This is a genomic window from Liquorilactobacillus hordei DSM 19519 (assembly GCF_019443985.1).
GTDB classification, from domain to species: domain Bacteria; phylum Bacillota; class Bacilli; order Lactobacillales; family Lactobacillaceae; genus Liquorilactobacillus; species Liquorilactobacillus hordei.
In genome coordinates, this window is the sequence record NZ_CP049303.1 from 1,960,830 (window position 1) to 2,076,172 (window position 115,343).

103 protein-coding genes and 1 tRNA gene (2 of these 104 cut by a window edge) are annotated in these 115,343 nt (G+C 34.8%); 24 read left to right on the plus strand and 80 right to left on the minus strand.

What is annotated here, in order from left to right:
• The 3 genes from ptsP to G6O70_RS10895 form a co-directional block, all read right to left on the minus strand.
• A protein-coding gene (ptsP, locus tag G6O70_RS10885) for a phosphoenolpyruvate--protein phosphotransferase (RefSeq protein ID WP_057870169.1) crosses the window boundary here: on the minus strand, positions 1-382 show its 5' portion. It extends 1,340 nt beyond the left edge of the window; only the first 382 of its 1,722 coding nucleotides appear in the window; its start codon is at positions 380-382; its stop codon lies off the left edge, out of view.
• A complete protein-coding gene (locus G6O70_RS10890; RefSeq protein ID WP_056992065.1) occupies positions 382-648 on the minus strand; it encodes a phosphocarrier protein HPr in 267 nt (88 codons plus the stop codon). The genes ptsP and G6O70_RS10890 overlap by 1 nt, the downstream gene beginning before the upstream one ends.
• 198 nt (positions 649-846) lie before the next feature.
• Positions 847-1,026, minus strand: a complete 180-nt coding sequence (locus G6O70_RS10895; RefSeq protein WP_057870168.1) for a hypothetical protein — start codon at positions 1,024-1,026, stop codon at positions 847-849.
• A gap of 159 nt (positions 1,027-1,185) precedes the next feature.
• Between G6O70_RS10895 and G6O70_RS10900 the strand changes: the two genes are divergently transcribed.
• The 3 genes from G6O70_RS10900 to G6O70_RS10910 all read left to right on the plus strand — a co-directional run bounded on the left by G6O70_RS10900 (position 1,186) and on the right by G6O70_RS10910 (position 4,900).
• Positions 1,186-3,393 carry an ATP-dependent Clp protease ATP-binding subunit gene (locus tag G6O70_RS10900; RefSeq protein ID WP_057870167.1) on the plus strand — a complete coding sequence of 736 codons (2,208 nt, stop codon included), beginning with the start codon at positions 1,186-1,188 and terminating at the stop codon, positions 3,391-3,393.
• A 129-nt stretch (positions 3,394-3,522) separates the two neighbouring features.
• A complete protein-coding gene (locus tag G6O70_RS10905; RefSeq protein ID WP_057870166.1) occupies positions 3,523-3,798 on the plus strand; it encodes a DUF1827 family protein in 276 nt (91 codons plus the stop codon).
• 46 nt (positions 3,799-3,844) lie between these two features.
• A complete protein-coding gene (locus tag G6O70_RS10910; protein ID WP_057870165.1) occupies positions 3,845-4,900 on the plus strand; it encodes a MucBP domain-containing protein in 1,056 nt (351 codons plus the stop codon).
• A 227-nt stretch (positions 4,901-5,127) separates the two neighbouring features.
• On the opposite strand, the gene G6O70_RS10915 is transcribed toward G6O70_RS10910, so the two are convergent.
• Together G6O70_RS10915 and G6O70_RS10920 are read right to left on the minus strand one after the other, a co-directional pair.
• Entirely contained in the window at positions 5,128-5,904 is a 777-nt protein-coding gene (locus G6O70_RS10915; protein WP_057870164.1) for an ABC transporter permease, read from the minus strand.
• An 11-nt stretch (positions 5,905-5,915) separates the two neighbouring features.
• Positions 5,916-6,857 (minus strand): ATP-binding cassette domain-containing protein, encoded by a 942-nt coding sequence (locus tag G6O70_RS10920; protein ID WP_057870163.1) that lies wholly within the window; start codon positions 6,855-6,857, stop codon positions 5,916-5,918.
• A 140-nt stretch (positions 6,858-6,997) separates the two neighbouring features.
• Between G6O70_RS10920 and G6O70_RS10925 the strand changes: the two genes are divergently transcribed.
• The 3 genes from G6O70_RS10925 (at position 6,998) to G6O70_RS10935 (ending at position 9,116) form a co-directional block, all read left to right on the plus strand.
• Entirely contained in the window at positions 6,998-7,504 is a 507-nt protein-coding gene (locus tag G6O70_RS10925) for a MarR family winged helix-turn-helix transcriptional regulator (RefSeq protein WP_057870162.1), read from the plus strand.
• Positions 7,505-7,728: 224 nt separating this feature from the next.
• The gene (locus G6O70_RS10930; RefSeq protein ID WP_258236136.1) at positions 7,729-8,244 is read left to right on the plus strand and encodes a helix-turn-helix domain-containing protein; all 516 of its coding nucleotides are present in this window, start codon (positions 7,729-7,731) and stop codon (positions 8,242-8,244) included.
• 23 nt (positions 8,245-8,267) lie between these two features.
• Positions 8,268-9,116, plus strand: coding sequence for an IS3 family transposase (locus G6O70_RS10935; protein ID WP_219934273.1), 849 nt, complete (start codon positions 8,268-8,270; stop codon positions 9,114-9,116).
• A 94-nt stretch (positions 9,117-9,210) separates the two neighbouring features.
• Here the strand turns inward: G6O70_RS10935 and G6O70_RS10940 are convergent, their stop codons facing one another.
• From G6O70_RS10940 to rlmD, 6 genes are all read right to left on the minus strand, one after another.
• Positions 9,211-10,788: a peptide chain release factor 3 gene (locus tag G6O70_RS10940; protein WP_057869168.1), complete on the minus strand. Its 1,578-nt coding sequence runs from the start codon at positions 10,786-10,788 to the stop codon at positions 9,211-9,213.
• Between the two features lie 29 nt (positions 10,789-10,817).
• The gene (locus tag G6O70_RS10945; RefSeq protein WP_057869169.1) at positions 10,818-12,101 is read right to left on the minus strand and encodes a hemolysin family protein; all 1,284 of its coding nucleotides are present in this window, start codon (positions 12,099-12,101) and stop codon (positions 10,818-10,820) included.
• Between the two features lie 80 nt (positions 12,102-12,181).
• Complete coding sequence (locus tag G6O70_RS10950) at positions 12,182-13,651, minus strand: ATP-binding cassette domain-containing protein (RefSeq protein WP_057869243.1); 1,470 nt, start codon at positions 13,649-13,651, stop codon at positions 12,182-12,184.
• 86 nt (positions 13,652-13,737) lie between these two features.
• Complete coding sequence (locus G6O70_RS10955; protein WP_057869170.1) at positions 13,738-14,868, minus strand: AI-2E family transporter; 1,131 nt, start codon at positions 14,866-14,868, stop codon at positions 13,738-13,740.
• A 208-nt stretch (positions 14,869-15,076) separates the two neighbouring features.
• On the minus strand, positions 15,077-15,622 hold the full coding sequence (gene ntdP, locus G6O70_RS10960; RefSeq protein WP_057869171.1) for a nucleoside tri-diphosphate phosphatase: 546 nt from the start codon (positions 15,620-15,622) through the stop codon (positions 15,077-15,079).
• A 163-nt stretch (positions 15,623-15,785) separates the two neighbouring features.
• A complete protein-coding gene (gene rlmD / locus G6O70_RS10965) occupies positions 15,786-17,192 on the minus strand; it encodes a 23S rRNA (uracil(1939)-C(5))-methyltransferase RlmD (protein WP_057869172.1) in 1,407 nt (468 codons plus the stop codon).
• A 98-nt stretch (positions 17,193-17,290) separates the two neighbouring features.
• Between rlmD and G6O70_RS10970 the strand changes: the two genes are divergently transcribed.
• Complete coding sequence (locus G6O70_RS10970; RefSeq protein WP_258236137.1) at positions 17,291-18,100, plus strand: RecX family transcriptional regulator; 810 nt, start codon at positions 17,291-17,293, stop codon at positions 18,098-18,100.
• Between the two features lie 160 nt (positions 18,101-18,260).
• Here the strand turns inward: G6O70_RS10970 and G6O70_RS10975 are convergent, their stop codons facing one another.
• The 4 genes from G6O70_RS10975 to map form a co-directional block, all read right to left on the minus strand.
• Positions 18,261-19,127, minus strand: a complete 867-nt coding sequence (locus G6O70_RS10975) for a YihY/virulence factor BrkB family protein (RefSeq protein ID WP_187327471.1) — start codon at positions 19,125-19,127, stop codon at positions 18,261-18,263.
• A gap of 140 nt (positions 19,128-19,267) precedes the next feature.
• Positions 19,268-19,813 carry a LysM peptidoglycan-binding domain-containing protein gene (locus G6O70_RS10980; protein ID WP_057869174.1) on the minus strand — a complete coding sequence of 182 codons (546 nt, stop codon included), beginning with the start codon at positions 19,811-19,813 and terminating at the stop codon, positions 19,268-19,270.
• A gap of 131 nt (positions 19,814-19,944) precedes the next feature.
• Positions 19,945-20,817 (minus strand): UTP--glucose-1-phosphate uridylyltransferase GalU, encoded by an 873-nt coding sequence (gene galU, locus G6O70_RS10985; RefSeq protein WP_057869175.1) that lies wholly within the window; start codon positions 20,815-20,817, stop codon positions 19,945-19,947.
• A 123-nt stretch (positions 20,818-20,940) separates the two neighbouring features.
• The gene (gene map, locus G6O70_RS10990; protein WP_057869176.1) at positions 20,941-21,729 is read right to left on the minus strand and encodes a type I methionyl aminopeptidase; all 789 of its coding nucleotides are present in this window, start codon (positions 21,727-21,729) and stop codon (positions 20,941-20,943) included.
• A gap of 133 nt (positions 21,730-21,862) precedes the next feature.
• On the opposite strand from map, the gene G6O70_RS10995 reads away from it, so the two are divergent.
• From G6O70_RS10995 to G6O70_RS11005, 3 genes are read left to right on the plus strand one after another with little or no spacing between them, the layout of a single operon-like run.
• The gene (locus G6O70_RS10995) at positions 21,863-22,315 is read left to right on the plus strand and encodes a flavodoxin (RefSeq protein ID WP_057869177.1); all 453 of its coding nucleotides are present in this window, start codon (positions 21,863-21,865) and stop codon (positions 22,313-22,315) included.
• A gap of 37 nt (positions 22,316-22,352) precedes the next feature.
• Positions 22,353-25,211 carry a YfhO family protein gene (locus tag G6O70_RS11000; RefSeq protein WP_057869178.1) on the plus strand — a complete coding sequence of 953 codons (2,859 nt, stop codon included), beginning with the start codon at positions 22,353-22,355 and terminating at the stop codon, positions 25,209-25,211.
• A gap of 19 nt (positions 25,212-25,230) precedes the next feature.
• Positions 25,231-26,163, plus strand: a complete 933-nt coding sequence (locus G6O70_RS11005) for an NAD(P)-dependent oxidoreductase (RefSeq protein ID WP_057869179.1) — start codon at positions 25,231-25,233, stop codon at positions 26,161-26,163.
• 91 nt (positions 26,164-26,254) lie between these two features.
• Here G6O70_RS11005 and G6O70_RS11010 read toward each other — a convergent pair whose 3' ends face one another.
• The 6 genes from G6O70_RS11010 to G6O70_RS12265 are packed head-to-tail and all read right to left on the minus strand — an operon-like array spanning position 26,255 to position 31,582.
• A complete protein-coding gene (locus G6O70_RS11010) occupies positions 26,255-26,869 on the minus strand; it encodes a DUF1054 family protein (RefSeq protein WP_057869180.1) in 615 nt (204 codons plus the stop codon).
• Between the two features lie 27 nt (positions 26,870-26,896).
• The gene (locus G6O70_RS11015; RefSeq protein WP_057869181.1) at positions 26,897-28,678 is read right to left on the minus strand and encodes an ABC transporter ATP-binding protein; all 1,782 of its coding nucleotides are present in this window, start codon (positions 28,676-28,678) and stop codon (positions 26,897-26,899) included.
• A complete protein-coding gene (locus G6O70_RS11020) occupies positions 28,678-30,402 on the minus strand; it encodes an ABC transporter ATP-binding protein (RefSeq protein ID WP_057869182.1) in 1,725 nt (574 codons plus the stop codon). Before G6O70_RS11020 ends, G6O70_RS11015 begins: the two co-directional genes overlap by 1 nt.
• Before the next feature lie 26 nt (positions 30,403-30,428).
• Positions 30,429-31,130: a LiaF transmembrane domain-containing protein gene (locus tag G6O70_RS11025; protein ID WP_057869183.1), complete on the minus strand. Its 702-nt coding sequence runs from the start codon at positions 31,128-31,130 to the stop codon at positions 30,429-30,431.
• A 3-nt stretch (positions 31,131-31,133) separates the two neighbouring features.
• Positions 31,134-31,430: a LytTR family DNA-binding domain-containing protein gene (locus G6O70_RS12260; protein WP_309137224.1), complete on the minus strand. Its 297-nt coding sequence runs from the start codon at positions 31,428-31,430 to the stop codon at positions 31,134-31,136.
• Entirely contained in the window at positions 31,337-31,582 is a 246-nt protein-coding gene (locus G6O70_RS12265) for a hypothetical protein (RefSeq protein ID WP_057869185.1), read from the minus strand. The genes G6O70_RS12260 and G6O70_RS12265 overlap by 94 nt, the downstream gene beginning before the upstream one ends.
• 333 nt (positions 31,583-31,915) lie before the next feature.
• On the opposite strand from G6O70_RS12265, the gene G6O70_RS11035 reads away from it, so the two are divergent.
• The 3 genes from G6O70_RS11035 (at position 31,916) to G6O70_RS11045 (ending at position 35,319) form a co-directional block, all read left to right on the plus strand.
• Complete coding sequence (locus G6O70_RS11035; RefSeq protein WP_057869186.1) at positions 31,916-33,223, plus strand: GntP family permease; 1,308 nt, start codon at positions 31,916-31,918, stop codon at positions 33,221-33,223.
• 15 nt (positions 33,224-33,238) lie between these two features.
• Complete coding sequence (locus G6O70_RS11040) at positions 33,239-34,384, plus strand: glycerate kinase family protein (RefSeq protein ID WP_057869187.1); 1,146 nt, start codon at positions 33,239-33,241, stop codon at positions 34,382-34,384.
• 95 nt (positions 34,385-34,479) lie between these two features.
• The gene (locus tag G6O70_RS11045) at positions 34,480-35,319 is read left to right on the plus strand and encodes a YitT family protein (protein ID WP_057869188.1); all 840 of its coding nucleotides are present in this window, start codon (positions 34,480-34,482) and stop codon (positions 35,317-35,319) included.
• Between the two features lie 278 nt (positions 35,320-35,597).
• On the opposite strand, the gene hisC is transcribed toward G6O70_RS11045, so the two are convergent.
• The 22 genes from hisC to G6O70_RS11155 all read right to left on the minus strand — a co-directional run bounded on the left by hisC (position 35,598) and on the right by G6O70_RS11155 (position 61,448).
• Positions 35,598-36,713, minus strand: coding sequence for a histidinol-phosphate transaminase (gene hisC / locus G6O70_RS11050; RefSeq protein ID WP_057869189.1), 1,116 nt, complete (start codon positions 36,711-36,713; stop codon positions 35,598-35,600).
• 124 nt (positions 36,714-36,837) lie between these two features.
• Positions 36,838-38,205 carry an NAD-dependent succinate-semialdehyde dehydrogenase gene (locus G6O70_RS11055; protein ID WP_057869190.1) on the minus strand — a complete coding sequence of 456 codons (1,368 nt, stop codon included), beginning with the start codon at positions 38,203-38,205 and terminating at the stop codon, positions 36,838-36,840.
• 16 nt (positions 38,206-38,221) lie between these two features.
• A complete protein-coding gene (locus G6O70_RS11060) occupies positions 38,222-39,502 on the minus strand; it encodes an aspartate aminotransferase family protein (RefSeq protein ID WP_057869191.1) in 1,281 nt (426 codons plus the stop codon).
• A 21-nt stretch (positions 39,503-39,523) separates the two neighbouring features.
• Positions 39,524-40,264 carry an amino acid ABC transporter ATP-binding protein gene (locus tag G6O70_RS11065; RefSeq protein ID WP_083481893.1) on the minus strand — a complete coding sequence of 247 codons (741 nt, stop codon included), beginning with the start codon at positions 40,262-40,264 and terminating at the stop codon, positions 39,524-39,526.
• A gap of 11 nt (positions 40,265-40,275) precedes the next feature.
• Positions 40,276-40,962, minus strand: coding sequence for an amino acid ABC transporter permease (locus tag G6O70_RS11070; protein ID WP_057869192.1), 687 nt, complete (start codon positions 40,960-40,962; stop codon positions 40,276-40,278).
• Between the two features lie 23 nt (positions 40,963-40,985).
• Positions 40,986-41,816, minus strand: coding sequence for a transporter substrate-binding domain-containing protein (locus G6O70_RS11075; RefSeq protein WP_057869193.1), 831 nt, complete (start codon positions 41,814-41,816; stop codon positions 40,986-40,988).
• An 18-nt stretch (positions 41,817-41,834) separates the two neighbouring features.
• The gene (locus G6O70_RS11080; protein ID WP_057869194.1) at positions 41,835-42,674 is read right to left on the minus strand and encodes a dimethylarginine dimethylaminohydrolase family protein; all 840 of its coding nucleotides are present in this window, start codon (positions 42,672-42,674) and stop codon (positions 41,835-41,837) included.
• Between the two features lie 14 nt (positions 42,675-42,688).
• A complete protein-coding gene (locus G6O70_RS11085; RefSeq protein ID WP_057869195.1) occupies positions 42,689-44,332 on the minus strand; it encodes a M20/M25/M40 family metallo-hydrolase in 1,644 nt (547 codons plus the stop codon).
• A gap of 470 nt (positions 44,333-44,802) precedes the next feature.
• The gene (locus G6O70_RS11090) at positions 44,803-45,219 is read right to left on the minus strand and encodes a GtrA family protein (RefSeq protein ID WP_057869196.1); all 417 of its coding nucleotides are present in this window, start codon (positions 45,217-45,219) and stop codon (positions 44,803-44,805) included.
• 81 nt (positions 45,220-45,300) lie between these two features.
• The gene (locus G6O70_RS11095) at positions 45,301-47,139 is read right to left on the minus strand and encodes a DUF2207 domain-containing protein (RefSeq protein ID WP_157047948.1); all 1,839 of its coding nucleotides are present in this window, start codon (positions 47,137-47,139) and stop codon (positions 45,301-45,303) included.
• A 15-nt stretch (positions 47,140-47,154) separates the two neighbouring features.
• Positions 47,155-48,054 (minus strand): Gfo/Idh/MocA family protein, encoded by a 900-nt coding sequence (locus G6O70_RS11100; protein ID WP_057869197.1) that lies wholly within the window; start codon positions 48,052-48,054, stop codon positions 47,155-47,157.
• A 265-nt stretch (positions 48,055-48,319) separates the two neighbouring features.
• Entirely contained in the window at positions 48,320-49,093 is a 774-nt protein-coding gene (locus tag G6O70_RS11105) for a gamma-glutamyl-gamma-aminobutyrate hydrolase family protein (protein ID WP_057869198.1), read from the minus strand.
• Positions 49,094-49,373: 280 nt separating this feature from the next.
• Positions 49,374-49,583, minus strand: coding sequence for a hypothetical protein (locus G6O70_RS11110; protein WP_057869199.1), 210 nt, complete (start codon positions 49,581-49,583; stop codon positions 49,374-49,376).
• Positions 49,584-49,611: 28 nt separating this feature from the next.
• Positions 49,612-51,360, minus strand: a complete 1,749-nt coding sequence (locus G6O70_RS11115) for a thiamine pyrophosphate-dependent enzyme (RefSeq protein WP_057869200.1) — start codon at positions 51,358-51,360, stop codon at positions 49,612-49,614.
• Between the two features lie 431 nt (positions 51,361-51,791).
• Positions 51,792-53,582, minus strand: a complete 1,791-nt coding sequence (locus G6O70_RS11120) for an ABC transporter ATP-binding protein (RefSeq protein WP_057869201.1) — start codon at positions 53,580-53,582, stop codon at positions 51,792-51,794.
• A 6-nt stretch (positions 53,583-53,588) separates the two neighbouring features.
• Positions 53,589-55,337 (minus strand): ABC transporter ATP-binding protein, encoded by a 1,749-nt coding sequence (locus G6O70_RS11125; protein WP_057869202.1) that lies wholly within the window; start codon positions 55,335-55,337, stop codon positions 53,589-53,591.
• A gap of 264 nt (positions 55,338-55,601) precedes the next feature.
• Entirely contained in the window at positions 55,602-56,324 is a 723-nt protein-coding gene (locus G6O70_RS11130) for a GntR family transcriptional regulator (RefSeq protein ID WP_057869247.1), read from the minus strand.
• 125 nt (positions 56,325-56,449) lie between these two features.
• Positions 56,450-57,880 carry a 6-phospho-beta-glucosidase gene (locus G6O70_RS11135; RefSeq protein ID WP_057869203.1) on the minus strand — a complete coding sequence of 477 codons (1,431 nt, stop codon included), beginning with the start codon at positions 57,878-57,880 and terminating at the stop codon, positions 56,450-56,452.
• 84 nt (positions 57,881-57,964) lie between these two features.
• The gene (locus tag G6O70_RS11140) at positions 57,965-58,285 is read right to left on the minus strand and encodes a PTS lactose/cellobiose transporter subunit IIA (RefSeq protein WP_057869204.1); all 321 of its coding nucleotides are present in this window, start codon (positions 58,283-58,285) and stop codon (positions 57,965-57,967) included.
• Position 58,286: 1 nt separating this feature from the next.
• Positions 58,287-58,610 carry a PTS sugar transporter subunit IIB gene (locus G6O70_RS11145; RefSeq protein ID WP_057869248.1) on the minus strand — a complete coding sequence of 108 codons (324 nt, stop codon included), beginning with the start codon at positions 58,608-58,610 and terminating at the stop codon, positions 58,287-58,289.
• 22 nt (positions 58,611-58,632) lie between these two features.
• A complete protein-coding gene (locus tag G6O70_RS11150; protein ID WP_057869205.1) occupies positions 58,633-60,066 on the minus strand; it encodes a PTS sugar transporter subunit IIC in 1,434 nt (477 codons plus the stop codon).
• Positions 60,066-61,448, minus strand: coding sequence for a glycoside hydrolase family 1 protein (locus G6O70_RS11155; RefSeq protein ID WP_057869206.1), 1,383 nt, complete (start codon positions 61,446-61,448; stop codon positions 60,066-60,068). Before G6O70_RS11155 ends, G6O70_RS11150 begins: the two co-directional genes overlap by 1 nt.
• A gap of 298 nt (positions 61,449-61,746) precedes the next feature.
• Here G6O70_RS11155 and G6O70_RS11160 point away from each other — a divergent pair, with 298 nt between their 5' ends.
• Positions 61,747-62,799: a tRNA dihydrouridine synthase gene (locus G6O70_RS11160; protein ID WP_057869207.1), complete on the plus strand. Its 1,053-nt coding sequence runs from the start codon at positions 61,747-61,749 to the stop codon at positions 62,797-62,799.
• Positions 62,800-62,905: 106 nt separating this feature from the next.
• Here the strand turns inward: G6O70_RS11160 and G6O70_RS11165 are convergent, their stop codons facing one another.
• The 3 genes from G6O70_RS11165 to queF are packed head-to-tail and all read right to left on the minus strand — an operon-like array spanning position 62,906 to position 64,683.
• On the minus strand, positions 62,906-63,403 hold the full coding sequence (locus G6O70_RS11165; RefSeq protein WP_057869208.1) for a QueT transporter family protein: 498 nt from the start codon (positions 63,401-63,403) through the stop codon (positions 62,906-62,908).
• Positions 63,404-63,436: 33 nt separating this feature from the next.
• Positions 63,437-64,144 carry a 7-cyano-7-deazaguanine synthase QueC gene (gene queC / locus G6O70_RS11170; protein WP_057869209.1) on the minus strand — a complete coding sequence of 236 codons (708 nt, stop codon included), beginning with the start codon at positions 64,142-64,144 and terminating at the stop codon, positions 63,437-63,439.
• Positions 64,145-64,155: 11 nt separating this feature from the next.
• Positions 64,156-64,683 (minus strand): preQ(1) synthase, encoded by a 528-nt coding sequence (queF, locus tag G6O70_RS11175; RefSeq protein ID WP_057869210.1) that lies wholly within the window; start codon positions 64,681-64,683, stop codon positions 64,156-64,158.
• Between the two features lie 345 nt (positions 64,684-65,028).
• Here queF and G6O70_RS11180 point away from each other — a divergent pair, with 345 nt between their 5' ends.
• Positions 65,029-65,940 (plus strand): NAD(P)-dependent oxidoreductase, encoded by a 912-nt coding sequence (locus G6O70_RS11180; RefSeq protein WP_083481894.1) that lies wholly within the window; start codon positions 65,029-65,031, stop codon positions 65,938-65,940.
• Positions 65,941-66,038: 98 nt separating this feature from the next.
• Here the strand turns inward: G6O70_RS11180 and G6O70_RS11185 are convergent, their stop codons facing one another.
• From G6O70_RS11185 to G6O70_RS11195, 3 genes are all read right to left on the minus strand, one after another.
• Positions 66,039-67,364, minus strand: coding sequence for a uracil-xanthine permease family protein (locus tag G6O70_RS11185; RefSeq protein WP_057869213.1), 1,326 nt, complete (start codon positions 67,362-67,364; stop codon positions 66,039-66,041).
• Positions 67,365-67,385: 21 nt separating this feature from the next.
• The gene (gene guaD, locus G6O70_RS11190; protein WP_057869214.1) at positions 67,386-68,738 is read right to left on the minus strand and encodes a guanine deaminase; all 1,353 of its coding nucleotides are present in this window, start codon (positions 68,736-68,738) and stop codon (positions 67,386-67,388) included.
• A gap of 130 nt (positions 68,739-68,868) precedes the next feature.
• Positions 68,869-70,944 (minus strand): cation:proton antiporter, encoded by a 2,076-nt coding sequence (locus G6O70_RS11195; RefSeq protein WP_057869215.1) that lies wholly within the window; start codon positions 70,942-70,944, stop codon positions 68,869-68,871.
• 107 nt (positions 70,945-71,051) lie between these two features.
• Between G6O70_RS11195 and G6O70_RS11200 the strand changes: the two genes are divergently transcribed.
• Together G6O70_RS11200 and msrB are read left to right on the plus strand one after the other, a co-directional pair.
• Positions 71,052-71,124 (plus strand) — tRNA-Ala (locus tag G6O70_RS11200).
• 85 nt (positions 71,125-71,209) lie between these two features.
• On the plus strand, positions 71,210-71,644 hold the full coding sequence (msrB, locus tag G6O70_RS11205) for a peptide-methionine (R)-S-oxide reductase MsrB (protein WP_057869216.1): 435 nt from the start codon (positions 71,210-71,212) through the stop codon (positions 71,642-71,644).
• Positions 71,645-71,727: 83 nt separating this feature from the next.
• Here the strand turns inward: msrB and G6O70_RS11210 are convergent, their stop codons facing one another.
• From G6O70_RS11210 to G6O70_RS11270, 13 genes are all read right to left on the minus strand, one after another.
• Positions 71,728-73,122, minus strand: a complete 1,395-nt coding sequence (locus G6O70_RS11210) for an aspartate ammonia-lyase (protein ID WP_057869217.1) — start codon at positions 73,120-73,122, stop codon at positions 71,728-71,730.
• A 156-nt stretch (positions 73,123-73,278) separates the two neighbouring features.
• Entirely contained in the window at positions 73,279-74,244 is a 966-nt protein-coding gene (locus G6O70_RS11215) for a linear amide C-N hydrolase (protein ID WP_258236138.1), read from the minus strand.
• Positions 74,245-74,277: 33 nt separating this feature from the next.
• Positions 74,278-75,258, minus strand: coding sequence for a glycosyltransferase family 2 protein (locus G6O70_RS11220; RefSeq protein ID WP_057869219.1), 981 nt, complete (start codon positions 75,256-75,258; stop codon positions 74,278-74,280).
• A 21-nt stretch (positions 75,259-75,279) separates the two neighbouring features.
• Positions 75,280-76,053, minus strand: a complete 774-nt coding sequence (locus G6O70_RS11225; protein ID WP_057869220.1) for a glycosyltransferase family 32 protein — start codon at positions 76,051-76,053, stop codon at positions 75,280-75,282.
• Positions 76,054-76,064: 11 nt separating this feature from the next.
• Positions 76,065-77,078, minus strand: a complete 1,014-nt coding sequence (locus G6O70_RS11230) for a sugar transferase (RefSeq protein ID WP_057869221.1) — start codon at positions 77,076-77,078, stop codon at positions 76,065-76,067.
• A gap of 165 nt (positions 77,079-77,243) precedes the next feature.
• Positions 77,244-77,609 carry a TIGR02328 family protein gene (locus tag G6O70_RS11235; protein ID WP_057869222.1) on the minus strand — a complete coding sequence of 122 codons (366 nt, stop codon included), beginning with the start codon at positions 77,607-77,609 and terminating at the stop codon, positions 77,244-77,246.
• Positions 77,606-77,989 carry a YbgA family protein gene (locus G6O70_RS11240; RefSeq protein ID WP_057869223.1) on the minus strand — a complete coding sequence of 128 codons (384 nt, stop codon included), beginning with the start codon at positions 77,987-77,989 and terminating at the stop codon, positions 77,606-77,608. The genes G6O70_RS11235 and G6O70_RS11240 overlap by 4 nt, the downstream gene beginning before the upstream one ends.
• Positions 77,990-78,286: 297 nt before the next feature.
• On the minus strand, positions 78,287-79,174 hold the full coding sequence (rarD, locus tag G6O70_RS11245; RefSeq protein ID WP_057869224.1) for an EamA family transporter RarD: 888 nt from the start codon (positions 79,172-79,174) through the stop codon (positions 78,287-78,289).
• Positions 79,175-79,218: 44 nt separating this feature from the next.
• A complete protein-coding gene (locus tag G6O70_RS11250; RefSeq protein WP_057869225.1) occupies positions 79,219-80,289 on the minus strand; it encodes an ABC transporter substrate-binding protein in 1,071 nt (356 codons plus the stop codon).
• Positions 80,290-80,303: 14 nt separating this feature from the next.
• Positions 80,304-81,131, minus strand: a complete 828-nt coding sequence (locus tag G6O70_RS11255) for an ABC transporter permease (protein WP_057869226.1) — start codon at positions 81,129-81,131, stop codon at positions 80,304-80,306.
• Positions 81,128-81,928, minus strand: a complete 801-nt coding sequence (locus tag G6O70_RS11260; protein ID WP_057869227.1) for an ABC transporter permease — start codon at positions 81,926-81,928, stop codon at positions 81,128-81,130. Before G6O70_RS11260 ends, G6O70_RS11255 begins: the two co-directional genes overlap by 4 nt.
• A gap of 41 nt (positions 81,929-81,969) precedes the next feature.
• Entirely contained in the window at positions 81,970-83,058 is a 1,089-nt protein-coding gene (locus G6O70_RS11265; RefSeq protein WP_057869228.1) for an ABC transporter ATP-binding protein, read from the minus strand.
• Between the two features lie 404 nt (positions 83,059-83,462).
• Positions 83,463-84,668 (minus strand): NAD(P)/FAD-dependent oxidoreductase, encoded by a 1,206-nt coding sequence (locus G6O70_RS11270; protein ID WP_057869229.1) that lies wholly within the window; start codon positions 84,666-84,668, stop codon positions 83,463-83,465.
• A gap of 178 nt (positions 84,669-84,846) precedes the next feature.
• On the opposite strand from G6O70_RS11270, the gene G6O70_RS11275 reads away from it, so the two are divergent.
• A complete protein-coding gene (locus G6O70_RS11275) occupies positions 84,847-85,695 on the plus strand; it encodes a DUF72 domain-containing protein (protein WP_057869230.1) in 849 nt (282 codons plus the stop codon).
• A gap of 184 nt (positions 85,696-85,879) precedes the next feature.
• Here G6O70_RS11275 and G6O70_RS11280 read toward each other — a convergent pair whose 3' ends face one another.
• From G6O70_RS11280 to G6O70_RS11290, 3 genes are all read right to left on the minus strand, one after another.
• Positions 85,880-86,290 (minus strand): peptide deformylase, encoded by a 411-nt coding sequence (locus tag G6O70_RS11280; RefSeq protein ID WP_057869231.1) that lies wholly within the window; start codon positions 86,288-86,290, stop codon positions 85,880-85,882.
• Positions 86,287-87,540, minus strand: coding sequence for a serine hydroxymethyltransferase (gene glyA / locus G6O70_RS11285; protein WP_057869232.1), 1,254 nt, complete (start codon positions 87,538-87,540; stop codon positions 86,287-86,289). Before glyA ends, G6O70_RS11280 begins: the two co-directional genes overlap by 4 nt.
• Positions 87,541-87,646: 106 nt before the next feature.
• Positions 87,647-88,288 carry a GNAT family N-acetyltransferase gene (locus G6O70_RS11290; RefSeq protein ID WP_057869233.1) on the minus strand — a complete coding sequence of 214 codons (642 nt, stop codon included), beginning with the start codon at positions 88,286-88,288 and terminating at the stop codon, positions 87,647-87,649.
• Between the two features lie 275 nt (positions 88,289-88,563).
• On the opposite strand from G6O70_RS11290, the gene efp reads away from it, so the two are divergent.
• A complete protein-coding gene (gene efp / locus G6O70_RS11295) occupies positions 88,564-89,121 on the plus strand; it encodes an elongation factor P (RefSeq protein ID WP_057869234.1) in 558 nt (185 codons plus the stop codon).
• A gap of 139 nt (positions 89,122-89,260) precedes the next feature.
• Here the strand turns inward: efp and G6O70_RS11300 are convergent, their stop codons facing one another.
• The 3 genes from G6O70_RS11300 to G6O70_RS11310 form a co-directional block, all read right to left on the minus strand.
• Positions 89,261-90,820: a bifunctional metallophosphatase/5'-nucleotidase gene (locus G6O70_RS11300; RefSeq protein ID WP_057869235.1), complete on the minus strand. Its 1,560-nt coding sequence runs from the start codon at positions 90,818-90,820 to the stop codon at positions 89,261-89,263.
• A 243-nt stretch (positions 90,821-91,063) separates the two neighbouring features.
• The gene (locus G6O70_RS11305; RefSeq protein WP_057869236.1) at positions 91,064-91,903 is read right to left on the minus strand and encodes a MurR/RpiR family transcriptional regulator; all 840 of its coding nucleotides are present in this window, start codon (positions 91,901-91,903) and stop codon (positions 91,064-91,066) included.
• Between the two features lie 54 nt (positions 91,904-91,957).
• On the minus strand, positions 91,958-93,862 hold the full coding sequence (locus G6O70_RS11310; RefSeq protein ID WP_057869237.1) for a PTS fructose transporter subunit IIABC: 1,905 nt from the start codon (positions 93,860-93,862) through the stop codon (positions 91,958-91,960).
• Positions 93,863-94,053: 191 nt separating this feature from the next.
• Between G6O70_RS11310 and G6O70_RS11315 the strand changes: the two genes are divergently transcribed.
• The 3 genes from G6O70_RS11315 to G6O70_RS11325 all read left to right on the plus strand — a co-directional run bounded on the left by G6O70_RS11315 (position 94,054) and on the right by G6O70_RS11325 (position 97,211).
• Positions 94,054-94,722 carry a ribose-5-phosphate isomerase A gene (locus G6O70_RS11315; RefSeq protein ID WP_057869238.1) on the plus strand — a complete coding sequence of 223 codons (669 nt, stop codon included), beginning with the start codon at positions 94,054-94,056 and terminating at the stop codon, positions 94,720-94,722.
• Positions 94,723-94,724: 2 nt separating this feature from the next.
• Complete coding sequence (locus G6O70_RS11320) at positions 94,725-95,705, plus strand: Gfo/Idh/MocA family protein (RefSeq protein WP_057869239.1); 981 nt, start codon at positions 94,725-94,727, stop codon at positions 95,703-95,705.
• 90 nt (positions 95,706-95,795) lie between these two features.
• Positions 95,796-97,211, plus strand: a complete 1,416-nt coding sequence (locus G6O70_RS11325; protein ID WP_057869240.1) for an FAD-dependent oxidoreductase — start codon at positions 95,796-95,798, stop codon at positions 97,209-97,211.
• A gap of 381 nt (positions 97,212-97,592) precedes the next feature.
• Here G6O70_RS11325 and G6O70_RS12270 read toward each other — a convergent pair whose 3' ends face one another.
• The 12 genes from G6O70_RS12270 to G6O70_RS11380 all read right to left on the minus strand — a co-directional run bounded on the left by G6O70_RS12270 (position 97,593) and on the right by G6O70_RS11380 (position 112,772).
• Complete coding sequence (locus G6O70_RS12270) at positions 97,593-98,306, minus strand: FAD-dependent oxidoreductase (RefSeq protein WP_233419131.1); 714 nt, start codon at positions 98,304-98,306, stop codon at positions 97,593-97,595.
• Positions 98,303-98,968, minus strand: a complete 666-nt coding sequence (locus G6O70_RS12275; protein WP_233419132.1) for an FAD-dependent oxidoreductase — start codon at positions 98,966-98,968, stop codon at positions 98,303-98,305. Before G6O70_RS12275 ends, G6O70_RS12270 begins: the two co-directional genes overlap by 4 nt.
• Before the next feature lie 14 nt (positions 98,969-98,982).
• On the minus strand, positions 98,983-99,441 hold the full coding sequence (locus G6O70_RS11335) for a MarR family winged helix-turn-helix transcriptional regulator (protein WP_057869241.1): 459 nt from the start codon (positions 99,439-99,441) through the stop codon (positions 98,983-98,985).
• 225 nt (positions 99,442-99,666) lie between these two features.
• Positions 99,667-100,419, minus strand: a complete 753-nt coding sequence (locus G6O70_RS11340; protein WP_057869242.1) for a DUF1003 domain-containing protein — start codon at positions 100,417-100,419, stop codon at positions 99,667-99,669.
• Between the two features lie 876 nt (positions 100,420-101,295).
• Positions 101,296-103,011: an IS1182 family transposase gene (locus G6O70_RS11345; protein ID WP_258236139.1), complete on the minus strand. Its 1,716-nt coding sequence runs from the start codon at positions 103,009-103,011 to the stop codon at positions 101,296-101,298.
• Positions 103,012-103,211: 200 nt separating this feature from the next.
• Entirely contained in the window at positions 103,212-104,654 is a 1,443-nt protein-coding gene (locus tag G6O70_RS11350; protein ID WP_057869916.1) for an APC family permease, read from the minus strand.
• 202 nt (positions 104,655-104,856) lie between these two features.
• A complete protein-coding gene (locus G6O70_RS11355; RefSeq protein ID WP_057869917.1) occupies positions 104,857-106,206 on the minus strand; it encodes an MFS transporter in 1,350 nt (449 codons plus the stop codon).
• Positions 106,207-106,218: 12 nt separating this feature from the next.
• Positions 106,219-106,803 carry a 3-isopropylmalate dehydratase small subunit gene (leuD, locus tag G6O70_RS11360; RefSeq protein WP_057869918.1) on the minus strand — a complete coding sequence of 195 codons (585 nt, stop codon included), beginning with the start codon at positions 106,801-106,803 and terminating at the stop codon, positions 106,219-106,221.
• 1 nt (position 106,804) lies between these two features.
• Entirely contained in the window at positions 106,805-108,181 is a 1,377-nt protein-coding gene (gene leuC, locus G6O70_RS11365) for a 3-isopropylmalate dehydratase large subunit (protein ID WP_057869919.1), read from the minus strand.
• A 5-nt stretch (positions 108,182-108,186) separates the two neighbouring features.
• Positions 108,187-109,236, minus strand: a complete 1,050-nt coding sequence (gene leuB / locus G6O70_RS11370; protein WP_057869920.1) for a 3-isopropylmalate dehydrogenase — start codon at positions 109,234-109,236, stop codon at positions 108,187-108,189.
• A gap of 351 nt (positions 109,237-109,587) precedes the next feature.
• The gene (gene trpB, locus G6O70_RS11375; RefSeq protein WP_057869921.1) at positions 109,588-110,790 is read right to left on the minus strand and encodes a tryptophan synthase subunit beta; all 1,203 of its coding nucleotides are present in this window, start codon (positions 110,788-110,790) and stop codon (positions 109,588-109,590) included.
• 512 nt (positions 110,791-111,302) lie between these two features.
• Complete coding sequence (locus tag G6O70_RS11380; protein ID WP_157047965.1) at positions 111,303-112,772, minus strand: DUF6020 family protein; 1,470 nt, start codon at positions 112,770-112,772, stop codon at positions 111,303-111,305.
• A 601-nt stretch (positions 112,773-113,373) separates the two neighbouring features.
• Between G6O70_RS11380 and G6O70_RS11385 the strand changes: the two genes are divergently transcribed.
• Positions 113,374-114,765, plus strand: a complete 1,392-nt coding sequence (locus G6O70_RS11385; protein WP_373566425.1) for an amino acid ABC transporter substrate-binding protein/permease — start codon at positions 113,374-113,376, stop codon at positions 114,763-114,765.
• A protein-coding gene (locus G6O70_RS11390) for an amino acid ABC transporter ATP-binding protein (RefSeq protein ID WP_057869924.1) crosses the window boundary here: on the plus strand, positions 114,765-115,343 show its 5' portion. Its footprint extends 162 nt past the window's final position; 579 of the gene's 741 nt are visible here — the first part of the coding sequence; the start codon lies at positions 114,765-114,767; its stop codon lies off the right edge, out of view. Before G6O70_RS11385 ends, G6O70_RS11390 begins: the two co-directional genes overlap by 1 nt.

Here is a 115,343-nt window from a genome sequence, read left to right on the forward strand (position 1 = left end):
GTTCTTGCATATAAGCATTATCTGTCATACCCTCAAACATTGCGATAAACATATCTGTTACATCTTTCAAAGCTTTTTCAGCATTAACCTTATCATTTGTAATCTTATCCTTGATGTTCCCAATCAACTCTGGATCAGATAAAATAGTTAAATGTGCTTCAAAAACTTCTGCTTCTTCTGCACCTAAATTGGCAGCAGCCTTCTCTTTGATAATCTTAAGATCAGCTTTAGCAGCTTCAACCGCATCGTCCAACCGCTTAGTCTCAGCTTCTGTATCTTCAACAGAACTTTCGGAAAACGATAAATCTGGTTGAACGAGCATGTATGCCTTTGCTGCAGCGATACCATCACTTGCAGCAATACCCTTCAACATTTCAGACATTATTCAGCAAGTCCTTCCTTTGTCATTGCGTCAGCAATTGCTGCAAGTGCATCTGTTTCATCTGCACCATCAGCACTGATTGTAACATCAGCATTTTGACCAACACCAAGTGACATAACACCCATAATTGATTTCAAGTTAACAGATTTTTCTTTATAAGTTAAAGTAATATCTGAATTGAACTTGCTTGCTGCTTGTACCAAAAGTGTTGCTGGGCGAGCGTGAATACCTGTTTCTGCGATAATATGAAATTCTTTCTTTTCCATGTCTAGTCGGACTCCTTTACGTTATAAATAAAGTATTTTAAGAACTCATCTGTGAATGAAAGCATTACAAGAACGCGTTTTCATTATATAATGACAGAATCGTTCCTACTAAAAATAAATGTTAGCATGAATCAAATTACAATACAAGTTTTACAATACAAGTTTTTTATTTTTTTCCCGTCATCTTTTCTAATTTGATTATCTTTCAAAATGATATATAATTTGCCCATTATGACCAGCAATTCCCACTACTCTTTTCCGTTGTGGAAAATTCATAAACTCCTCTTGAAAGTCCATAAAATTCTCAGCCGTTATTTTAATTTCTGTGATTTCACCATTAGCTAATTTTTCTAACTTATCCTTAAATGTCTCCTCCATGCTATCACTCCTTTTTATGTCCCCTTAATGATACTTACTTTTTTCCTGAAAAACAAATTGTGAGAAGACTTAATGCTTGAACTACCAATTAAAAAAAAGTATACTACTTTCAAAGGTCAAAGATAGTCAAATAATTTCAAGAAAGGTAGTGAGTTCTTAATGCTATGTCAAAATTGCAAAAAAAACGCAGCCACAATACATCTTTCAACAAGTCTTAATGGTCAGCAAGCATCAATCGACCTTTGCCAAAACTGCTACCGTGCTTTAAAAGAACAGTCTCAAAGAAATGGTGAAAGCAATGCCATGCAAGATCCCTTTGGTTTTGGGAGTCTTAACGATATCTTCCGATCACTCGGAGACAGCTCAGCAGCTACCCAGCAGTCCCAGCAAGGTGCTCCACAGGCAGCTCAATTCTCGGGTAATGGTGGAGGTAGACGTGGCAACAATGGAATTCTAGCACAATTCGGTTTAGATTTAACAAATGAAGCAAAAAACAACAAGATTGACCCCGTAATCGGTCGTGACAATGAAATTTCACGTGTAATTGAAATCTTAAACCGGAGAACAAAAAATAATCCTGTCTTAATAGGTGAAGCAGGTGTTGGTAAAACTGCTGTTGTCGAAGGATTAGCCCAAAAGATTGTTGATGGTGACGTACCTCAGAAGTTACTGGATAAACACGTTATTCGTTTAGACGTAGTATCTTTAGTTCAGGGAACCGGTGTACGTGGTCAATTCGAACAACGGATGCAACTACTAATGAACGAGTTAAAACAGAATCAAAATATTATTCTTTTTATCGACGAAATTCACGAAATTGTAGGTGCTGGTAATGCTGAGGGTGGTATGGACGCTGGTAATGTATTAAAGCCTGCTCTGGCTCGCGGTGAGCTTCAATTAGTAGGTGCAACCACTTTAAATGAATATCGCACTATTGAAAAAGATGCAGCACTCGCTCGAAGACTTCAGCCTGTCCAAGTTGATGAGCCTTCTATTAATGAAACAATCAAAATACTTGAAGGTATTCAAACTAAATATGAGTCATATCATCACGTTCGCTACACTCCTGAAGCTATAAATGCAGCAGTTAAGTTATCTAGCCGCTATATTCAGGACCGCTTTTTACCAGATAAGGCAATCGACTTGCTTGATGAATCAGGTTCACGTAAAAATTTGACAATTCAAGCTATTGATCCTCATGTTATAGAACAAAAAATAAAAAATGCGCAAGAACAAAAACAAATTGCGTTGAGCTCGGAGGATTACGAAAAAGCTGCTTATTATCGTGATCAATTAAATAAACTGACTTCGATGAAAGAAACACAAGTTGATGCTGAAAATTCTCCAGTAATCACTGAAAAAGATATGGAAAAAATCATTGAAGAAAAAACCAACATTCCAGTAGGCGAACTACAAGAAAAGGAACAAACACAATTAAAGAATCTAGCAATTTCACTAGATTCTCATATTATTGGACAAAAAGATGCTGTTAATAAGGTTGCTCGTGCAATCAGACGCAATCGTGTCGGTTTTAATAAATCTGGACGTCCTATCGGCTCTTTCCTATTTGTAGGGCCTACCGGTGTAGGAAAAACAGAGACAGCCAAACAATTGGCAAAAGAACTGTTTGGTTCCTCAGATTCAATGCTTCGTTTTGATATGAGTGAGTATATGGAAAAACATTCAGTCTCAAAATTGATTGGTTCCCCTCCTGGATATGTTGGATATGAAGAAGCTGGTCAATTAACCGAACAGGTTCGTCGGCATCCATACAGTTTATTGTTACTCGATGAAGTAGAAAAAGCACATCCAGATGTAATGCATATGTTCTTACAAATACTCGATGATGGACGTCTAACTGATTCTCAAGGTAGAACTGTTAGTTTTAAAGATACTATCATTATCATGACTTCAAATGCAGGAAGCGGAGATTCTGTTGCAAGTGTTGGTTTTGGAGCTGCTGCCAGTGGAAATACACACTCTGTATTAGACAAACTTACTAAATACTTTAAGCCCGAATTTCTAAATCGGTTCGATGATATTGTTGAATTTAATGCATTGAATAAGGAAGACTTAGTTTCAATAGTGTCATTAATGTTAGATGAAGTTAATGGTATGATGTCTCAACAAGGACTTTCGTTAAGTGTAACCGATGAAGTTAAAGATAAACTGGTTGATTTAGGTTACAGTCCTCAAATGGGTGCTCGTCCACTCAGACGTGTTATTCAAGAACAACTTGAAGATAGTGTCGCTGATTATTATCTTCAACATCCAAATACAAAAGAATTTGAAGCAAAATTGGTTGATAATCAAATAATAATTGATGCACCCAAGATTGTTAATGTTAATAAACAAACAAAAAATTAACTTTTAATCAAAAAGGAAGTGTAAATCCAATTACATTTCCTTTTTTCGTAGCATTTTCCTATAGTATGTATCCTGTTTTATATTATAATAGAGGCATAAAAACAATTAACAGTACGGGGAGGAATTATAATGCATCTTATCGACGTTAGTGGCAGTTACTCCAGAAAGATAAAACATGAACTTGAAAGTTCTATTAATCACTTCATCAAAATTTATACACTTGGCAATACACGTGTGGTTTTCAAGAAAAATGCAACAACTAGTGAGATTGTTATTTCCAACAAAGTACGTGGAATTACTGTGGAAGAAATTAGTTTCGTACTCGAAAAACTAACAAACCGGTCAATCAACGATGTAACAATTATTACTGGTAATAGAGTTGTTGATATCTCATTTAAAAATTGAAATTGAAGTAATAATCTTTTCTACTTGTTTCTAAGGCGGTGCATTCTTGAAATTTCCCAAATTCATTAAAAATTTATTATCACGAGATTCAAAAAGAAAATATTCAAGTAACAAAAATAAAAAAGATATACAACCTACACGGAAGAACTCTCCCGAATTGAAATCTGTGAAAGAAAATAAAAATACAGTTGAAGTTGCACCTAAAACCTCATTTAGGAAAAAAGATTTTCAAGACTCTGTTTTGTTAATTATCTATGCAGATGAAGATGGCAATGAACTTACAACACCGCAAATTGTAAGTGGGCGCCTTGGTGAAAAAATTCATTACCGGATTAAGTCTCTTGAAAATTTTGATTTAATTAATTTTAAAGGATTCACAAAATTTTATGTTGCTCACTATGCCATCTTAACTTTGACATTCCAGAAAAAAATAGCAGGAGCTATTTGGATTTTTTGTAGAGATATGGATACAACCGAGTTAATTCTTCCACCTAAACTGTCCAAGGGATATTTGGGTGATGCATATCAATTATACTCACCTTCTGTACCCGAATACAGTCTAATGAATGTCAAAGGAACAATTAGGGGGATTCGTTCTTCAGAAAGTTCTTCCTTAACATTCTTTTACCGACGGCGTGTATGGCTTACTAATGAGCAGTCAACTCTCTATTTTAAAATGAAAAGTTCTGTACCTGTTTATAGTTCTCCAGAAGGTCGTCAACTTAAAATCACCTTATCTCCTCAAACTATCTGGAAAACCTTCTCAGTAATTACAACCACGGATAATACAAAATGGTATTGTATTGGCGGCCCGCTTTGGATTGCTTTCGATAGTGTCCGCATGTCTGTATATTCAAAGGATTTTACTGAAGGACAACACCTTGATGATTCTGTAAAACTTGCCAGCCTTATCAATGGTACCGTAGATTATATTGCTGACGAGTCTGTCTTTCTTTATGATAGACCTTTTGGCAAAATAGCTGGGAAACTAAAGCATGGAACAAAAGTTCAACTTGGACACACAGTCACCTCTGATGAAATCACATGGTATAGGTTAACTAGTGGCTTTTGGTTGCCAAGTCAATATATCTCATTTGAATAATAATTGGCTTATGTTTTATTATAAAAAAAGTTCAACTTTAAGATAAATAATAATAAACCCTTCAAAATAAAAAGCGTGGCAAAAATCAAAAGAAGATTTTTGCACGCTTTTTTATTTTTATGAAATAGTCAAATTAGCAATATTTATCTATTTTTTAACGGTTTCGAAATTTAGATGAAAAATACTTTTCTTATTTAAAAACAACAACCTTCATAAGTTTGGGGATACTAACTACGTCGTTGATAAACAAAAACAGTTATTGGCATAAAAAACATAATAATTACCACACCACTAATGAACACCATTGTAGCATTATTACTCCAATTACCGGTTTTCAGAATTGTTCTGATTGCAGTAATAGTCAGACTGACCGGATTGATTCTAACTACAGGTTGCAAAAAAGTTGGTAATGTCTTTATTGGAATAAAAGCATTGGATAAGAATGTCATTACCAAGATAATAATCATTGACAAACTACCAATTAATTCTGCCTTCTTAACTAGTAAACCAACTAAAGCAAAAACCCAAGAAATTGACCAGCCAATAAAAATAGCTAATAAAGTAGCAATTCCAAGCATAAAAATGTTCACCGAGGGTCTCCACCCCATCAAAAAAGATGTTGTTAAGGTCATTACTCCCGAAATCAGTAATCGAAAGATATCACCTAGTAACTGTCCTGCTAATGGTGCAATAGGCGAAATAGGTAAGACCTTAAAGCGATCAAAAATTCCACCATTAATATCTTCACGTAATTGTTGTCCTGAACCTGAGGCCGCGTTTAAAATGCTTTGAACTAGAATTCCTGATACAAGCATTGGCAAGTAAGCATGCACACTACCTGCAATAACTCCACCAAACAAATAACCGAATAATAGCGTAAAGATCACAGGTTGAATAATAACATCACTGAGATTATCTGAATTATGCAACGTTTTTAGTAAGTTACGGTAAGTCATAGTAAGTACATTACTAATAACTTGATTCTTTGTTACACTTAATTTCATAATTTTTCTCCTTAGTTTTTACCAACGGTCATCTTCAAAAAAACATCATCCAATGAGGGAGGAACTATTCTCAAATTGGTAATTAATATTCCCGAATCTTGAAGTTGATTCAATATTGAATTAACTAATTGCATACCAGTACTATCAAATATCACAATCAAGGTTTGATCATCAACGCTCACATGTTGTTTTACAATATTTTCCATAATGTTACGAGCTTGCGAAAGTCTTTGTAAATCTAACACCTCAAATTGAAGTTTTGTTCCACCTACTTTTTGTTTTAATTCCTTGGGTATCCCAGTTACAATCATTTCACCATGATCAATGAGTGCAATCCTATCCGCTAATTGATCTGCTTCTTCCAAATACTGAGTAGTTAACAAAACTGTCGAACCATTTGCTACCAGTTTTTGAATAGCCTGCCACATCTGTATTCGTGTTCTTGGATCTAGTCCTGTTGTTGGCTCATCCAAAAATAGAATACTTGGACTTCCAATCAAGCTAACTGCTAAATCTAAACGACGCCGCATCCCACCAGAAAATGTTACCAATGCTTGATCTGCTGAATTGATTAAGTCAAAATCGGTTAATAATTCTGCTGCACGAATCTGTGCAACCCTTCTTGACAATCCATTTAGTCTAGCAAATATCAATAAATTCTCACGTGCACTCAAATCCTGATCAATTGCCGTAGTCTGACCAGTCACACTAAATTGTTGGCGAGCCATGCGCCTTTCTGTGACCGTATTAAATCCATTCAACAAAATTTCTCCCGTATCTTGATGTAATAAAGTTGTTACCATTTTTAATAATGTCGTTTTTCCAGCTCCATTTGGACCCAGTAAACCAAATATTTCTCCTTTTTTTACAGTAAAAGAAATATCTTGCACTGCAGTTTTTTCTGCAAATTTTTTTTGAACATTTCTTACTTCGATTGCATTTTCATCATACATCTTAGCATCTCCTCACATTATAATCAGGGTACCTGATTTGTTTTATGATAAGGTCCCCTGATTAAAATGTCAAGGCCTTTTGTTTAATCCTTTGTGCATGGTGTATACTAGAGAAAACAATGAGGAGTATAAGAATAATCATGACAAATAGAATCAAGGCGGAATTGATTGCAGGAAAATTGGCCGAATATGAACAACTAAGTAAAATATATGATGACATTGTTAAACAAGCACGCCCTCGGTTAACAGTTGAAGGTCAAGGGAAAATACTGTTAGCCTTGGCCGACGAAAATCATCTATCGCAACGTCAACTCGCAACTCGCCTAGGGATGTCGCCCCAGTCTACTGGTGAATTTGTCTCTAAATTAGCTAAACGCAAACTAGTAACTTTGACCAAATCACAAAAAGATCGACGTGTTAATTTAGTGAATTTAACTAACGCTGGCAGGCAAGAAATTGAATCGGCCTATCAAGAAGTCCCTCCGTTTGTTAATTCCCTCTCTGAGTCTGAAATAGATCAACTAATGCCATTACTAACAAAAATCACAACAGCTATGTATGCAGATATCGATGCAGCTAATCCAACCCTAGGAGTTAAATTTCATAAATTACTTGCTAGTCGATATCTAAAACAGTTTAAAAAATAATATTCAGAGTCGAACATTCTAAAGAATCTGTTCTTACGCTAATTTTTAAGATCACATTAGCAATTAAAATGGGATACGGCATAAGTTGAACAATTTAGCCAAGAAATTTTGGCTTATACAACACTTTTATTCGTAACTACATAAGGGGACTAGATCAAAAATTAAACTTTTGAAGTGCCCCATAATAGTTAGACAAAAATCTAATTATTATGGAGCGCTTTTTTATGACTAAATATACATTTGAATTCAAAGTTAAATTGGTTCAAGAGTACTGGAATGGAGACGTTTCTTACCCTGATTTAATGCGTAAATACAATATCCCAAGTATGATAACTATTCGAAAATGGGTTCTGCAAGCAAGCGTGCATGGATTGTCATCTCTCAAAGCGCAACATACCAAAAAAGTTTACTCACAAGATTTCAAGCTTTTTGTGGTAAACTATGTAAAAACACATGAGGTCAGCCAAATGGCAGTCGCTGCCCATTTTGGTATTACATTCAGCCGGGTAAATTCATGGGTGAATACATTCCAAAAAATGGGTGCTGCTGGTTTACGTAAAAGGCCTCGAGGGAGGCCTGCAAGTATGACTAAATCAACAAACAAGAAACTTAACCCGTCGGCCGAGGAAAAGTATAAAGAGGAAATTCTCAAACTCAAAGCACAACTTCAGGAAACTGAAATGGAACGTGATATTTTAAAAGCATTAGCGGCCATGAGGCACAATCAACGCAAGCATTAACAAGTCGCGAAAAAACAGTTATCGTGGACTCCTTAAGGTCGCAATACAAACTACAAATATTATTAGAACAATTCAAATTACCACGAGCTACTTACTACGATCAACGAAAACGGATGAAGAGACCTGACAAGTATAAAAATATAAAATTGTTCATTGAACATGTTTACCACGAAAGCCATGAGACGTATGGATATCGACGAGTATATGCGATGGCGTTAAAAGCTGGTTATACGTTATGCCGCGAAACAATTAGAAGTCTTATGAGTCTTTTAGGGCTTAAAGTTGGTGTGTATTCGAAGCACACTTCCCAGTATTCGTCATACAAAGGGCAAGTTGGACGCATTGCACCTAATATTATTAAACAAAATTTCAATCAAACCACACCATTAACCGTGTTCCATACCGATATAACACAAATTAGGCTAGTTGATGGTAAATGGGGTTATTTATCATGTGTCACTGATGAAGCAAGTGGTGAAATCCTTGTCGCCAAAGCTAGTACATCACCCAATATGGCCTTGATACAAGATACATTAGATGAATTAGAATCATGGATTACGCCCGGATCAGCAGCAATCTTACATTCTGATCAAGGCTGGCAATATCAGCAAAAAGCTTATCGTAAAGCCTTAAACAGAATGAACATTACCCAAAGTATGTCACGTAAAGGTAATTGTCATGACAACGCGCCAATTGAAAGTTTCTTTAACCTAATGAAACGAGAATGTCTGAATCGTATTCGCATTAACAACATTGATGAATTAGTCAAAGTTGTAGCAGAATACACTGATTGGTATAACAATGAACGGATTTCCATGAACAAAAATGGCCTAACGCCTGTTGAATACAGGAATCAGACCGTCATTGCATAATTCAATTCAAATTTGTCTAACTTTTTTATGGCACTTCATTTTGACCTAGTCCCCTTACAAGACTTTCTATGCTAATTTAAATTAATGCACATTTTTATAATTTTGCTGACAACTTTACATTCGGGTATTTATCAGCAAACCAACGCTCTGAGAATTCATTTTCAAACAAAAACAACGGCAGACCTTGACGGTCCTTCACCAATATGTTTCGTGAAGACGACATCTTCTCGTCTAATTGCTCTGGGTCTATCCAACGCGCAATTTTCCTACCCATTGGTGTCATTACAACCTCAGAATGGTACTCGTTTAACATTCTAAACTGGAAAACCTCAAATTGAAGTTGACCGACCGCACCTAAAATATAATCATTTGTGCTATAACTTTGATACAGTTGTACAGCACCTTCCTGAACAAGCTGTGCAATGCCTTTGTGAAACGACTTTTGTTTCATAACATTTTTAGCCGTAACTCTTACGAAAATTTCAGGAGTAAACTGTGGTAATTTTTCATATTGAATTTTATGTTTACCAGCAAAAATAGTATCACCAATTTGAAAATTACCAGTATCATAAAGTCCAATGATATCGCCCGCAACAGCAGTCTCTAATGTTTCTCTAGAGTCTGCCATAAACTGTGTTGAATTCGACAATCTTATTTTTTTAGAGTCACGTGCTAATGTAACATCCATCCCTCTTTCGAATTCTCCTGCACAAATACGCACAAAAGCAATCCTATCACGATGATTTGGATTCATATTAGCCTGTATTTTAAAAACAAAACCAGAAAAGTCATTAGAAACTGGACTAATTTTCTCACCTGCTTCATCCCGATGTGCTGCAGGTGCAGGAGCAAATTTTAAATACGCATCTAAAAATGTCTTTACCCCAAAATTAGTTAGCGCAGAACCAAAGAAAACAGGGGTAAGCTTTCCTGCAGCAATCTTTTCTTCATTCATTTGATTGCCTGCATCCTTTAATAATTCAACTTCTTCAAGTACCTGTTGGTAAATACTTTCTTCCTTCAATGGATTATCTTCACGCAATTCTCCATTATCATCTAACTCAAGGTAACTTTCTCCCTGATCTTCTTTGCGATACAATTCAATACGCTGATTGAAAATATCATAAAGTCCCTTTAATCCCTTACCCATTCCTATAGGCCAGTTCATTGGGAAAGCACCTATCCCCAAAACATCTTCCAACTCCGCAATTAATTCCAACGGATCTTTTCCATCTCTATCTAATTTATTGATAAAGGTAAAAATTGGAATTCCTCGCATTTTACATACCTGAAAAAGCTTCTTTGTCTGAGGTTCAATCCCCTTAGCCGAATCAATTACCATCACGGCTGAGTCAACTGCCATTAACGTTCGATAAGTATCTTCCGAAAAATCCTCATGTCCTGGTGTATCCAAAATATTAATTCGCTTATCTGCATAATCAAACTGCATTACTGAACTAGTAACAGAAATCCCACGTTTCTTTTCAATTTCCATCCAGTCAGACTTTGCAAAACTTCCTGATTTTTTTGCTTTTACAGTTCCCGCCTTACGCAAAACTCCACCAAATAGTAATAATTGCTCGGTTATAGTAGTTTTCCCAGCATCAGGATGGGAAATAATTGCAAACGTTCGCCTACTATTAACCGACGCTGCTAAATCTTGATTATTCATATTTTTCCTCTTTCTTCTACCAATTAAATCTAAACCCTTTTTTCACGTTGAACATGTGCTATTGCTAATGCAGGGGTAAGCTCAATCTTAATCTCCATAATGCGAGAATCATCAACTTTTTCGGTTATTAGCTTAATACCATCAATCTCAACGCTCTCTTGACTATCGTCTTCTGGAATATATCCTAGTTTTGCAATCATAAATCCCGCAATAGTATCTACATCATTCATTTCAAAATTCGTCATAAACTCATCGTTGAAATCATCTAATGATAATTTACCTTGCACAATGAATTCACTGTCAGAAATCTTGTGATAATCTTGTTCTGGCTGATCTGATTCATCATCTATTTCACCTACTATTTCTTCTAAAAGGTCCTCTAACGTAACTAAACCAACAACTCCACCATATTCATCAAAAAGAATTGCCAATTGATTTTGCGTTTTTTTCATTTCAAGCATTACTTCATCTATTGCCATAGTCTCAGGTATGAACAAAGCTGGCTGCATAACCTTTCTAATCGTGATATGGTCAAAGCCTTCCTCACGAGCAGTTTTCAAAATATTCTTGATATGCACAATTCCAACTATATCATCTTTTCCCTCGTTATAAACAGGAATCCTTGAATATTGCATCTGCAAAATTGCATCAATATTTCGATCATTATCATTTTGAATATCAATCATAAATGCATCAGTTCGTGGTACCATAACTTCTTTTGCTAATTTTTCACGCATCGAAAGAACACCTTTGATCATGTCGAAAGCTTCAGGCCTCAATTCATTTTCCTTATTTTCAGGAGAAATCAATGCTCCCAGAGCTTCAACTGGTGTAATATTACCTTCTTCATCAAAGCTTGCACTACCGTTCTTATTTGACATCACCATATCATGCAGTTTTTGAAATGGCATAAAAAGATAACCGATTATAATTGTATATCCCAAAAAGTGAAAAAAAAGTTGTGAACCATTTTTTTTATATACTTTCTCCAAGACATCTGCTATAAAAATTGGAAAAATTGTTAATATTACACTAATAATTAAGAAAACCAGTATGCTATTTTCCATAACAATCATTTTTAACTTACTAGCCGCGATTACACTTAATAATGCCCCAACAACTAACAAAAAAACAAAGGAAAAACTAACTCCTGTCCTAATTTTTTTAAAGGATGTTATTCTTTCATTGTGCTGTTCAATTCTGTCAAAAAGTTGGTAGTTTCTAATGATACTTAAGATTATCCCCGCGTTAAAAAGTAACACGATAGCAATTCCCATAAGTAACGAACCAACAAGTCCAGGCTCTGAATTCATTTTATATTTTCTCTCCAGTTGTTAAAAAGTTGATATTAATTTCTGATTATATAACATACACACTTTATCTGCAATCAAGGTCATTTTGGAACTCGAATAACATCTCCTGCTTTTAAGTCACTATTTGAAGTAAAATCGTTAATTGTCATAATATTGTCAACCGTTGTACTATATTTACTTGCTAAGCCTTCCAAGGTATCTCCACTTTGGACATTGATAGTTTGTGTATTATCTTTTAATTTTTGAACACTCTCACTCGACGCTTTGGCACTGGCTGAACTAGCTGCTGCAACACTTGCGGAACTTGCACTGGCAGCCTTAGCACTTTCCGAGCTTGCCTTCTTTGCTGCTTTTTCTTTTTTAGTTTCAGCCTTTGTGGAAGCTTTTTGACTACTAGACAAAGACTCTGCCTTAGAACTGTTTTTTTGTTTAGACTTAGATTTTGAACTGGCCGTAGATTTGCTACTATTCTGTGTGAATCTATCTTGTATATAGTTCCATGCACTTTCTTTTGCAAAAGCTACCTCGTATATCCCACCACCTAGTAACAATAACACAACAATAAGACCCGCTAATTTCAGCCGGTTATTTTTCTTCTTTGTTTGTTTAACTGCTACTTTTTCCTGACTATTTTTATCTGCAAGTAGTTTAACAGGATCAGCTCCACGTTCTTTGTAAAAAGCGTTGCGCATTTTTGGCTCGTCTTTTCGTGTAAAACCATTTTTAAACTGTTCAATTTTAAATTCTTCATATACAGTACTTACATCGAAAGATTCTCGTTCAATTTGCTTTTTTGCCAAATAGTCTGTTTTTTCTGACGCTGTTAACGACTGTACCCAACCAAAAGAATACTCATATTGCACCATGATTTCACGAGTCGAACCAAAATCTTGTACTTGACCAAAGTCCAACCAAAGAGTACGTTCACAAAAGCGCTCAATATTAACAACATTAATGTCGGAAATAACAAAAGATACACCAATATCTTTTAACCTTTGAATCTTATCACTTACCTTTTTGAAAAAAGCAAGATCTAAACTACCAAAAATACTGTCTATTAAAATAAGTTCTGGTTTAACGAAAAGTGCAATTGATATCGATAATCTAGCATAAAGACCAGTAGAAAAAGTTCTTACAGGACAATATAACCATTCTCCTAAATCACTAAAGTTGATAATCGCATTTATTACATGATTTGCCTTAAATTCATCTAAATTCGCAGAAGAAACCGCATGTTTTATATTTTCTAAACCAGTAACATTTTTGTCCATTCCATATCTAGTTGTTGCTATACTAGTATGTGCATCCATTGTAATAAAGCCAGTTGTCTGCTTTTCTTTTCCAGCTAAAATATCTATCAAGGCTGTCTTTCCTGAGCCATTATTACCTAATAAACCGATTGCCTCACCTGGGCTAATGCTAAGATTAACACCTCGTAGCTCCCAAAAATTTTTATTTTCAGTTGCAGATAATTTGGATTTAACAACTTCTTTTTTATCAATAAGTAACGGTGTGCTTTTTGTAATGTATTTCAATTCTATTTTTTTCATAATTTCACCCAAAACTTTTCTGTCTCATCTACTGTTATGTTACAAGATACTATATTCCACGTCAATTTCAATAAAGGGATCTTAAACTATTCATGAGAATTGTTTTCTTTCTTGTTCAACAGATAAATATCTCTGAAGTATTTGATTACAACTTTTAAAACTGCATAAAAAGGAATCGCCAGAATCATTCCCATTAGTCCGGCTAAATTACCTGCAACTAACAACAATACAATAATAGTTAACGGATGAATATCAAGCGTTTTTCCAATTACATTTGGATAAATCAGATTTCCATCAAATTGTTGCACTGTAATACACACAATAATAACCAACATCACCATCTTTGGTGAAATTGAAACTGCCAGTAATAAGGCGGGTAAAACACCAATGTACGGTCCTAAATATGGGATAAGATTAGTAAAGGCAGCCATCACTCCCAATAAGAGAGCATAAGGCATTCCAATCATAAAATAACCTAACGTGGTAAATGTTGCTACAAATGCACATTCAATAAACTGCCCTGCAATATATTTTGAGATAGTCTCACCCATTTTTCCCAATAGAATCTCAACTTGTTTTCCATGCTTATTAGGCATAATTTTTTGAATATTTGGAATCAACCGATGGCCGTCTTTTAACATATAAAATAGCATGAATGGAACAGTTATAGCTGTGACTGTAATACTCGTCACCATCCCAATTATTGATCCAAGACTTTTAGTAACAGTGTTCAAGAAACCTTCAACATATTTCAATAGATTTTTCTCTATGGTACTGATATAACTGCTAATATTTAATTGCTTTACCCATTCTTGTCGCGAAAAATCATCATAATAACCATTCGTCATTTTTTGAACTGCTCTGATGTAGTTAGGTGAGTTTGAAATCAGTTGTCCTATCTGCGATACCAATATGGGAATCACAAACGCCAAGGCAGCAGCAACTATTGCTATTAATAATAAAAATACAATTGTCACAGAAATAGTTCTATTCAAATAAAACTTACCTATTTTTATTTTCATTAGAAATTTAACTACCGGTTTTAACAGATAGTATAAAAACCCAGAGATTATTACGGGAACAAACAAAGTTGAGATAAAAGTTCCTACTGGTTCAAAGATAAAACTTATTTTAGTACATACCCATATTAACGTTGCAATTAAAAGCGCCTCAGTTGTTACATAGATTAATTTTGAACTTTTTAATTTTTCAAACATTATTGTTCATCCTCATATATTATTTGTCAGCTTTACCTTTACTATAAAATCAGAATATATCCTTTTATTAAGTAACAGCTGAATGCTAATTTACATTTTTTGACTAAATGTATTCTGATTGATAGTCGCTATACTGATCTTAATGGCAAAGGAGCTGCCACAAAACAACAGTTTTGTCACAGCTCCCCCCTCAGTTATAACTCAACGCCTACATACGCCGCGACAATTCTAAATAACGATTATACCAAATCTTGATGTATTCTTCAGAAAAAGGGCCTTTTTGGTTATCAATCCAATCGACAAGTGTAAGTACATTGTGTTTCAGAATTTTATCTGTGTCCTTTGAATAATTCCATTTAGTCCCATGATCCTCATATTCATCAACATCAAGCAGTTTCTTCTCCCCATTTGGGAAAACTTTGACATCTAGATCATAATCGATATATTTTAGTGCTTCACGGTCCAAAATCGCTGGTGAAGCAAGATTACAATAATACGAAATTCCATTGTCTCTAATCATTGCAATTATATTAAACCAGTAATGTTTATGGAAATAAACTAATGCTGGTTCGCGTGTAACCCATCGACGACCGTCGGATTCAGTTACAAGCGTATGATCATTACAACCAATCAGAACATTTTCACTGGTTTTAAGTACCATTGTCTCTCGCCACGTTCGATGCAAACTACCGTCGTGTTTATAACTTTTGATGGTGATAAAATCACCTTCCTTTGGTTCTTTTGCCTGATGCATGGTTAAAACCTGCCTTCTATAAACACAAGGTGTAACTTACACCGTCATCATTAATCATTATATCAAATTTATTCAATAAAACCCAAAAAATAATTAATTATTATTTATAACTTTCAACGACTTTTTCTTAAAAAGTGTTAAAACTAAATTTCAAATCAAGTAATTAACTTTTTTGTGATCTTCTAGATAATTTTACAACAGCTTCACACCTTGCTGTTTGCGGAAACATATCGATTGACTGAATATAGTCAACATAATATATCTGTGTAAGTTCTTTTAAATCACGAGCAAGAGTTGAAGGGTTGCATGATACATATACGAATTTTTGTGGTTTTGCTTTTAAAATCGTTTTAATTAACTTTTCATCCAATCCTGTTCTTGGTGGATCCACTACGAGCGCATCAAAAACAAACTCATTTTTCTGCCATTTTGGAATTAAATCTTCTGCTTTTCCAACTGTATATAAAAAATTGCTTTTTTTATTCAATTTTGCATTGAGTTTTGCATCTTCAATTGCCTCAGGAGTTATATCCATTCCGCGAACTTCATTAGTATTACCTGCTACAAATAATCCAATTGTTCCTACACCACAATATGCATCAATTAAAGTTTCTGTCTTGCTTAAATCAAGAGCCTTTTTAACCTCTTCATACATTTTTAGTGTCTGATAAGGGTTTAATTGAAAGAAAGCACGCGCTGATAATCTAAACTCAACACTACCTAATTTTTCTGTAATATATTCAGCGCCACTGAGTAATTGTGTTTTATCTCCCCACACTAGTGAACTCTTACCTTTATTTACATTTTGTAAAACTGAAGTAACTTCAGATAGGTTAGTCTCAATTTTTTCTAGAAGTAAATGCTTCTTGGGTAGCTTCTCTGAATTCGTGATAAAAACGACTTGTACTTCTTTAGTTGCAAAAGATTCTCGGACAACAATTGTTTTTATAATTCCAGAATTATTTTTTTCATCATAAACAGGCACCTCTAATTCTTCGAGGTATTTACAAATTTCCCTAATTATTTTCATTGTCAGTGGTCTTTGTGTGCTAAAAGTTGGAAGATCTACTAAGTCATGAGTTCCTCGTTTGTACAAACCCGCAATTACTTTTCCATCAGAGGTTTTTCTCACTTGAAATTGTGCCTTATTTCTATATTCAAATGGGTACTTCATCCCAATTGTCGGTAATAATTTAAACTTTTGATATCCTTGTGGTTTAAACTTTTCTAGTGCTTGCAAGACAACATCTCTCTTAAATTTCAGTTGTTCTTCATAATTGAGATGCTCTAGTTCTATTCCACCAACATCATAATCATCTTTTTTCTCAATTCTATAAGGACTTTCCGTTCTAATTTTGTGAATCTTTGCAGTAGCGTATTTACCATTATCTTCCACAACCTCAACTACTACTACTTCGCTAGGCAAGGCACCTTCAACAAAAATAACTTTGTGTTTAAAATATCCAATTCCCTCACCATTAATACCTAGGCGTTTAATTGTTAATGGGAATCTTTTTCCTTTTTCTAACAAATTTTGTGTTTTATTTTGGTTTCTTTTGTTATATTGCATTACTAAACTCCTTAACTTACATTCTTCTTAATCGCTTAATTATATCATTTAATCTTTTTTACTCACATGTTATAAAATATATGTAGGAAATAAAAAATATGCGGAAGGAATTTATTATGCCCAAAATCTTAACTAAAATTCAAGCTCAAAAAAAACCTGGACGCTTCAATCTTTTCATAGACGGTAAATATAGCTTTGCTGTCTCAGAAACCGTACTAGTTGAAAACCATCTCTACAAAGGACAAGAACTTTCAGATGAAGAAATTAATCAACTAATCAATTCTGAAGAATTTTCTAAATTATACCAAAAAGCTCTAAACTATCTAAGCTACCAGTTGAGGAGTGAACAAGAACTTGATAAGCACTTAAAAGAGATTTCTGACAATTCTTTTTTAATCGAAAAAGTGAAAAAAAAGCTCCGTGCCTACAATCTCTTGGATGACACAAAATATGCATCTAGTTACGTACGAACAATGGTAAATACATCAGACAAGGGGTTCAATATTATTAGAAATAATTTACGAGCAAAAGGAATTCCAGAAAATGATATTGAGCAAGCCAAACTTGATTACGACCACTCCAACATATCTGATAAATTAGAAAGCTTAATTCCAAAAGTCATCCATCAATACCGTAATCAACCTTCTAGAATACGTATTCAGAAAGTCAAACAACGACTAATTGCGAAGGGATTTAGTCCAGATGAATTTGAAAACATCCTTTCTACCAGTTTTTCTAGTAATCCAGCACATGAAGATGAACTTTTATCGAATCAGCTGGAAAAACTTTGGAATAGATATAGTACGAGTAATCTCACAGATTCTCAGAAAAAATTAAAAATAAAGCAAACCCTTTATCGTAAAGGATTTGCTTTAGACAAAATTACTAATAAACTCGATGAACTTTAGAGTGTGACACAAGGTGGTAAAATTCGAGTACTAACCAGAATTACGAACATAGCATGTTCTTTGCTATGAGTAATTTGAAGTTAGACGGAAAATTTTGCCTTGTGGATCACGTTTAATTAGAGTGTGACACAAGGCGGGAAAATTCGAGCACTAACCAAAATTAACTTTCTACTTTTTTCTTGATGTATTCTTTTAATTTAGCCCTTTTGACCTTAATTTCCTTGTAAAAATATTTTTCAAGAGATGCATTTAATACCGCACCTATCATAATGATCCAACCAGAATAATTAAGCCAAAACAGCAACACGATAAACGTGCCAATTGTTCCATAACTAAGTACAGATTTAGCAAAATAGCGCACATAAATAGAAAAACCTTGAGCCAACAAAATCCAACCTAATGTGGCAATTACTGCCCCAGGTATAATCAGATGTAAATGCAGCTTTGCATTTGGGAGAAAATAGTAAATTAAGCTTATTATGAAAAATAATCCCAATAAGGTAACTGGCCACTTTAATGTGCTGAAAACATTTCCCAACTCTCTTGGTAATTGAAAGATTGGTGTCAAATAATCAAGAATGTTTTGTCCAAAACTAAACAACAAAATAATTGCACTCATTAAGAAAACAAAGATTAACGTTAAGAAAAATGAAATGATTCTGGTAGTAACTGCATTTTGAGACTCCTCAACCCCATATGTCTCATTAAAAGCCAGTTTAAGTGCATTAACACCTCGACTTGCGGCCCATAACGCTACAAGAGCACTCACGGAAATCAAGCCTCCACTACTGCGCTCTAAGAAAGAAATTATAATCGGATATAACGTTTTATATATTGTTGCTGGAACTGCTGATTCCAAATACACTAAGACTGTAGCAGCCTTAATATTTAACAATGGCAACGTGTTCCCAATCAAAATTATCGATGGAAAAATTGCTAACAAAGCATAGTAAGCAATAACAATAGATGTGTTATTGATATTAATATTGGAAGCTCTTTTTATTGAGTCCTTTACAACTTCTTTAATTGCAGTAGTGTTAAATTCTCTTTTTCTAATTTTTTATTCCCCCTTTGTTCGTGTGCCAATTATAGCACGGGAGAAATTAAAACTTAATTACTAAGAATCGACATCTAAAAACATTTTTATAAAGCTGTCTAACTAACTCTCTAGTCACTACTTGACGTGCTCGATGTACCCGATGAGATTGTGCTTGTCGGAACACGAAGAGTGGTTCCCGTCGAAATAGTTCCGGTCCTCAAATTATTAAGTGTCATCAACCTAGCAACTGTTGTCCCATACTTATTAGCAATGCTAGATAGTGTATCCCCAGATTCAACCACATAACTCTTGTAGGTCGAAGACGAAGTGGCACTACTTGAGCTTGTTTCTGTACTACTAGACGTTGTACTACTCTTTTTCTTATTTGATTCCGAACTACTTGTTGTGCTGCTTGTTGTACTACTTGCTGAGGTCTCTTCGTTACTCTCACTATCATCCTTGGTCGTTGTCCCATACTTTTTTTGAGCAATACTTTGTTGTTTTTTATATTCTACCTTTTGCGACTTTACATTATCACTAAAGACACTTGTAAGTTTATTTCGAACAAAAACATTTGTACTCCCTAATACACAAATAACAACCACAATAATTACAGTTATAGCTCCCCATAATACTTTTTTATTCGTTTTCGTATGGCTTCTTTTTCTAGCCATTTCCATACCCCCAGTATAATTTCTAAAAAAGACTTCAAAGTTAATTATCAGATATATCTTAAATAAATTCAATAAAAAAATAAAAAAAGATTCGTCTAAAAAACGAATCCTTTTTTATTTCTAATATTTCTTTATTTTAAATTCTTTGATAATTCTTTAATATAAGCAATTAAATCTTCTTTAACTTCAGGATGTTCAAGACCAAACTGAATTGAAGTTTTTAGATAGCCAAACTTATATCCAACATCAAAGCGTTCACCTTTAAATTCATGTGCAAATACTCGTTGAATCTTGTTTAGTCGATCAATGGCATCTGTCAATTGAATCTCATTACCTGCACCTGGTTTTTGTGTTTCTAACATCCCAAAAATTTCAGGTGTCAAAAGATAACGACCAATAATCGCAAGATCACTAGGTGCTTTATCAACATCAGGTTTTTCAACAAATTGCTTTACATCGAATAATCCTTTACTTGTTTCAGATCCTGGATCAATTACACCATATTTATTAACTTCTTCATGAGGTACGCGCATTACAGCAAGTGTTGAAGCATGTGTTTGATCATAGCGGTCAATTAACTGTTTAGTCAACGGAACCTTATCTCTCATCAAATCATCACCCAGCATAACAACAAAAGGCTCATTTCCTACAAAGTCTTTAGCCATCAATACAGCATCACCAAGTCCTCTAGGATGTGATTGGCGAATAAAGTACAAGTTGATATCTGTTGTTTGCTCAACAAGCTTTAATAATTCTGTCTTCCCTTTTTCTTTAAGATTTTGTTCCAATTCAGGGACAGAATCAAAATGATCTTCAATTGGTCGTTTACCTTTTCCTGTTACAACTAAGATATCCTCAATTCCAGATTTCTTTGCTTCTTCCACAATATACTGGATTGTTGGTTTATCAATTATTGGTAACATTTCTTTAGCAAGTGCCTTAGTTGCTGGTAAAAAACGAGTTCCTAAACCAGCGGCAGGGATAACGGCTTTTCTAACTTTCATAAGTAATAGCTCCTTTTTATGCACTTTTATATGATTATAACATTTATCTGACTAGTAACAATCATCCGCAATTTCTAAATTATAAACGAAATAACAAAACCTATTTTATAAAGAAAATCAATATTAATCAAGCAAATATTTTTTATCAAAATCTGGGTCTTGTGATGTTAAAATCTTGGGACCATCTTCAGTAATAACGATTGTATGCTCAAATTGACATGAGAGACTTCCATCAGCGGTTCTTGCCGTCCAACCATTCGGATCGTCCATTTCAGCCTTCCATGTTCCCATATTAATCATTGGTTCAATTGTAATTGTCATCCCCGCACGTAATCGCAATCCTTTTCCAGCCTCACCATAATGTGGAACACTAGGATTCTCATGCATTGTAGGTCCAATTCCATGACCAATAAAGTCACGAACATCACCATATCCATTGACATCTTCAGTATAATGTTGAATCACAGCACCAATATCGCCAATTCTTTTCCCAACTTGAGCCTGTTCAATTCCTAGATAAAGAGCCTCTTTTGTAACCTTCATCAAACGATCAATCTCTGGGGTTGATTTCCCTACAACATAACTCCAACATGAGTCACTCATTGCACCATGATAATTAACAACAGTATCGACCTTGATTAGGTCTCCATCTTTTAAAATAAGTCCCTTTCTTGGAAAACCGTGACATATTTCATCATTCACACTAATACAAGTTGCATACTTATAACCCTCAAAACCAATTTGCTCAGGAATTGCACCATTATCTTTAAAATACTTACGTGCAAATTTTTCAATCTCCCAACTAGAAATTCCAGGTTTGATAATTTTCCTCAATCCGATATGCATTCCTGCAAGAATTGCACCTGACTTAGCCATTTCTTTAATTTCTCGTGGTGACTTCAATGTAATCATAATTCTTTGCCTCCAATTTAATGTACACAACCATTATATCCTAAATTTAGTATAATGTTTCAATTACTTTAAATGCATAGATAAAGTTCTGTTATAATAGCTAATGATAGATTATTGAAAGAAGGTCATATAAATGACTAAAGCAAAAGTCGTATTTGCATCAATTACTGGAAATAATGAAGATATTGCCGATATCGTAACAAGTAAACTGGAAGAAAAAAACATTACCGTTGACATTGAAGAAATCTCACAATGTGATCCATCTGATTTTGAAGATGTTGATTTATGTATCGTTGTCCCTTATACATACGATGAGGGTGCCCTTCCTGACGAAGGAATTGATTTTTTTGAAGACATGGCAAATTTAGATTTAACAGGTAAAATTTTCGGGGTCGCAGGCTCTGGTGACACTTTCTACGGAGAATATTATTGTGTCGCTGTTGATAAATTTGAAGAAGCTTTTGAGCATGCTGGGGCTACCAAAGGAACCAATAGTGTCAAAATAAATCTGGCTCCAGATACGGAAGAAGATTTGCAAAAATTGGATGTCTTTGTAAATGAGCTAGTTGCAAAAATAGCCAAGTAACTACTTATTTTAGTTAGTTTTCCTAGGAGGAGTTTCTTTGACATTCTCATTTACAAAAAAAAATAATTTGAAATTATATTTGCAATATACTGCAATCTTTGCGCTTATTGCTTTTTTTGTGTACGGTACATATTTTGTTACCGGTCATTCTCTAATCTGGCATTTAGATGGTGCACAACAACATCTACCCTTGCTGGAGGAATTTCGTAAAACGCTGTTTAAGATATTGAAGCATCCTTTTTCATCTTGGCCACAATGGTCATTCAAACTAGGGCTTGGTGGAGACATTTTTCAAATTAACGCATACTACGTAACGGGTGATATTTTTAACTATTTGATTTTGCTGTTTCCAGCTTCAAAAATTATTTTTGCATATCAATTTTTAATTATATTGCGCTTATACTGTGTTGGCCTTGTTTTTTGTTATTTTGCTTCTCATTTTTTTTCTAAAAATGCAATCATTCTTTCTGGAACAGTTGTCTACTTGTTTAATGCATTTTTACTTTATGCAAACATTGCGCAACCTTTTTTCTCCATTCCTTTTATGATTTTTCCATTATTAATACTTGGAATTGAACGTGTACTGCAGCAAAAATCAATTTGGCCATTAACCCTTGCTTTTTGTTGGATGCTTTTTAGTAACTTCTACTTTGCATATATTCTAGGATTTGGTGCGCTATTGTACCTGATTTTGCGCTACCTATTAACCTACCGCAAAAAAATAAACTTTTTCAAAACTTTATTTAACTTAGGGTTAAGTACGGCTATTTCACTTTCCGCAACTGCTATCTTATGGTTTCCAGAGATGTTGGCCGTCTTTTCATCTACACGTAGCAATGCACCTTTTGCAAATGGACTACGTCTTTATCCACTTTATTACTACTTGGCACTCCCCTCACAGCTAATTAACGGAGGTAATCGTAATTTTTATTTCTGGAGTGCTTTGGGATTTGCCAGCATTAGCTTCTTTTCAATTATTTTTATCCTTATTAAAATCAAAAAATATCCGCTTTTGGGAACAAGTTTTATTCTAGGATTAATCATGTTGTTATTCCCACAATTTGGCGCATTATTTAATGGCTTAACTTCTCCTTCCAATCGTTGGACATTAATGTTATCACTACCAATTGCACTTTCAGTTTGTATATTAATTGAACAACTCCCTAAACTGACACATAAGGTAAGATTGGCTTTAACTTATTGTCTTACAATATATAGTTGCTGGATTTTTTTAACTTATTTCTTTCAAAATGATGAAAAACTTTTTATTCCAATGGCCTTTTTATTCATTGGTTATGGTTTCTTAATCTACCACTCCAGTGGAACAAAGAATCATTCTAATTATGCCTTTTTAGCCTTAATTATATGTAATGTTATTTTCAACGCTATTTATTTTGAAGCTCCCTATAATGGTGGCTATTCAAACGAAATGCTACCTCTCAAAAGCTTTGAGAAACTTGTTAAAACACGATATGCTGGATTAGATAAGGATGTAAAATCATCTAATTCCTACCGGGTTTCAACTACTAGTCAAAATTATAATTTGGGTAATAGTTTCCATATGTATAATGCACAACCTAACAAACTAAACTCGATTACTTCCTACTATTCGTTGCAAAATGTCAATATTGGTAATTTTGCTCAAAAAATGCAGAATTCACAATATGAAGCAAATATTCCTATTAGTCAATTTAGTGATCGAACAGTTTTAAACAATTTTCTAGGCGTTAAATATATCTTTAACCAAATCAATCAAAAAAATTCTACTAAAATTCCGGCGAATTACTTGGCTGAAAAAGCATCTACTCGCTTGACAAGTGGAAGTAATAATCAATCTGGTGTTGACACTCAAACTGTTCGCTATAAAACCAATCAAGCTTTCCCACTCATTTATTGGCAAGATACAGTCATTAATTCCCAACAATTAAAATCAATGACAACAACTGCTAGGGAACGTGCACTCGCATCTGGTGTATACGTAAACAATTCGATAGCTAAACACTACAGTAAAACTAAATTATCAACTGACACCCAAACAATCAAATATTATATTGTTTCAAGTCGTGGTAACATTGTAGACACATCGAGCCTTGAACACTTGGATAGTACGGAAACCTATAAAATTATCTTAAAGAATCCAGAAAACTATGAAAATAGCGAATTGCATATTGAATTAAACAATATCAAATATCAGCAATTGTCGCTAAAAAAACAGATTCAGCTTGAGCAAAATAAGCAGGCCACACTGACTTCAAATGGCATTATTACTAACGATGACAGTTATAACTATTATCGTTATCTGCGGTACCATATTCTAAATGGTTCACCTGATAACAGCTTTAGTATTAGTGTTTCTTCGAATTTAGGGACAGAAAGTATTACACAGCCCAAGCAATCGGAGCTGTCATTTTATAAAACTGTAAAGTCAGGTGTTCTTAATCTAGGATACTTTACCTCAACTCCTAAATATCTCACTTTGACACCTTCAAAATTGGGAATATACAAGTTTCAGCTCCAAATTGTTGCTGAAAAATTAGGGAAAAACTATAATCGTGAAGTTACAAAGATCCAAAAAAATCGCTTGAAATCGATGAAATTCTCCCAGAACAATATTACTGGGAAGATTAAAACGGTTAAGAAGGGCATTTTAACTTCTTCAATTCCATTTTCTGAAGGTTGGAAAATTTATGACAATGGAAAAAAATTAAAAACGATTAAGACTAATACCGGCTTTTTGGGGACTCAGCTTCAAGCTGGCTCCCATGATATTCATCTAATTTACTCTACTCCTGGATTGAAGACTGGTAAAATAATATCAATACTCGGTATTATTTTGACAATCGTATTCGCATTTTTACTTTTTTTAATTAATAAATTTTTCCATAAAAACAACTGAGTAAAGGAGCTTTCATATTATGAATAAATTATTGCTATTAGGCGACCTAGTTCCACAAGCTAAACAAAAAATCTTAGATTTGGGCTATAATTTTGATGTTCTGTCAGATGCACAATCATTCGCACAGCTTTCACCACAAGATTTTCCAGAATACGAAGGCATAATTGTTCGCAATATTGAACCTGTTGATCCTAGATTCATTACCGAATTACCGAATTTAAAAATTATTGCTCGCAATGGAGCTGGGACTGACAATGTGCCAATTGAATTGGCGACAAATTCAAATATTTGGGTTTCTAATACTCCTGGTGCAAATGCTCAGGCAGTAGCCGAACATGCCTTAGCACTCGTAATGTATCTTCTAAAAGACTTCGGCAACAACAAGATGGCAAAAAAAACGGATTTATCGAAGGCTGTAGGCGCTGAATTACATGGAAAAACAGTCGGTGTTGTTGGTTGGGGGTTCATTGGTAAAAAATTTGCTGAAATAATGTCTGTATTAGGTGCAAATGTTATTTTCTACAATCGTTCAAAAAGAACTACAGACTTTGCCAAACAAGTTGAGTTAGATGAACTATTTTCAACAAGTGACATTATTTCACTTCATATCCCTGTAACAGCTGATACGAAATATCTAGTTACTAGTGAACTAATTAGAAAAACAAAGAAACAACCTATTCTGATTAATACAAGCCGCGGTGAGCTAGTTAAAAATTCAGTCTTACTAAACGGACTTCAAGAGGGATTATTAAAGGCCGTGGGATTAGATGTTTATGATAATGATGAAACTTCACTTGAAGAATTAATTGCTAATCCCAGTGTAATTATTACAAACCATTCTGCTGCCTTAACTACAGAAAGTCTTGAAGCAATGGCATTTGGAGCTATCGAAAATGTTGATGCTGCCATTAAGCAAGGAAAACCATTAAATCCAATTAATGCATTAAATTAGAACATGTTCTTCTGAAGTAATAAGTAACGGAGGGGAAAGGCCGAATATTTGGCCTTTCCCCTCCGTTACTTATTGCTCTATATATTACCTTCTAATCTTTAACTGCACCAATGGCTTCTTGATAAATAGGAATTAGTTTTGCAAAAACAGTATCCGATTCAAGCAAAAACTCCTCATTTGTCTTTTTTTTAAAGAATTCTTTTGGGAAAACTTTTCCAATCTGAAATTCACCTTTTTTTACATTCTTCCATCGCTGCAAGTCTCTAATTATATCCGTAGCACCAACTTTTTCTGTCTTTGTAATAGTATGGTCGAGCGACACATCAAAATCTGCTGGAATAGTTAATATTTTCTTTGGATTTTTAATAAATGTAGCAGCCATTTTCTCTTCTCCTTTGGGATTATCAATAAATGATAACCACAGTGCAAGGTAGTCTTTGTTGACTGCTATTTGAAAATGAGGTCCCATCTTATAACCCCTTTTTTGTTGACTAAATGCACACCATGTTATTTCTGGTGCATATTTTGTTCTTCTACGATGCTGTGCCACATGTGCATAAAATTTCTGATTACACTTTGATTCAAGAAAAAGAACTAATTGTTCCCCAAAAATTTCAAATTCTGGCTGTACAGTTTCTCTGATTGCCTTCATTCTTTCATCAAGTCCTTGTACTAAGAATACATTGAAAAATTCCTCTGATATCATGTATATCTACCTCTTATTTACAGTAATCTATTCAAACACCATTTGGTTAACATACAAATTATAATAAAAACCTTTATCTTTTAGTAATTTCTGATGATTTCCACGTTCTATTACTACACCATCTTTTAGAACAATAATCTCATCTGCTTCCACAATCGTTTTGAGTCGATGAGCAATAACGAAACTTGTCCTTCCGGCGATCACATTATCCATTGCTTTTTTTATTTTTTCCTCTGTAACCATGTCAACATTTGAAGTTGCCTCATCTAGAATTAAAAAACTCGGATCAGTTAACAAAGTTCTAGCAATACTGAGTAATTGTTTTTGTCCAACAGATAATATTGAATTTTCATCATCAACTTTAGTTTCATATTTATCTGGTAAGCTTTCAATATAGTCATTAATGTGTGCTTGTTTTGCAGCAGCAATCATCTGTTCATCGGTTGCTTCTGGTAATCCAAACTTGATATTGTCCGCAATTGTGCCTGAAAACATAACTGAATCTTGTAATACAATTCCAACATTTTTACGCAAAGAATGCAGTTCAAAATCTTTTACATCCGTTCCATCAAATAAAACTTCACCATTTGTTACATCATAGAAGCGATTCAATAAGTTCATGACCGTTGTTTTACCTGAGCCAGTTGGTCCAACCAATGCAACCATTTTACCTTTTTTCACATCAATATCAATTCCATGCAGAATTTCTTTTCCTTTACTATATTCAAAATGAACATTCTTTAATTCAACGCCCTCATCAACCTTCAAAAGTTGATGCCCGTTTTTGTTCATCTGTTCTTCAGGCTGTCTTAGCACCGTAACCAATCTTTTGGCCCCTGTCATCGCCAACTGCAACATAGAATACATAGATGTAATCTGCGTAATTGGTTGGAAGTATTGTTGTGAATACTGCACAAAAGTAACTACCAATCCAAGTCCAACTGCTTTACCCACATCTCCATTAATCACCATCCAAGACCCATAGGCTATGACAATTGCTAAGTTAAGCAGTGACAGTCCTTGCATCAATGGAAAAAGCATTCCTGAATATAACTGCCCTTTAAATGTTGATTTTCGCACACGCTCATTTAAAACTTTAAAATTTTCAACGGACTTTTCCTGAAGACCATTCGTAATAATTATCTTCTCACCATTAATTTGTTCATTAATATATCCATTTAATTTACTAATTTCATTTTGCTGATTATCAATATGATATCTTGCCTTTCTAATAATCAAAAAGGCAATTAAGATTACGAATGGGGTTGAAGCAACTGTTGCTACTGCTAGTTTTAAATTCAATGAGAACATCATCCAGATAACACCTATATAGAGAACTATCTGTGAGATCAATTCAAAAATTGCTTGATTCATCGCATTGAAAATATTATCTAGATCAGACGTAAATAACGATAAAATCTTACCATCTTGGTGTCTATCAAAGTAACTAACTGTCATTTTTTGCAACTTTCCAAACAACCCACGTTGCATCTTATTGGTTGATAAGGCATTTATTCGTGAAACTAGCAGGCTTGAAATTAACATTGTACATACTGACAGGAGATAAAATCCAAGTATCATCCAAAGAGCATTGTGAAAACTAGCCAAAGAAGCACTATGTCGCGTTGCTGGATTCATATAAGCTACTAGATATTTACTAAGACTTGTCATCGATTTTCCAAGATAAATTGGTGCTTTTATCTGCGCCCAAGTGGAAATTATAGTTAGCCCCACGACAAAGAGTAATCCTTTCCAATAAGGTTTTAAATAATGTTTGAAGTATGCAATTGATAACTTAAAATCCTTCATTATGCTTGCCCTCCTGTCCGTGAAAGTTGTGCGGCATATATCTCTTGATAGATTGGTGAACTCTCTAATAATTCCTTATGTGTTCCCATACCCACTAACTCACCATTATCTAGCACCAAAATTGTATCTGCCTTTATTACTGAAGATATTTTTTCAGCAATCATAAATACGGTTGTCATTTTCATTTCACTCTCAAGTCCTTGTTGGACTAATTTTTCAGACTTGGCATCTAATGCAGACGTTGAATCATCAAGAATTAATATCTTGGGTTTACCAATAATCCCTCTAGCAATTGATAATCGTTGCTTTTGACCACCAGAAAAATTAGCTGAACGTTCTTCGACACGATGTTTTACACCATCTTCATATTTATCAACGAATTCCTTAGCCTGAGCTACATCCAATGCCCATTCCATTTCTTCGTTCGTCGCGTCAGATTTACCTTGTTTCAAGTTATCCTCAATTGTGCCAGAAAAAAGAACCGCTTTTTGCAATACAAAACTAACTGTTGCGCGCAAAGTCGCCGCAGTAATTGACTGTAATTTTTTTCCACCAATCTTAACATTTCCTCTTGTTGGATCATATAATCTCGCAATCAATTGGGCTAAAGTTGTCTTTCCTGATCCAGTAGAACCAACAATTCCCACAAAACTTCCTTCTTTGACTTTAAAGGAAATATCTTTCAAAGAATCTTCACTAGCATTTGGATATGCAAAACTAACATTTTCAAATTCAACATTTGAAGCCAAAATATTCTCGCCTGCATTATCATTAAATTCAACATCAGGTTTAGTTTCCATTACTTCTTTGACACGTTTTAGTGAAATCATCCCTCTAGATGCCATAGTCATTGTCATTGCTCCAATTATAATAGCAAACATTAATTGCATTAAATATGAGATAAAGGAAGCAATTGCCGCTAAATCATTTGGATGGCTTATAATTTTTGCCCCAATAAAATAAACCGACAGTAAAATCATTATATTCGAAATTAACATAAATGCTGGAATCAATAGCGAAAATAAATAACCAATCGTCAAATTCAAATTTTTCAACTCATCTGCCGTTGCTGCAAATTTTTTAGTCTCATTTTCTTCCTGATTAAATGATTTAATAACTCGAATTCCTTGCATTGACTCCTTTGCAACAGTGTTCATTCGATCTAACCATTTCTGAAATCTTGCAAATAAGTCACCCATATGCGAGAAAACAGATCCAGTTAAAGCTAATATCAAGACAATCATTAAAATCTCAATCCACCACAATCTAGGAATTGTAATGATTCCTAGAATAAAGGCTCCTATAAAAAGCAAAGGGATTCGCAACAACTGTGTCAATATTGTCATTACCAAATTCAGAATCTGATTCATATCATTAATTAAACGTACAACTAGACTCCCAGCTGAAAACTTTTCGATGTTTCCAAACGAAAAGCCTTGAATCTTAGTGTATAAATCTGCTCTTAAATCCGTCGTAACTGACTGTGCTACTTTAGCAGAAAAAAAGGTACTTGCAATTCCTGCAATGATACCGATTACTGCTAGAACAATCAATTGAACTCCATAATCATAAACTTCGTTGCGATTATTTGCGATAATTGCCTTCATAATTGTCTGTAAGAGTTTTGGTTGCCACAAGGTACTGCCAGCAAGTATAATCACCGAAATAATGGCTCCAATTATTGATAAATAATTATTTTTCAAATAGGGTTTTAAAATTTCCATATAAACTTTCACTCCTAAAATAGTTATTAAATGTATCTAATCTTTAATTCTGATAAATTCAGATTTCCATTGATATAAACTTTCTTCTCAAAAACATTTTCCTCTTCCTGTCCAGTATTGACTTCACTAAAAACACTATTGATATTAACAAAAACTTTCCATTCCCTAGGGAAGAATAACATTATTTCACTTAATGAACCATTAATAAATATATTTGCCTCATCATTTTGAAGTTCAACATTGTCAAAATATATTTTTAAAGATGCAAATCTTGCATTAATAGCAACCCGTTCCAGATTACTTGCTTTTACATACCTGACACTACTAGACATACTCTCATTAATTTTTATTTTTTTTTCAGAAGTATCTGTCTCAAACGAACTTATTTTGTGTTTCCAATTCCAGTCCCACTTCTTATTCCTACCAAAAGATTTAAAAATCATTGACAGCCCTACACTTACCAAACCGGCAACTAAAATAATCGTCCAAGTTCCTAGCGCCTGAACACCCAGTTCTTTAGCATACAATATTACCAAAAAGGCTATGGAAAAAACAGTTTGTGAGATTCTTCTATATCCAATCCCTTGTGCCAATAAAAATACAAATAAAACTGTAAGTACGATTGTCCAAAACTTAAAATGAAAACTAATAATCTCTAACTTAGTTGAAACAAGTAGTGTCGCAAATATCAAAATTAAAATTCCTAAAAAAAATCGTTTTGTTTTCATATCTTATTCTTCCCTGCTTTCTAATCTTCTTTTTGTATCTTTAACATATCTTCGTGAAACATATACTTGTTTATAGGATTCATGAAAAGCAATCAAATTACCTGTTAAACTGCGTGTTAAAGTGTACACTGCATCTAAATTAATAATTGTTGATTTAGAGACTCTCATGAAGTTTTGTGGCAATAACTTTTCAAGTTCATACAACCTTAAATGCGTCTCAAATAAATCGTTCTTTGTGTGTGCATTAACAATTCTGTCATCATTTTCAAAAAAAGGATACTTGCACTGCTTATGTAAAATTCCGTTGCTCCTTGAAACAACTTAATTTTCTTATTAATTATTTTTCTTAAAATCTCTTCATACAATTTTTTAATATCGTTAGTTTGCTCAGCTGCCCGAATGACCACTTCAGTTTCTTTAACTTCATTGTCAATTTCTACTCTAATCTTCATAAGAATCTTTACCCTTCGAATTAAGTACATCATATGTTTTTAAAAAGGTAAACTGATTTTACACAAGCGGTCGTTTTTTATGTTTAAAGTGCTTATTTTAATAAAATCGGATTTAATTTCTTTCTCTCACATTTTTCTTATTTATAATTTTTCTTAAGCATTTGTGATTAAATTAACTTTTAAAAATGAAAATAATTTACTATCCAAGTATACATTTTCCATTATAAATGCTAATTTAAAAGAAAAAAATAGCTTGTAATTATTCTCACATATGAGTACAATTAATCCTGTTGTTTATTTTTGATATTTTTTTCACAATTAGGAGGTTTTTAAATGAGTTCCACACTTACAATTTCTTGGTGGGCAGCATTAATTGGTTTAGCAATTGCCATTATTTTAATTCTAAAAAAGGTTAATCCTGTATATTCACTGATTCTGGGTGCCATAGTTGGTGCTTTACTCGGTGGAGCAAATCTTGTCCAGACCATTAATATTTTGATTCAAGGTTCGCAAAGCGTGATGGGAACTGTTTTGCGTGTTCTTGCAGCAGGAATGTTAGCTGGTGTAATGATGGAATCAGGTGCAGCTGACACAATTGCTCGTGCAATTGTTACTAAGCTAGGTGATCATTTTGCACTTTTTGCATTAGCTCTAGCAACAATGGTCATTACGGCCGTTGGTGTTTTCATTCCGGTTGCCATCTTAATAGTTGCGCCAATTGCTTTAGAAGTTGGTCAGCGTATGAACATTTCAAAATTATCTTTACTAATCGCTCTTTCTGGAGGTGGAAAAGCAGGAAACATAATCTCACCTAATCCCAATACAATTGCCGCTGCAAAGGGCTTTAATCTACAGCTAAGTCAAGTTATGATTGCTGATTTAATTCCTGCAATTTTAGCCCTTGCTATGACAATCTTTATCGCAAATCTGCTTAAGAAAAAGGGTACGATGATAACAGAACGTGATTTTGAATTACCTAGCAGTTCAAAATCACTTCAAAAACTGCCAACTTTAAAAACTGCACTCGTAACTCCATTAGTAGCAGTCATCTTACTATTACTAAATCCAATTGGTTCACTACTGCACATTAATTTTCTAACTAATTTGAACCTTGATGCACTTTACATCCTTCCATTTGCTGCGATTGTTGGTACAATTGCTATGAAACAAGGAAATAAAATCCGCGAATATGCAGCTGCTGGGATAAACCGAATGACAGATGTTGTTCTCATTTTAATTGGTGCTGGTACAATTGGAGCAACAATTACCTCTTCAAATTTACCAGAACAAATTATTAATTTAATTAAAATTAGCCATATTTCAGGTGTTTTACTAGCGCCATTATCAGGTATTTTAATGGCAGCTGCTTCTGCTTCAACTTCAACTGGTGTTATCCTGGCAACAGGGTCATTTTCAAAAGCAATTCTCGGTTTCGGTGTTACTCCGCTCGCCGCAGCTGCAATGGTTCATACAGGTGCAATTGTAATTGACCAACTACCACATGGTAACTATTTTCACGTCACTGCAAATGCAATGCACATGGACATTAAAGAACGTTCACGCTGCATTCTTTATGAGTCCATTATCGGTATTACAGCGATGGTAACAGCAACAATTATTTTTGGTTTTCTAAAATTCTAAGTGAGGTCTTTTATTATGAAGTTTGTTATTGCCCCAGATTCATTCAAAGGAAGTCTAACAGCCAAAGAAGTTGCTTTAGCAATAAAAAAAGGTATTTCAAAAATTTTTCCTACAGCAAATTTCGAACTTGTTCCAATGGCTGATGGCGGTGAGGGAACTGTTCAATCACTCGTTGATGCTACCGCCGGTAAAATCATTTCAAAGGAAGTCGTTGGACCGCTCGGAAGCAAAGTAGTGGCCAACTATGGTTTACTTGGAAACTCTAAAACTGCTGTAATTGAGATGGCCGAAGCAAGCGGAATTGGATATATTAATAAGACAACGGCAAATCCCTTAATTACAACCACTTTTGGAACAGGTCAGTTAATCATTGATGCACTCGATCATGATGTTGATGAAATTATTCTTGGCATCGGTGGAAGTGCAACTAACGATGGCGGTGCAGGGATGGCCCAAGCTATTGGTGTGCATTTGCTTGACTCCAAGGGACAAGAACTAACTTTCGGTGGTGCAGCACTATTACAGCTTGCTAAAATTGACACTAACAATCTTGACAGTCGACTAAATAACGTCAAGATTGTGATTGCCTCTGATGTTAACAATCCACTAACTGGAAAAAAAGGAGCTTCTGCAGTTTTTGGTCCACAAAAAGGAGCAACACCTGAAATGGTACAACAACTCGACAAAAGTTTAGTTCATTATTCAAAAATGTTACAAAAATACTTGCATAAAGATGTCGCAACATTACCAGGAGCAGGTGCAGCAGGTGGTTTAGGGGCGGGATTATTAGCTTTTACCACAGCAAAAATGGAACATGGTATTGACATTGTAGTCAACTATTCCAATCTAAAGAGTAAGGTTCAAGATGCCGACTTCATTATTACTGGTGAAGGTGGAATTGACTTCCAAACTCAATATGGTAAAACCCCATTCGGAGTTGCAAAGGCTGCTAAAAGCATTGCCCCTAATGCCCCTGTTATTGCTCTTGCTGGATATGTAGGTAAAGGCGTTGATGTTTTATACCAAAATAACGTAATGGATGCAATTTTTTCAACGGTTTCTGGTGCTAAAACTTTAGATCGTGCCTTTAAAGATAGCCAGGCGGATATTGCACAAACTTCTGAGAATATTGCGCGCTTAATTAAGAAACTAACACACTAAATTATTGTTATTACTTTTTTCTGTGAATGAATTCTCGCGTCGCTATTGGATTTTTGGTAAAATATTACTAATGAGTAGTATGAAAGGAGTCTTCCATGCCAAAAAGCCTCAGAAAAAAGCCACTATTTAATTTTTTGATACTCGTTGTAGCACTTGAAATAATAGTTATCTCTATTAATTTTTTTTATTCGCCAATAGAGGTTGCCGCCGGGGGAGCAACTGGAATTGCTATTTTATTAAATGCTGCATTCGGAATTAATATTGCAGTTTCAGTACTAGTGATAAATACTATTATGGTTATTTTAGCCTTCTTCTTTTTAGAAAGAGAAATTGTCCAAAAAATCACGTTAGGTAGTTTCTTATTACCACTGTTCATGTACCTAACACCTAGTTTTAAAATTGTTGATGACTCTTTCCTTGCAGTTACAATTGGCGGAACAATCTTTGCACTTGGAATTGCTATGCTTTATCGGATTGATGCTTCCAGTGGTGGAACAACCGTCCCTCCATTAATCATCCGTAAATATTTTCATATAAATACAGCAATTTCACTCTTAGCCATTGATTTCGTTGTAACTTTCTTCAATATTTTTACAATGGGTTTGAATGCCTTCTTTCTAGCCGGTTTTTCCCTGGTCATTACTTCTGTTGTAATGCGTTATATTGAAACAGGTCTAGATCATAAATATCAAATCCAAGTTATGAGTCTCCACAAAACAAAAGAGATTCAGGAAATGGCGCTAAATGTTGACCATAGTCTAACAGTTTATGATGTCCGTGGCGGTTACAGTGATAACCAAAAAGAAATCTTAATGCTTGTTGTCGATAATCAGAGTTACGGTCCGCTATTGCGCTCAATTCATGCCATTGATCCCGATGCATTTATTATTACTTCAAATGTTGTAAAGGTTCATGGCGGTCGGTTAGGTCTTTAAAAATAAACAAACTAGTTCCTCATATTGCTAATTTTCTTGTAAAAAAAGAAGCAACTAGAAGAGGAAAGTGTTCCGTAAGTCGGAAAAATTTGAGTACTAACCCCAAATTACTCATAGTAAGTTCTTTACTATAAGTAATTCGAAGTTCGACGGAGAATTTTGACTTATGGAATACGTTTATACAGAATAATCAGCGAGACTGGGTCAAAATTCAACTTTTGGCACAGTCTCCTCTTTGTTTATTCTGAATAAACATATTTCCTCCTAGTTACTTCTTTTTAATTTTCAATAACATCTGCTAACTTATTAAGCAAAAAGTCATTTTCCTCTTTTTTTCCAATCGTTATCCTCACATATGCTGGATATCCCCATGCATCACATTCACGAATAATAACACCTTTTGCCATGAGCTGTTCACAGATTGTTGCAGAATAAAGATCATTTGGTAATTTAGCAAAGATAAAATTCGAACTAGATGGTATAACTGTAAATCCCATTTCATTCAAAATGCTCTCCATTCGTGCACGCTCATCTAAAATAAGATTCTTTATCCTATCTGCTTGTTCTTGGTCCGCTAATAGAGTTGCTTTAGCAGCAAAAAGTCCAGTCCGGTTTACACAAAAGGGCTCCGTAATCGTATCAAAAGCACTAATTACCGCTGCCTGGGCCATAAGGTATCCAACTCGGACTCCTGCCATTCCATAAAACTTAGAAAAGGTTCTAATTACAATTAACTTCTTATTTTTCAACAGCTCCACTATCTCTGGACGTTGCCCTCCAGCTATAAAATCAGCATACGCTTCGTCTAAAACAATCCAAACATCATCACCGACACGATCTATGAAGCTTTCAAGCTCTTTTCTGTCATTGATTACACCTGTTGGATTGTTAGGATTACATAGCCAAATCAATTTGGTTTTATCTGTAATATCTTCTTCCATTGCTTCCAAGTCATAAGTGAAATCTGATTTTACTGGAATTTCTCTGATAGTTGCCCCCATCAAAATTGAAACTTCTCGATATAAGCGATATGTTGGCTTAGCGATTAAAACTTCGTCGCCTTCATCTAATAACAATCTAGCAACGGTTTCAATTACATTACCTGCTCCACTACCCAATGCTATATTCGTGACATCCAAATTGTTAATTTTTGCAATCGTTGCGGTTAATTCTACATAATCGTCTTCTGGATATCGATTAACTACCTCTAAACTTTCTTGCATAGCCTTCTTGGCATGTTTATACGGCCCAAATGGATTCTCATTCGAACCTAGCTTAACAACCTTATTTAAACCATATCTTTTTAATACCGAAGCCTCTGTTTCACCAGCTATGTATGGCTTACAGTCATCAACTTGTTTTCGTAAGTTCAAACTAACTACGCTCTCTTTCATGATTACCTCCCAAATTTGTTTCAGAATATGTTTAAGCTGTACCTAAAGTCGAATTAAAAGGGGGCCACACCAAGAAATAATTGGCGCCACCCCTTTTGTATCTAAGCTGCAATTACAACCTTAATCAATTAAATACAATTATTTTTTCATTAGCAAATTCATAAAGTCCCAGGTCACTCATCTCTCGTCCATATCCTGAATGTTTTATCCCACCAAAAGGCAACTCTGGATGTGCACCAGAAGGTCGATTAATAAAAACTTGGCCTGTTTCAATCGCAGATGCAATTGCATGTGCCCTCTCTATATTTTGCGAATATACCGCACCCGCTAATCCAAAGAAAGAATCATTAGCTAATTCAACTACAGCATCATCATTAGGAACCACATGAACTTGCGCTACCGGTCCGAAGAATTCCTGATAATAAGCTGGATTATCATGTTTTATATTAGCCAAAACAACTGGCTTAAAGAAATAACCATCACCCTGAACAGGTCCTCCTGCAACTAAAACTTCTGCACCATTTGCAACAGCCTCTTCAACTTGCTTTTGAAGGCCTTCTACTGCATTCTTTGAGGACAAGGGTGTTAGTTCTGTATCTTCATCAAGAGGATCACCTAATTTGATATTTTTAAATTTCTTTTCGATACCAGAAATAAATCTTTCAGCAACACTTTCTTCTACAATGTATCGCTTAGCTGATGTACAAACTTGACCTGCATTTCGTAATCGTGCACCAACAGCATCATTTACTGCTAATTCAAGATCGGCATCATCAAGTATTACAAAAACATCACTGCCACCAAGCTCCATTGTTGATTTAACTAAATTTTTTCCAGCCTGACCTGCAATAATACGCCCAGCATCTTCAGATCCTGTTAAAGCAACACCTTGGACCCTCTCATCTGCAATAATATCAGCAATTTGATCATGTGATACAAAAAGGTTAGTAAATCCCCCATCACCCAAACCAGCTTCTGTAGCCAAGTCTTCGAGTAACTTTGCACATCCTGCAACAATTCCTGCATGCTTAAGAACTACTGGATTTCCTAACAAATAATTAGGTGCCAAAACTCTTACAACTTGTGAGTATGGGAAATTCCAAGGTTCAATGCTCGCAACTATCCCAATTGAATGATATTCCAACAAAGCCTTTTTTCCATCTGAGTACTCATAAGGTTTAGGCTCCAATAAGCTTGGTCCTTTATCAGCATAATAACGTGCTAAATTTGCACACAACAAAACCTCACCTTTGCCCTCAGCAACTTTCTTACCCATGTTGATTGCAGCTTCTTTTGCTAATTTATCCTGATTTTTTTCAAGAATCTCCGTAAATTTTACTAATTTCTTTGACCTTTCAGAAACTGGTACTTTTTTTTGAGCCTTATAGAACTTCTCAGCTTGATCAAGTCTTTTTGCAACATCATCGGTGGACATCAACTTATATTCCTTAACCAAATTACCAGAGTATGGATTAATAACCTTATACGCCATATCGTGACCCCTTCCGTTATTTAACTATACTTTTTGCAATACTACGGTCAATCACTTCTAATGCTTCGTCAATAATATCATATGAAACTATTAACGGTGGAATAAAACGAATCACATTATGGAATACTCCGCAATTCAATAATATTAAGTGTTCCTTCAATGCCTCTTCTCTAATCTCTGTAACTAATTCAGTTGCCGGTTTATTAGTCCTAGAATCTCTAAATTCTACACCTATCATTAGTCCTAAGCCACGTACGTTACTAATTACATCGTATTTCTGTGCTAATAATTCTAATTTTTCTTTAAAATATGTTCCCTTCTTACGTACATTTCCCAGGAAATCGTCACTCATGATATCCAAAACAGCTGACCCCGCAGCACAAGCAAGCGGATTGCCACCAAATGTTCCACCATGCGCACCTGGTTCCCATTGATCCATATATTCAGCTTTTCCAATGACTGCACTTAAAGGAATTCCATTTGCAATTCCTTTTGCAGAAGTCAATATATCAGGTTGCACTCCATAATAGTCCTTCGCAAATAAGTAACCCGTTCTCCCATAGCCACTCTGAATCTCATCAAAAATCAAAATTATTCCATACCTATCACAAATTGCTCGTAATTTTTCTAAGAATATTTTAGGAGCAGGAAGATAGCCGCCCTCTCCTTGTACCGGTTCAACAACAATACAGGCAACTTGCGAGGGAGCCAAAACACGATGAAAGAGTCCTTCTAATTGATCAATACATCTTGCAACTTCATCATCAGCGCTCAACTTTGAGTTATAAACATCTGGAAAGTCAACATGATAGACAGGAGGTAACACACCTTCATAGTTCTTACGATATTGCGCATTCGAAGCTGTCATTGCGGCTGTTAACAGTGTCCTGCCATGAAAAGAACTTGTAAACGCAACTATTCCATTCCTTTTCGTAACACTCAATGCTAGCTTTACAGCCCCTTCATTTGCCTCAGCACCGCTGTTAGAAAAATAGACTTTATAGTCTTTCCCAACTCGTTTTACCAATTTTTCAGCTAATTCAATGTACGATGGATAATAAACAACATTGTGCCCACCATGTACAAGTTCATGTAATTGTTTTTCAACAGCTGCAACAATTGTCGGGTTATTATGTCCACAGTTAACCACCCCTACACCAGCTGCAAAGTCGAGATATTGTTCACCATCTTCAGAAGTAAGATATACTCCTTCACCTTTTATTACACCTAGTTTTGTTGACCTTTTTGCAACAGGAGGTAATACTTCTAATGAACGTTCATATAAAGACTTAGCCACATTATCCACTCCATTCACAGACTACATCACTTTAGATAAAAATGATTGCGTCCGCGTATTTTTAGTTTCCTCAAAAATATACTTTGGATTGCCACTATCAGCAATCTTTCCCTTATCCATAAACAAAACCTTATCTGCAATATTTTGTGCAAAGGACATCTCATGCGTAACAATAATCATTGTCATCCCATCAGCTGCCAACTTCTCCATTACACTCAGCACTTCTCCAACAACTTCAGGATCAAGTGCCGAAGTTGGTTCGTCAAATAACATAACTTCGGGATTCATGGCAAGCGCCCGTGCAATCGCGACACGTTGTTGTTGACCACCTGATAACGATTGAGGATAAGCATCCGCCTTTTCAGATAATCCAACCTGCTTCAATAATAAATGTGCATGCTCAATTGCTTGCTTAGGCGTATCCACTTTTAATTTGATGGGGGCAAATGTAATGTTCTCAAGCACAGTTTTATTTGGAAAAAGATTGAATTGTTGAAAAACCATTCCCATTTTCTGTCTAAGCACACGTAACTTATCTTTACTAGCGCCATTTAACTCTTCACCTTCAAAGATAACATTGCCGGAATAATCGCCTTCAAGTCTATTTAAACATCTCAATAATGTACTTTTTCCACCACCAGATGGTCCAATCAAGACAACTTTTTCTGATTTTTTTACCGTAAAAGAAATATCCTCCAGAACAACATTATCTGCATAAGCCTTCTTTAAATTTTTCACTTCAATAATATTTTCTTCTGTCATCAGTTGTCCTCCTAATTACTCTGTGTGTACTTGCTACCCATTTTTCTTTCTACCAATTGCATCAACTGTGAAAGAACAAATGTTAGTACAAAATAAATAGTCGCTGCAACAATTAAAGGAGGAACAAAATTATACAAGGTCCCACCTACTCCAAGAGCCTGTGCTGTAACTTCTTGAACACCAATATAAAATAATACTGAAGATTCTTTGACTAGTGAGATAAATTCATTCCCTAAGGCAGGTAAAATGTTTCTAATCGCTTGTGGTAAGATAATTGAAAACATTGTAGTTCGTTCACTTAAGCCTAATGATATTCCCGCTTCTGTTTGACCTTTAGAAATCGAAATAATCCCTGAACGAAAAATCTCCGCAGTATATGCTCCAGAATTTATTCCCAATGCAATTGAACCCGGAATAACTCTGTCTAGGCCAGATCCTAAAAACTGGATTTGTGGTACAGCTAACACATTAGAAAGAGTGTAGTAAATCAACATAACTTGAATCATTGCCGGTGTTCCACGAACAATTGCAATATAAACACGTGCAATATAAGAAAGTACCTTAATCTTTGATAGCCGGAACATTACAAAAACCAGACCCAAAAGGATTCCGATAACTATACCGATTATTGAAATCAAAATTGTTTGTGCAGTTCCTTCAAAAAACACGGGATAGTACTGCTTTAAAAAATCGAACATTGTCTTCACCCTTTATTATTTATCTATTTACCATATTTAGATTGTAATTCCTGTGCCTGTTTAAACATTTTTGTCATTTCACCATTCTTTTGTAACTTAGTAATTACCTTATTGACACGTTTTACTAATTCTTTGTCATTCTTTCTTGCCGCAACATTGACTGATCTTTGTTCCTTCGGTGTATTTAGAGTAACTTTTGCAATGGCATATTTACCTGGGAACTGCTTCAAGTAGTTATCTGCAATTTCATTTTCAACAACAACACCATCTAATTTTCCTTGTAGGAGTTCTGTTGTTAAACCCGTTAAAACCCCTTCTGTGACAACATTGCTGCCCTTTAATTGGTTCTTAGCGATTGTTTCTTGTGTCGTTGTTTGCTGTGCACCAATTTGTTTTCCCTTAACAGAGGCTACTGTATTAAAGCTATTTGCATCTTTCTTTTGGACCAATAAGACATTCTTAACTGTGTAATATGACTTGGAAAATGCAACAACTTTCTTTCTTTCATTCGTCGAAACCATCCCTGCAAGTACCAAATCAACTTTATTGCTCTTTAGTTCAGAAATTAACGAAGGAAACTCTGTATTCTCGATTTTAAGCTTCACTCCTAGATTATCTGCAATTTTTTGAGCAAGCATCATATCATATCCAACAATTTGTTTTTTTCCATTTTTTACGATTGGAAATTCAAACGGTGCATAATCAGCAGATGTTCCGACAACTAGAGTGCCCTTATCTTGAATCTTTTTGACACTATTGTCAGAGCTCGTACTACTGCTACATCCTGCCAATATCAATCCTAGAGCAATTATTGCTCCAATAATCCCTAATCCTTTTTTAATTTCCTTTTTCATAATAAGCCCCTCCAATTTTTATATACGATCTAGTGGGAATGTCATGCAGTGGGGTCCACCGCCTGCTTTTAGAGTTTCAGTAATATCTAATTCAATTACATCCATCCCATGTTCGCGTAATGCATCGTTTACATCCTTATTTTGCTTCAACGACAAAACTCTGTGATTACCCAAGCTCTCTAGGTTACACCCATGCTGGAAGATTGCTTCTTCAGGAACCTTAATGATTTCAATCGCAAGTTCTTGCAGTAATTGCTTAAATTCAGTTGGTAATCCATCCTCATAGGCAACAGCTAAGTTATCATCAACTAAATTGAAACACATATCTAGATGCAAATAACGTGAATCAGCAGGAACTGGATATACCTGATACCCCAGCGGCTCCAGCCCGGCTTTCAATTCATTGAAACCTTCCAGATTAGTTCTCTCAATTATTCCAACTGCAATTATATTTTCTCTCAAGAAGGCAAAATCCCCACCTTCAAAAAGGCCATTTTTTACTTCTAAAAGTTTGGGGATTCCCAATTCTTTCATTTTTTCTTCATATGCTGAATGTTCAGCATAGCGTAAGGGTTCCTTGAAATTTCCTAATATATACCCTTCCTTGACACACCCACCAAAGTCTCTTGCAAAAACCGAATTCGTCATACTCTCTTGCGGTGTCAACTGTTCTACTTGTACACCTGCTTTTGCATATGCATCTAGCAATTGCTGATATTCATCCAATAACTTTTCTTTATCTAAAGGTTGATCTTGATACTTTTTGGAAATCTCATTAATTGGTGCAGCTTCATCCAAAAAAGTAGGAGGACAGGTTAAAACCTTCTTTAAGACCGATGTTCCATTTCTTACAAACATAATTTTTCCTCTCCTTAATTTTTCCAAATTTTTTGAGTATAATTTCTAATTAATTTAGGGAGTATCACAAACGAATAAGGTTTATACACCCTTTCTTTCCAAGTGTGTGCCCCTTTACCATAAACACCAATATCAACTGCTGGAATATTTAATTCTCGCATTTTATCATATGGTAAAGGATACAGCTGATCTGCCAATGGGAAAATATTCTTCATTTTCTCTACCTCCTGTGGACTCTCATCCATCATTAAGTAGCTGCTATCAGAAAGATATGGGAAGAATTGTTTCATTGTAAAATCAATATGTGCATCATTTTCATCTAATGTTTCTTCTAGATTCTGATATACTTTGGAATCTTTTGTAATACTATTATGGGGACAAAACGGTGGTGCTAAAAATAAAATAACCTTAGCTTCATTGTCATTAATCTGCTGATCAAGGTAATCAATTAGCTTGAAACCAGCAGAACGCTTGTCTAATTCACCATTATCACTAATAAAATTATTAATAAGTTTCTGATAATCGATTCCTAGTTCAGCTAAATGCTTAAGATATTCCTCGAAACTATATACATTAAGTTCTGGTGAATTATCACCTGCTGGAAAGTTCAATTTACTGAGGAATTTATTTTCTCGCTGCCTTGTTTCAACAACCAATTGCTCACAATCTAACTTGACTGCCTCTTTTAACTGTTCAATAATCTCAAAAACAGGTTTCTTATAGGTAAACGTATTAAAATACATCTCAGTCACTTTGGCAGTTTGAACATTATAGAAATCTTTTTGATCACGTAACATGAGGCAAGAAGAAGGCAGAATTTCTTCTCCTGGGATATCTTCAACAAAAGCAGGATTGTTATTAATTAACACGTTAATCCGGCTGGCAATTAATGTTGAATCAATTCCTGCATAAGTATTTCCGACATGTGTCTCGATGCCTTTAATGTAAAAACAAGTCAGTGTTTTGCCAGCAGCCCCATAATAAATATATTTTTGTGTGTCTCCGGCATATTTTGGACTAATAAAATCTGTATTGATAGCCACACTGTATTGTAAATGCCACTCTTCTTGTAGTCTCTTCAATTCATCCAAAGCAGCAATTACTCCACTATGATCATTTTCCTCAACACAATTGCCCATAAACAACAAATTGCCTTTTTGAAGTTTTGGATGTTCACTGAAATACAGTAAGTTAGCTATATTTACAGCATCGCCGCTCTTCATATCTAATGCGCCTCTACCAAAAAGCCAATCCCCTGAACTTGCATCATTTTGAATTTCACGATCACTATCATAATTCGTAAAATATTGTTCGAGGTAATCTGGATCCAAAGCCTTTTCCTTGATTGATCCAAAGTCGTCCAAACCAACGGTATCAAAATGAGAATGATACAAAACTGTTTTATGAGTCCCTTCTTTGCCTAAAAAAGCAAAAATATTTTTTCTTCCTAAAAGGTCACCATCAATTTTTTGGGTCCAAACCCACTGAGGATGTTCTTTGAAAACTGTAAAGCTTCTCAAAATTTTTTCGAGCTTCTCCACCAAATCTACTTCACCTTTTGTTCCATTGACACTTTTTGTAGCAACTAGTTCTCGTGTCAACAACTCTATTCTCTGTTCTTCGTTTGTGACGGTTTCTAAATTAAATACCGAATTCATTTTAATCACTTCATTCTCTTAATTTAATCGAATTATAATTTATATATTTAATCACGTCAACAAACATCACATCATTTTTTTTAATACTTAACTATTTGAAAAAAAATTTTTTATGCGTTTTCAATCTTTTTCTCGTCCTACAAATACTATTAAATAAGCATTCATGAAAATGGTATCGTTTTCTTTTGGCTTTATAATAATAAGTATTTTTACTTTTTTCTTTTCTTTATAAATAAAACATGATTATATTCTTAAGTTTATCAACTCTTATTTTTTCTATTCATTTTCTAATGAATAAAAAAAATAACATTCAGTGTTTACCCTATTTTCAAGTTAAAATCATTTTTAATTGTTAAGTCATCATATCAAAAGGACTTCTAAATTAAAAATTCCTACCTCGACTAAAAAAAGCCATGACATAAATTCGTCATAGCTTTCAAATATTCTTATCTTACGTTTAGCAGTAAAAATTATTGAATCGTCTTTTTAAAAATATACCATTTGCTAAAGAAATAATTAGCAACAACTACAATAACATTATCAATTATCTTGACCAAAAGAGTGTTCCAGCCTAACAATGTAATTCCAATCCATGTAATCACAATATCCATCAATAATGTTACTGATCTGTAGAAAAAAAACGACCCCGACTCATGCATTGATTCTTTAAAACTACCAAATGGTGTCTTAAAGACCCATAATTTATTGGAAATGTATGCCACAGCCACTGAAACAAACCACGCAATTACATTCCCGACTTGATAGTTCAATCCTTGTAAGTTCCAAATTTCAAATATCCCAATATTGATTACGGTTGTTGTTCCGCCCCAAAAAAGATAGGCAATAACCTGTTTATACTTTTCAAAAAGTTCAATTAACTTATTCATAATAAACCTCGACTAAAAATGGATTAATAACACTTGTGTAATTGTACTACAGAAACCCTGATCAACCCAGACTTATTTATGCTAGAAAGCTCCGCCACCAGATCCGCCACCAAACCCGCCGGAAGACCCTCCACTAAAGCCACCAGAACTACCACCAGAAGAACTACTATTGTAATTCGTAATCGCAGATCCTAAACTTGTTGTTAATGTATCATTAAAATTCCAATTTCCACCAATCAGAATTGGATAGTAAACACCCATCGTAGTTAATTCAGCTGTATCAAAATTAACTTTCAAGGCTGCAATTACCTTACTTGCTAATCCTAATGAAACTGCATAGGGCAAAATCTGTTCCCATAATACTAAGTCACCAACCTTTTTCATATCGAAATTCCCAATATCATCAAGCATTTTTCTAAAACACATAATCTGATATTTCATTTCCTGTCCGCGTTCAGAATAAGGTGAGCGTACCCGATAATAACGAATGCCAGAATATACAAAGATGGCATAGAACACCTGTAAAGAACTAAAGGCAACAATATTACTTGCTAATAAAAATAAAGTTGAAACAGCTAGTATTGTAACTGTAATTACCCATGCCAGAGTTTTTTTCCGTAAACTTATATTCTTATCGTCCTTAAATCCTACCTTTTCTGCATTAGCTAAAACATTTGTTTGCCACAGAGAATATGCAGAAAATAGCTGGTCTCCTTCTTTTTTCTTTTTCCCAAATTTCTTCAATTCGGATAACGTGAATTTATTTCCATCTCCAACTGTATTAAATAATACTCTGAAAATACTATAGTCACGAATTAAAGTAGTATCCTTCAAAATAACATTAAAATCTTTCTTCTTTTTATCTGACTCTGATATTTCAACCTGGTGACGACTTGCTAGATCCAGTATAAATGAACTAAAAGCTGTAGCATCAGGCTTCTTATTCTTATATATAACTTGTGTAACTTCAGCTGAAGTACTTGGAATATCATACGAATGTACAATTGGTGGCATTTTTTTCATTTTGTGTCCAGGATTCCTGTATCTCCAAATAAACCATAAAATAATTAAGATAACTGTAAGAAAAACCATAATTTTCTTAGAAAAAGATTTATTACGTTCTTCGCGTTTCCTTGCTTCATTTGCCTCAAGAGCTAATTTCTTTTCTTGCTTTTGAATGGTTTTTAATACTTTTTGATTGCTGGTATTTTGATTTAATGGAGTTACACTTGTTGGAAAAACAATATGACTCTCGACAAAAGTATTGGCGGGATTTCTTTTCAAAGATATTTTTACATTTCCTTGTTTCTTACTCACTATCGTATTCCCACTTAATTCACCGTGTGTCCAAGCTTGTAGCTGTGTAATGCTTTTTTGAGGTAACACAATATTTATTTTGACATTATTAAGTGCCACATCCCAATGAGTTCCAATTATCTTCCAATTTAATTCTGCTGTGTCCTCATAATTTTTAACTACGCCGTGCAGTAAATAGCGGTAAACAAATGTCACTTCTTTATCTTCTACGTTATGATAAACTTTTAATTTTAATTGTTTTTCTGACTGTGTCTGAGAAAAGGTGTTATTAACCTTCTTATCGGATAACGGAATTTTTTTTACATTTCCATTTTCAATGGTTTCCACACTTACGTCAGAGGCGCTTCCAATTCCATTAATATCCTGATTGTAGTAAACTCCATGAAATGAACCATCGAAATCATACTTTATCTTTTGCGTTAACCAAACACTACCATTTTGTTGAACCGTAGCATTTACATCATAGTTTGTTATATCATAACTATCAGCATTAGCTTTAGTGATCCCCGTTATAATTCCAACAATAAAAAACAAAGTTACTATCAGTAATTTCTCACATACTTTTTTATTGCTCTTTTGTGTTTCCAGTAGAATCTCCCCCAAATATATCTATTATTGCTATATTTTATTTATTATCTCATCACAAAGTTGGTGACTCAAATAAACATTTTTCTGTCTCAAATCATCTGATGTTGTCGCCCTAACAGACTTTATAAAATTGATTACCATTTGCTCAAATCCTCTAATATAGAGTGGATTATCCCAGTCATTAAAAGAGTGCATCTCTATATTGTTTTCGTGATAGATCTTCAACTGTTTAAGATCTTTCAATACATAAGTCCCTGTACTACTTGTTACTTCATACAATTCTTGATTAGCTCCACTATTTAAATCCATTGTTAGATTAACAATGGATTTGTTGGTCTCCAATCTAACAGTTATCATCTCCAGCTTACCATTAGTTTGAATTACCTTACTATCGCTTTTAATAATCTTATCATCAAGCATATAAACAGCTGTATCAATAAGGTGAATAAAAACATCATAAATCATAAACTTTGTCTCATTAACTGTATTGATTCTGTTTTTTTGCAATGAAATAATTCTTTTGCCTTTAACTTCTTTTAATTTATTAACCATTGGTGCAAATCTTCTATTGAATCCAATCATTAATATTTTTGACTGCCTCAATGCCAGACTTTGCAATTCTTTAACCTGATTCAGGTTTTCGCTAGCTGGTTTATCCATGAAAACATGAATTCCATTTTCTAAACACATCTTAGCAATCTCATAATGAGCAACTGTAGCACTATGAATAAAGCAAGCATCAATATTTTGCGCAATAAGTTCATCAACAGTCTTAACCATTCGTGTCAAATTATACTGCTCTACAAGTCTCTTGCGAACCGCTTCATTTCGTGTTGCAAAAATAAAATCAGCCTGATCTCTTATTTTTGAATATGTGGGCAAATACGCCTTTTGTGCAATATTACCCAGTCCTATAACTCCAATTTTCATTAATCCGACCCCCTTCAAAAACTACCTTACTATCCTATACTTAAAGCCTATCATACTTATCAATTATCTTGCCACGAGTAATTGAAAGTTAAACAAAAAGTTTTTGAATTGTTGAGCAGAATGACTGCAAAAATGTGAAACAAGGCTTACTTTTTCAGCATCACTGCCCTCTTGCATATAAAAAACGAGACCGTGCCAAAAGTTAAATTTTGACCTAGCCTCGCTAATTATTCTGACTTATGTCACATTTAGAACACGTTATAATTTACTTTTTTATCCTAGCATGTTGTATTTCATTTGTTTTTTTAGCTGCACGTGTCACAAAATCTGTAAACAACTTGAATTGTACTTTATCATTTTGCCATAAATTCTCTGGATGCCATTGAACAGCAAGTATTTGATTACTCCGTTCAGATTCAACTGCCTCAACAATTCCATCAGGTGAAGTAGCGGTTACTATCAAACTATCTGCAATTTGTTTAATTGCTTGGTGGTGTCTTGAATTCACTACGGAACTCCCACCTAATAAATTAAATAATTGTGAATTTTCCTCAATCTTAACATGATGTGTTTTGAAGTGACCTAATGTTGCCTGTGCATGTTGAATTTTTACACTTGGATTTTGTGCTCCCAAATCTTGATAGAGTGTTCCTCCTAATGCAACATTCAAAACCTGAATTCCTCGACAAATTCCCAATATTGGTTTTCCAACCTTTACCGCTTCTTTTATTAATGCAATTTCAAATCTGTCTTCCATTCCAATAGTCATTCCAATTTCTGGAATAGGCTCTTCACCAAAAAATAATGGATTGACATCTGGTCCACCTGGAAGCATTAGCCCATCAATCATTGCAATTATATCTTGAATAGAATCTTCAACGTCACTAAAACTCTCAGGAAAGGGTAAAATGACTGGGATTCCACCTGCTGCATAAATCACTTCTTTTACATCGTGTGGTGCATATGCGGGGTAGTCTCCTGGCATCCGTGGATTTGTTTCGATTAATTGATCACTAGGAATTCCAATAATTGGTTTCATAAATGGTACCGACCTTTCTATAAGCAATTATCGTTTATCATATCATAGTAATAAATTAATTTAATTACAACTATCAATTATTACTATAAAGACAGACTTTTTTCACACAATTACTAAAGCATAAAAAGTTCTGACTCTTGAAACTCTTTTAAGAATAACTAAAAAAGCCAAGCCAAAATTTAGTTCTGGCTCAGCTTCATCTAACAATTTCACATATACTATCTTTAATTAAAGAATACAAATCTCACAGCACATTACCTATAGCTGTTTTAACTTCTAATCAACCAAGGACATTATAATAGTTAAATAAATCAACGATTGTTGTCCCTGTAAAATCTTTAACGGGCTTTCCATCCAATGTTACTTCAACAAGCGGGTAATAATCTTGTAAATCAGGTACTTCAAGTTGCTGACGAGCAACAAATTGAGCAGTCAAATCATACTTTATTTCTTCAGTGATTCCTTGATTAACATATTTGATAATTAACATTATAAACACCTTTTTTCAATTATTAGTTTTAGATTTGTTTTAAAATACTTGATAGTGCAGGTTGTGATGTTTCACTAATATTATATTGTTTTCTGTATCCCGCAACCATATCTTTACCAAAGATATTCTCATCAACCGTCACAAAACTAGTATCAATTGGATCGACATTCTTAATTTTGGCATCAATCACAATTGGCTTGGTATTCCCCTCTGCCTGTAATTCACTAATTTTCTTCATAGTATCATTCAACTCAGCAAGATTCGTAACTGTAAACCCAATCGCACCCATATCTTCTGCCATATGAGCCCAGTCAGCTCCTAATAAGTTAATCCCATAAAGTGCTTGATTTGCCATCAGTTTTTCATGTTGAATAAATCCAAATGCTTTATTCTCAAGAACTACATTAATAACTGGCAAATTGTACTTAACTTCCGTCAATAAATCTGGCATTACCATTGCATAGCCACCATCTCCTGAAATCGTCCAAACTTCACGGTCTGGATAACTAAGTTTGCCTGCCAAACCTGCTGGTAAACCAAAGCCCATTGTGCCATACCATGCTGACATTGAGAACCTTTGCTGCTTATCAAATGGAAGTTGGCGAATTGCCCATTCAGTATTATTACCGACATCAAGACCAAAGACCGCATCGTCACTTGAGTTTTCTTTAATCGCACGTATGACACCTTCTGCACTCAAGCCTTCCTTATCATCAGAAGCAAGCTCATTTAACCATTTATCCCAATTCTGTTTGTTAATTTGTGAAGCCTTAAGAAAGGCACTTTCATCACCTGAGAAATCTGATTTCAATAACTCTGCAAAAAATAATTTAGCATCTGCTAAAACTGTAATGTCTGCATCTCTTTGTTTACCTAAATCAGCTAAATTATTATTTACCTGAATGAACTTAGCTGTTTCTGGCAAGTATCTTGCAAATGGAAAATTAGTTCCAACAAAGAGTACTAAATCACTCATTAAGCCGGCTTCAAAAGCTGGTTTTGTACCTAAACGTCCCCATGATCCCATAAAGTTCTTGTGATCCGTTGGCATTACACCTGTTGCTGGAGCTGTTGACAAAACTGGTAATCCAAATTTCTCTGAGATTGCTACAACTTCTTTACGTGCCCCATAAGCACCTTTGCCAACCCACAAAATTGGATTTTTAGCTTCTTTTAATGCATCTAATACAGCTGTGACATCTTCTTGTTTTGGAACTACTTGATTTGTAATTGCCTTCAATGGTTTTGTTTTGAAGCCATTAAATTCAATCTCCTGACCTGATAAGTCATCTGGAATAATGACAACAGAAACTGATTTTGTTGCATATGCAGAACGAATTGCTTCATCAACAACATATGGTATCTGCTCTGCACTAACAACTTGCTTATGAAATTCAGCAACATCCACAAACATTGGATCTTGATTCATTTCTTGGAAAAAGTTTGTATTCATAACGCCTGTTGCAGATTGCCCAACAATTGCTAAAACAGGAACATGATCCATTTTTGCATCATATAAACCATTCAACAAGTGAACTGCTCCAGGTCCAGCCGAGCCAAAACTAACTCCTATTTTCCCAGTTAGTTTGGCATCTGCTGCAGCTGCTAATGCTCCTATCTCTTCATGTCTAACTTGAATATAATTTAATTTTTCTTTTTCTTTATAAAAACCATCAACCGTATTATTAATTGAATCTGCAGTGATTCCATAAATATGATCAATATCCCAATCAATCAATACTTTTGCTAGAGCTTGTCCTGCTGTTATTTTTGTCATAATTATTTCCTCCAAAGTGATTTCCTTTTTATATTTGTTACTTTTTTTATCACATGTACACTTTAGCTCTTTTATAATAACTTTGCAATAGTAAATTTGCATTTTTTTAAAATAAAAGAAAAGAGCGTAATATATGGCAGAATAAATTTGAATAATAGCTCAAAATTACTAGCATAGTGAAATGTTTGCTAGTAGAAATTCAAAGTTATGCAATGCATTTTAACTCATGAAAAGCCTTTATTTTCAACAAAAAACAGGCCTAGATCAAAATTTGTTTTTGACCTAGGCCCTTCTTGGAATTTCATCATATAATTACAAAACTAGAATCATTATATGGTATTTAATATATTTATGAACTTGAAAATATATTTAAATTATAATAATTTACTTTACGTTCAAGCATTAACTGTTTATCAAATCTTGTTACTTTTTTAGTTATTCAATAAATTTTGTGCAGTTTGCAACTGATACATCTCGTAGTATTTTCCATGTTTTGCTAGAAGTTCATCATGCGTCCCACTCTCAGTAATTCTTCCGTCATCTAAAACTAAAATCTGATCAGCATCACGAATTGTTGATAACCTGTGAGCAATAACAATCGTTGTTCTGCCATTCCTCATCTTCTTAAGGCCTTCTTGGATTAATAATTCGGTTTGCGTATCAATATTTGCAGTTGCTTCATCCAATATCAAAATTTTCGGATTTCTAACAATGGTTCTTGCAAAAGATAATAGTTGTTTCTCCCCTGCCGAATATGTTGCTCCACGTTCTATTACTCTCGTATGATATTTTTTTGGTAACTTTTCTATAAATTGATTAGCATGTACGAATTCTGCGGCTTTCTTAATCTGTTCATCAGAAACATTCGCATCAAACATTCTGATATTGGATGCAATATCGCCATAAAATAAAAACGAATCTTGTAATACCAGCCCTATCTTTTGTCGCAATTCCTTTGTGCTGAACTTCCGAATATCTGTACCATCAATTTCGACCTTACCTTTAGCAAACTCGTAAAACCTCATTAAAATATTAATCGTTGAACTTTTACCACTCCCTGTGTGTCCAACTAAAGCTATTGTTTGACCTGGTTCAACTTTAAAATTGATGTCTTTCAAAACATCTTTTCCTTGTTCGTAAGCAAAAGTAACATTTTTGAATTCGATTTTTCCATTAGTAATTTGACTATCCGCACTCTCATCTTGAATTGGTGCCAAAGTCGAATCATCCATAATTCGCAAAATACGACTTCCAGCTACCATCCCATCTTGAAAGACGGTCAATGAATTCATTACATCAGACATTGGATTAAAGAAGCTTTGTAAATATGACAAGAAAGCATATATTACACCTGCCTGCACAAAATTTGTAGTTCCATTTATTCCAAAACCACCTAATGCAATAACTTCAGAAAAGATAAACAAAAGCGTTATTACAGGATTGAGTAATAAAGAGTTTACTTTAATCATTGCTAATCTCATCTTGAGATAATCTTCATTTGTTTCCTCAAATTCTCTTAAGATTCTCTCTTCCTGTCTAAATTGTTGAATAACACCCATTCCTAATAGGTTTTCACTTAACTTCGCATTAATTTCACTTAAATACTCTCTCATCTGCCGATAAATTTTTGAACTATACAGCTGATAATATATGATTACTAAAATCACAATCGGTAAAAACAACAAAATGATGAGTGCTAACTTCATATTTGTAAAGTACATCGCCACAAAAGCTGAAGCACTCGAAAAAAAAGTTACAATTAAAGTTAAGAAAAGCACCCAAAAATCAAATAATGTCTTAGTATCATTAGTAACCCTAGAAACAATTGAGCCTGCTGGTACCTGATCAAAATAATGCATCCCCAAATGATGCAGTTTTTCAAACAACCTAACTCTAATTAATTCAAGTGTTCGTTCTGATCCCATGGAATAGCAGAAATTTTGAATAAACTGCGTAACTGCCTTAATGATAGTTCCTAAAAAGTAGAGGCCAGCAAAAAAGAACATTATATTCAAAGTCGCGTTCTTATTAGTAAGAAAATGATCCATGTAATATTGTAATAATTTTGGCAGCAATATGTTGACTACACTTAATATTCCAGCAAATACGATAGCCGTAACAAATTGCCATTTAAACTCTATTGCAAACGGCAGCAATCGTTTCAAAACTGTAAACTGTTCTTTCAAACTCATAGTTTTTGCCCATTCTGACTTTTTTTCCATCAGTGATTACTTCCTCCCCTCCATTTGCTGTTCAACCTGTTGCATCTTGTAGGTCTGCTCGTACCAGCCTTTTTTATTAATTAAATTCTTATGTGTTCCGCGTTGAGTAATCCTACCATCTTTAACTACTATTATTTCTTGCGCATTCATTACACTACTCAAGCGACTCGCAACTATTATTGTTGTTTTATCTGTTCGAAGTTTCTTTACTCGTTTAAGAATATGATCCTCAGTCTTAGCGTCAACTGCAGACAATGAATCATCCAAGATTAGTACTTCAGGATTCAGTACTAAAGCCCTTGCAATCGCCAAACGTTGCTTTTGACCTCCTGAAAGAGAAATTCCCTGTTCACCAACTTGTGTTTGATAGCCATCCGGTAATTTTAGGATATCATCATGTAAATCAGCAATAAACGCTGCGTTCTCAACTTCTGCAATACTAGCATCAGGTTTTGCAAATCTGATATTCTCGAAGATAGTCGTTGAAAAAAGAATGCTATTTTGTGGAACATAGCCAATCGAAGGTAAATATGTGTCTAACTTGTACTCTTTAATATCGATGTTATTTACTTGAATACTTCCCTTGTAGTCATCAAATTGACGTAAAAAAAGTTTTAAAATAGTTGATTTGCCAGCTCCTGTTTTCCCAACAATTCCAAAAACGTGTCCACTTTTTATGCTAAATTTAATTTGTTGTAAAGCTAATTCATTTGAATCTGGATATTTAAATTCATCAATTTCATACTTCACATCGCCGTGAGGTGCTTTTGTAACCGGATTAAAGGCCTCCGTAATCTTACTTCTCTCAGCGAGTAATAATTGAATCCGATCGTAACTCGCACTGCCCAATTCAATGATGTTAAATAAACGCCCAATTGCAAACATTGGCCATATCAAAATTCCAATGTAAGAAATAAAAGAGATTAATTGTCCAATTGAGATTGTATTGTTAATTACAAAATATCCTCCAAGTATTATGGTTGCTACGTATGCCAATCCAATTATTAAACTTGTAACTGGATCAAAAAGTGAATCCAAGAAATTCGCTCTCCGATTAGCCTTAATCACTTCTTTTACATGAGCATCAAAATCAGCGATATCTTCTTTTTCTTGTCCAAGTGCTTTGATAACTTTAATTCCTAGAATACTTTCTTGGGTTTTATTATTAATACTTGAAAATTCTGCCTGTGCTCTATCATATGCACTATGAATTATATTGCCAAGTATTCTTGATAGTATTGCCAACAAAGGTAACGGAACAATTGCAATCAGTGTTAAGCGCCAATTAACAAAAAACATCATGGCAATAATCGTTGAGATACCCGTGATGATTGAATCTGCAAATGTCAAAATGCCGATACCTGCAACTTGCTGAACAGCCGTGATGTCGTTTGTAGCATGCGCCATCAAATCTCCAATTCGATACTTTTGATAGAAAGTCTCGTCCATTGCTGTAAAATGAGTTACCAGTCTTGTTCTAATTGTTCTTTCAAGTAAGGCGGAACTCCCCCAAATATATCTTCGCCAAAAATATCTGAATATATATTGTCCAATTCCCACCAATGTTAGTGCAGTTAAGAAGAAAATTAATTTTTGGACTGTCAATTGATGTCCCTGAATACTATCTACCATATTACCAATTATTCTTGGTGGGATAATATTCAGCACAGCGACCAACAATAGATAGAATATCCCCAATAAATAAGATTTCTTTTGTTCTTTAAAAAACCACGACAGTTTCAGAAAAATCCCCATGTTTTTGTACATCCCCTTCAAGAATTATATCCACAGAAAGTAGGCTAAAAGTTAATTTTTATCGACTTTTATGCCTCACTTCTTTATGCAAAACTATTTTTTTGCAATATCACCAATAATACCCTCCAATCTTATAATCAACAAGTTTTTCAGACAAATTGAATTTAAAACTATTTTCCTTATCATCCTTTTATACCGAATCAATAATAAAAAAGCTGAATCAAAATTTAACTTTTGACCCAACCTTCCACTTAATTTAATAAACTAGAAATCATTCACATCTAAAACCGTATAACTTCTTTTGTCATAACGATTACGACTTGTTGCATATTCAATATTTTTGCCATTATTCAACCAAACTATTTCTTCAAACTCCAACATCGGATCTGTGTCTTTTGCATTTAGGTATTTCTTATCATATTCATCAGGTAGTCCAGCTCTAATTTTTCGATATGCACCACCAAACTTAAGTTTTAGCTCTTTATGCAAATAGCCATAAATTGAAGTTTTTAGTACTTCTTCATTTAACCCTGGGACTAGATTAACAGGCATAAAAGTATGTTCCAGAATTAACGGATCACCTTCAAGTATTCTTAGCCTAATGATTTCATAAACGGGGCAGTCTTTAGGAATATCTAACTTTTTTTGAATATCCTCTGATGGAAACTTGACATCAAAACTGATAATCTTACTCTCAACCTTTTCTGCACCTTGTTGCTCTGTCATTCCATCAAAAGCATTTGCTGGTGAATCTCCGGCTGCTTTGATAGGGATATTCCCTAATACAAAAGTTCCTAGACCTGATTGCTTATATATTAAGCCAGAACTAGCTAATCTATCCAGTGCCTTTTTTACCGTCATACGACTCACATTAAATTCTTCAGCAAGAGTATTTTGATCAGGCATTAACTCACGCGCTGGATAGGTGCCTTCTAAGATTCTTTTTCTTATTTCTGCTGCAATCACTAGATATTTTGCTTTTGTCACCATACTTAAGACCATTCCCGTTCACTCTGATTTAGACCCGCATTATTTAAAACAGTTATCAATTAACTCAGTGCCCTACGATAATAATATGTTAAGAATAACTAAAATGCAAAGGTCTAAATTCATCAATCTAATTTTTGTCCATTAGATTCAATTACTCTTTGATACCAATAAAATGAATCCTTGCGTAACCGCATAAGAGTTCCTTTTCCCTCATCATCCTTATCCACATAAATAAATCCGTATCTTTTCTCCATTTGTCCCGTGCCTGCAGAAACAATATCTATTGCAGACCAAGGAGTATATCCTAATAAGTCAATTCCATCTTCTTGAACTGCTTTTTTCATTTCAATTATGTGTTGTCTTAGATAACTAATTCTATAATCATCGTGGATTTTCCCATCTTCTATTACATCTCTTGAACCAAAACCATTCTCAACAATAAATTGAGGAAGATGGAAACGATCATTAAACCAGTTCATTCCATATCTTAAGCCTTCTGGATCAACTGACCATCCCCACTCTGACGCCTCTAAAAATGGATTCTGAACATCATTTTTATAATCGTCATATTCATATTCTGGGTTATCCTCAGTAGCCTTAACTGTCTTGGACATATAATAACTAAAGCCAAGATAATCAACCGTTCCTTTTTTTAAATTAATCAAATCTTCCTGCGTAATATCAGAAATATATCCTTTTTTATTCAAGAAAGCCCGCATAAAACTTGGATATTCTCCAGTAACATGCACATCTGCGAACCAATATCTTTTCTGCATTGCTTTTTCGGCCATCATAATATTGGCGGGCTTTGAATCTAGTGGATACAGTGGCACCATTGCAAGCATGCATCCAATCTGTAGTTTCTTACTAATTAATCGTGCATGTTGAACTGCAATTGCACTAGCTACCAGTTCATAGTGAGCAGCCTGATACATCGCTTTCTCAGCATTTTCACCATCTTTAACCTTTATTCCTGAATTCGTGAATAAACAAAATTCATTGTTATATCCAGTTTGGTTGTTAATTTCATTGAAAGTCATCCAATACTTTACCTTGTTTTGATAGCGTTCAAAACATACGTCAGCAAAGTTCACAAAAAAATTTATCATTTTTCGATTGCGCCAACCATCATATTTCTCAACTAAGTGATCGGGTAATTCAAAATGCGATAAAGTCACAATTGGTTCAATATTGTATTTCAAACACTCATCAAATAGATCGTCATAAAACTTTAGTCCCTCTTCATTTGGTTCTTCTTCATCACCTTTTGGGAAAATTCTCGTCCAAGCAATCGAAGTCCTAAAACATTTAAAACCCATTTCTGCAAAAAGCTTAATATCATTCTTATAGTTGTGATAAAAATCAATTGCTTCATGATTTGGATAATTTTTATCCGCCAAAATTCCTGCAGTAATCGTGCGTTTTTCGCTTACCGAACCAGCAGTCATAATATCCGCTACCGATATTCCTTTGCCGCCAGCTTGCCATCCTCCTTCAAGTTGATGGGCTGCAACTGCACCACCCCACAAAAAATCATCTTTAAATATACTCATCAAAAATCTCTCCTTTTCTCCTCTGTACTAAAAAGGAATGTCCGTCGCAACCGCAACACGCCGTCATTCCTTTTTTGCAACTACTTAGTTTTTTTCAACTATTTTTTCATATAATTCTACAATTTCTTGTGCTAGATCCCTGAATGTAATCGCAGTCATCAAATGATCTTGTGCATGAACCATATATAAGTTCACTTCATTAGGTTGTCCTTGCGCTTCCTTCGTTAACATATTTGTCTGCACATTATGTGCTTTGCTGAGTGACTCATTTGACTTATCTAAAAAATTTTTTGCTGCGCTGAAATCATTTTGCTTCGCAGCTCTGATGGCCTCTACGGCAAATCCTTTTGCATTGCCCCCTTCCATTATAAGTCCCATGATTACTTCCATATTATCTGTATTCATCTTATCCCCTCGCCATCAATTCTTCAGCAAATTTCAAAACATTCGCACCATTCATCATTCCATAATCAGACATATTGATTACATCCATTGGAACCCCAGCTTCATCTGCCTTTTTTTGTACAGTAGCTCTCATATAAGCAACTTGTGGTCCAAGTAACAGCACATCTGGAGTTTTCTTTCTAAATTCTTGATCAATATCTGCAGTTGATTTTGCGAAAATTTCATAATTTTTGCCTTCTTCTTTTGCTGCAGCCTGCATCTTAGATACAAGTAGTGATGTTGACATTCCAGCTGAGCATGCAAGCATAATTGTTTTTTCTACCATACTATCATCTTCCTTTTCTTTCTTATTCACCTTTTGCGGTTTTCTCTTGTTCTTGTGCTAGTAGATAATTATCGTATTTCTTAGCAAATGGGAAATAAATACCAGTTGACATCGCAAGGACTATTGCTTGCCAGATTGCCATCTTCCATCCTCCAATTAAGAAACCTGAAATAATAGGCGGTGTTGTCCAAGGAGCAGCAACTCCATTCAATGGAGGTACAATTCCAAAATATATGACTAAATAAGTGGTTAAGGCGACAATTACAGGTGTCAAGAAGAACGGAATTGCTAAGAATGGATTCATAACAAGTGGTAATCCAAACAAGAATGGTTCATTAATGTTGAATAAGGCCGGAATAAATTCAATCTTTCCAATTGATTTCATCTGTACAGATTTTGCAGCATATAATGTGAATACTACTAGACCAATCGTAATACCCGATCCTGTTAAATTAATAAAGTTGTTATAAAATTCGTTAGTAACAATGTGTGCTCCATTTGCTAATGAAAGTTGATTATGTTGATACAAATTTGCATTATCAAATGTGTTTGGAATCAGCAAGCCACTTGTAATCGCTCCCATAATCAAGCCTCCGTGTACCCCAAAGAACCAGAAAAATGGCACCAAGAACGCGATGATTAATGCACCACCAAGTGAATCTGTAAGTCCTTGCAACGGAGCTTGTAACATCTTGTAAATCAATTGCAAAATATCTGTGCTCATAACGCCCTTGAAGAATGCATATATTAACATTGAAACAGTGAGAATTACCCCTGCTGGAATCATTGCAGTAAATTGATTAGCAACATTTGCGGGAACTTGTTCAGGCAACGTAATTTTCCAACCAGCCCGCATCATTGCAGAATATGACCATCCAACAAGAATACCAATAATAATTGCAGCAATCATTCCCTGTCCGCCTAGCCAAGTAATGTTGACGACACCTGTTATAGGAGAAGTCAAATATGTTTGAACGACATGTGGTAATTTGTCTATTTGTTCACTCAACTTAACTCCAGAGTAGATTACGTTACCTGCAGCATCTGTAATACCTGATCCTGTCTTACCCGCGGCACCGACTAATGGGTTATCGACTTGTAAAAATTGCAATAATAAAAATGATGATAGTGAAGTTAATCCCGCTGGCAATGCTTCATATCCTTCATTCCTTACATACACATATGCAATTCCTATAGATGCCCAAACTGAAATCAGACCAAATGAAGTCGTATATGCTTGGTTAAAGAATGCTGACCACCCTGACGCTTTTAAGGCACTTGCAACAGCAGGTATCGGAATGTTTGATAAAATCAAGAAAATTGACCCAATAATAATGAAAGGTAATGCATAAACCATTCCGTCTTTTAATGCTGTAATAGGTTTTGTATTAACGAATTTCATTATTGGAGGTAATAATTTATTATTTATAAAATCCCCAAATCCTTTTTTTGTCATTATAATTCATCTCCATTTTTTTCAAGAATTGACTTAAACCAGTTAAATGATTTTTTCGGTATTCGTTTTAATTCTTTTAAATCATGATTTGTTCGATCTACATATACAGCTCCATAGCGTTTCTCCATATCACCATGTGAACTAGGGATGTCTATCAATCCCCAACCAAGATATCCTAAAACTTTTGCTCCATCAATAAAAATAGAATCTTTCATTGCTTTAATATGGTCATGATGATATTTAATCCTGACATCATCTTCTATTTGATTTACTCCATCCCAATGCTCACGTAAACCAATTCCGTTTTCTATAGGAAAGACAGGTAAATGATACCTGTTATATATCTTCGTTATGACATTCCTAAATCCAAGTGGATCAATAGTCCAGTTCCACTCGTTCGTTTCTAGAAAGCGATTACTTTCAACTCCAAACGCAAGATAGTTATTTGGTGGCGTACATTTCGGGATCTTGTCCGCATTTACTACATCTGTCCGATAATAGCTGAATGCCAAAAAATCAGCATGCATTTTTGAAATAACATTCATATCTTCAGGTAAGAAATCACTATTAATTTTATGTTTCTCAATAAAATGCATGACCTCATTAGAATAATGACCCGTTGCAAATGCATCGTATAAATTATTGTTCATAAATTCTTGGATTGTTCTAGCTGCAAAAATATCATTTGGTTTCGCTGTAGCTGGATAAATTTCCTCGTATGCTAACATTCCACCTAATAATAGTTTTGGATAGTTAGCATGCAAGTATTCATCAATTTCTGCATGTGCCACCATTGTGTGATGAAAAATCTGGTACATTTCTGCCACTGTCTTCTCACCCGTTAAATATCCCGAAATGTTAAATACTTCCTCTTGAAAGTAAAGATTATGTTCGTTAAATGTTATCCAATATTTTACTCTATCAGCAAAATAATCAATCACTTTCTTTGCAAACCGTACAAAAGCATGCTGTGTTTTGCGGGATAAGAACCCATTCTCTTTTTTTGCCAGATTCAACGGCATATCAAAATGATATAAACATATCATTGGTGTGATTTTTCTTGCTAACATTGCATCAATTAATCTGTCATAAAAAGCAAATCCTTCGCTGCTAAACTCACCATCACCTGTTGGATTACATCTAGACCATGATACTTGGATACGATACATGTTGAAGTGCATCTCTTTCATCAAGTCAAGATCTTCTTCATATCGATGATATTCATCAATCGCAACCTTCCAATCACTGGAATTAGCAGTTGCTTCTCGTACATCATAGACCGACTTACCCTTGCCACCAATATTCCAAGCTCCTTCAGTTTGCATACTTGAAACCGAATTACCCCAAAAGAAATCTGCTGGCATCTTTCTTTCATCCTGCAATCTTAATCATCTCCTTAAACCAAATTAAGCGTTTACATTCATATGAACAACTACAGTATAATTGCTATTTTATTAAAAATCAATATTTATTTTTACAAAAGTATAGTCTTTTAAAAAATGTAATTAATAACCTACTCACATTTATTTTTGATATAGCGTAATTCACTTCGGACATTATTGAATACTTTGGTCAAAAAGCTTGCAAAATTGTCTAATAATCCCCATAATTAGTGAGCGATTATTATATGATTATTAACTTAAATTTTAGACAAATCAGAAATAGAGGAGTGTATCTTTAGTGCCAACAGAAAACACCGATTTTTGGAAAGATATTGTAGCAAATGCGACTGATAAAGAGGGAAACAAACGTCCATTCATAAGCCTTGCACCTATGGAAGCTGTGACAGATACAGTTTTTCGCAGAGTCGTAACTCAGGCTTGCCCTCCAGATGTTTTTTATACAGAATTTACTCATGCTCGATCAGTAACTCATCCGCAAGCAAAGTTCTCTGTCCAAGGTCGCTTATATATTGATCCATCAGAAAAACAGATTCCAGTGGCCCAATTATGGGGAGATAAAGGAGAAGATTTCGCTAAAGCCGTCCAAGAAGTTACCAAGCTTGGTTATCGAGCAATTGATTTGAATATGGGTTGTCCTGATGGGACCGTTATCAAAAATGGTGGTGGCAGTGACTTGATTCGTCACTTCGATAAAGCAAGAGAAATTATTGCTGCTGCGAAGACCAGCGGACTCCCAATCAGTGTAAAAACCAGGTTAGGATTTAGCGATACTAATGAATTGGAAGAATGGATTCCATTTTTATTAAAACAAGATGTCCGTGTCCTAACTGTTCACTTCAGAACACGTCAAGAAATGAGCAAAGTCCCTGCACACTATGAACTTATTGATGAAATCATTAGGATGCGCGATGAACTAGCACCTCAAACATTAATTCAAATTAATGGTGATATCAGTAACGCAGTCGAGGGATTAGAACTTGCAAAGAAGCATCCCGGCGTTGATGGAATTATGATTGGTCGGGGTGTCTTCGCAAATCCATTTTGCTTTGAGATTACACCTCAACAGCATACACTTGCAGAAACATTCAATCTATTACGCACTCAGCTTGATCTCTTTGACGATTTCTACGCTCGTTTCGAGTCGCGTAAATTTGTTGCCTTACGCCGTTTTTTCAAGATTTATGTGCGCGGATTGCGAAATGCCCATCAACTTCGCGAACAATTAATGAGCGCTAAGAGTACTGATGAAGTTCGTGCTCTTTTAGATGACCTTGAGGCTCGCCAAGGAACAGATATATTAGATCCACGTTTCCAAACATTGAACAATTAATATCAATCTAAATAGACAAATAAGCGGCTGGATTAAAAATACTTTTGCTCCAGCCGCTTATTTGTCTAACTTTAAATTATTCAAAGATTACTAATCTATTATTTTTTTAATTTATGATTTCATGTAAATTTACTGCCCTGTTAACAATTTTAAAGATTATTGCTCCAATCGCTTGCGCAATTAATTGACCACAGAATAAATAAACATAGGTGATTAAAAATGGAGCCTTGCTAATATAAAACAATTCGATTGCTACAAAAACCATTCCAAAAGACACACATAATCCGACAACTAGTAGTCTCACATTAATATTTTTAACTCTACTATTTAAGAAAATTGCAACTGCTAATCCTAAACCTGTAACACCTAAACCAACCGGTATATCAACTAATCCAAATGGACTCATGAGTAAGTTAGCGATAAAGACTCCCATCACCATTCCCCAATAATACTTCTTATTAAATGCAACTAATTGATACAATGCTGTAGCAATTCTCACTTGAATTACCCCAAAAGAAAACTTTGCAAACATTACAGTAATAACTACATAAATTGCTGCCAAAATAGCATTCATAATTATAATTTTCAATTTATTTCCACTCATTTAATTAACCATCCATTATTTTTATATATGCAACTAATCCTTATTCCATTCAATCTTAATTGCATATTCAATTGGATCTTTCAATCCATTTTTTTTAAATGCTTCAATGCGATCACGACATGTCCCACATTGACCACAAGATACACTGTCAGTCTCATAACATGAGCGGGTTAATTCGAAAGGAACGCTTAGTTTTATCCCCATTTTAACTACACCAGCCTTATTATTTCTAATCAGAGGTGCAACTAAAGTAACGTTCCCACCTGTTCCTGCAGAAATTGCTTTTGCCATTGATTCGAAGAAAAGTGGTGAACAATCTGGATATGCACTTCCAGCGGCATCATCCGAATGAGCTCCATATGAAACTTCTGCTAATTCTTGGCTGTATGCCAGTGCAGCAGCTTGTGAGAGCATCAATCCATTCCTAAACGGAACATATGTATCAACTGTTCCCTCACCACTTTCTTTAATAATTTCACCATAACTCCTGTGTTCAATTGGTCCATTACCTTGAAGTAATGTTGAACTTGAACCTTGGAAGATTTGAGCGTCAATATTTGCAACTACTATTTTTACATCAAAATAATTAGCTACGTTTTGTGCATTTTGAATCTCCCTAGAATGTTTCTGTCCATAACTAAATGCTAATGCAATAATATTTTCTTTACCATACTTTCTAATTGCCAGTGCAAGACAAACAGCAGAGTCCATTCCACCTGACAGTAATACAACTTGTCCCATAGAAATAGCCCCTATCTGATTGAACGCCCATAATTTTGAATATTGCCTAAAAATTGTAATTTTCTCTGAAAAGCTAATTGCTCGATTTCATTATTTGAGAAACTGGGATTTACACGATTTACAAAAGGATATATTGAAATTCCGCCACGGGGCGTAAATAATCCAAAAACTTCAATATATTTTGGGTTCATTAACTTGTATAAGTCATTCAAAATGATGTTCATACAGTCTTCATGGAAATCACCATGGTTTCTAAAACTAAATAAATATAATTTAAGACTCTTACTCTCAACCATTTTCTCGGTAGGAATATATGAGATAAAGACGTTAGCAAAATCTGGCTGCCCGGTTTTGGGGCAAAGGCTCGTAAATTCGTAACCATCGAATGTAACAAGATAATCATTTTCCGGATGTTTGTTTATAAAAGTCTCAAGGACTTGAGGTGTGTAATCTTGAGGATATGATGTGTGCTGATTTCCTAGTTGTGTTACGCCCTCCAACTCACTAGGTTTTCTTGAAGGACTTGTTGTTTTATTCATTTATATTATCTCCTTTTGTTTTTTTTCGGAGGTTTTAAGGATGTACCATACTCCGCTATTGTGTGAATAAAAATTCCGACTATTATAATATACAACAAAAAATAGCACATTTGTATAAAAATCGGAAGCTGCCATTCATTCTGAATTGTATTGTCCTCAAAAATTAAACCGATTAACCACACTTTTTTATTTTTCACTAATTTCTCTTGGCATGCTCTTAAAAACATCAAAATTTATTATTATACTACTAACAGCAGGTGTTATTATATTGAAGTAGCGATTTCATTAAATTAATGAATCCTTTAATAACTACCTTGAATGAATTAAGAAGGAAGGATGTTTGCCATGCAATTAGTTTATGTCGTTGACCCAATCGCCGATGATGGAATTACTTTACTTAAGGAAAAGGGATTTGCTGTGTTTCGTTTATCTAAGTCGCAAACAATTAAAGAAAGCCTCAAATTAATTGATCCAACAAAAGTGACCGCATTAATAATTCGTGCCACAAAGATTACTGTTTCTGAATTGCAATCATTTCCAAATTTGAAAATAATTGCCCGACATGGTGTGGGCGTTGACAATTTACCGCTTGATTATATCAAGGAAAACAAAATAAGACTGACTTATACTCCAGGTCTCAATGCCATATCAGTTGCTGAATTAACCCTGACCCTCATGCTCGATTTATTAAAAAAAATCCCTGTCAATCGTAAAGATAATTTCTATGATGGTGAGTTATTGGCTGGCAAAACAATTGGTTTGATTGGTTATGGTAAAATTGCACAAAAACTAAGTCTCATTCTCAAACCTTTTGGAATCAATCTCTTAGTCTACAATCATCGTCCTAAAAAGCTTGCATATGGAACTCAGGTTGAATTAGATGAAATTGCTAAGTCTTCTGATATCGTTAGCTTACATGTACCCGCAACACCTGAAACTACGCAAATGATTAATGATGACTTCTTTATTCAGATGAAACAAAGTGCTTTTTTAATTAATACCGCTCGCGGAGCCCTAATTGACAGTGATTCCTTGTACTCGGCTTTAACTGCACACAAAATTGCAGGTGCTGCATTAGATGTTTTAGATTCTGGACAAATTCACACAATTCAAGAAATTCAAGCACTAAAAAATGTAATCTTCACTCCTCATATTGGGGCAAGTTCACGTGAGATTTTACAACAATCCTCACTCAGATGTGCCCAAGAAATTCTCCTTCTTGAGAAAGGCGAAACGGCTATACAAAGCTATTTCTAATATGCTATTCGTAAAAAAGAGGCTAAACCAAATGTTAATTTGATTTAGCCTCTTTTATGAATAGTCGTGTTACATATTTTATTTACTAGAACGTTATCCTATTTTGCAGGAATTAATTTGTTCATGATAATTGCAACAATTGCACTAATTGCAATTGGTGAATCCAACAAATATTTCAATAATTGTGGTGCATTCTTTGATAATGAAGAAGGCATGAACAATAGACCAATTGCAAAAATCAATGGTACTCCGATGATATATAATTCACGTTCTGAGAATTCTTCATTCTTGATTACTCTGAAACCACTTAACATAATTACCATGCAGACAACTGCGAATACTCCTCCGATAACTGCTGAGGGAATGGCATTAATCAAGGCCGATAGCTTGCCTAAGAACGATAAGGCAATAAAGAAGATTGATGCCCCAACAAAAACTCTACGACTTGCAACCCCTGTAATTGAGATGATACCAGCATTAGTGGAGTAACCGGTCAATGGAGTTGCACCTACTAATGAAGCAATAAAACATCCAATACCTTCACCAATTACACCACGATTAACCTGTTCATCTTTCAATGGTTCTTCAATAACTGCGCTAACAGCAAACCATGTTCCTGTTGTTTCAGCCAACAATACCATATAAATTACTAACATCGTTAAGATTGCTGACCAATTAAATGATATACCGTAGTTAATAAATGCAATATGTGGCAAACTGAAGAATGGTGCGCTCGCAACAGATGAAAGATCCAATCCTCCCATCAAAGATGCTACAAAAGAGCCACAAGCTAAAGCAATAATTACTGAACTAATTCTAAAAACTCTACCAATTTTTGAAAAATATACTCCGAGCATAGAAAATAAAATCATAATAGCTGCTGTAATAAAAGCTAATAATAAATTTTGATCCATTGATAACGTTTTTGTTGAAATATAAATATTGCTTGTAAAAGCTGTTGGTAACAAGGTCAATCCAACAATCATGATAATTGTTCCACTAACAATTGAGGGGATAAAGTGCTTTACAATGTACTTGTATATTCCTGTAAGTCCTAAAAGTGTAATTGCAAGTGCACCAACTAAAGTTGCTCCCATTGCTGTATCCAGTTTTCCACCATCACTAACAATAATTCCTACCAAAGCACCAATTGGAACAAATGATGGTCCCTGACATACTGGTAATTTTAGAAAGAAGAGTACTTGAATTAATGATGCAATTCCTGCACCTAGGAATGTAGATTGAATAAGTGCAGCTGAATTTGTTGCTGACATTGCTACAGCTGAAGCAATAATAACAGGTGGAACATAAACATCCATTGCTAAAACATGTTGTAAACCTAGAATTAGTGATTGTTGCCATGAAATTTTTTCATCTACCCCAATTGAAAGATTGGAAGATCTGATTTCACTTGCTTTTGCCATTTTTTCTAAATCTCCTTAGAATTATTTTACTTTATTTCCTTGAACCCATACTTCCGTGATATTTGCGGGAGTACTTAAATACAGTAACTTAGCTAACCGACTTAATGGTTCTGTATATAAATCAAAACCAGGCAAGCTGTTACCACTTTGATTGGGATTGAGAACCTGTACATCAAAGATTTGTCCCTCTTCAAAGAGCCCAACTGGTAAATTCAATGCTTCGCCCCCTCCGCGAGTTGCAAGATAGAACGCTTCTAACACTGAAACTCTAGAGTTTGGAACACCTCTTTTTCCTTGTTCAATAGTTACATCAACACCATCTGTCAACATTCTGCTAGAAATAACAGCTTGCTTGATATTATCGTACAGACTTGGAGAAAATCCTCCTGAAATATCAGTTCCAAGCCCAACTTTCACACCTTGTTTCTTCAAACGATTAACTGGTAGAACTCCATCCGCAAAATACGCATTTGAAATCGGACAATGAGCAATCGCTGTACCATATTTTGCAAAAAGCTCCCCATCATGATCATTGACAAAATTACAATGATCCATGATAGATTTATTAGTCACTAAGCCAAAATCGGCAAGAACATCGGCATCCCGCTTACCATATCTGTCAAGAACATAGCCGTGTTCCCATTGGCCTTCACTACAATGCGTTTGCACATAAGTATCATATTTCTGTGCAAGGATTCCAAGACCCCTAAGAGTCTCATCTGTACAACTTGGTACAAACCTTGGTGTCACAACTGGATAGACACCTTGAATAACATTCTTTGCAAGTTCTCTGACTCTTATGATGAACGCTTCTGTATCTGCAATCGCTTGTTCGCTGCTTTCATCACGATAATAATCATGTGTCTGCTCCGGGTTATCCATCGCGACTTTACCAACAAGAGCTCTTTGTCCCATCAACGCAGAGATTTTTGCTAGCTCTATACTCGATTCAAGATGTTGCGTTGCAAAATAAACAGCAGTAGTTGTTCCACGATTAAGTAACTGACGTATCAAATCTGTGTATACCTTTTTAGCAAATGTAACATCCTTATATTTTGCCTCAAGAGGGAAAGTACATTCATCTAGCCAAACATTTAAAGGCTCATCCAATGCAACTCCAGCTTGTGGCCATTGCGGTGCATGAATGTGTAAGTCTACAAAACCTGGTAAGATAAACTTCTCTCCAAAATCTACTAAGGAATTATCGGCTTTAGACTCTAGCAATACTGATTGATAAGCAGGATTGCTTTGCAACAGAACTTTCTCAATAATCCCTTTCTCATTAACAACAATTAATGTTTTTTCTAAATATTCGGCTTTACCATATGTAGGAGCATGGAAAAAGTTACCTTTGAAAACTTTTTTATTTCGCAAAAACACTACCTCCGTAAGTAGGATAACTTTTATAATAATTATTCAGCAATAGAAAGTCAAACTATTTTATTGAATAAATAATATATAGTTCGCTTTTAGCGATCCTTTATTTTGCATCTCTTTGCACACATCATGAATTTAACAATAGATTCTGTGCTGCTGCTACTTCATAATATAATCTTTTGCCTAATGTTGAGTTGATTTTATCATTTTGAAGCATTAAGTTTATTTGTGTTAATTCATATTGTAAGACCTTACTCAATTCATTATTTTCTTCCACTTTTGAAGTTAAGCGTTTCTCCATTCTATTTTGTTCCGCCAAAATACTTTGTTTTAATGCAACAATAAGTGTTTTATCGTCCGTTTTACTCTCTAGTTCTTCAATAAACTCTTTATCAATTGGTTCAAAAAATGTTTCAAGTTCATTGTATGCTCCTACCCATCTATTGCGATAATCAACATCATCATACTTTTCAAGTATCAGTAATCTTTTATTGTGAATCTTTATTTTTTCAACAAGTTGTCGTTCTTTATTTTCATTTTCAGTCTTTTTCAGTTGCCGCTTGTACTTAGCAATCTTATTTTTAGTATGTTCAATTTCAGCAACAATGTTGTTTTTCTTGAAGAGTTTTCCTAAGAAGTATCGCCAATTGTGCATTATAAACTCGCGATATATCCGACTGCGCCTGATTGTTTTTTTATTAATATCAGTACTTTTGAGCATCATTTTATCCCATAGATTAATTGCATCTATTGATAAAGCATCCTGGCTAATTGCCAGTCTCACAGCATCATCTCGCTTTTCATTTAACTGTTTCATCACATCATGCCATTCTTGTCGATCAAACCTACGCGATTGCTCATATCCTAGTTGCGAACGGATACTTAACAATAATTTTTGCTTCATGTTTTTTTCGACATCAAGCTGATCAATATAATTAGCTGCCGAATTAACTAACTCCGCATGCGCTTTGTGTAATTCCTTCTCAGAATAAGACGTTTCTTCCTTCTCTAACAAAAAGCGTAATACTATTAATGGTGTTACTAAACTTAACACAATTACAAATACTGCAATGCCTAGAACCTCTTGCACAACAATCGAATTACGCGCCAAATTCATCGTCAATGGAATAGTCAAAGCTAATGCTAAAGTTACCGTTCCATGAACACCACTAAGTGCAAAAATAAATGCAGCTCTAATTTTTTTATTTTTTAAGTAAACGTAACAGAATCTAACAACACTCATCACAAAATATATAATAATTGCAACGCTAAGCAATTTTAACCATTCTGCGGTATTCCTTTCACGTGTAAAGATTTGAATAATAGAAGTTCCAAGTAATACAAAAACAATTCCATTTAATAAATCAGTTAAAATGCGCCAAAATTGATTAACCAAATTAATCATCTGTGAGGATTGAAACATCGTTCGATCTTGTTCTTCACGATGGAAGATTCCAGCGATTACAACTGCAATCACACCCGAAACATGACATTCCTCTGCTAACATATAAATAACAATTGGAGTTAAAATCTGCAACATGATATGCCCTGTAAAATCATCCAACTGTTTTCTCAGCAGATTCTGCCGAATTCTTACTATTATTAATGTACTAATAATACCAAACAAAGCCCCTCCTACAGAAACAAAAAGAAACTTTGCAACACTCTCACCTGGTGACAAATGACCAGTGATCGCCCAAATTCCAGCAAGTTCGAGTGCAACTAATCCCGATGCATCGTTAAACATTGCTTCAAAATTCAAAGGTCGTTCTATCTGCTCAGGCATTACTAATCCTTCCTTAACAGATTCAAGAGCCGTTGCATCTGTAGGAGTTGCAATAGCTGCAAAAGCCAACGCTAATGCTATTGGCCAACCAAAAACAACCTTAAGGGTGATGGTCAAAAAGAAGATTGTAATAATTGCCAGAATTACCGCCAGCTGAATAATTTGCTTTAAATTTCTTGAGACAACCCTAATTTTTGTCTGCTGCCCCTCGTAAAAAAGCAAAGGTGCAATAATTAAAATCATAAACCATTCAGGATCTAGACTAACTTCGATATTCGCTAACCCCGGAATAATTGCCATTAAGACACCTATTATAATCTGCCAAATTGCTCGTGGAATTATTCTAAAACGTTGAGCCAAAAAGTTTGCGACAATCACTGCGATTATTATTCCTAAAATTTCAAATAATATTTCCATACTTATTTCCCCATCTCATTTTTGCTATTCAAAATTATAGTATCACATCACTCATATTTACCTTATCTTAAAGTCTTTCATATGATATAATTAATTACGTTGATTTCGGGTCATTAGCTCAGTTGGGAGAGCGCCTGCTTCGCAAGTAGGAGGTCATCGGTTCAAGTCCGACATGATCCATTGAATATCCAACCCAATCATTTTACTTTGTTTTTATAAGTAGGTATTATTATTGTAAGTACTCTCTAGAAATGAGGTTTGCAAGATGGAAGACAAAGAAAAACTTAAAGCACGATTGACACCTGAAGAATTTGAAGTTACCCAAAATGCTGCAACAGAACAACCCTTTACAGGGAAATACGATGACTTCTACCAAGATGGTATCTACGTTGATGTCGTTAGCGGCGAACCTTTGTTTAGTTCAGCAGACAAGTACGATGCTGGCTGTGGTTGGCCATCATTTACTCGACCAATTGACAGGACACATATTTCTGAAAAAAGTGATTGGTCGTTTGGGATGCATCGTACCGAAGTTCGAAGTAAAGAAGCAGCCTCTCACCTAGGTCACGTCTTCACTGACGGTCCAACTGATCAAGGCGGACTGCGGTATTGTATCAATTCAGCTGCTCTACGTTTTATTCCAGTGACTGATTTAGAAAAAAACGGATATGGCGAATTTAAAACACTATTTAAAGAATAGTTTCTATATACAACAAAGCAGGAACTCAATACCAAATTTCAGTGGTATTAAGTTCCTGCTTTTTTTAACTGAAAGATTTCCCATTATTTTGCAAAGCTGTAATCTTTATTCTTAACTTTATGAAGTAAATTGGATGATGTCATTAAATTATCGAATTCGTTTTCTTCCATAAGATTTTCAGACAAGATAATTTCTTTAATCGTACATTTTTCTTTCAATGCCTGTTTTACAACTTTTGTTGTTACTTGATAACCCAAAACCGGTGTCAAGGCAGTTGCTAAAACAACTGATCTTTCAACTTCTTCCCTGCAGATCTCTTGGTTTACTTCAATCCCTGCAACACAATTTTCTACTAAAGTTGTGATTACATTCTCCAAATAACTCTCATTTTGCAATAAATTTCTAAAAATCAATGGTTCAAAAGCATTTAATTCAAGCTGTCCACCTTCTGCTGCCATTGTGATTGCCAGATCGTTACCAACAACTTGAAACGCCACCTGATTTACAACTTCAGGAATAACTGGATTTATCTTACCCGGCATGATTGAAGAACCTGCCTGTTTTGCTGGTAATCTCAACTCCGCAATTCCTGCTTGTGGACCACTTGATAATAATCTTAAGTCGTTGCTGAACTTGGATAAATTAACTGCTAACGTCTTCAAGACACCCGAGAATTCGACAAAAACATCACAGTTTTGTGTAGCATCTATTAAATTTTCAGCTGATTTTAAGGGTATCCTTGTAATCGAACTAAGCTTATCCACAACATTTCTTTGATAAATGTCATCAGCATTCAACCCCGTCCCAATTGCTGTCCCACCAAGGTTAACAAAGCTTAGATTCTCCTTAGCACTTTCTAAGCGCTGATAGTCTCGCTTAAACAATGAAGCATATGCTCTAAAAGAATTCCCAAAAGTTGTCGGTACTGCATCTTGTAGTTGTGTTCTTCCTAGTTTGATAACATCACTGAATTCTTCTGCCTTTTTATCCAATACATCAATCAAGTCGAGTACTTTCGCTTGTACCTTCGGAAGCATCTTTAAGAGCGCAACTTTACCAGCAGTTGGAAAAGTATCGTTGGTAGACTGTGCTAAGTTAACATCATCATTAGGATGTACTTTTTGTGAACCGCTCTGCTTATTTGCTAAATTAGCAATTACCTCATTAACGTTCATATTAACTGAGGTACCAGCTCCACCTTGGAAAGCAGGAACCACAAAAGCGTCTTGCCTATAATCTTCGTTGAGTAGTGTATCACATGCTACAACAATCGCCTTTGCCTTCGCTCCCTCCAGTGCACCAGAAATATGATTTGTCATTGCTGCTGCTTTTTTTACCTCAATCATACTCGTGATAAGTAATGGGTTTACTAGTTCATTTGAAATTGGAAAATTATGTACTGCCCGCGCAGTATTAATTCCAAACAAAGCATCTTCTTTTATTTCTAATTCACCAACACAGTCTCTTTCAATACGCATGATATGCCTCCATTTGTAATTGTCATATTTTATAACATGTAAATTATAATATACCAATTACAGAAACATTCAATATTTTATCTTCCAATCTCGCTGTGATATCCTTTGATAACCATTGAATCCCAACTCTACTATTTAAGAAATAAAAGTATACCATTATGCAAGGTCAAGTCTGTCATCGACTTTATAGACTCTTGCCTCCCTTGTCAGCAACATCTCATCAGAAAGAATAATTTCAATTGGTGATAATTTATTATATGATTCAAAAAAGTATCTACGCGTTTCTAAACAAAAGGCGGTACGATAAACTGTATAATTAGCCTGATATTTCTTACTTTTAGGTACAACCACACTATTCAAAATATGCCAACTACTTACAAAATTCTCTTCTTCGTCCTTCGGGATATCAGTTCTTTCACGATAATAAACGGCACGCAAAAACCGGCCCGTCGGTGTATACGAACTAGTTGGAACTTTTTTCCCAGCGAAGCTTTCCGTACTAATTCGTTGTGGTACTTGATATTGAGCAGCTAAATCACTACGTATATTGAGATAATCAGCTAACTTAGCTGCCTGTTTCTCAAAATTAGATGCATTCGTTACCACACCATAATTATTAATTATCATTTTCATTGGATTTTGATCTGGTTCAAGAATTAACAGTCGACCACTTCTATCCGTTATTGCATAGTGAAGATGTGGATTATCGTATGGTCGAACTGCATATTCGCCAGACATTAACTGAATATGCTCAATGTCGGAAATAATTTCTTCAACTGACTTATACTTCCCTAACAAGTAAAAAGGAAGTTCAAACGGTGCCAACCCCACATTTCCATCATCTAACTTCTGATTAAGCTTTGCCCCATGACTAAAGGTTAGCTTCTGTACACTTAAACCGCATTCATTAATACCATCCGAGATATCAAACTCAAACTGTTTCTTCCTACCGGTTCCAAGTATCCCATACTTATTTTGGAATGAATGACCATCATAATCAGTCTGCCAACGATACTCACGGGGTACAAAAATAGGACTGGCTTGTAATGAGTTCCAATCCATTGTTCTAGAGAAAACATGTGTCCCATCTTTTGCAATTTGTAAGACGCTTGTACACATCATTTGGCCTCCTTACTTCATGCGACTATAATATTTTTATCTGAAATAAAAAAAACGATAAAATACAGGATTCATAATCCTAAGATAGATATTTTTAATGCTTGGCTTTTTCAAATACTTATTATTTTTCCGATTCGGAAACCATTCCTGTGTTTTCTGCCAAATCAAATCCAGCAATTCAATTCTGATTTTTTTGTCCTTTAGCCTAATCACTTTTCGTAGTAAGACATTCCCAAAAAGATTCCGATAAAAACGATATTCTAACTCATCATGATATTTTTCATATAAATTTCTTTCTTTGTAGAAATTCAAAATATCATTATATATCCAGATGATTTCGGAAATACGCCCTGTCTCACTATAAGAAATCGAATTACTACGTTGTACGTAATGGATCTCACAAGCTGAATCAATTGCAACTTCGGAAATATCAACCAGCCATGCAACTATCTTGAAAAAGAATGCTTGGTCTTCATATAATTTGCCAACCGGAAACTTTACCTTTGTTTTCTCAATCCATTTCCGCAAATACAACTTATTCCAGGCCACCACTCTACCATTTATTAGATAGTCTTCCAGCGAATCATAACTTTTACGTATGTCTAATCTTGTCTTATTTTCAAACTCCCAGAAAAAATTACATTCTACAATTTTTTTTGAGCCTTCATTGCTTCTTGCATACATCCGTGCTAACATCTCAGGCTCAACAAAGTCATCTGAATCGATAAATAATAAATACTGTCCAGTAGCGTATTGCAGAGCGTAATTGCGCGCATCAGACAAGCCTCCATTTTGCTTGTGTAATGTCCGCACTTGTTCAAACTTCACTTGAAATTCGTCGCATAATTTGCCTGACCCATCCGTACTCCCATCATCAACGAGAATAATTTCAAAATCTGCTTTGTCCATTGTCTGTCCCAAAAGACTGTCCACACACTTTTTCAAATAGGCTGCTACATTGTAAACCGGCACAATTACACTTATCTTCTTTTCTTTTGTATAATTTTTTTCGGTCATTAATTATTCTCCTTTTTGAAACTAGTGCTTAACTATTTTACGAATTCTGCGGGCAATCCCCCATGAAACACGGAAAAACCAGTTAATTTTCATCCCCACTTTTTTACCAAATCGTCTGTTGATACTTCTAATGATTTTTGTATGTCTCTGACTTCGGTTGTCTTGCCAGAGTGCACTATAATGATGAATACTGACAGTCTTTTCTGTTTCATTTGACTCTCCTGTCAGAAAATCCATCGGTGCAAAATATTCAGTTGGATAAATATCAACACCCGCTATTTTTTGATATTCATTTTTTTTGAGCAACCCTTTATTTGCAAGATAATTTGTAGTATAAACCGGAATTGCTACAATATTTAACTCACCGTCTTTTTTAACAAAATCTACCTTTTCATAGATATCACGCAAATCTTTAATAACTTGATTATGCAGTTCTGCTCCAAATCCCAATCCTGGATTAACAGACACTCCACCTTCATTTTCCTCCATCCCCATAAAAGCTTTTGAGTTCAACAAATGGTCGAGCGATTTTCTTAATTCAACATCAGTATCAAGGTAGATTCCACCATTTTGATAAATAATATCAAATCCTGCATAGTCAGACACAAAACTCCATTTTTTTTGTTCATAAGCTTGTTTCATATAATTATTTTTTTTTACATCATAGTTGGATTCATCCCACTGGATTATCTCATATTCAGGGCATAATTCATGCCATTGTGCAATATAATTCTTATACTCTTCTGGTAACTCATTGCCGCCAAACCAGCAATAGTGAATTTTCTTAGGTATCATCTGTTTCTCCTTTAGTTCATTTCTAACAATTTCTGCACAGCTGTTTCAATATAATAACCCTTCCTAATCTTTTGACCAATAGCCCTGACATTCTTACACATCTCTTGATACTTTTCTTCTGCCATATTAGACATAACCTTATCTAATTCAGTCAAACTATTGATTGAAATCCCTAAACCATTTTGTTCAACAAAACTTGCTAAAGCAGCCTGTTTCCAAATAATCACAGGTAAGCCTGAACTTAAATAAAGTGATGCTTTGTGAGGGTTATTATATCTAAGGTACTCCCCAAAAATTCCATTACACTCTGTTAAACTATCTCCATCCCAAATTAATCCAAAACTTTGTTTGAGATATTTTGGAAGCTCTTCAGGTGAATATGATCCTAAATAATTAATGTTTTCAGGATAATTTGCAGCTTGATTGGGACCATACAAATAAAATGGGACTTCACTATCTATTTTCTTTAAGAACTCTGATTTACCAAGATTTCCAGCAAAACAAACCGTTCCCTCATATTTGTTGTGCTCTACCATGGATTGCGGGTTATCATAGTCAAAGATTCCTAATGAAACAATCGGCTTAACCACACCTTCTTGTTTAAGCCATTTAACCATTTCTTCATTATGAGCAATTATTCCATCACTTTTATTAAAAAAAGCAATTTCTTCTGCAATATACTCAGGTTCATCGCGATGCAGTCTTAATGATTCAACATCATGTAATAGCAAAAAAACCTGTGCGCCATCTTTTCTTTTAACTTCGTCAATAATTTTATTATTTGTTCTTTTATTAAATGCCGGGTATTGAAACAATACATTTTGCATTTTCTGTTTCTTTATTTCCCGCGGAATATCCCACAAAACTTGTTTAACACTTATTAATTCTGCTTTTCGTGCACCATTAAAGTAGAAAATAATACTTTTAAAGTCGGACTTCTTCAAGAAATTAATAACATCCATCTTTGCTTTGGGTCCCGCTTCATATTGTGTTTTATCGTACATTGAAATCACAAAATCACTCATAACTTACCTGTCCATTTCCTCGATCTAATATATTGAAGATTTCCTACACAATTCATTATACCCGATTGTTAAAAAAAATGAGAGTAGTTATAGTCACCTCTATTAGCACAAACACTCTATTACATAAGTAGTTGAAAAGTATAATTAATAAATTACCCTTTTCTTCTAATTTACAAGAATTCCTTTATTAAACAAATTCTCAATACATTCTTGTAAATATCGCTCATCATGTTCTGGATAAATTGGATATGTTCGTGCCACTGCGCTTAAATTCTCGTACGTACTGCAAGACTTTCCACGATAATTCTTATCATACCAAACACTATTTGGCTGATATCCCCTTCTCTTCATTTCGTCCATCACTAAAATATGAAATTGGTAAAGCTTATATGGTGAATACGAAAAAACATAGTCTACAGTCGCATGTTTTTTACCCCAGCCATTGCCACGAAGAGCTGCAATCTCTCTATGTTGTCCAAGAAGTTGTTGTCTTGGTAACTTAGTAATAAGTTGTTCATGCCATAATCTCATTTACTTGCCTCTCTTAATCTCTTTATCAGTGCGGACTCTGCAAGATACTTTACTTCATACTTATCTGTTAATTCAACCAAATATCGCCCTAATTCATCATTTTTTTCTTCAAGTTTCTTTAACAATATTTGATAATTTTGCTTTTCTTCAAGAGTCGCTTGCTTTTTGAAATATCCCCACACATGTTGATAAGCCGTTGTTAATGTTTTTCTTGTTGGCATCATGTCATCTATTTCTTGCAGAATTTGCTCATATCTTTGCTGACATTCTTCATCCCAATGATTTTCTTTCGCTAGAACCCTAATCTCGTTGTAATACTGCTGTGAACGCGACATTACCCAATATTTATTCTGTGCCCAAGACACCTGCCACTTTTCCAAAACATACCTCCTAGTGTTGCCTTTTTGTCCAATCTTAATCTACTTTTTAAGCATACTTTCTAAGTATTTATACTGCAAAAAATTCGACTTCTAAAAAATAAAAACAAGGCAGCATGCCATAAGTCGGGAAAAATTGAGTACTAACTCGAATTACGAACATAGCAAGTACTTTGCTATGAGTAATTCGAAGCTAGACGGAGAATTTTGACTTATGAAACACGTTTATACGAAATAAATAGAGGAACTGAATCAAAATTTAACTTTTGACCCAGCCCCCCATTCTCATACAACTACTCATTATTTTTTAGCCTTGATTCTGTGTACTCCATGTACGTTACCTAAAATAAACACTAAAACGCCTAACCATATGAAAATAAAGACGATTGCTTTATGCCAATCAAATGACTCCTTCATCACAAAAATTGCCATTAACAATTGAATTGTTGGATTTAGATATTGAATAAATCCAAGAGTTATAAAATCAGTATTTTTTGTCGCTACTGCAAATAATAATAATGGAATTACTGTGATAACACCGCTAAGTACAAGCAAAGTACTTACTCCTAGACCGTTTTGTGTTATGACATGTGGAGAAAGTAAAAGATATATTATTGCAATTGGCGCTACAAAAAAGGTTTCTAATGTTAGTGAAATTGTCGCTGGCAATTGAACTTGCTTCTTAATTAATCCATAAAAACAAAACGAGCCAGCCATTAACAATGTATTTAAGGGCAGTGACCCTGTTTGAAATGTAAGAATTACCACTCCAATAATAACCAATAAAAGAGCAATAATTTTTGAACGTGATAATTTTTCATGAAGAAATACAAGCGCAATAATCACATTCATCAATGGCATTATATAATATCCCAGACTTGCTTCAGTTGCTTCGTGATGGGTAACCATGTAGATATAAATGAACCAATTAAGAGAGATTAAATATGAACTTAGGATGATCCAAAAAATCTTGCGGCTCTTAATCAACTGCTTAATTGTTTGCCAGATAGTCCCCCAATCTTTTTGAACAGTCAGTACGATGCCAATTGTAATTAACGAAAAAACAATTCTATATGCAAGTGTATCCAATGCAGGTACCACACTAAGCAATTCCCAAAATACGCCTAATAGCCCCCACAAAATATACGCCGCTAAAGCTGCATTTACACCTAAATGTCTTTTCTCCATTCCATCATCATTCTCCTTCACTAACATCTCTGCCATTACTAAAATTAGTGCATTTTAAATTGTAAAAATAAATCATTATATTTGCTCAAGTTTTTCTGTGATAAAGCATTATACACTTCAAGATGCGAAATTATTTTGCTCGTTGGGTACATCACCTTATCAGTTTGCATACTCTTAGGTAGCAATTTCTTTGCCGCTTTATTCGGAGTGGCATAAGCAACATATTCTGCATTTTGCGCTGCATTTTTAGGTTGCAACATAAAATTCAAAAACGCGTAAGCACCCTTGACATTTTTCGCCGTTTTAGGGATAACCATGTTATCAAACCAGATATTTGAACCTTCCTCTGGAATCGTATAACGCAAATTCTTATTATTATCCATCATCTCCATTGCTTCTCCAGAGTAAGATACAGCAATTGGTGCTTCATCTTGTGCCATATAAACTTTTATCTCATCTGCCAAAATCGCCTTAACATTTGGTGACAACTTCTTGAGTTTCTCATATGCTGCCTGTAAGTCCTTAGGATCAGTATCATTAACTGACTTTCCCTGACTATTCAAGGTCAATCCCATAACCTCACGGGCACCGTCAATCAACATAATGCTATTCTTGAATTTTGGATTCCATAAATCATTCCAATTTTTGACCTCATTAGCACTCACATATTTTTTATTGTAAATAATTCCTAACGTTCCCCAAAAATACGGAAGAGAATACTTATTACCTGGATCAAAGGAAAGATTTAAAAATTTGGAATCAATATTGCTTAATCCCTTTAGTTTACTATGATTAATTGGTAGCAACAAATGATTATTAATCATTTTTTTTATCGTATAATCACTAGGAATTGCAATATCATAAGCCGTTCCACCCTGCTTAATCTTTGTATACATTGCTTCATTGGAATCAAAAGTCTCATATGAAACCTTGTATCCTGTTTGTTTTTCGAATTTTGTGATTAATTTTGGGTCAATATAATCTCCCCAGTTAAAAATATTAACAACTTTGTCGCTTTTCCCACTACTGCTATCCTTTTCAAGTTCAAATGAAATTATGAAAAGTACAAGACAGAGCAAAATAATTCCGAAAAACATAATATTTAATTTTTTCATCTACTCTGCCCCCACTATCTAATCAAATTTTGCTGTGCTTTCTGGTCCTTGCGCTTACTCTTAGGACTATCCTTACTAATAAAATAGTATCCAATTACTAAAACTAGTGAGAATAGGAACATTAATGCACTCAAAGCGTTAATTTCTAGGCTAATCCCTTGCCTTGCTCTTGAGTATATTTCAACAGATAGTGTTTCAAAACCATTTCCGGTCACAAAAAATGTCACCGCAAAATCATCTAGTGAATAAGTAAATGCCATAAAATAACCTGCTATCATTCCAGGTGTGATAATCGGCAAGATGACACCTTTTAATATCTGCCACTGATTCGCTCCAAGATCTTGTGCAACATTGATAAATGACGAATTCATTTCTTGTAATTTAGGCAGTACCATCAAAACAACAATTGGAATACTGAACGCAATATGCGAAAGTAAGACTGAGGTAAACCCTAACTTAATTCCCAGAACAGTGAAGAAAATCAAGAAACTAGAACCAATAATTACATCTGGTGAGACCAACAAAATATTATTCAATCCTAAAATCAACGTACGAACTTGCATATTCTTAATTGAATATATCCCTAATGCCCCACTCGTGCCAATAATGGTTGCAAGCAGTGAAGATAAAAAAGCCAAAAAGAATGTTTGTACTGTAATTAAGATTAGCCTTTGATCCGCCCAAATTTCCCGATAGTATCTCCATGTAAAGTGTGAAAAATCACTCATTCCGCCACCACTATTGAAAGAGTAGAAAATTAAGTAAAAAATCGGTAAATATAAAATTAAAAATGCAATTACTAGGTATAAATTACGCCAAAAATTATTTTTCTTAGTAATCATTTTCTCCTCCTTCTCCTATCTCCAGTGAAGAACATAATTAAAATCATTGTAACAATCAGAATAACACCAATCGTTGAACCCATCCCCCAGTCTTGGGTAACAAGGAAATTCTCTTCAATCGCGGTTCCCAATGTAATTACCTTGTTTCCACCAATTAAACGTGTCAGCATAAATAGTGAAAGTGATGGAATAAAAACAACCTGGACCCCACTTTTTATCCCATTTAAGGTCAGGGGGAAGATCACGTTCCAAAAAGTTTGAAATTTGTTAGCTCCTAAGTCACGGCTAACATTAATAAGTGATTCATCAAGTTCATCAATTGCGTTAAAAATTGGCAATATCATAAACGGTAATTCAATATAAGCAGCAACTAGCATAAAGCTAGTATTGGTAAATAATAGCTGGTGTGATCCTAAGCCTAACCATTCAAAAGCTCTATTGACTGGTCCTGCTTGACTGAAGATTCCGATGAATGCATATGCCTTCAACAAAATATTTATCCAAGTCGGTAAAATAATCAACATTAACCAAAGTTGTTTATACTTGGTTTTTGTTAAAAAATAGGCAGTTGGATAACTTAGCAACAATGTTATTAGTGTGATTAATCCCGCATAAAAAACTGAATTAAAGGTCATTTGTAAATAAGCACTAATTTTAAAGAAGTTTTCATAATTAGCAACAGTAAAATCACCATTAATTCCGATAAATGATTGATATAAAATTAGTGCAACAGGAGCTAGGACAAATAAGAGCAACCAGAGGACATATGAACTAAAATAGAGTCCTTTTGCTTTCATGTTATTTCCCCCTCAACATTTTAGATTTTTACTATCTTTTCCTAGCTCCCTTGATAATCTTCTAATCGCTGGTAAAAATTAGCTTCTGTTTCATTAAAACGCATGATATGAATTGCTTCAGATTCAAAATCTAAACCAACATTTGCGCCGACCGCAACTTTTTTCGTAGATCTAATCTTCCATTCATTTCCATCTATATCTGTACAAACAATCTCATAGTGAACTCCACGAAATAGTTGTGAAATAACCGTTCCGATAACTTTACCCTTTTGTGCTGTAGTTACTTCGATATCTTCTGGTCGCAAAACAACTTCAATCGGCTCATTAGCTTCCATTCCACCATCAACACACTCGAAAGTTTTACCCGCAAATTTGACCATTCCATCAGCTACCATGGTTCCTTCAACAATATTACTTTCTCCGATAAAATCAGCCACAAAGCGATTTAATGGTTCGTCATATATAGCAGTTGGCGTACCGCGTTGAATTATCTTACCATGATTCATTACAAAGATTTCATCGCTCATGGCAAGAGCTTCTTCTTGATCATGGGTAACAAAAATAAAGGTTATTCCTAACCGCTTTTGCAATTGTCGCAACTCATATTGCATTTCTTTTCGTAATTTCATGTCTAACGCTGACAGAGGTTCATCTAACAGCAATACTTCTGGTTCATTTACCAAGGCTCTGGCAATTGCTACTCGCTGCTTTTGCCCACCGGACATCTCACTAATTTCGCGATCTTCAAATCCTGGTAACCTTACCATTTTAAGTGCCTCAGTTACTTTTGCCTTTATTTCTTTTTTACTTTTCTTTTTAATCTTCAATCCAAACGCGATGTTATCAAAGACATTTAGATGTGGAAAGAGCGCGTAATCTTGAAAAACCGTGTTAATTTTCCTCTTATTAGCCGGAATATGATTTATTTTTTGTTCATTCATCAAAATATCCCCAGAACTCTCTTCAATAAATCCTGCAATTAGAGATAATGTGGTGGTTTTCCCACAACCAGATGGACCTAGCAAAGTATAGAACTTGCCCTTCTCCAACTCAAAACTGATTTTTTCCAAAATTACCGTATCTTTATATTTTTTGGTTACATTACGAAATGTAATAATTGACTCAACCATTTTGATACCCCCCTCAAATAAATTAACTCGTACCTCGCCTCATTTTTTTGGGTTCTTTTGCTAATTAGAAGTTTTAAGGTTTCTTTTCAATTTTGCATCAGTCTCAATAAATCTAATCCGCGAGGAGTTTGTCAAATAGTTTTTATGAACATTCAAAAGGGAAAGCCCTCTTCATGAGCTGTTATCACAGCCAGATGGGAGACTTTCCCACGAATCAGTTTAACAGAATTAAAAGTAATAGACCACATTATTTTTAATTTTCATGAAATAAAAAAATAGGTCTCTTTTTTATTATTAATGTTTTTTAGGACCATAAGTTAGATTAGTTTCGATATATCCAATCACAGTCAACGAAGGGGTCGTGCCAAAAGTTCCTGCACAACCCCTAGATATTATTTAGATTCTTATTCAACTGCTCTAAGATTTATCACTCTATCCAGTTCTTCAATCGTTGGCCGTTTCTTTAATATTTCCTTCAAATGCTCCAGGTGCACATCAGAATTCCACGAGAGAATTCCCACCAATGTTTGTTTGTCAAAATAATAAACAATATATTTATCATCTCCAAGTGTCTCTGCGTACATCTTCAAACTTGAATTAACTTGGCCGAACGCTTCCCAATTAATATCAAATACCCAACTATAAAAAACCGGTGTGTAGTTGTAAGTCCCAGTCACTCCAGCCATCTGTTTTCCAACAAAGAGTCCTGAATTGATAGCATGTCTAACATGACCTGCACTTTGTCGACCTAAAATCTGATCAGGATAAGAGATAATGTCACCAGCAGCCCAAATATCGGAGACAGAGGTCTTTAACTGTTCATTAACAACAACTCCATGTTCATCTACCTTGAGACCAGCCTCACTAGCCAAGCTATAATCTGTAAATGCTCCAATTCCTAAGACAAGGCCAGCACCTTGCAGTACGGTCCCATCATTTAACTGAACTTTAACTTCATCTCCAACAAGATCATAGCTAGATGCCTTTTTGTTATGGTAGATTTTTATTCCTGCCTTGAGATATTTTTCCTCATATTTCTCACTTAAAAATATAGGGAACTTCTTATCGAAAATCCTATCCCCAGTAATCACCAATGAGACCTTAGTATCACTTTGAATCAATCCTGCAGCAATTTCACTTCCAATATAGCCATTTCCTACAACAATCACATGCTTACCTTTACCACTGAACTTACGAATTTTGAGATAATCTTGCTTTGATCTTAATGCAATTACACGTTCACTATTTTCACCTTTAAGTGTTTTTGCTTCACTACCAGTTGCAAGTAGCAATTTATCATATTCAAATTCCTCACCATTATCGGTTTCTATGGTATGCTTTTTTGGGTTAACTTTTGTTACCTTAGTTGCTAGCTTTATCCACGCATCATATTTTTGAGCTGTATGAAAATCAATATCTTCATCATGAAAATCTGGGTCCACCCAAAGTTTTTTACTTAGTGCCGGTCTAGCATATGGTTCATCCGTATCTGACGAGATAATTCCGATTGTTCCTTCCTTATCTATCGAACGAATACCAGCTACCGCCTGATCTGCGGCCATTCCACCACCAACAATTAAATATTTATATTTTTTAATTTCCTTCGTCATTCAGGTTACCTCCCCTTATTAATGGAACAAGATAGATTACTTTTGTTGAAATATACATAACACACTAATTGTATTATAAAGTATCTTTCGGGCAACTTAAAAAAATTTGCTTATTTTTTATTTAACTAGATTGAAATGTTACAATTAATTATTGAATATTAAAGGAGGAGCATTCATTATGTATACTATTGGGCTAACTTCATGGAGTGAGCACAGATCACTGATTAAAAATATTGATCATCCACTGACCTTACAAGAATACAGTGCTTTCTTCCCAACGGTTGAACTTGATACATTCTTTTATGGTATTCCACGGGTTACGAGTGTCGCTGCCTGGCTCACGAAGGTTCCTAGCGATTTTAAGTTTGTCATCAAAGCCAATCGTTCTTTCACACTTCACCCTGGAGAAGAATTAACAAAAGATGAGCTTTCAAAAAAAATTAATGCGTTCAAAGAAGCTATTAGTCCACTGATTGAACAAAACGCACTTAAAACTATCTTATGCCAATTTCCACCTTATTTTGATGCTACAGCAAAAAATGTGGCCTACTTAAAATATCTGATAAAAGAACTTGCAGGTCTCCCACTTTCCTTTGAGTTTAGAAATCGTAGTTGGTTTAATTCACAAATATTCAATTCACTCATTACTTTTTGTACTCAAAATAAGATAACTTTAGTCGCCGTTGATGAACCTTCTATTGGTCGATTATCGGTTCCTTTCAAACCAGTTATCACCAACAAACAACTTTTATTGATTAGACTTCATGGCAGAAACAAAGCAGGATGGCAGCACATAGGGCCTGACTGGCGTAAGTACAGAACTCTTTATGATTATTCTGATGAAGAACTCAATCGTTTGAAAGATACCTTATTTTCTCTACAAAATTCAGTTCAAGAAATTTGTATTATTTTCAATAATAATTCTGGTGGTCACGCGGCGCAAAATGCACTGTCATTAAAAAAAATGTTGAATGTCCAATTCCACAATCTCAACAAAAAGCCACCAGAACAATTGGACTTTTTTTAATTTCAGTTATTAAGAAATGTAGCAGTAAGAAGTCAGAAAAACTTGATTACTAATTCAAAGTTAAGCGAAGAATTTTAACCTATATAACATGTTTACTCGTGACAAATAAAGGAGCCGAATCAAATTAACTTTTGACTCAGTCCCTTCTTCTATTTTCAGTATACTAATATGATAAAATTATTTATTAAATAATAATGCCATCACAATGATCTATCTCATGTTGAATAATTTGTGCAATAAATTCTGAAAAAACTTGTCTTTGTTGTACAAACTCCTTATCCAGATATTCAACTGTGATACTTTTATATCGACTTATCTTTCTTTGACCAGCAAGGGATAAGCATCCCTCTGTTGCTTGATATGATTTACTTTTTTTAGTAATCACTGGATTAATCATAGGTACTGCAAATGGTCCCATCTGACAAATAATTATCCGCTTATATTCATCAATCATATTTGCAGCCATTCCTACGCATTCATCTTCGTGTGCCTTTAAAGTATCTATCAAATCAATAATTATCTGCTTATCAGCCTTAGTTGCTGGCTTAGATTTAAGTCTTAACTTGTCAATATCACTGTTAATTCTGCGAATCATCTGACAGCCCCATCTGCATAAATTGGATGTGCATCGGTTAATACTTTTACTTCTTTTGCAACCTTTTTTAATGTTTCTGAATTTTCAGGTGCTTCTAACACTTCTACAATCAATTTTGCTACTTTTGCAGCATCAGCTTCTTTAAATCCACGGCTAGTGATTGCAGCTGTCCCAACTCGAATTCCACTAGTCTTGAATGGACTCAGCGTCTCAAATGGAATTGAGTTCTTATTAACAGTAATATTGACTGAATCTAATAACTTCTCGGCTTGTTTTCCATTTAATCCAAAGCCTAATACATCAACTAAGATTAAATGATTATCAGTTCCACCAGAAACTAACCGTGCTTTTTTGGACTTTGTAAACACATCAGCCATTGCTGCAGTATTCGCAATAACCTGCTTGCAATATTCCTTGAAACTAGGATCAAGAGCTTCCTTGAACGCTGCTGCCTTACCAGCAATCACATGTTCTAATGGTCCTCCTTGAATACCTGGAAAAATTGCACTATTTATTTTTTTTGCCAGTGTTTCATCATTTGTCAAAATCATACCACCACGAGGTCCACGTAGTGTCTTATGGGTCGTAGTAGTTGTAATGTCAGCATATGGAACTGGGCTTGGATGTACTCCTGCGGCGACGAGGCCAGCAATATGGGCCATGTCGACCATGAGTTTTGCTCCAACTTCATCCGCAATTTTTTTAAACTTTGCAAAGTCAATTATTCTTGAATAAGCACTTGCCCCCGCAACAATTAACTTTGGCCGATGTTTCTTGGCTAATTCTAGAATTTCATCATAATCAAGCATTTCAGTATTCTTGTCCACACCATATCCGACAAAGTTGTATGTTTTACCGCTAAAATTAACTGGAGAACCATGGGTCAAATGTCCTCCTGCAGCTAAATCCATTCCCAAAACAGTATCGCCAGGTTGAATTAACGCCAAATATGCGGCTGCATTTGCCTGTGACCCTGAATGTGGCTGTACATTAGCAAATTTTGCTCCAAATATTTTCTTAGCCCGTTCAATTGCTAAACTCTCAACAACATCTATGTACTCGCATCCACCATAGTACCGCTTTCCGGGATAACCCTCAGCGTATTTATTAGTCAATACACTTCCTTGGGCAGCAAGTACCGCTTTTGACACAATATTTTCTGAAGCAATCAACTCCAAGTTACCTTGTTGTCGCTTCTCTTCAGCAGCAATCGCCTGCCATAATTCTGAATCAAACTCTTTATAATCCATCTGCCAATCATCTCCATTCTTGCTTGTTATTGTACCATAGCCAAAATCAGAGTGTGACTCAAGTTGGGAAAATTAGGTGGAGAATTTTGACCAAGTCATATTTCTTCTATATGGTAATATTACCTTCATACAAGTAATATATTTCTGGTTTTTTGTGTGGCTCTCCATCTTTATCTTTCCAAAAAAAGTTCTTCTGATTAACTCTAGTTAGACGTTTATGATCATAAAACTTAAAATTGGATGAATTATCGGTAAACAAGTAAAAGTTTTTTACCCCCAGGCCCTGAAGATAATCGTAAAAATGTTTATACAGCTTTCCTCCGATTCCCAGTCCTTGGTATCCTTCTTTAACAATTAATAAATTAAGAGCTCCGCCATATTTCTTTCCACTTAACGCCAATAGTTCTTCATCAATATTCATCGTTTCCATATATTGTGCAAAGATATAATTTTTATCTTCGAATCCTGCCAACTGCAATAATGCTTTCAATTGACGCCTTTGCCAAACATACTGCAACCTTGACCACTGTTCATGACTTGTTGCCACTATTCCAGCCACCTTGTTAGCTATCACTGCCACAAAGACATCATCGGCTCCGACTAACAAGTCACATAGGAAAAACTCGGCCATTGGTTTAACTAACGGTTTTTCTATCCATTCACGATAGTTCCATGTTTCTATGACCATTTCAAGAACTTCTTGGTAGTCAGCATCTACCATTTTTCTATAAACAACTTCCTCTTTCATCTTCAGACTCTCCAGACATTTAAATCAATTCATTCTCTTCTATCGTACCGTAAAATTCATGAAAGGCAAAATGCTCAACATAAGATCTTTGCATATTTTTATTTTATGGTTTTTTGCCTTACCGCAATATATTATCTATGATATACTGAAGGTTAAATATAAAAAAATAATTGGTGGACTTAACAATGACGTATCGTGTTTTTGCATTATCTCTTGCACCGCCCCTCTTCTTAATTAACAATCCGTAACATAAAAAATAAAAAGGGGTCACACAAATGATAGAAGCAATTGAATTAAAAGTAGGAATGATTTTTCAAAAAAATGGGAAACTCATAAAGGTACTTGAGACAAACCATCATAAACCTGGCAAGGGCAATACTGTTATGCAAATGAAGCTAAACGACATTCGTTCTGGTTCTATTGTTCAGACAACTATGCGTCCCACAGAAAAAGTTGACTTAGCAATAGTTGATAAAAAGAAAGCTCAGTTTTTATATAAACAAGATGATATCGTCTTCTTTATGGACTTAGATACCTACGAGCAATACGAATTACCTGCTCAGCTAATTGAAGCTGAAAGTAAGTACTTGATCCCTGATTTACAAGTTCAATTGAACTTTTGTAATAATGAGTTAATTGGAGTCGATTTACCAACAATAGTTGAAATGACTGTCGTTGAAACTGAACCAACTATTAAGGGCGCAACTGCCGCTAGTGGTGGAAAGCCTGCAACAATGGATACAGGCCTTATTGTTGTTGTTCCTGATTTCATCAAAAATGGTGAAAAACTAGTTATCAACACTGGGAATGGAACATATAAACAACGAGCTTAAAAATATTATCATCCTTTCTGATATTTCCTAATTAATAAATTACAATAACAAAATAAAGACTTAAATTAATATAAAGCGACCCCTGAAGGTTAGACAAAAGCCTAATTTTCAGAGGTCGCTATTTTTATGCCAAAAAAATTTATTTAATAATCTGTAAATTATTAGGTTGGATTGCTTCTATCTTTTTATGTTTCTTTAGATATTTTGCTATTAACTTAGGCATATCATCTTCATAGGCTCGAATACTCTTTGTTATATTAAACATTGGGTACTCACCACCACCAACAGCACGGTATTGACTAATTGCAACATCAATCTTGTCAGTATCCTTAAGTACTTGATTATGATACAAAATACTAAGAACACGTTTTCCAACTGGTTTAGTTAAATCAAAAACGTAATTTATACCTGAATAGTAATCATAATTATACAACTGAGCTTTAGGTATACTAGAGCTGTTTGTCATACAGATTGATCCATCTGGCTGTAATTCAAAAAAGCTGGCACAACGTTCAAGTGCTGCCCTCAAGTCTGCCCCACTAATTCGCTCAACTACCAAAGTATTCGGATAGACATAGTTATTCAAAATATCACGTACTGTAATTTGCGCATCATATCCACTAACTTCATTGTTAAATAGCGCAGAACCTGCAACATCAGTTCCTGTAACATCCATCTGAATGCGATTGATTAAATCCAAATACGCGTGTCCATGCAGCCTTGCAGCTAGATGATCATGAATACGCATATCACCATTGATCTTTGCTACCGGTATATCTAGCCAATTTTCAATATCGCGTTTCAAATCAGTTAAAAGTGATTCCAATTCTTGATTTACCACTCGTTTACTTGTATCAATTAGTTCAGCATGTGAATTGATTATTTTTTTATTATTATCTAATTCTATCGAAATCTGACCCACATTTTCAGCACGACATCCTGGTTGAGTTGTCGGTACTCCATATACTTTTTTTGCTATTTTTCTGTGCTGATGACCTGTCACCAATGCGTCAATTCCCGGTATTTCAGAAAGCAGTGCATATCCCTCATTTTCACCTGTCAACCGTTCAGTTGGTTTACCATTATCCAGATCTTTTTCAAAACCGCCATGGTAAGCAACCACTACCACATCAGCCTTTTCTTTTAGAATTGGTACATATTTTCTTGCAGTTTCAAGCACAGAATTAAAAGTAATTCCTTCAATGTTCTCAGCTTTTTCCCAGTGTGGCACATACTGTGTAGTTAATCCCAAAATAGCGATTTTAATTCCTGCTTTTTCAATTATTTGATATGGTTGGTCAATAATATCCTGTGCTTTTTCACCACCAATATTTGCACCTATAATTGGGTATTTTTTATTTTTCAAAGTTTCTTTAATATATGCCAGTCCATAATCAAATTCGTGATTACCTAAAACCGCTGCATCTACATCCAAAAGACTTGTCATTTTACAAAAAATCTGATTATATTCCTTTGTTTTCCTTGTTCGATAAATATAATCAGACAGTGGAGAGCCCTCTAAGAAATCACCATTTTCAATATATACGATAACCTCATCATCTGCTGCATCTTCTTTAATAGACTTAATAACCTGTGCAGCTTTTAGGTAGCCGAAGGGTTGATAGTCTGCTTTACTGCTAAAATTGGTTGGAAAAATATACCCATGTACATCACTCGTCGAGAGAATTTTAACTTTCATATGCTCAAACCATCTTCTTTCTCAGTCTTCTTGAAAAGTATGTTAATTAAATCATAATAATTATTTTCAGTAGAATAATTCTAGCGAACTTTATAACTAAGCATTATTTTACTCAATTAAAAATATTTCTTGATTCCTTAACTAACAACTGCCCCAAGAAAAAGGTCCGGCTCAAAATTTAATTTTGGTCCGACCCCTTCATCTATTTCAGATAATCATACTTCATAAATCAAAATTTTCTGCCTAGACTTTTGTATCCGAAATGATAGTTTCATGATCCATAATCTTGCTTAATCTCTCTCGATCCTCCGCAATCAATAATAGGAAAATTGTTTCCACTGCCGTCATTGCAGCAACTCTAGAGAAATAGTACTCCGATTGCAATACTCTTTGTCTAACAGCTGTGCGCAAGTGATAATCTGCTTCTAGTGCAATCGGTGAATCATTACGGTTGGTAATTGCGATAATTCTCATACCTTGTTTTTTAGCCACTTCAATTTGTTTTAATAAGGACTTAGACTCTCCTGAATTAGAGATAACCATTAGTGTATCTTTATCAGTCAAATTGAGAGTCTGACCTATTGAAGTCTGCCATGATTCTGAACAAATTGATAAAATTCCAATTTGATTAAATCGGTAGGCCGCATCTGCAACAACAGGGAATGTATTCCCCTCTGCTGCAATCTGTAAAATATGCGAATTCTGGATTAACTTCATAATCTTCTTGATTGTTGGAGTAGTCACATTATTTAGCGTATTAGTAATCTCCGCATTCTTATTATCTCTAATGTTGGCGATTGCCTGTTGAATATTATCGATATTAATAACTTTATAGTAATTAGACTCATCATCAGATACTTTTGCTAATTCAATCTTCAATTGATGAAATCCCGACAGTTGTAGGTTTTTACAAAAACGAGAAACAGATGCCTCGCTAACGACTGCTTTAGCCGCGAGCTCTGAAATTGTATAGTTCACCGCATCTCCAGGATTCTTTAAAATAACCTGTGCAATTTTTTTGTCGGTCTGGGTCATAGTACTCAAGTTACTATATATTATATCAACTACATTTTCGCCGCTCATTAATTTCAGTCCTCCAAACAACTATATAAAATAAAATTAATTATATAGTATCATTTATTCTTTGAAAAGCGCTATCTTTTTGGGCTTCCAAATACCATAAATTATTCCAGCTACAACAGCCCCAATTATTAAGGATAAAACAAAATACAAAGGATTGTGCATTAACAAAACAACCCATAATCCTCCATGAGGAGCTGGCACACTAACCTTCCAGAATTGAGCTAATCCCCCACCAATTACTGAACCAATAATACATGAACCAATTACCCTCAACGGATCTGCGATTGCAAAAGGAATTGCTCCTTCAGTAATAAATGAAATTCCTAAAACATAATTACTAATTCCAGCCTTACGCTCATCTTCTGTAAATTTACTTTTCCAGATAGTTGTCGCGATTGCAATTGCCAATGGTGGAATCATTCCGCCAACCATTACTGAAGCCATCATACTTCCGTCACCCGTTGCCGATAATACCCCAATTGCTGTTGTATAAGCTGCTTTATTCACTGGGCCACCTAGATCTACAGCCTGCATTCCACCAAGAATTGCTCCAAGCAAGATTGCATTTGCAGTTCCCATAGTTGTTAGAAAATGTACCAAAAATAAATTAACTACTGAAAAGATTGGATCAATTACGAAAAACATCAATGTTCCTACAAAAAACAATCCCAACACAGGAAATATTATCATTGGTTTTAAACCATCTAATGATTTTGGTAATTTAATAAATGCCTTTTTCAAAAATAAAATCAAATAACCTGCGATAAAACCTGCAATGATTCCGCCAATGAAACCTGCACTACCACTTGATTTAACAATACTTGCACTTGCTTGGGTTGCCATATAGCCACCAACAAAACCTGGCATCATGGCTGGACGATCACCAATTGAAAATGCAATAAATCCTGCTAAAATCGGAATTAAAAAACTAAATGCATTTGTCCCTAGAGAATTCAGAAAGATAAACGCCGTTGAAGTTTTCCCTAATGACTGTTCTAGCAAGAACGAAATCGCCATCAATATTCCACCACCGACAACAAATGGCAACATATTCGAAATTCCACTCATCAAGTCTTGGTAGACATGATGCCAAATTCCACCTTGTTTATCCTCCGCACTTGAATTATTATTAGCCCCACCTTCAACTTCAAATGTTGCTAAATTTCCATCTAATACACTTTGAATAAGTTCCTCAGGTTTCTTAATTCCATCAATTACCGCAGTCTGCATGACTTTCTTACCCGCAAAACGTTCTACTTCGACCTTCTTATCTGCTGCGATAATTACCCCTACAGCGTTAGAAATCTCTTCTGCACTTAGTCGATGCTTTACTCCCTCAGATCCATTCGTCTCGACTCTCATCTCGACGTTCATTTTCTTACCCGCTTCAAGCAATGCCGCTTCAGCCATATATGTGTGTGCAATTCCCGTTGGACAGGCTGTTACTGCAACAATTAATGGTAAATCCTGATTTTCAGTCTGCTGACGTTCATCTGTTTTTTTCTTATCACTAGCTGCTTTAAACAATTGCTGAACTTCTTGTGGAGTTACTGCCTTTTTTAATTCTGTAATCAGATTAGCGTCTAAAAGTAATGCAGAAAGACTTGCCAAAGCCTGCAAATGAATATCATTGGCATTAGCTGGTGCAGCAATCATAAAAAACAGGTGAACTGGTTTGCCATCAATCGCATTATAGTCAATCCCTTGTTCACTTTTTGCAAATAAAACAGCTGCTTCTTTCACTGCCTTATTTCTAGCATGAGGCATTGCAATTCCATCCCCAATACCTGTTGTCGCTTCCGCTTCACGTTTGAAGATATCTTGTGTAAAAAGATCTCTATCATCTATTAAACCGTTTTCAAAAAAAGAATTAACCATCTCATGTAATGCATCTTCTTTGGTTTTTGCTTTTAAATCCATGATCATGATGTCACTTTTTAATATATTTAATATATCCATAATGAAAACCTCTTTCTTTTATTTTTATTTAGTGAAAATAATTACAATCAAAATGTAACCGCTTTTTAGAAAAATGTCAACATCTAATTTAAAGTGTTGACAAATAAATTTTCACGTAATAACATGGTGTTGTAAATAAATTTCATTAATTTGCTATTTATGAAAATAAATAAAAAAGAGGTGATTACAAATTGACACCGATTATTCAAAAGTCTCTCACTCTTATCAAGCCAAACATGACTATCAGTCTAGGCGGTGGAAGCAATGTTGCTAAACTTGCTTCTGCTCTAGCAGTAAAACCTGAATTAAATCTAACCATCTGTACACCATCTGAACTTACAAAGAATTATTGTAATTCACTTGGAATCTCTGTTACCAACAGTGATGAGGTTAAGCATATTAACCTTGCTTTTGATGGATGTGATTCACTAGATACAAATCTAAATGCTCTAAAAAGTAATGGTGGAATTCATTTATTTGAGAAAATTAATGCTGAACTAGCGGATGATTACATTATTCTGGCACTATTAGAAAGAGTAACAAAATCACTCAATCCTCAAATTCCGCTCACACTTGAAGTTGTCGATGTTACAAGTGCAGTTGTATTACGACTCCTTAAATATTTGAATCTTAAGAGTAATATCAGATTAGCAAAAGATATAGCTGGTTACGCAAGAACTCCTTCTGGAAATCTCTTAATAGATTGTTATGCACATGATTGGAACAATATTTCGCAGATTAATTCCATAGTCTCGCAACAAAATGGAGTTATTGCTACATCCTTTTTTGAAAACTTAATAACACTTGGTTTAACATTTGATGAAACTGGAAAAGTACATGAATTTAGAAAGGAAGATTAATTATGACAAAATATAACTGGGGCATGGTTGGTACAGGTTGGATTGCACATGAGATGGCTGATGCATTAAATGATGTTAACGGCGAAGTATACGCTGTAGCTGATGTTAACAAAGAAATGTTAGAAAAATTTGCTGCAGAAAAGCATATTAAAAAAACATACACCGATGCAAACGAAATGATTGCGAATCCTGATATCGATGTAATTTATATCGCTACACCACACACATATCATTATCAATATATCAAAGCTGCTTTAGAAGCTGGTAAACATGTATTTTGTGAAAAAGCAATTACTGTTAATGCTAAACAATTTGATGAAGTTGAAGCTCTTGCTAAAGAAAAAGGATTAATTCTGACAGAAGGACTCACCTTGTACCATATGCCTGTTTTTGATCAAGTCAAAGAACTTATCGCTACAGGAAAGTTAGGTGATATCAAATTGGTGCAAGTCAACTTTGGAAGCCTAAAAGATTACGATCCTAAAAATAGATTCTTCAATAAAGATCTTGCAGGAGGAGCATTGTTAGATATCGGGGGATATGCAACAGCATTTGCAAGAACTTTCTTAGCAAGTCAACCCAATACGACATTAACAACTGTTAAGTTCTTTGAAACTGGTGTCGATGAACAATCAGGTATCATCTTGAAAAATAATCAAGAACAACTGGCTGTGATGGCATTGTCAATGCGTGCAAAGCAACCAAAACGTGGAGTTGTTTCTGGAACAAAGGGTTACGTCGAAATCAATAATTACCCTCGTGCTACAAGTGCTGAAGTCACATATACTGCTGATGCACATGAACAGGCCAATGAAGTATTACAAGCCGGTGATGATACACAAGCATTGCGCTACGAAGTCCGCGATATGCAACGTTATATTGATAATGGGCACGACGATGGTCAACTTGCGATATCACGTGACGTTTCACATATCTTAGACAGCGTCCGTAATGCATGGGGTATGAAGTATCCTTTCGATTAATCACAGTACAAACTAAGTAAAAACACTTACTATTAGTTACTTATAGTAAGTGTTTTTTATAAGCTTTTGGTTTGACATTAAAATATTACTATGTTAATTTATTCCCAGAAATTGGGGGGAATTAACGTGAAGAAAAAAATTATTATTGTCGGTGCTTCTCATGGTGGTCATCAGTCTATTCTTGAACTGTTAAGCCGCTATGAAGACATCGACATTACTTTATTTGAAGCAAGCAATTTTGTTTCGTTTATGTCCTGTGGTATGGAACTATACTTGGAAAATAGTGTAACTGATGTTAATGCTGTCCGTAATTTCAGACCTGAGAGTTTTCCACAAGAAAATGTTCATATTTTGAATAATCATCAAGTCACCAAAATAAATAGCGATAAACGAACCGTCTTTGTTACTGATCTAGAAAATGGTAAACAAACTGAAGAATCATATGATAAATTAATTCTGAGTTCAGGTGTAAATCCTAAATCATTACCAATCGCCGGGAACGAACTAGAAAATGTTTATCTAATGCGCGGTTATGATTGGGCTACAAAAATAAAAAGTAAACTAGAAAATCCAGAAGTTAAGAACATTACCGTTGTTGGTGCTGGTTACATTGGTATTGAAGCTGCTGAAGCTGCTGTTAAAGCAGGAAAACATGTCACACTTTTAGATGTTATTGACCGTCCATTAGGAACTTATCTTGATTCTGAGTTAACAGATATTATAAGTGCACATCTAGCAGACAAAGGTGTTGAAATTCATACTGGCGTTAAAATTTCAGCATTTAGTGGTCAAAATAATAAAGTTCAGTTTGTTAAAAGTAATCAAGGTGATTTTCCAAGTGACGTAGTTATTCAAGCAGCCGGTGTTCAGCCAAATACTGAGTGGTTAAAAGGGACTGTTGCTCTAGATGAACGCGGTTGGATTAAAAACGATGAATACCTTAGAACTAACCTTCCTGATGTTTATGCCATTGGTGATGCCACTTTAGCATATTCAATTGCCGCAAGAAAAAAAGTTCCAGTAGCGCTTGCCACTGTTGCTCGGCGCGAGGCTCGTTACTTGGTAAAACATCTTTTTGAAAAAACTCCTGCGGTTCCCTTTGCAGGAATAGTCGGTTCATCAGCCTTAAGTGTCTTCGATTATCACTTCGCTCAGAGTGGTTTAAACAGCTTCACTGCTGAGCGTGCCGGTGTAAAAATAGCTAGTTCCTTCTATGAAGATACCTTACGCCCAAGCTATGTACCAGAGGATAAAGGCAATCCGAAAGTCTATGTAAAACTTTTCTTTGATCCTGAAACTCATCGTCTTCTTGGAGGAGCAGTCTTATCAACATATGATATAACTGCCCAAGGAAATGTTTTAGCACTTGCCATTTCTCATCAATTAAAAGTAGAAGACTTAGCTGAAGCTGACTTCTTCTTCCAACCAGGTTTTGATCGTCAATGGAGTTTGCTCAACTTAGCTGCTCAACATGCACTAGGTGAAGTCGAATTCACGAGAAAGTAATTTATCCTTAATTAAAGAAGACGGAAGTCTGATATAAGTCGGGAAACTTTGAATACTGACTCGAAATTACAGACATGGTAACTATTTTGCTATGAGTAATTCGAAGTTAGGCGGAGAATTTTGCCTTATGGAACACATTTATACAAAATAATTAGCGAGACTAGACCCAAAATTAACTTTTGGTCTAGTCTCGCCTTTTTTGTTCTATATTTTGTATATTATCCAATACCCAAAGATACTTTTATATCATCTAAATTCTGTAATTATAAATTCTTACCATTTATATTAACTATATATCACGTTAGCGCTCGATTTATGAAATTCACCCAACATATACTTTTCCTCTAAACCATAATGATTACTGTTCTTCACTTGACATTATTACTTGAACTTTCTTAGATATGGGGCCATCATGCTGATCAATCCAATTGTTTGACTTGGAAATGCTAGAATTGCTTTACTTAAATCCTCTTGTGTCAACTTCATCCCTATTATCATCGCCAAAACATTAATTAATTCTGGTGCTTCGTCTCCGTAAACACTTGCTCCGACTAGATATGAATTCTGATCAAATATCAACGTTGCTTCTGCATCAGGTTCATTCTTAGTCTGAAAACGTAAACGACTACCAAAAGGAATCTCCTTGATAACATAGCTTTCTTTTTTGTTCTCAATGTCTGCTGTGCTTAACCCAACTTGTGCAATTCTTGGAAGTGTAAATACAACACTTGCAATCGTTGGATACTTAATTGATTCCGGATTTTCACCCAACAATCGGTTTGCCAAGTAATTAGATTCAAACGTTGCAGTAGGTGTTAGCTTAGGAATCTGTTTATCGATAACATCTCCACTAGCATAGATATGTGATACAGATGTTTGTAAATGGTTATCAACAACTATCCCACGCTTATTATATTTCACTCCTGCAGCTTCTAGGTCGAGATCGTCTACATTAGGAATTCTCCCAGTCGCATCAACAATATAGTCCGTTTCAACTTTTAAATCAGATGCGGTCGAAACAATTAATTGATTATTAGCCTTTTGAATTTTTTGTACTGATTCATTAAAATAAACTTTTATTCCCAATTTTTTCATTTGCTGCAATACTTTTTCATTTGCTGCAATACTTTTTCTACATATTTTGCATTAAATTCTCTGAGCGCTCCTGAAGCAAATTCGATAATAGTGACATCTGTTCCGGCAGCTTTCACAAGCATTGCAAACTCCAATGAAACAATTCCAGCTCCGATAAACGTCATATGCTTTGGTAATTTCGGTAAATCTAAGAATTCACGACTATCATGTAACCACTCATTTCCTTCAATTGGGAGATGGTTAGGTATTTGTCCAGTTCCAATTATAAAATCTGTGGCACTTAGAATTTCTTCGCCGACTTTGATAGAACGATCGTCAAGAAATGTTGCTGTTCCCTTATATATTTTAATTCCTAGTGCTTTGAATTGCTGTTCTAGCATTTTATGAAGCGGATTTATTGTCGCACGCTTATATGCCATTAGTTCTGGCCAATCAATATGCAAATCACCTTTTAATCCCATGCCCACATATGAGCTCACCTGATGAATAAGATCAGCCGCCCCATCTAACAAAATCTTAGCATTGCAGCCATAGTTAGTACATGTACCCGCAATTAAATCTTTTTCAATTATCGCTACCTTTTTTCCTGCTTTTTGTAAATCAACTGCTGCATGCCAATTAGCATGTCCGCTACCAACAAAAATAACATCAAATTTTTCCATATTCTACCGCCTTTTTAATCTTCATTTGTTAAATCACTAATAATTTCTGCAACTTGCTCATTCAAGCCATGCATCTGCTTTAAGATTTTAGTAAACTTCTGCTGCTCATTGCCAACCAACTTTGCCTGGATCTTTGCAATTTTATTCTGAATAAACTCAAATCTTTGTTCAGCACTATCAGTAAGAAATAATTCAAAGCTTCGTTTATCGGCAATAGACCTCTCACGTCTTACCCACTGCTTCATCATCAATTTTTTGACAACTGGTGTTAAAGTGTTTGTATCTAAATCTAAGTTATGACAGATTATTGCCAAGGTACATCTACCCTGCTTTTTTATATTCAGTAAAACCATATATTGCAGATACGTTAGTTCATACTCTCCTAAGACTACTTGATACAATTGATGAAAATAACGATTTGTTGTGTAGACAGATAAGCACAACTCATCATAAAAAATATCCTGTTTGCTCATAGCCTCTCCTATTTATATCGTATACGATATATATTACAATTTGCTTTTATAATATGCAACTTTTTCAACTTTTCTTCTAACTAACCTTCCCACAAAAGCCAGAGGATACAACACTGAGCTGTATTTTATTTATTTCAAATAAATAAGGAAACAAGGTCAAAAATTAATTTGTCCCTGTTTCCTTGTTGGCTCTGAGTAACTCTACTACATAGAATTACACTAACACTACTTTTTGTTTTCCTCTTCAAAATATTGCTGTAATCTTCTTAATTCACTTACTTGTGACTCAATAGAACCAAGCATCTCCGTTTGAATCTTCTGAATTTGTAACAAATTAGGCTGATCTTGTTGTATCAAATGATCAATTTTCGAATGCAAAACCCTAATTTCTTCTTCTGATTTTTGATTCACCTGATAGTCATTACGCGATTCCATTCGGTCATATTCAGATGAACGATTTTGGCTCATCATGATCAATGGTGCCTGAATAGCCGCAACCATACTTAAAAAAAGATTCAATAAAATAAACGGATATGGGTCAAAATGTACCCCAAACCAATGAAATATATTTAGAAGTATCCAGAAAATCATAATTCCTATAAAACTTAAAATAAATGCCCAACTACCACCAAAGTGTGCAACCCCATCAGCAATTTTTTGCCCAAATGTTAATGAATGTTCCAGTTGCTCACGGACATCTATTACCTGATAGGCATCATTTTCCATCACACGCGTTAGTTTTCTTGTTAACTTATCATTTTGCCGATAGTCCTTTGCAATCATTTGGTCCATTTTTTTTACTCGATACTGTACAAGATGTTCACTGCAAATAAATTGGTTATCTGCTGCCTTAGGATAGTCTCTTCTTATCAAGGCTCTTAGTGAACCATCCAAGTCTTTTAGAAAAGCACCATCCACTAAATCATATTCTTTTTGGTCTACAAGACATTTTAGGCCACGTTCCATATTTTTTTCCATTGATAATTTCCTCTCAATCGAATTATTTTAGGCGCCTATATTGCGAGGGAACGTAATCATCAGCACCATTAACAGTTGCTTTGTCACTATTATTTATACTGCATCTATGACTATCTGCCATTTCCCTCACCCCGCTTTCTAAAATCCTTGTTAATTCACACTATACGCCTTAACCATAGCGACTTATTGCAGAAGTGTCAATCGTTTGCTTGAGATTTTTTAATTCTTAAAACTGAAAGTTATCCTCTAAATAGTACCTCTAAAAATTAAATGACATACAAAACCGTAAAATATAATTAATTATTTATAGTAAACATGTTTACGTTATTATCTTTCTAGTTGTTATTGTAGGATTTTCCCAAACAGCTGCTTTATTAAGTAAAAAATATGAACAATGGACAACTAGTAGGCCGCCCCTTAAAAAGCTAAACACACTCGTTTTCAATTCTAAAAATGATAGCAAGATTCATGACTCATTTTATTCTACAGACCTCATTTCAATATTGAATCTAGTTCAGAAAAAAACGCCGGATTATTTGCCTAGTTATCACGGTAGCACTAACAAAAATTACAAATTGTATGGTCATTATATTATTTCTGACAATTCACGTTTCACAAAAAGCGTACATAATAATACCTTAGTTGTTACTTGGAATGGTAAGAAAAAAACGAGCGTTAATATCCCTATTATAAAATACTACAATACAAATCTTATTTTAAACAAACAACAAATAACTGGGAGAAAGCATCAATACCATCTAACAAAGATTGGCACCCCTGTTGTAACTCAAAAGAAGGGAAAAAACACATTAGTTGTTAGCTATAATATTGGGAATTGGTTCTTGCACGTTATGTATCTCGTCATAATCACATGGATTAGTTGTCTAACTTATGCCGCGTTGAAATTATTGAAAAAATTGAAAAATAAATTACAGATTTAATAAAAACGGGGCTGTGCCATAAGTCCTTCAAAATAGAAGAGATTAGTGAAAATCGTTCTTTGATTTTCACTAATCTCTTCTTTTTGTTTATAAAACAGTTATAATTGGTGCCTTTCGCCACCAATTTTCTAATATTCATTGCCATCAAGGCAATTCCAGCTTCCCTTTTTACCTTCTCAAGACCTCTAACCGAAAATTTTTTAAAACCCAAACAAGCCTTCAATCCACCAAAAACTGATTCAACATCTATTTTACGTTGTCCGTAAATTGAACCAGTTTGGTGATTTGAAAGCAACTTGCGTTCCTTAGCTTTGAAATACTCCCATGCGCTATTAATACTTATTTTACGAGGATTTCCGTTTTTAGTGAATGCTCGGTGATCAATTTTAAAATCGTTATCGTATTTGTTTGCCTGATACTCTTTAAATTCACGTACAAATCCGTACTTATCTTTGCGCTTACGGTAAGCATAAAAACTAAATCTAACTCCCTGCAGATCAATAAAATAATCGTCTTTAGGATGATACGCCCAATTCATGACCTTACGGTCATCACTTTTCCATTTGCGACTATTTTCTTTTAACATTGTCCCATATGGAATTAACGCTGTATGTTCAGGTAATTCATCTTCGAGATATCGATAATTTGATTCTGAACCGTATCCTGCATCAGCCACAATATACTTACCTAAAGTTCCAGCTGCTTTTTGTTGCTGTAAAAAAGGAATTAATGTTTTGGTATCTCCTGGATTTTGAAAAATGCCGAAGGCAGTTACAAATTGTTTACTTGTGGCGATTTGTAGATTATAAGCCGGTTTTAGCTGTCCGTTGAGCATTGGATCTTCCTTAACACGCATGAAAGTTGCATCATGATCTGTTTTTGAATAACTATTTCTTTTACCATAAATTCTGGTTTGTATTTTATGAGCTAATAATTTAGTTTGCCGTAACTTAAGTTTTCGTTTTAAAGATTTTAGTTTTCGACGCCTTGACTTGTCTGGGTTTGGAGAGATATGTTCTTTTTCAATCTTTTTATTCAAATCTTTCAAGTCATTTTCTAACCGCAAGGTAATTTCATCAAGCATTTCTAAAGTAAGATCTGTCTCTGCTGGGAGCTGACACTTAAACTTAGCGTCATTTAATTCTTCCAGAAGGGTTATAATCGCAGAGCGATTAAGCTTGTCAAAACGAATCGTATTCTTACGCCAAACAAAACTATATTTATTGGCATCAGCTAAAATTTTAGTCCCGTCAATAAAAGTAACTTCATCAATAAAATTGTTTTGTTTCAGATATTTGGTTAGTTTTAGAATACATTGATTAATCAAGCTCTCAACTTCATCTGAAATTCTAAAACGACAAATTGTTCGGTAGGCTGGAACCTGTTCTTGTGTCAGCCAACGGGCTGCCAAATTCTCTTCTGCCAACGTATTAATACGGCGACTACTAAAGATACCTTTTGTGTACGCAAACAAAATTAATTTTAAAAGTACACGCAGATCATACTTACGCGGTCGTCCAAAGATGTAAGGATCATTAATTTTAAGGTCTTCAACTATTTGATTAATCATCCGTGCAGGATGATTTTCTTTTGGCTCCCAGTCAGTTTTAATACTAAGTACAGTCTGATTTATGTTATAATTATTGTACATTTTGATTATCCTTTCTATAGGGGTATTGTTTTTGAAAGTACTGGCTCCAACCAGTGCTTTTTTATTTTTAATTATACCAAAAGAGCTTCACCAGAAAAATCATTACTTTCTCTGGTGAAGCTCTTTCACTTAGGGACTTATGGCACAGCCCCGTTTTTATTATTAAAAGTGAAAAATTTATTTTAAAGCTATTATTACAATTACTTATTTCTATTGAGTTCACGTTTTCTCAAGTAAGGCAATAAAAATCCAACACCAAACAAAATAAGAACTGTAATAAAATTCATCAAAAGTTGATGATCAAATGACTTAGTTCCAAAATTTGCATCCTGTGGAATGAATCCTAAGGTCGCACAAACAAATGTAAATAAGAAGCACCATCCACCCACGATCAAAGCTAATTTACGATTACGAATAAATACGTAATCTGAGTGAAAATCTTTTGCGCGCCATCTAATTGCTAAAAATGCAAAAAATACCCAACAAGTCTTATAAGGAGAAACAATTCCATTAATGTTTAATAACCAGTTGTAAATAGTATTGATATCTGGAAGTGTCCCCGTTAGAAGTAATAAAAATAAGCTTAAACCTGTAGTCATTAAATATGAATTAACGGGTAATCCTTTCTTATTCTTCTTAGTGAGCCAACTTGGCATGAATTTATCAGCAACATCGCCTGCAAAAACTCGACTTGAAGCATCCAATAAAACTGCTAATTGAGCCATCATAAAAATTGCTTGTACAACTGCAAAGATATACATCAAGAGTTTACCCACACCAAGTTCTGTTCCGAGTAGTGAAAAAGCATAATAAGGTCCATTCATCTTAAAGTCGTGTGGAATAGCATTTGCATTGAAGAAAATCGATAATGATAATGTTCCAAAGATGGTTAAAAATGCTGTCATTAAGGCTAATAACCACATTGCCTTGGGAAATTCATGCTTAGGATCCCTCATTTGTACAATATAAGGCGCCGCTAACTCTGCTCCAGACATTGCAAAAATGAGTAGTCCAGTAGTCGAGAAGTATTTTAAACTAAAATGTGGAATAAATGATCCCCAGTTAAATGGCTGTGTTGCAATATGAACTCCATTCATCAATGCATATCCTGCGAGTAACACAAATAATAATGACATGATAAACATTGCTCCACCACCGATTAGAGATAATACTTCGAGTGAATTTTTAATTAGATTTTCCAAAAGAATAAACGCTAATATTATAATAAATGTCAAAAGGCCAAACTCAAATGTCGACATTCTGTCACCCAAAGTGTTATTTCCAAGAACCATCCAACTAAAAGAAACAATTACTGAATTGGAAACGTCAACTATATAAGGAACGCTTTGAATCCAATACATCCAAGAAGTCCAATATCCTAATGTATCATTGCCACCGTGTCTAACCCATGAAGCAAGACCACCACTTTGATTATCAAAAGTCAGGCTTAGCTGACTAACAATCAATTCATAGGGAATCACATAAGCAAACAACAGGAAAATCCACGAAACGACAACTGATAGTCCTTGATTCTGAAAGGGATAAAAAATATTTTCAAAACTAATAATTGTTACAAAATCTAAAAGTGCAATTACTGGCCAACTCATATAATGCTTGTTGGGACGTAAAAAATTATTAAACATGTTCATTCCTCCAAATTATAATTATTTATTTCAAAAAAATAACTATAATTTGGTGGTTTATGCATAGTTGTATCTATTTTTGAACGCACATGAAATCCATCCTAACTTAATTAAACTCGACTAGCTTTTCTAGCCACAATTTAGAATTTTAAAGCAAATCGGTCTAAAAAGAAAGGGTGTAAACATTAATATACATAATAATCTAATCTATTTCTTGATTATTGGTTTCAGGTCCAAAAAAATATACAATGATCGCTGCAACAACAGCAAAACTACTTATTACAACAAAAATCATCGTTGTATTTGAAATACTAAGAAGCCATGCAACTCCAATTGGCATCCCCACTGTTATTAACTTAGAGATTCCATTCGCAATTCCAGCACCCCGAAATCGATACTTAGTTGTAAATAATTCCGAAACATAGACACCCACAACTGAAGCCATTAATACATAAAAACATGTGGTCAGTAAGAATCCGAGTATCATTACCATAACAGGGCTACTATGCTTCGAATAAATAATTCCTAAGATTCCAGCTAAAATAAATGCTGTAACAATTGTCCGCTTTCTTCCAACTCTATCAATCAATTGTGAACCTAAAAATGCCCCCGTTGGTGCTCCTAACATCATCACTGTCGTAAATCCTAAAGAAGAAACGATATTGATTCCTTGTTTAACCAAGAGTGTTGGTACCCATGAAGTAAACGTATATTGGCACACGATAGTTGCAGAAACTGCGAAAATTGCAACAAACAAATTGCGTGTAAAATGATTATTGACATCCTCTGAGGATATCCTATTATTCATTTTTGAATTAGCTTGAGCTTCACTTATTCCTTCATTCTTCATCTCAGTTTCAATTTCAGTAATAACTTCCTGTGCCTCTTGGATATGGCCGTGTGCAATACCCCAGCGAGGTGATTCAGGTAAGCTACGTCGGAAATACCACAAAATTAATGCTGAAGCTCCAGAAATAACAAACATTATTCTCCATGTGAAATGAGGAATTAATAAAGTACACATTAACATTGTAATAGGAGCTCCGCAGTTAGCGATAAATGAAGTCAAAGCACACCATTTACCACGACTCTTAACTGGTGCAAATTCATTAATCATTGCAAATCCCGTAACTATCTCAGTTCCTAAACCAATACTTGCGATTAAACGACAAGCAATTAAGAAATACATATTAGGTGCAAATGAACCTATCAGCGTGAATGAACCAAAAATTATCAAATTAAGTTGATAGGCCTTCTTTCTCCCAAAAAAATCCCCCACAACACCAGCAAATACTGATCCTAAAAATAAGCCAAAAAAACCGACTGCTAAAAAAATTGAATTAAGTTTCAAGGTTGACCAATTTGTTTCTAACAAATAACTGCTTACTCCGCTTGCTAAATACACATCAATTGCATCTAGGAACATCCCAGCGGAAACTAAAATGAAAATCTTATAAAATGTTGTTGTTGGCTGAATCTGATTCATTCTTGTTCTTAATTGCACTGCTTTTTTCTCATCTTGTACATCTCGTGAATTAATTGTTTCTTCCATATATATCTCTCCTTACTCAAATGCTGGCATCTGCTCTTCGAAATTTCTTATCTTCTCTTCTTGTTTTAGTGTTAGTTCAATATCATCTATTCCATCGATAAGTTTCTGCTTCCAAGTCGCATCGATTTCAAAGGAGTATGTTTTATCTTGCCACATTACCTTTTGCTGAGGTAAGTCAACTGTTATTTCGTCATCAGATGCCATTTGAGCCAAGGTATTTCTAATAGCTTGCGGTAATATAATTGGTAAAATCCCGTTTTTAGTACAATTCATGAAAAAGATATCACTATATCCACCAGCAATTATAATTTTAAATCCCCAATCTTTAAGAGCCCACGCAGCATGTTCACGTGAGGACCCACAGCCAAAGTTATCTCCACTAATTAAAATAGTTGCCCCTTGATGCTCTGGCTTATTCAAAATAAAATCTGGATTAGGCTGCCCGTTATCCAAAAAGCGCCAGTCATGAAAAAGATGCTGCCCATACCCTACCTTTAAGATATTCTTCAAAAACTGTTTTGGAATAATTTGATCTGTGTCAATATTATTATTCATCAAAGAGATTGTTTTTCCCGTGTGTACTGTAATTGCTTCCATCTTAAATTGCCTCCTTTTGGCGAATATCAACAAAATGTCCATGAATTCCTGCAGCTGCGACCATTGCTGGACTTGCAAGATGTGTCCTTGCATCCTTTCCCTGACGCCCTTCGAAATTACGATTAGTTGTTGACGCACAATGAATTCCTGCAGGAATCTTATCTGGATTCATCGCTAAACATGCTGAACATCCTGGTTCACGCCACTCGCATCCCGCATCTTTAAATATTTGATCCAACCCTAATTTTTCAGCTTCATTTTTAACTGTTCTTGAACCTGGAACAATCCAAGCAGTTACATTCTCAGCAACATGGTGACCTTTCATGATTCGTGCTGCTTCTTGAATATCAGCTAGGCGCCCATTTGTACATGAGCCAATAAAAATCCATTGGATTGGGATATCTGTTGCATTAATTGCAGGTTTTAAATTCATGTAATCGTACGCCCGTTGAACATTCATGTCTGTAATTTTTGGTAACTTTGCATCTACTGGAATTGCCATTGAAGGATTAGTTCCCCACGAAACATAGGGTGCTAATGTACTAACATCAAATTCAATGACAGTATCATAATCATCAACATCGTCTGTGTAAAATTGTTTCCAATATTCAATTGCTTTATCCATATTTTTAGGTGCATACTTGCGACCTTTCAGATATTCAAAAGTCGTTTGATCTGGACGCATCATTCCCATTTTCGCCCCACCTTCAATTGCCATATTGCAGATAGTCATTCGATTTTCCATGGATAACTCTTGCAATGTTTCGCCAAAGAATTCAACTGCATATCCGGTCCCAAAATCTACACCATTTTGCGCAATCAACGCCATAATAATATCCTTAGCAGCGACTCCTTCTTGCAGTTCACCATGTAAATGAATTCCCATTGTCTTGGGCTTAAGCTGCCAAATTGTCTGTGTAGCAAGTACATGTTCAACTTCAGATGTACCTATTCCAAAAGCAATTGAGCCAAATGCTCCATGGGTTGCGGTATGCGAATCACCACAAACAACAATTTGTCCGGGTTGTGTAAGTCCAAGCTGTGGTCCAATTACATGAACTATTCCTTGATCTTCATTGCCCATATCTGCTAAACGAAGCCCAAATTCTTTACAGTTTGTTCGCAGCGTTTCAATCTGTTTACGTGAAATTTGATCTTTAATATTAAAAATATCTTTCGTTGGCACATTATGATCCATTGTTGCAAAAGTTCGATTTGGGCGTCTCACTGTCCGTTTGTTCATTCTTAATCCCTCAAAGGCTTGCGGTGAGGTAACTTCGTGCACTAGATGCAAGTCCACGTACATTAATTGCGGTTTGCCTTCTTCACCACTAACTACATGTTTTTCCCAAAGTTTATCAAATAATGTTTTTCCCATTTTTTTCATCCTCTCAAATTTTCAATTATTTGTGTTGTAACTTCTTTAGTTGTTGCTGTTCCTCCAAGATCAGGTGTTACGATTCCCTTTGTAATAGCCTGTTCAACTGCATTCGTAATCCTATCAGCGAGCTCGTATTCACCGAATGATTCCCGTAGCATCATCTCAATACTTTGAATCATCGAGATTGGATCAGCAATTCCTCTGCCAGCAATGTCAGGTGCAGAACCATGAATAGGTTCATATAGACTTGGGCCAGTAACACCTGTGCTCATAGAGGGGATTGTTCCAAGTGAACCAGTTAGAACTGATGCCTCATCACTCAAAATATCTCCGAACAGATTTGCTGTGATTACTACATCAAAGAAACTTGGTTGAGTAATAATTTTCATTGCTGCAGCATCTACATAACAGTAATCCACGACAACTTCTGGATAATCATTGTTCATTTTCTGCGCTACTTTCCGCCATAATTTTGAAGTAGCTAAGACATTGGCTTTATCGACAATCGTTACATGTTTCTTGCGGTGCATACTCATTTCAAAGCCTATATGCATGATTCTTTCGATTTCTTCCACCGTATATCTTGAAGTATCAATTGCCTCATACTTTTCTTGCTTTCTGGGAGTTCCAAAATATATTCCACTCGTCAATTCCCTTACAATTACAAAATCAGTATCCTGAATCACCTCTGGTTTGACTGGGGACTTCCTAGCTAAGATTGGATTGACCTTCGTTGGACGGATATTGGCAAACAATCCAAGTTCATTTCTAATTGCTAACAAACCTGCTTCTGGTCTAATCTTTGCCTTATCCCACTTAGGTCCTCCAATCGCACTCAATAAGACCGCATCTGATTTTTTGCATCCCTCTATGGTACTTTGGGGCAAAGGTTCACCACAGCAATCGATTGCCTCACCGCCAAAGGGATATTTATGTATTTGATATTCAAAATTAGTTTCTTGGCTAACAGCTTCCAATACCTCAAGACCTGAATTCATTATTTCTGGTCCAATATAATCACCTTGTAAAACTGCAATCTTTTTTATTTGCATTCAATACTCCTCCTACTTATTTTTTATTTGGTTTCACTCAGACAAAAAAAGGCGCCTCATTCAATTTAGAATGAGACGCCTTCCGCTCGAGCCCCATTCCTATAACGCAAACAGGACTCGACTAATAATGTCAGAGTCCTGGGTCATAGTAGTAGGGCAAATTCAATTGTGAAACTATTACGCATACTATTATTCATGATTAGGACTCCTTTCGTTTAATTTAAAAATAATTTAACGCCATTTACGTTAATTGTCAATGGAAAAATGAAATAAATTCTAATAAATATTAATTTGGAATATTTAAAATGTAGAAATAAATTGTTAATTGCATAACATTCTAGTCTTACTGAACTACAATTCAATTCCTAAAAAATTAGCAACTTGCTCAACATCTTTATCCCCACGTCCAGAAATATTAATGATCACTATTTGATCCTTGTTCATTTTAGGCACAATTTTTACAGCTTCTGCAACTGCATGTGAACTTTCCAATGCTGGAATTATTCCTTCAGTTTTAGATAGTAAAACAAACGCATCAATCGCTTCTTGATCTGTAATTGCATCATATTGTGCTCTTTTCGTATCCTTGAGATATGCATGTTCAGGTCCAACCCCTGGATAATCAAGTCCTGCAGAAATCGAGTAAGCTGGCAATACATTTCCTTTTTCATCCTGTAAGACATATGTCTTCATACCATCCGAAACCCCGACTGTTCCATTTGTCATCGTAGCCGCATTATCTGGTGTATTAACACCTTTGCCAGCTGCTTCAGCACCAAAAAGCTTAACTTCTGGATCATTAATAAACTCGGCAAATGCTCCAATCGCATTTGACCCACCACCGACACAAGCAATTATTGCATCTGGTAATCGATTTTCCTTCTCTAGAATCTGTTTCCGCGCTTCTTTACTAATAACGCTTTGAAAATCCTTAACAATTGTTGGATAGGGATGTGGTCCCACGGCAGAACCAAGTACATAGAACGTATCGTCTAAATGTTGCGCAAAATAGCCAAAAGCCGCATCAACAGCATTCTTTAAAGTTCCATTACCTTCACTCACAGAATGGACCTTAGCACCTAATAAATTAATTCTAAAAACATTCAGTTTTTGGCGTCGTACATCCTCTGCACCCATAAATATTTCACATTCCATCCCAAACTTTGCGGCTGCGGCTGCTGTTGCAACTCCATGTTGACCTGCACCTGTTTCTGCAATTACTTTTGTTTTCCCCATTCTTTTTGCTAGAAGTATCTGACCAAGGACATTATTTAATTTATGTGCTCCTAAGTGATTCAGATCTTCTCGCTTTAAATATATTTTTGCTCCATCCAATTTTTTGGTTAACGACTCGGCAAAATAAAGTGGTGTTTCACGCCCAGAATAATCCTTTAAATAATAAGCAAGCTCCGCTCTAAAATCTGCATCATTCTTGTATTTTAGATATGCATTTTCGAGTTGCTGTAACGCATTGGCAACGTCTTCTGGAACATATTGTCCACCAAAAATCCCGTAGTATCCTTTTTTTGCTTGTACTGCATTTTTTTCTGTCATAATAAAAAACTCCTTTTTATTTTTTATAAAAGGAGAGTCTAGTCCAAATAAAAAAGACTGACAGCACACAACTATGCACCATCAGTCTTTGAATAAACTGTATCTGGCATAGACTCTCTCAAAACTACAAAAGTAATTAAGCAAGTCTATGTCCATAAAAAACATCCGACTCGCCCTAGCTACGCCAAAGTTGCCATTTTTGAATGTTTAAAATCATAATACAGTCATCCTTTCCGTCATTAATTGTTGCTTATTATCACTTTATTTTAATCAAAAGTCAAGTGTTTTATTATTTTTATCCATCGTCTCTTTTAAACATATTGACACTTTTCTTCTGATACATTGAAACACAAAGAGCAACCATAATTGGAAGTGTATATACCACGGGATACAGATATCTTCTTCCTTCAAACACAATGGAAACAGGTGATAGCCAACACCCTAAAACTAGCGATAAGATCAGCGGAACCATAGCAAGCCAATAATATTTTAATTCAGTTGAATACCATTTTTTACATAACGTTGAGATGACAAACACTGGGATTAATGTTGCATAAAATGCATAATAAGAAAATAGTAAATAGCGGATTAGAATACAGATCATTAAAAAATTGTTGCGTAGTATCTGAACTATATTTGAAAAATCCCCTTCTATCTGGAACAGTACTTGGAATTAAACTTGGATTTAATTGCGAATGCCATGACATTTCCATTAAGGGGTTGTACTCTGAAAAAGAAAACCAGCCCGATAACATTGCAACTCCAGCGTCAAAGTAAACCCTAGGATGCTTGATTCCTTCTGCAAACCATACTTTTAAATAATTAATATATTGTTGAGTACTACCACGATCATTGTATCCCTTGACCGGATCAGCTAAAGTTGGATTATACCTCTTGTCAATATTTTTCATATCTACAACTTCATTAAGTGTTCTATACTCTTTTTTTGTTACTTCATTTTTATAATATTTGTAATACCTTGCAGTTTGTTGAAATGGTAAAGAAAACATTTCTTGTTTTCCCCCAGGAACAACCTTAAGATTACTTTTTATCATTCCAGACAATCCAACAGATATAAATAGAGTTACTATTAATACACCAAATGATTTGATACGATTTTTAGGTATCAAAAAAATCAATGCTAACAAAGAAAATAAAATTACATACAATCCCACTTTTTTTGTTAATATGCTAAGGGATGCAACCACAATCATCCAAATATCATATTTAATATTATTAAAGCATTGGCATTTTGTTCTAATCGCCTCTATGTATAAAATGATAAATATCACATATATCCAAGAAAATAATGCATCTTTAGATACCGTTTGGACACTTGCAGGGAAAACTGGACAAAGTGCATAGAATGCAACCATAAATACCAAAAAAATATTCTTCAACATCAGTTTTGCATGCGCATATTTAACAGTTAGTGAAAAACTCAGTGCACTAAAAAAAGCCTGAATTATAACATACACAAATATCCCTAACTGCCAATTATGAAAAAGTTTTCCAAAAGGTGTAATTATGCTTCCCATTATTAAAGTGTCTACAAATGGATGATGGTCAGAAAGAACTCCCTTGTGAATAACACCTCCCTTTGAGAAATTTATAAATTCACCTAATTGTCCCCAAGTATCATTGATTAATGTTCCCGGATAAAGTGATATTATCACTGGTAGCCAACAACTAAAGATTATTAGAGTAATATATAAAACACTGTATTTACTGTTAAAGATGTTTTTAATCCACTTATTGCTATCAAAAAAGGCGTCTTTGTTGATAGAATTATTTAAGAGCTTACTTCTTAATCCCCAACTAATGACTGTCAGTGCCATAAATACCCAAAGTACTGTAAGAAAATACCCCAGATTAAATTTGCAATAGCCCATCTGAATATATTTAGGCGCAGCCGCAAGCATCAATGATACCATCAAATTTAATGTATATTCAAATTTACTATTTAATTTTACTATGTTCATTTTTTCTCTCCAAACTACTAACTTGATTAGATCAGCCATAATAATACAATTTAACATCTGTTTTTTAGCATTATTCATCTAATTTACTGATATAACATGTAAACAAAAAATTCTTCGTTAAATGTAAAATTACTGAAAACGAGGTACAGACAAGAGCATTTCAAATATTTACTTTACAGCGCAGACACTTTTTATTCAATAAAAATATTCAGGTTTTTGGCTTGTAGTAATTCTTTTAACACAAAATATCTGCACTAATCTTAAAGATTCTATGTGTTTAAGAAAAATGATACAATCTACAATGTTTATTTTGCTATTTTGACTAACATAATTTGGATTGCATGTGCGCATATTTTTTCTCACAATTTCTATAATTATGTTAACCTATATTCGATATTTTTCTACGTTTTCAAAGAAAATTTTTGTGCTTTTTTTAATTTATTAAATAAATAATCTTACTAAACTAATTATAATTAATTGATGAGATAATTTTTAATCACACCTATGTGATATAATTGGCATATAGTATCAAAAGATAGGAGAAAATTAAATGAAAATCAGATTAAAACTTTTTTTTGCATTATTTTTTGCAACTTTAGGGATGTTTGCTTGGCAAGCTCCTCAAGTCCATGCTGCTACGACTTATACAATTGGTACAGATGTTACTTTCCCACCATTTGTTTATGCAAATTCTAATAATAAATACGTAGGAATTGATATGGAATTAATCCGCTCCATCGCTAAAGAGGAAGGCTTTAAGGTTGATATAAAACCACTTGGTTTCAACGCTGCAGTTCAGTCACTTAGCTCTGGACAGATTGATGGTGTAATTGCCGGAATGACAATTACGGACGAACGTAAACAAACATTAGACTTTTCAACTCCTTATTATGAATCTGGAATTGTAATGGCGGTTGCTCCTAACAGTAAGATTACCAATCTTAAGGGATTAAAGGGAAAAACAGTTGCCGTTAAAACTGGTACACAAGGTGCTACATATGCAAATTCAATTAAGGACAAATATGGATTCAAAGTTGTAACATTTGATGATTCCGATAATGTGTACAATGATGTTAAAACTGGCAATTCTGTAGCTTGTTTCGATGATAGTGCCGTACTTAACTATGGAGTTAAAACAGGTTTAGGTCTTAAGGTTGTTACTAAGCCTGCAGATATTGGTCAATACGGTTTTGCTGTTAAAAAAGGGCAAAATCAAAAATTACTTAAAATGTTCAACGAGGGACTTGCTAAACTAAAGAAAAATGGTAAATATGATCAAATTATCAAGAAATATACTGGTAAGGCGGCTACAAGCAAGTCTAACAAAGCAAACTCCGAAGATAAAACTTTCTTAGGTCTCTTGCGTCAAAATCAACAAGCCATCCTAAATGGTATTTTAGAAACAATTAAGTTAACAATCGTTTCTATCGTTTGTGCAACCATCTTTGGAATTCTCATTGGATTACTTGGTGTTTTGCCTAACAAGTTTGCACGCGGTACCTCTACTACAATTGTCTACATTTTTAGAGGATTGCCTTTGCTAGTTTTAGCCTTGTTTATTTATAATGGTATTCCAAGTTTGACTGGTACCAAAATACCGGCTTTCGTCGCTGGTATTATAACCTTGACCCTAAACGAAGGGGCATATACCGCTGCATTCGTTAAAGGTGGAATTGAAGCTGTTGACAGTGGACAAATGGAAGCTGCAAGAAGCTTGGGACTGCCTTTTGGTAAAGCAATGCGTAAAGTTATCTTGCCACAAGGTATCAAAATTATGATTCCTTCATTCATTAATCAATTTATTATCACTTTGAAGGATACTTCAATTCTATCAATTATCGGAATTCTAGAATTAACACAAACAGGTAAAATTATCATTGCTCGTAACCTTGAAGGCTTCAAAGTTTGGGCAATCATTGCTGTAATTTACCTCTTAATTATCACATTGTTGACACTACTATCTAAATGGGTTGAACGGAGGATTAATGACTAATGGCTAATTTAAAAGTAGATGTATCAGATTTAAATAAGAGTTTTGGTGATAATCATGTTCTAAAAGGCATTGATTTCAAAGTCGCCAATAATGAAGTTGTCGTATTAATCGGACCTTCTGGTTCGGGGAAAAGTACACTTTTACGTTGCTTGAATAGATTAGAGGATCCCACTTCTGGAAAAGTCTCAATTGACGGGGAAGATATTAGTAACACCAAAACTAATATTGACCATGCTCGTGAAAATATTGGAATGGTTTTCCAGCATTTTAATCTCTTTAACAATTTAACAGTTGGAGAAAATATTGAGCTTGCACCTGTTGAATTAGGTAAACTCTCCAAAGAAGATGCTGCTTCACAAGCAAAAAAACTGCTTGAAACTGTTGGATTAGAGGATAAGTATGATGCAAAACCTCAATCTCTCTCAGGTGGTCAAAAACAACGTGTGGCAATTGCACGTGCTCTTGCAATGAACCCTGATATCATGCTATTCGATGAACCAACATCAGCACTCGATCCTGAAATGGTCGGTGATGTTTTAGAGGTAATGAAGAAGTTGGCAAAAGAAGGTATGACCATG

Excerpts from the sequence above, each read along its gene's own strand:
- G6O70_RS11385 (WP_373566425.1), top strand. The coding sequence starts at position 113,374 with ATGTTTGCTTGGCAAGCTCCTCAAGTCCATGCTGCTACGACTTATACA.
- trpB (WP_057869921.1), bottom strand. The coding sequence starts at position 110,790 with ATGACAGAAAAAAATGCAGTACAAGCAAAAAAAGGATACTACGGGATT.
- G6O70_RS11010 (WP_057869180.1), bottom strand. The coding sequence starts at position 26,869 with ATGATATCAGAGGAATTTTTCAATGTATTCTTAGTACAAGGACTTGAT.
- G6O70_RS12275 (WP_233419132.1), bottom strand. The coding sequence starts at position 98,968 with ATGGAAAAATTTGATGTTATTTTTGTTGGTAGCGGACATGCTAATTGG.
- msrB (WP_057869216.1), top strand. The coding sequence starts at position 71,210 with ATGGAAGACAAAGAAAAACTTAAAGCACGATTGACACCTGAAGAATTT.
- G6O70_RS11115 (WP_057869200.1), bottom strand. The coding sequence starts at position 51,360 with ATGACAAAAATAACAGCAGGACAAGCTCTAGCAAAAGTATTGATTGAT.
- G6O70_RS11345 (WP_258236139.1), bottom strand. The coding sequence starts at position 103,011 with ATGTACAATAATTATAACATAAATCAGACTGTACTTAGTATTAAAACT.
- queC (WP_057869209.1), bottom strand. The coding sequence starts at position 64,144 with ATGGGACAAGTTGTATTACTGTCAGGTGGAATGGACTCTGCTGTTTGT.
- G6O70_RS11310 (WP_057869237.1), bottom strand. The coding sequence starts at position 93,862 with ATGGATATATTAAATATATTAAAAAGTGACATCATGATCATGGATTTA.
- G6O70_RS10955 (WP_057869170.1), bottom strand. The coding sequence starts at position 14,868 with ATGTTTGAAAAATTAAAAAGTTCAAAATTAATCTATGTAACAACTGAG.
- G6O70_RS11340 (WP_057869242.1), bottom strand. The coding sequence starts at position 100,419 with ATGGAAAAAAATATGGAACGTGGCCTAAAATGTCTTGTAGACCAAAAA.
- G6O70_RS10950 (WP_057869243.1), bottom strand. The coding sequence starts at position 13,651 with ATGAAAAAAATAGAATTGAAATACATTACAAAAAGCACACCGTTACTT.
- G6O70_RS11275 (WP_057869230.1), top strand. The coding sequence starts at position 84,847 with ATGTATACTATTGGGCTAACTTCATGGAGTGAGCACAGATCACTGATT.
- G6O70_RS11140 (WP_057869204.1), bottom strand. The coding sequence starts at position 58,285 with ATGAATACAGATAATATGGAAGTAATCATGGGACTTATAATGGAAGGG.
- G6O70_RS11035 (WP_057869186.1), top strand. The coding sequence starts at position 31,916 with ATGAGTTCCACACTTACAATTTCTTGGTGGGCAGCATTAATTGGTTTA.
- G6O70_RS10900 (WP_057870167.1), top strand. The coding sequence starts at position 1,186 with ATGCTATGTCAAAATTGCAAAAAAAACGCAGCCACAATACATCTTTCA.
- G6O70_RS11305 (WP_057869236.1), bottom strand. The coding sequence starts at position 91,903 with ATGAGCGGCGAAAATGTAGTTGATATAATATATAGTAACTTGAGTACT.
- G6O70_RS10925 (WP_057870162.1), top strand. The coding sequence starts at position 6,998 with ATGACAAATAGAATCAAGGCGGAATTGATTGCAGGAAAATTGGCCGAA.
- G6O70_RS11355 (WP_057869917.1), bottom strand. The coding sequence starts at position 106,206 with ATGGAAGAAACAATTAATTCACGAGATGTACAAGATGAGAAAAAAGCA.
- G6O70_RS11195 (WP_057869215.1), bottom strand. The coding sequence starts at position 70,944 with ATGGAAATATTATTTGAAATTTTAGGAATAATAATCGCAGTGATTGTC.
- queF (WP_057869210.1), bottom strand. The coding sequence starts at position 64,683 with ATGAATAAAACAACAAGTCCTTCAAGAAAACCTAGTGAGTTGGAGGGC.
- G6O70_RS11270 (WP_057869229.1), bottom strand. The coding sequence starts at position 84,668 with ATGACGAAGGAAATTAAAAAATATAAATATTTAATTGTTGGTGGTGGA.
- G6O70_RS10930 (WP_258236136.1), top strand. The coding sequence starts at position 7,729 with ATGACTAAATATACATTTGAATTCAAAGTTAAATTGGTTCAAGAGTAC.
- G6O70_RS11075 (WP_057869193.1), bottom strand. The coding sequence starts at position 41,816 with ATGAAAAAGGAAATTAAAAAAGGATTAGGGATTATTGGAGCAATAATT.
- G6O70_RS11085 (WP_057869195.1), bottom strand. The coding sequence starts at position 44,332 with ATGAATTCGGTATTTAATTTAGAAACCGTCACAAACGAAGAACAGAGA.
- G6O70_RS11180 (WP_083481894.1), top strand. The coding sequence starts at position 65,029 with ATGCAATTAGTTTATGTCGTTGACCCAATCGCCGATGATGGAATTACT.
- G6O70_RS12265 (WP_057869185.1), bottom strand. The coding sequence starts at position 31,582 with ATGAAGATTAGAGTAGAAATTGACAATGAAGTTAAAGAAACTGAAGTG.
- rarD (WP_057869224.1), bottom strand. The coding sequence starts at position 79,174 with ATGGAGAAAAGACATTTAGGTGTAAATGCAGCTTTAGCGGCGTATATT.
- G6O70_RS11025 (WP_057869183.1), bottom strand. The coding sequence starts at position 31,130 with ATGAAAACAAAACGATTTTTTTTAGGAATTTTAATTTTGATATTTGCG.
- efp (WP_057869234.1), top strand. The coding sequence starts at position 88,564 with ATGATAGAAGCAATTGAATTAAAAGTAGGAATGATTTTTCAAAAAAAT.
- G6O70_RS11300 (WP_057869235.1), bottom strand. The coding sequence starts at position 90,820 with ATGAAAGTTAAAATTCTCTCGACGAGTGATGTACATGGGTATATTTTT.
- G6O70_RS11210 (WP_057869217.1), bottom strand. The coding sequence starts at position 73,122 with ATGCGTATTGAAAGAGACTGTGTTGGTGAATTAGAAATAAAAGAAGAT.
- G6O70_RS11260 (WP_057869227.1), bottom strand. The coding sequence starts at position 81,928 with ATGAAAGCAAAAGGACTCTATTTTAGTTCATATGTCCTCTGGTTGCTC.
- rlmD (WP_057869172.1), bottom strand. The coding sequence starts at position 17,192 with ATGCAATATAACAAAAGAAACCAAAATAAAACACAAAATTTGTTAGAA.
- G6O70_RS11250 (WP_057869225.1), bottom strand. The coding sequence starts at position 80,289 with ATGAAAAAATTAAATATTATGTTTTTCGGAATTATTTTGCTCTGTCTT.
- G6O70_RS11215 (WP_258236138.1), bottom strand. The coding sequence starts at position 74,244 with ATGATGTGTACAAGCGTCTTACAAATTGCAAAAGATGGGACACATGTT.
- G6O70_RS10890 (WP_056992065.1), bottom strand. The coding sequence starts at position 648 with ATGGAAAAGAAAGAATTTCATATTATCGCAGAAACAGGTATTCACGCT.
- G6O70_RS11090 (WP_057869196.1), bottom strand. The coding sequence starts at position 45,219 with ATGAATAAGTTAATTGAACTTTTTGAAAAGTATAAACAGGTTATTGCC.
- G6O70_RS11135 (WP_057869203.1), bottom strand. The coding sequence starts at position 57,880 with ATGAGTATATTTAAAGATGATTTTTTGTGGGGTGGTGCAGTTGCAGCC.
- G6O70_RS11110 (WP_057869199.1), bottom strand. The coding sequence starts at position 49,583 with ATGTTAATTATCAAATATGTTAATCAAGGAATCACTGAAGAAATAAAG.
- G6O70_RS11185 (WP_057869213.1), bottom strand. The coding sequence starts at position 67,364 with ATGGCAAAAGCAAGTGAAATCAGATCTTCCAATCTTTCAATTGGGGTA.
- G6O70_RS10945 (WP_057869169.1), bottom strand. The coding sequence starts at position 12,101 with ATGAATTCAGAGCCTGGACTTGTTGGTTCGTTACTTATGGGAATTGCT.
- G6O70_RS11145 (WP_057869248.1), bottom strand. The coding sequence starts at position 58,610 with ATGGTAGAAAAAACAATTATGCTTGCATGCTCAGCTGGAATGTCAACA.
- G6O70_RS10895 (WP_057870168.1), bottom strand. The coding sequence starts at position 1,026 with ATGGAGGAGACATTTAAGGATAAGTTAGAAAAATTAGCTAATGGTGAA.
- G6O70_RS10940 (WP_057869168.1), bottom strand. The coding sequence starts at position 10,788 with ATGAATAATCAAGATTTAGCAGCGTCGGTTAATAGTAGGCGAACGTTT.
- G6O70_RS11380 (WP_157047965.1), bottom strand. The coding sequence starts at position 112,772 with ATGAACATAGTAAAATTAAATAGTAAATTTGAATATACATTAAATTTG.
- G6O70_RS11065 (WP_083481893.1), bottom strand. The coding sequence starts at position 40,264 with ATGACAGAAGAAAATATTATTGAAGTGAAAAATTTAAAGAAGGCTTAT.
- leuB (WP_057869920.1), bottom strand. The coding sequence starts at position 109,236 with ATGCAAATAAAAAAGATTGCAGTTTTACAAGGTGATTATATTGGACCA.
- G6O70_RS10920 (WP_057870163.1), bottom strand. The coding sequence starts at position 6,857 with ATGTATGATGAAAATGCAATCGAAGTAAGAAATGTTCAAAAAAAATTT.
- G6O70_RS11055 (WP_057869190.1), bottom strand. The coding sequence starts at position 38,205 with ATGGCGTATAAGGTTATTAATCCATACTCTGGTAATTTGGTTAAGGAA.
- map (WP_057869176.1), bottom strand. The coding sequence starts at position 21,729 with ATGATTACATTGAAGTCACCACGAGAAATTAAAGAAATGGCTAAGTCA.
- G6O70_RS11265 (WP_057869228.1), bottom strand. The coding sequence starts at position 83,058 with ATGGTTGAGTCAATTATTACATTTCGTAATGTAACCAAAAAATATAAA.
- G6O70_RS11290 (WP_057869233.1), bottom strand. The coding sequence starts at position 88,288 with ATGAAAGAGGAAGTTGTTTATAGAAAAATGGTAGATGCTGACTACCAA.
- G6O70_RS11225 (WP_057869220.1), bottom strand. The coding sequence starts at position 76,053 with ATGATACCTAAGAAAATTCACTATTGCTGGTTTGGCGGCAATGAGTTA.
- G6O70_RS10905 (WP_057870166.1), top strand. The coding sequence starts at position 3,523 with ATGCATCTTATCGACGTTAGTGGCAGTTACTCCAGAAAGATAAAACAT.
- G6O70_RS11320 (WP_057869239.1), top strand. The coding sequence starts at position 94,725 with ATGACAAAATATAACTGGGGCATGGTTGGTACAGGTTGGATTGCACAT.
- G6O70_RS11125 (WP_057869202.1), bottom strand. The coding sequence starts at position 55,337 with ATGGGGATTTTTCTGAAACTGTCGTGGTTTTTTAAAGAACAAAAGAAA.
- G6O70_RS11020 (WP_057869182.1), bottom strand. The coding sequence starts at position 30,402 with ATGGAAATTTTAAAACCCTATTTGAAAAATAATTATTTATCAATAATT.
- G6O70_RS10915 (WP_057870164.1), bottom strand. The coding sequence starts at position 5,904 with ATGAAATTAAGTGTAACAAAGAATCAAGTTATTAGTAATGTACTTACT.
- G6O70_RS11150 (WP_057869205.1), bottom strand. The coding sequence starts at position 60,066 with ATGACAAAAAAAGGATTTGGGGATTTTATAAATAATAAATTATTACCT.
- leuD (WP_057869918.1), bottom strand. The coding sequence starts at position 106,803 with ATGGAAGCAATTACAGTACACACGGGAAAAACAATCTCTTTGATGAAT.
- G6O70_RS11105 (WP_057869198.1), bottom strand. The coding sequence starts at position 49,093 with ATGAAACCAATTATTGGAATTCCTAGTGATCAATTAATCGAAACAAAT.
- G6O70_RS11350 (WP_057869916.1), bottom strand. The coding sequence starts at position 104,654 with ATGTTTAATAATTTTTTACGTCCCAACAAGCATTATATGAGTTGGCCA.
- glyA (WP_057869232.1), bottom strand. The coding sequence starts at position 87,540 with ATGGATTATAAAGAGTTTGATTCAGAATTATGGCAGGCGATTGCTGCT.
- G6O70_RS11235 (WP_057869222.1), bottom strand. The coding sequence starts at position 77,609 with ATGAGATTATGGCATGAACAACTTATTACTAAGTTACCAAGACAACAA.
- G6O70_RS11220 (WP_057869219.1), bottom strand. The coding sequence starts at position 75,258 with ATGACCGAAAAAAATTATACAAAAGAAAAGAAGATAAGTGTAATTGTG.
- G6O70_RS11280 (WP_057869231.1), bottom strand. The coding sequence starts at position 86,290 with ATGATTCGCAGAATTAACAGTGATATTGACAAGTTAAGACTTAAATCT.
- G6O70_RS11005 (WP_057869179.1), top strand. The coding sequence starts at position 25,231 with ATGAATAAATTATTGCTATTAGGCGACCTAGTTCCACAAGCTAAACAA.
- G6O70_RS11120 (WP_057869201.1), bottom strand. The coding sequence starts at position 53,582 with ATGGAAAAAAAGTCAGAATGGGCAAAAACTATGAGTTTGAAAGAACAG.
- G6O70_RS10970 (WP_258236137.1), top strand. The coding sequence starts at position 17,291 with ATGCGGAAGGAATTTATTATGCCCAAAATCTTAACTAAAATTCAAGCT.
- G6O70_RS11070 (WP_057869192.1), bottom strand. The coding sequence starts at position 40,962 with ATGTTCGATTTTTTAAAGCAGTACTATCCCGTGTTTTTTGAAGGAACT.
- G6O70_RS11230 (WP_057869221.1), bottom strand. The coding sequence starts at position 77,078 with ATGAGTGATTTTGTGATTTCAATGTACGATAAAACACAATATGAAGCG.
- hisC (WP_057869189.1), bottom strand. The coding sequence starts at position 36,713 with ATGAAAGAGAGCGTAGTTAGTTTGAACTTACGAAAACAAGTTGATGAC.
- G6O70_RS11040 (WP_057869187.1), top strand. The coding sequence starts at position 33,239 with ATGAAGTTTGTTATTGCCCCAGATTCATTCAAAGGAAGTCTAACAGCC.
- G6O70_RS11015 (WP_057869181.1), bottom strand. The coding sequence starts at position 28,678 with ATGAAGGATTTTAAGTTATCAATTGCATACTTCAAACATTATTTAAAA.
- G6O70_RS11080 (WP_057869194.1), bottom strand. The coding sequence starts at position 42,674 with ATGTTTGTAAGAAATGGAACATCGGTCTTAAAGAAGGTTTTAACCTGT.
- G6O70_RS11165 (WP_057869208.1), bottom strand. The coding sequence starts at position 63,403 with ATGAGTGGAAATAAATTGAAAATTATAATTATGAATGCTATTTTGGCA.
- G6O70_RS11100 (WP_057869197.1), bottom strand. The coding sequence starts at position 48,054 with ATGAAAATTGGAGTTATAGGACTGGGTAATATTGCACAAAAGGCGTAT.
- galU (WP_057869175.1), bottom strand. The coding sequence starts at position 20,817 with ATGAAAGTTAGAAAAGCCGTTATCCCTGCCGCTGGTTTAGGAACTCGT.
- leuC (WP_057869919.1), bottom strand. The coding sequence starts at position 108,181 with ATGGGAAAAACATTATTTGATAAACTTTGGGAAAAACATGTAGTTAGT.
- G6O70_RS11325 (WP_057869240.1), top strand. The coding sequence starts at position 95,796 with ATGTTAATTTATTCCCAGAAATTGGGGGGAATTAACGTGAAGAAAAAA.
- G6O70_RS11335 (WP_057869241.1), bottom strand. The coding sequence starts at position 99,441 with ATGAGCAAACAGGATATTTTTTATGATGAGTTGTGCTTATCTGTCTAC.
- G6O70_RS11045 (WP_057869188.1), top strand. The coding sequence starts at position 34,480 with ATGCCAAAAAGCCTCAGAAAAAAGCCACTATTTAATTTTTTGATACTC.
- G6O70_RS12270 (WP_233419131.1), bottom strand. The coding sequence starts at position 98,306 with ATGAAAAAATTGGGAATAAAAGTTTATTTTAATGAATCAGTACAAAAA.
- ntdP (WP_057869171.1), bottom strand. The coding sequence starts at position 15,622 with ATGCATCAGGCAAAAGAACCAAAGGAAGGTGATTTTATCACCATCAAA.
- G6O70_RS11255 (WP_057869226.1), bottom strand. The coding sequence starts at position 81,131 with ATGATTACTAAGAAAAATAATTTTTGGCGTAATTTATACCTAGTAATT.
- G6O70_RS10995 (WP_057869177.1), top strand. The coding sequence starts at position 21,863 with ATGACTAAAGCAAAAGTCGTATTTGCATCAATTACTGGAAATAATGAA.
- G6O70_RS10980 (WP_057869174.1), bottom strand. The coding sequence starts at position 19,813 with ATGGCTAGAAAAAGAAGCCATACGAAAACGAATAAAAAAGTATTATGG.